Source organism: Pseudomonas sp. RGM 3321 (assembly GCF_022836805.1).
Classification (GTDB): domain Bacteria; phylum Pseudomonadota; class Gammaproteobacteria; order Pseudomonadales; family Pseudomonadaceae; genus Aquipseudomonas.
Genome location: NZ_JALHBH010000104.1, coordinates 57,672 through 138,455, shown reverse-complemented (window position 1 = coordinate 138,455; position 80,784 = coordinate 57,672). Strand labels below are relative to the sequence as shown.

72 protein-coding genes, 2 tRNA genes and 1 pseudogene (1 of these 75 cut by a window edge) are annotated in these 80,784 nt (G+C 58.0%); 32 read left to right on the top strand and 43 right to left on the bottom strand.

What is annotated here, in order from left to right:
• The first annotated feature begins 10 nt into the window (after positions 1 to 10).
• The 4 genes from RGM3321_RS10840 (at position 11) to RGM3321_RS10825 (ending at position 4,721) form a co-directional block, all read left to right on the top strand.
• Positions 11 to 87 (top strand) — tRNA-Met (locus RGM3321_RS10840).
• 231 nt (positions 88 to 318) lie between these two features.
• Positions 319 to 395, top strand: a tRNA-Met gene (locus tag RGM3321_RS10835).
• A 349-nt stretch (positions 396 to 744) separates the two neighbouring features.
• Positions 745 to 3,387 carry a bifunctional lysylphosphatidylglycerol flippase/synthetase MprF gene (gene mprF / locus RGM3321_RS10830; protein ID WP_244393036.1) on the top strand — a complete coding sequence of 881 codons (2,643 nt, stop codon included), beginning with the start codon at positions 745 to 747 and terminating at the stop codon, positions 3,385 to 3,387.
• Complete coding sequence (locus RGM3321_RS10825) at positions 3,387 to 4,721, top strand: AcvB/VirJ family lysyl-phosphatidylglycerol hydrolase (RefSeq protein WP_244393035.1); 1,335 nt, start codon at positions 3,387 to 3,389, stop codon at positions 4,719 to 4,721. The genes mprF and RGM3321_RS10825 overlap by 1 nt, the downstream gene beginning before the upstream one ends.
• 97 nt (positions 4,722 to 4,818) lie before the next feature.
• On the opposite strand, the gene RGM3321_RS10820 is transcribed toward RGM3321_RS10825, so the two are convergent.
• Positions 4,819 to 6,714 carry a potassium transporter Kup gene (locus RGM3321_RS10820; protein ID WP_244393034.1) on the bottom strand — a complete coding sequence of 632 codons (1,896 nt, stop codon included), beginning with the start codon at positions 6,712 to 6,714 and terminating at the stop codon, positions 4,819 to 4,821.
• A gap of 321 nt (positions 6,715 to 7,035) precedes the next feature.
• Between RGM3321_RS10820 and RGM3321_RS10815 the strand changes: the two genes are divergently transcribed.
• The 6 genes from RGM3321_RS10815 to tsaA all read left to right on the top strand — a co-directional run bounded on the left by RGM3321_RS10815 (position 7,036) and on the right by tsaA (position 12,461).
• Positions 7,036 to 8,127 (top strand): catalase family protein, encoded by a 1,092-nt coding sequence (locus tag RGM3321_RS10815; RefSeq protein ID WP_244393033.1) that lies wholly within the window; start codon positions 7,036 to 7,038, stop codon positions 8,125 to 8,127.
• Between the two features lie 396 nt (positions 8,128 to 8,523).
• Positions 8,524 to 9,867, top strand: coding sequence for a 30S ribosomal protein S12 methylthiotransferase RimO (gene rimO, locus RGM3321_RS10810; protein ID WP_244393032.1), 1,344 nt, complete (start codon positions 8,524 to 8,526; stop codon positions 9,865 to 9,867).
• 102 nt (positions 9,868 to 9,969) lie between these two features.
• A complete protein-coding gene (locus tag RGM3321_RS10805; protein WP_244393031.1) occupies positions 9,970 to 10,410 on the top strand; it encodes a GNAT family N-acetyltransferase in 441 nt (146 codons plus the stop codon).
• A 92-nt stretch (positions 10,411 to 10,502) separates the two neighbouring features.
• Positions 10,503 to 11,213: an rRNA pseudouridine synthase gene (locus RGM3321_RS10800; protein ID WP_244393030.1), complete on the top strand. Its 711-nt coding sequence runs from the start codon at positions 10,503 to 10,505 to the stop codon at positions 11,211 to 11,213.
• 80 nt (positions 11,214 to 11,293) lie between these two features.
• On the top strand, positions 11,294 to 11,755 hold the full coding sequence (locus RGM3321_RS10795; RefSeq protein WP_084918661.1) for a DUF1456 family protein: 462 nt from the start codon (positions 11,294 to 11,296) through the stop codon (positions 11,753 to 11,755).
• 13 nt (positions 11,756 to 11,768) lie between these two features.
• A complete protein-coding gene (gene tsaA, locus RGM3321_RS10790; RefSeq protein ID WP_244393029.1) occupies positions 11,769 to 12,461 on the top strand; it encodes a tRNA (N6-threonylcarbamoyladenosine(37)-N6)-methyltransferase TrmO in 693 nt (230 codons plus the stop codon).
• Between the two features lie 79 nt (positions 12,462 to 12,540).
• Here the strand turns inward: tsaA and fpr are convergent, their stop codons facing one another.
• On the bottom strand, positions 12,541 to 13,320 hold the full coding sequence (fpr, locus tag RGM3321_RS10785) for a ferredoxin-NADP reductase (RefSeq protein WP_002554680.1): 780 nt from the start codon (positions 13,318 to 13,320) through the stop codon (positions 12,541 to 12,543).
• Between the two features lie 123 nt (positions 13,321 to 13,443).
• On the opposite strand from fpr, the gene RGM3321_RS10780 reads away from it, so the two are divergent.
• Complete coding sequence (locus RGM3321_RS10780; protein ID WP_002554681.1) at positions 13,444 to 14,370, top strand: LysR family transcriptional regulator; 927 nt, start codon at positions 13,444 to 13,446, stop codon at positions 14,368 to 14,370.
• Between the two features lie 7 nt (positions 14,371 to 14,377).
• On the opposite strand, the gene RGM3321_RS10775 is transcribed toward RGM3321_RS10780, so the two are convergent.
• The 3 genes from RGM3321_RS10775 to RGM3321_RS10765 all read right to left on the bottom strand — a co-directional run bounded on the left by RGM3321_RS10775 (position 14,378) and on the right by RGM3321_RS10765 (position 16,430).
• The gene (locus tag RGM3321_RS10775) at positions 14,378 to 14,743 is read right to left on the bottom strand and encodes a diacylglycerol kinase (protein ID WP_002554682.1); all 366 of its coding nucleotides are present in this window, start codon (positions 14,741 to 14,743) and stop codon (positions 14,378 to 14,380) included.
• 83 nt (positions 14,744 to 14,826) lie between these two features.
• Positions 14,827 to 15,474 carry a response regulator transcription factor ErdR gene (erdR, locus tag RGM3321_RS10770; RefSeq protein ID WP_046270723.1) on the bottom strand — a complete coding sequence of 216 codons (648 nt, stop codon included), beginning with the start codon at positions 15,472 to 15,474 and terminating at the stop codon, positions 14,827 to 14,829.
• A 245-nt stretch (positions 15,475 to 15,719) separates the two neighbouring features.
• A complete protein-coding gene (locus tag RGM3321_RS10765) occupies positions 15,720 to 16,430 on the bottom strand; it encodes a tRNA-uridine aminocarboxypropyltransferase (protein ID WP_244393028.1) in 711 nt (236 codons plus the stop codon).
• A gap of 279 nt (positions 16,431 to 16,709) precedes the next feature.
• Between RGM3321_RS10765 and RGM3321_RS10760 the strand changes: the two genes are divergently transcribed.
• Both RGM3321_RS10760 and RGM3321_RS10755 read left to right on the top strand, forming a co-directional pair.
• Positions 16,710 to 17,126, top strand: coding sequence for a quorum-sensing-regulated virulence factor family protein (locus RGM3321_RS10760; RefSeq protein ID WP_002554685.1), 417 nt, complete (start codon positions 16,710 to 16,712; stop codon positions 17,124 to 17,126).
• Between the two features lie 193 nt (positions 17,127 to 17,319).
• Complete coding sequence (locus tag RGM3321_RS10755) at positions 17,320 to 18,441, top strand: LOG family protein (protein WP_244393027.1); 1,122 nt, start codon at positions 17,320 to 17,322, stop codon at positions 18,439 to 18,441.
• A 4-nt stretch (positions 18,442 to 18,445) separates the two neighbouring features.
• Here the strand turns inward: RGM3321_RS10755 and recX are convergent, their stop codons facing one another.
• The 3 genes from recX to RGM3321_RS10740 all read right to left on the bottom strand — a co-directional run bounded on the left by recX (position 18,446) and on the right by RGM3321_RS10740 (position 20,592).
• On the bottom strand, positions 18,446 to 18,913 hold the full coding sequence (recX, locus tag RGM3321_RS10750; protein ID WP_244393026.1) for a recombination regulator RecX: 468 nt from the start codon (positions 18,911 to 18,913) through the stop codon (positions 18,446 to 18,448).
• A 5-nt stretch (positions 18,914 to 18,918) separates the two neighbouring features.
• Positions 18,919 to 19,983, bottom strand: a complete 1,065-nt coding sequence (gene recA, locus RGM3321_RS10745; protein ID WP_024644417.1) for a recombinase RecA — start codon at positions 19,981 to 19,983, stop codon at positions 18,919 to 18,921.
• Positions 19,984 to 20,076: 93 nt separating this feature from the next.
• The gene (locus tag RGM3321_RS10740) at positions 20,077 to 20,592 is read right to left on the bottom strand and encodes a CinA family protein (protein ID WP_244393025.1); all 516 of its coding nucleotides are present in this window, start codon (positions 20,590 to 20,592) and stop codon (positions 20,077 to 20,079) included.
• A gap of 470 nt (positions 20,593 to 21,062) precedes the next feature.
• Here RGM3321_RS10740 and mutS point away from each other — a divergent pair, with 470 nt between their 5' ends.
• Positions 21,063 to 23,630 carry a DNA mismatch repair protein MutS gene (gene mutS, locus RGM3321_RS10735; RefSeq protein ID WP_244393041.1) on the top strand — a complete coding sequence of 856 codons (2,568 nt, stop codon included), beginning with the start codon at positions 21,063 to 21,065 and terminating at the stop codon, positions 23,628 to 23,630.
• A 262-nt stretch (positions 23,631 to 23,892) separates the two neighbouring features.
• Positions 23,893 to 24,216 carry a ferredoxin FdxA gene (gene fdxA / locus RGM3321_RS10730; protein ID WP_002554692.1) on the top strand — a complete coding sequence of 108 codons (324 nt, stop codon included), beginning with the start codon at positions 23,893 to 23,895 and terminating at the stop codon, positions 24,214 to 24,216.
• A 501-nt stretch (positions 24,217 to 24,717) separates the two neighbouring features.
• Here the strand turns inward: fdxA and rpoS are convergent.
• The 8 genes from rpoS to RGM3321_RS10690 all read right to left on the bottom strand — a co-directional run bounded on the left by rpoS (position 24,718) and on the right by RGM3321_RS10690 (position 31,952).
• Positions 24,718 to 25,725, bottom strand: a complete 1,008-nt coding sequence (rpoS, locus tag RGM3321_RS10725) for an RNA polymerase sigma factor RpoS (RefSeq protein ID WP_004657931.1) — start codon at positions 25,723 to 25,725, stop codon at positions 24,718 to 24,720.
• A gap of 103 nt (positions 25,726 to 25,828) precedes the next feature.
• Positions 25,829 to 26,695, bottom strand: coding sequence for a peptidoglycan DD-metalloendopeptidase family protein (locus RGM3321_RS10720; RefSeq protein ID WP_002554701.1), 867 nt, complete (start codon positions 26,693 to 26,695; stop codon positions 25,829 to 25,831).
• Positions 26,696 to 26,902: 207 nt separating this feature from the next.
• On the bottom strand, positions 26,903 to 27,538 hold the full coding sequence (locus tag RGM3321_RS10715; RefSeq protein WP_002554702.1) for a protein-L-isoaspartate(D-aspartate) O-methyltransferase: 636 nt from the start codon (positions 27,536 to 27,538) through the stop codon (positions 26,903 to 26,905).
• A 41-nt stretch (positions 27,539 to 27,579) separates the two neighbouring features.
• Complete coding sequence (surE, locus tag RGM3321_RS10710; RefSeq protein ID WP_244393024.1) at positions 27,580 to 28,329, bottom strand: 5'/3'-nucleotidase SurE; 750 nt, start codon at positions 28,327 to 28,329, stop codon at positions 27,580 to 27,582.
• A complete protein-coding gene (truD, locus tag RGM3321_RS10705; RefSeq protein WP_244393023.1) occupies positions 28,317 to 29,375 on the bottom strand; it encodes a tRNA pseudouridine(13) synthase TruD in 1,059 nt (352 codons plus the stop codon). The genes surE and truD overlap by 13 nt, the downstream gene beginning before the upstream one ends.
• Positions 29,372 to 29,845, bottom strand: a complete 474-nt coding sequence (ispF, locus tag RGM3321_RS10700) for a 2-C-methyl-D-erythritol 2,4-cyclodiphosphate synthase (protein ID WP_002554705.1) — start codon at positions 29,843 to 29,845, stop codon at positions 29,372 to 29,374. The genes truD and ispF overlap by 4 nt, the downstream gene beginning before the upstream one ends.
• Before the next feature lie 52 nt (positions 29,846 to 29,897).
• Complete coding sequence (gene fghA, locus RGM3321_RS10695) at positions 29,898 to 30,743, bottom strand: S-formylglutathione hydrolase (RefSeq protein ID WP_244393022.1); 846 nt, start codon at positions 30,741 to 30,743, stop codon at positions 29,898 to 29,900.
• Between the two features lie 96 nt (positions 30,744 to 30,839).
• Positions 30,840 to 31,952 (bottom strand): S-(hydroxymethyl)glutathione dehydrogenase/class III alcohol dehydrogenase, encoded by a 1,113-nt coding sequence (locus tag RGM3321_RS10690; protein ID WP_004666019.1) that lies wholly within the window; start codon positions 31,950 to 31,952, stop codon positions 30,840 to 30,842.
• A gap of 104 nt (positions 31,953 to 32,056) precedes the next feature.
• Between RGM3321_RS10690 and RGM3321_RS10685 the strand changes: the two genes are divergently transcribed.
• Complete coding sequence (locus tag RGM3321_RS10685; protein WP_244393021.1) at positions 32,057 to 32,953, top strand: LysR family transcriptional regulator; 897 nt, start codon at positions 32,057 to 32,059, stop codon at positions 32,951 to 32,953.
• Here RGM3321_RS10685 and ispD read toward each other — a convergent pair whose 3' ends face one another.
• The 23 genes from ispD to rpsB form a co-directional block, all read right to left on the bottom strand.
• Positions 32,954 to 33,664 carry a 2-C-methyl-D-erythritol 4-phosphate cytidylyltransferase gene (gene ispD, locus RGM3321_RS10680; protein WP_244393020.1) on the bottom strand — a complete coding sequence of 237 codons (711 nt, stop codon included), beginning with the start codon at positions 33,662 to 33,664 and terminating at the stop codon, positions 32,954 to 32,956.
• 13 nt (positions 33,665 to 33,677) lie between these two features.
• Positions 33,678 to 33,956: a cell division protein FtsB gene (gene ftsB / locus RGM3321_RS10675; protein WP_002554710.1), complete on the bottom strand. Its 279-nt coding sequence runs from the start codon at positions 33,954 to 33,956 to the stop codon at positions 33,678 to 33,680.
• Positions 33,957 to 34,146: 190 nt separating this feature from the next.
• Positions 34,147 to 35,433 (bottom strand): phosphopyruvate hydratase, encoded by a 1,287-nt coding sequence (gene eno / locus RGM3321_RS10670; RefSeq protein ID WP_057421376.1) that lies wholly within the window; start codon positions 35,431 to 35,433, stop codon positions 34,147 to 34,149.
• A 139-nt stretch (positions 35,434 to 35,572) separates the two neighbouring features.
• Complete coding sequence (kdsA, locus tag RGM3321_RS10665; RefSeq protein ID WP_244393019.1) at positions 35,573 to 36,418, bottom strand: 3-deoxy-8-phosphooctulonate synthase; 846 nt, start codon at positions 36,416 to 36,418, stop codon at positions 35,573 to 35,575.
• A 14-nt stretch (positions 36,419 to 36,432) separates the two neighbouring features.
• On the bottom strand, positions 36,433 to 38,064 hold the full coding sequence (locus tag RGM3321_RS10660) for a CTP synthase (protein WP_244393018.1): 1,632 nt from the start codon (positions 38,062 to 38,064) through the stop codon (positions 36,433 to 36,435).
• 263 nt (positions 38,065 to 38,327) lie between these two features.
• A complete protein-coding gene (tilS, locus tag RGM3321_RS10655; protein ID WP_244393017.1) occupies positions 38,328 to 39,665 on the bottom strand; it encodes a tRNA lysidine(34) synthetase TilS in 1,338 nt (445 codons plus the stop codon).
• Between the two features lie 152 nt (positions 39,666 to 39,817).
• Complete coding sequence (locus tag RGM3321_RS10650) at positions 39,818 to 40,765, bottom strand: acetyl-CoA carboxylase carboxyl transferase subunit alpha (RefSeq protein ID WP_244393016.1); 948 nt, start codon at positions 40,763 to 40,765, stop codon at positions 39,818 to 39,820.
• A 128-nt stretch (positions 40,766 to 40,893) separates the two neighbouring features.
• The gene (gene dnaE / locus RGM3321_RS10645; protein ID WP_244393015.1) at positions 40,894 to 44,415 is read right to left on the bottom strand and encodes a DNA polymerase III subunit alpha; all 3,522 of its coding nucleotides are present in this window, start codon (positions 44,413 to 44,415) and stop codon (positions 40,894 to 40,896) included.
• A 69-nt stretch (positions 44,416 to 44,484) separates the two neighbouring features.
• Positions 44,485 to 45,138 (bottom strand): ribonuclease HII, encoded by a 654-nt coding sequence (gene rnhB / locus RGM3321_RS10640; RefSeq protein WP_244393014.1) that lies wholly within the window; start codon positions 45,136 to 45,138, stop codon positions 44,485 to 44,487.
• 11 nt (positions 45,139 to 45,149) lie between these two features.
• Positions 45,150 to 46,292 carry a lipid-A-disaccharide synthase gene (lpxB, locus tag RGM3321_RS10635; protein WP_244393013.1) on the bottom strand — a complete coding sequence of 381 codons (1,143 nt, stop codon included), beginning with the start codon at positions 46,290 to 46,292 and terminating at the stop codon, positions 45,150 to 45,152.
• Positions 46,293 to 46,294: 2 nt separating this feature from the next.
• Entirely contained in the window at positions 46,295 to 47,071 is a 777-nt protein-coding gene (gene lpxA, locus RGM3321_RS10630; protein ID WP_002554718.1) for an acyl-ACP--UDP-N-acetylglucosamine O-acyltransferase, read from the bottom strand.
• On the bottom strand, positions 47,068 to 47,508 hold the full coding sequence (gene fabZ / locus RGM3321_RS10625) for a 3-hydroxyacyl-ACP dehydratase FabZ (protein WP_002554719.1): 441 nt from the start codon (positions 47,506 to 47,508) through the stop codon (positions 47,068 to 47,070). Before fabZ ends, lpxA begins: the two co-directional genes overlap by 4 nt.
• 109 nt (positions 47,509 to 47,617) lie before the next feature.
• Positions 47,618 to 48,673: a UDP-3-O-(3-hydroxymyristoyl)glucosamine N-acyltransferase gene (gene lpxD / locus RGM3321_RS10620; protein ID WP_244393012.1), complete on the bottom strand. Its 1,056-nt coding sequence runs from the start codon at positions 48,671 to 48,673 to the stop codon at positions 47,618 to 47,620.
• A gap of 2 nt (positions 48,674 to 48,675) precedes the next feature.
• On the bottom strand, positions 48,676 to 49,179 hold the full coding sequence (locus RGM3321_RS10615) for an OmpH family outer membrane protein (protein ID WP_002554721.1): 504 nt from the start codon (positions 49,177 to 49,179) through the stop codon (positions 48,676 to 48,678).
• Positions 49,180 to 49,224: 45 nt separating this feature from the next.
• Entirely contained in the window at positions 49,225 to 51,600 is a 2,376-nt protein-coding gene (bamA, locus tag RGM3321_RS10610; RefSeq protein ID WP_244393011.1) for an outer membrane protein assembly factor BamA, read from the bottom strand.
• A gap of 74 nt (positions 51,601 to 51,674) precedes the next feature.
• Positions 51,675 to 53,027: a sigma E protease regulator RseP gene (gene rseP, locus RGM3321_RS10605; RefSeq protein ID WP_244393010.1), complete on the bottom strand. Its 1,353-nt coding sequence runs from the start codon at positions 53,025 to 53,027 to the stop codon at positions 51,675 to 51,677.
• Positions 53,028 to 53,144: 117 nt separating this feature from the next.
• Positions 53,145 to 54,335, bottom strand: coding sequence for a 1-deoxy-D-xylulose-5-phosphate reductoisomerase (gene ispC, locus RGM3321_RS10600; protein WP_244393009.1), 1,191 nt, complete (start codon positions 54,333 to 54,335; stop codon positions 53,145 to 53,147).
• The gene (locus RGM3321_RS10595; protein WP_244393008.1) at positions 54,332 to 55,147 is read right to left on the bottom strand and encodes a phosphatidate cytidylyltransferase; all 816 of its coding nucleotides are present in this window, start codon (positions 55,145 to 55,147) and stop codon (positions 54,332 to 54,334) included. Before RGM3321_RS10595 ends, ispC begins: the two co-directional genes overlap by 4 nt.
• Positions 55,147 to 55,902, bottom strand: a complete 756-nt coding sequence (gene uppS, locus RGM3321_RS10590) for a polyprenyl diphosphate synthase (protein WP_002554726.1) — start codon at positions 55,900 to 55,902, stop codon at positions 55,147 to 55,149. Before uppS ends, RGM3321_RS10595 begins: the two co-directional genes overlap by 1 nt.
• 16 nt (positions 55,903 to 55,918) lie before the next feature.
• The gene (frr, locus tag RGM3321_RS10585) at positions 55,919 to 56,476 is read right to left on the bottom strand and encodes a ribosome recycling factor (RefSeq protein ID WP_004657953.1); all 558 of its coding nucleotides are present in this window, start codon (positions 56,474 to 56,476) and stop codon (positions 55,919 to 55,921) included.
• Entirely contained in the window at positions 56,473 to 57,216 is a 744-nt protein-coding gene (gene pyrH, locus RGM3321_RS10580) for a UMP kinase (protein WP_002554728.1), read from the bottom strand. The genes frr and pyrH overlap by 4 nt, the downstream gene beginning before the upstream one ends.
• Before the next feature lie 205 nt (positions 57,217 to 57,421).
• Positions 57,422 to 58,285 (bottom strand): translation elongation factor Ts, encoded by an 864-nt coding sequence (gene tsf, locus RGM3321_RS10575; RefSeq protein WP_003415531.1) that lies wholly within the window; start codon positions 58,283 to 58,285, stop codon positions 57,422 to 57,424.
• A gap of 190 nt (positions 58,286 to 58,475) precedes the next feature.
• Positions 58,476 to 59,219 (bottom strand): 30S ribosomal protein S2, encoded by a 744-nt coding sequence (gene rpsB / locus RGM3321_RS10570; RefSeq protein ID WP_002554730.1) that lies wholly within the window; start codon positions 59,217 to 59,219, stop codon positions 58,476 to 58,478.
• 315 nt (positions 59,220 to 59,534) lie between these two features.
• Here rpsB and map point away from each other — a divergent pair, with 315 nt between their 5' ends.
• From map to RGM3321_RS10550, 4 genes are all read left to right on the top strand, one after another.
• The gene (gene map / locus RGM3321_RS10565) at positions 59,535 to 60,317 is read left to right on the top strand and encodes a type I methionyl aminopeptidase (RefSeq protein ID WP_244393007.1); all 783 of its coding nucleotides are present in this window, start codon (positions 59,535 to 59,537) and stop codon (positions 60,315 to 60,317) included.
• Positions 60,318 to 60,367: 50 nt separating this feature from the next.
• A complete protein-coding gene (locus RGM3321_RS10560) occupies positions 60,368 to 63,064 on the top strand; it encodes a [protein-PII] uridylyltransferase (RefSeq protein WP_244393006.1) in 2,697 nt (898 codons plus the stop codon).
• Positions 63,065 to 63,115: 51 nt separating this feature from the next.
• The gene (gene dapC / locus RGM3321_RS10555; protein WP_244393005.1) at positions 63,116 to 64,309 is read left to right on the top strand and encodes a succinyldiaminopimelate transaminase; all 1,194 of its coding nucleotides are present in this window, start codon (positions 63,116 to 63,118) and stop codon (positions 64,307 to 64,309) included.
• Positions 64,310 to 64,442: 133 nt separating this feature from the next.
• Positions 64,443 to 65,288 carry a matrixin family metalloprotease gene (locus RGM3321_RS10550; protein ID WP_244393004.1) on the top strand — a complete coding sequence of 282 codons (846 nt, stop codon included), beginning with the start codon at positions 64,443 to 64,445 and terminating at the stop codon, positions 65,286 to 65,288.
• A gap of 161 nt (positions 65,289 to 65,449) precedes the next feature.
• Here the strand turns inward: RGM3321_RS10550 and RGM3321_RS10545 are convergent, their stop codons facing one another.
• Positions 65,450 to 65,680, bottom strand: a complete 231-nt coding sequence (locus RGM3321_RS10545) for a hypothetical protein (protein ID WP_058399650.1) — start codon at positions 65,678 to 65,680, stop codon at positions 65,450 to 65,452.
• Positions 65,681 to 65,913: 233 nt separating this feature from the next.
• Between RGM3321_RS10545 and RGM3321_RS10540 the strand changes: the two genes are divergently transcribed.
• The 4 genes from RGM3321_RS10540 to RGM3321_RS10525 are packed head-to-tail and all read left to right on the top strand — an operon-like array spanning position 65,914 to position 69,011.
• Complete coding sequence (locus RGM3321_RS10540) at positions 65,914 to 66,261, top strand: ArsC family reductase (protein WP_244393003.1); 348 nt, start codon at positions 65,914 to 65,916, stop codon at positions 66,259 to 66,261.
• A gap of 47 nt (positions 66,262 to 66,308) precedes the next feature.
• The gene (dapD, locus tag RGM3321_RS10535) at positions 66,309 to 67,343 is read left to right on the top strand and encodes a 2,3,4,5-tetrahydropyridine-2,6-dicarboxylate N-succinyltransferase (protein WP_244393002.1); all 1,035 of its coding nucleotides are present in this window, start codon (positions 66,309 to 66,311) and stop codon (positions 67,341 to 67,343) included.
• A 58-nt stretch (positions 67,344 to 67,401) separates the two neighbouring features.
• Positions 67,402 to 68,607 (top strand): cysteine desulfurase, encoded by a 1,206-nt coding sequence (locus tag RGM3321_RS10530; RefSeq protein ID WP_244393001.1) that lies wholly within the window; start codon positions 67,402 to 67,404, stop codon positions 68,605 to 68,607.
• Entirely contained in the window at positions 68,604 to 69,011 is a 408-nt protein-coding gene (locus tag RGM3321_RS10525; protein ID WP_244393000.1) for a SufE family protein, read from the top strand. Before RGM3321_RS10530 ends, RGM3321_RS10525 begins: the two co-directional genes overlap by 4 nt.
• Here RGM3321_RS10525 and tcdA read toward each other — a convergent pair.
• Positions 69,002 to 69,832, bottom strand: coding sequence for a tRNA cyclic N6-threonylcarbamoyladenosine(37) synthase TcdA (gene tcdA / locus RGM3321_RS10520; protein ID WP_244392999.1), 831 nt, complete (start codon positions 69,830 to 69,832; stop codon positions 69,002 to 69,004). The genes RGM3321_RS10525 and tcdA overlap by 10 nt on opposite strands.
• A 231-nt stretch (positions 69,833 to 70,063) precedes the next feature.
• Between tcdA and RGM3321_RS28385 the strand changes: the two are divergent.
• The 7 genes and pseudogenes from RGM3321_RS28385 (at position 70,064) to RGM3321_RS10480 (ending at position 78,593) form a co-directional block, all read left to right on the top strand.
• Positions 70,064 to 72,129 (top strand): annotated as a pseudogene (locus tag RGM3321_RS28385) (glycosyltransferase).
• A 99-nt stretch (positions 72,130 to 72,228) separates the two neighbouring features.
• Positions 72,229 to 73,380, top strand: a complete 1,152-nt coding sequence (dapE, locus tag RGM3321_RS10505; RefSeq protein WP_244392997.1) for a succinyl-diaminopimelate desuccinylase — start codon at positions 72,229 to 72,231, stop codon at positions 73,378 to 73,380.
• Positions 73,380 to 74,189, top strand: a complete 810-nt coding sequence (locus tag RGM3321_RS10500) for a putative RNA methyltransferase (RefSeq protein ID WP_244392996.1) — start codon at positions 73,380 to 73,382, stop codon at positions 74,187 to 74,189. The genes dapE and RGM3321_RS10500 overlap by 1 nt, the downstream gene beginning before the upstream one ends.
• Positions 74,190 to 74,208: 19 nt before the next feature.
• Positions 74,209 to 74,586, top strand: coding sequence for a hypothetical protein (locus RGM3321_RS10495; protein WP_244392995.1), 378 nt, complete (start codon positions 74,209 to 74,211; stop codon positions 74,584 to 74,586).
• A 164-nt stretch (positions 74,587 to 74,750) separates the two neighbouring features.
• Positions 74,751 to 77,252 carry a glycerol-3-phosphate 1-O-acyltransferase PlsB gene (plsB, locus tag RGM3321_RS10490; protein WP_244392994.1) on the top strand — a complete coding sequence of 834 codons (2,502 nt, stop codon included), beginning with the start codon at positions 74,751 to 74,753 and terminating at the stop codon, positions 77,250 to 77,252.
• A gap of 116 nt (positions 77,253 to 77,368) precedes the next feature.
• Positions 77,369 to 77,719 (top strand): YbaY family lipoprotein, encoded by a 351-nt coding sequence (locus RGM3321_RS10485; protein ID WP_244392993.1) that lies wholly within the window; start codon positions 77,369 to 77,371, stop codon positions 77,717 to 77,719.
• A 184-nt stretch (positions 77,720 to 77,903) separates the two neighbouring features.
• The gene (locus RGM3321_RS10480) at positions 77,904 to 78,593 is read left to right on the top strand and encodes a DUF4197 domain-containing protein (RefSeq protein WP_002554745.1); all 690 of its coding nucleotides are present in this window, start codon (positions 77,904 to 77,906) and stop codon (positions 78,591 to 78,593) included.
• 71 nt (positions 78,594 to 78,664) lie between these two features.
• Here the strand turns inward: RGM3321_RS10480 and RGM3321_RS10475 are convergent, their stop codons facing one another.
• Positions 78,665 to 79,474, bottom strand: coding sequence for a class I SAM-dependent methyltransferase (locus RGM3321_RS10475; protein ID WP_244392992.1), 810 nt, complete (start codon positions 79,472 to 79,474; stop codon positions 78,665 to 78,667).
• 96 nt (positions 79,475 to 79,570) lie between these two features.
• Between RGM3321_RS10475 and RGM3321_RS10470 the strand changes: the two genes are divergently transcribed.
• The gene (locus tag RGM3321_RS10470) at positions 79,571 to 80,194 is read left to right on the top strand and encodes an energy transducer TonB (protein ID WP_244392991.1); all 624 of its coding nucleotides are present in this window, start codon (positions 79,571 to 79,573) and stop codon (positions 80,192 to 80,194) included.
• Positions 80,195 to 80,229: 35 nt separating this feature from the next.
• Here the strand turns inward: RGM3321_RS10470 and RGM3321_RS10465 are convergent, their stop codons facing one another.
• A protein-coding gene (locus RGM3321_RS10465; protein ID WP_244392990.1) for an extensin family protein crosses the window boundary here: on the bottom strand, positions 80,230 to 80,784 show its 3' portion. 135 nt of this gene lie beyond the right edge of the window; the window shows 555 of its 690 coding nt (coding positions 136–690); its start codon lies beyond the right edge, outside the window; its stop codon occupies positions 80,230 to 80,232.

Below are 80,784 nucleotides of genomic sequence, written 5' to 3'. Positions count from 1 at the left end.
GCCACACAGACGCGGGATGGAGCAGTCTGGTAGCTCGTCGGGCTCATAACCCGAAGGTCGTCGGTTCAAATCCGGCTCCCGCAACCAAACATCAAGAAAGGCTACTCGAAAGAGTGGCCTTTTTTGTGCCTGCGTTAAAAGTACCGCCTCATGCCCTGCCACTGACAACCCTGTATCGCAGCTTTATCAGCGCTTCCACACTGGAGGCGTAAAAAGGCAGCATCATTGGCAAAGGTGCACAATCTGCTACTCATTTGTCCGCTTTCAAGATTAAGGGTTGACACTTCAGCGTTCGGCTGTAGAATGCCGCCACACAGACGCGGGATGGAGCAGTCTGGTAGCTCGTCGGGCTCATAACCCGAAGGTCGTCGGTTCAAATCCGGCTCCCGCAACCAAACATCAAGAAAGGCTACTCGAAAGAGTGGCCTTTTTTGTTTCCGGCGAAAAAACATTTCAGGCGACCGCTAACTGCCTGAGAAAAAAGACTATTTTCCAAGCCCTTTGAAACCCTATCATCACATCTGTAACGTAATGCTTTCATTGACGACAGTTTTTGCATGCGCTGCCGATAGGTGTTACTAAGCTGAATCACGACTGAACCTCGGCTGAACAGCATCGCCTGGTCGGATTCGCTATTCGCTCGTTAGACGTTGACGCGCTAACATCCTGAAATATTTTCTGCGTAGGGATTGGTAACTTGGCTGCATACCTCCATCCTGTCGCGCACGATCCAAGGAGTGATTGATGCGCGACAACATGACCGATTCCAATGAAACCGTTGATGCAGAGCAACCAGGCAGCCCACCACGCCAGAACTGGCGGGAGCTGCTAAGCAAATACCGGCAGCCTATCGGGCTGGCGGTGATGCTGCTGTTGTTCAGCCTGGCCCTTATTGCCTGCCGCCACATGCTGGTCGAAATGGACTGGTATGCGCTGCACGACTCACTGTTCGCAGTGCCCCTGCCCGCTCTGGGCGGCGCTCTGCTCGCAGCAATAGTCGGTTATGTCATTTTGATGGGCTATGAACTGTCCGCCAGTCGCTATGCCAATGTCGATCTGCCCATCAAGACGCTGCTTCTCGGCGGCTTCACCTCGTTTGCCATCGGCAATGCGGTTGGCCTGTCGATGCTGTCCGGTGGTTCGGTGCGCTACAGGCTTTATTCACGCCACGGCGTAGGCGCAATCGAAATTGCCCGCATGACTGTGTTCGCCAGCCTGTCACTGGGCTGTGCGTTACCGCCGCTGGCGGCACTGGCCACGTTGAGCAACCTGTCAGGCGCGTCACTGGCACTCAAGCTTCCCGTCGACGTGCTGGCTGTAGTCGCCACAGCAGTGTTGATTGGCAGTCTGCTGCTGGCGGTGTTCGTCTACCGTCGCCGCCTGCCGGAACAGGACATCCCGCACAATATTCTGGTTCGTCTCGGTCGTCGTACTTTGCGCCTGCCGGATTTGAAGCTGACGCTGATCCAGCTGGTAATTACCGCGCTGGACGTCGCTGCTGCGGCGATGGTGTTGTACCTGCTGCTGCCGCACGCGCCGCCTCTCGGTGCGTTCATCCTTATTTATCTGCTGGCGCTCGCTGCTGGCGTACTCAGCCATGTGCCTGGCGGCGTCGGCGTGTTCGAGGCCATTCTGCTCGCCGCCTTTGCCAACGAACTGGGTGCCGCCCCGCTCGCCGCTGCGTTGCTATTGTACCGCTTGATCTACGTGATCCTGCCGCTGCTGCTGGCCTGCCTTACCCTGCTGTTTACCGAAGCCCAGCGCCTGCTGCCGACCAAGCAAGCCATGCGCGTTGCCTCGGGGCTGGCGGCACCGATTCTGGCCCTACTGGTTTTCTTGTCGGGGGTGGTGCTGCTCTTCTCTGGTGCCACCCCTGAAATCGATACCCGACTGGAAAACGTCGGCTTCATGATCCCGCATCGGCTGATCGACGCGTCGCACTTCGGGGCCAGTCTGGTGGGCGTACTGTGCCTGCTGCTTGCTCAGGGACTGCGTCGCCGACTCTCGGCTGCATGGATGCTGACCTCTATCCTGCTGTTGGTGGGCGCAGTGCTGTCGATACTCAAAGGCTTCGACTGGGAAGAAGCCAGCATGCTGCTGCTGACCGCCTGCCTGCTGCTGACCTTCCGCCGTTCGTTCTACCGCCCAAGCCGCCTGCTGGAGCTGCCGTTCTCGCCGGTCTACCTGATTGCCAGCATTTGTGTGGTCGGCGCCTCGATCTGGCTGCTGCTGTTCGCCTATCAGGACGTACCCTACAGTCATCAGTTGTGGTGGCAGTTCACCCTCGATGCAGATGCCCCGCGCGGCCTGCGTTCGGCACTGGGCAGCGCAGTGCTGCTGGTGGTGGTTTCGCTGACCTGGTTGCTGCGTACTGCCAGACCAGTCATCAAACTGCCCGACGCGGCAGACTTGGACAAGGCAGCCGAGATCCTCAAAGCATCCAAACAGCCGGATGGCGGCCTGGTGCTGACCGGCGATAAGGCGATCCTGTTCCATCCGGCCGGTAATGCATTCCTGATGTACTCGCATCGCGGCCGCAGCCTGGTTGCGCTTTACGATCCGATTGGCCCGACCCAGCAGCGTGCCGAGTTGATATGGCAGTTCCGCGACCTGTGCGACGTGCATCATGCGCGCCCGGTGTTCTACCAGGTACGTGCAGAAAACCTGCCGTTCTACATGGACATCGGCCTCACCGCCATCAAGCTGGGTGAAGAGGCGCGCGTCGACCTGCGGCGCTTCGATATCGACGCCAAGGGCAAGGAAATGAAAGACCTGCGTTACACCTGGAACCGAGGTGGCCGCGATGGTCTTTCGCTGGAAATCTACGAACCGGGCCAGGCACCGATCGACGAGCTGAAAGTGATTTCCGACGCTTGGCTGACGGGCAAGAATGTGCGTGAAAAAGGCTTCTCGCTGGGCCGCTTCAGCACTGAGTACCTGAAGTACTTCCGCATTGCCATCGTGCACTTCCAGGGCAAGCCGGTCGCGTTCTCCAACCTGCTGGAAACCACCAGCCCGGAACTGGCCAGCCTGGACCTGATGCGCTCTCACCCGGACGCCCCCAAGCTGACCATGGAATTCATGATGGTCGGCCTGATTCTGCATTACAAAGCCCAGGGCTATGCGCGGTTCAGCCTGGGAATGGTGCCCTTGTCGGGCCTGCAGCCACGACGTGGCGCGCCGATCACTCAGCGCCTGGGTTCGATGATCTTTCGTCGTGGCGAACAGCTGTACAACTTCCAGGGGCTGCGCCGCTTCAAGGACAAGTTCCAGCCCGACTGGGAACCTCGTTATATGGCCGTGCCTGCCGGACTTGATCCGCTCGTGGCACTGGCTGACACCGCCGCCCTGATTGCGGGCGGCCTGACTGGATTGGTGAAACGCTGATGATTCGACGCTCCTGGCGCCTTTTGCTTGCAGCTCTGGTAATTGTTCTTTTAGTCGTAGCACTGGGAATATGGATCTGGAACCGCCCCGCACCGCCCGCATCGCTGGAACACTTGAACCTTGACGGTGGCGCGCCGCTGACCAGCGTGACACCGGCCACCAGCATCAAGACCCGCATTGCGCTGGCCGTCACCGCCGAAGAAATGCTCTCCGACAAGCAGTTGCTGGCGATCAGCAAGGACGCTTCGGCACGCATCATTCAGGTGGTACTGCCCAAGGACGACTGCGTCCTGCAACAGAAAACCTTTCAGGAAGCCCTGGCGAAGCTCGACGGCCCTGCAAAGGTTGTTGGAGGCATAGGCCCTGGTGCGACCCTGGCGTGGCGCTGGCTGGCCGAACAGACCGACGACAAGGCGCAGGCCATTTCCGTAGGGTTTGCGCTTGAGCATGTTTCGAATCCACCTCCAGTTCTGGAAGAAGACGAGAAACCGCCGCAGATCTGCGACGTGCCGCTGCCGCAAAAAGCTCCGCACGGGCACTGGCTGGCCGCTTGGAACGACGCGCCGGATGATCCGAGCGCAGCGTTCGTGCGAGACCAGAACAATGCCGACACCAGCATCAGCGACTACGACATTCCGCTGCCTCAGGTGCTTAACACTGAACTGCGTCACTTGCTGCTCGGCGAGAACGACAGTGGCGGCCTCGGTATCCCGACCGTCGAAGTCCCGGCCAGCCAGCCTTCTGACACCGTGACGCTGTTCATGTCCGGTGACGGCGGCTGGCGCGACCTGGACAAGGTCGTGGCAGGCGACATGGCCAAGATGGGCTATCCGGTGGTGGGCATCGACGTGTTGCGCTACTACTGGGAACACAAGACACCGGAGCAGACAGCTGTCGACCTCACCGACCTGATGAACCACTACCGTCAGAAATGGGGCACCAAGCGCTTCATCCTGGCTGGCTACTCGTTCGGCGCGGACGTGATGCCCGCGATCTACAATCGCCTGGCTGCGGATGATCAGAATCGGGTCGACGCGATCATTCTGCTGGCCTTCGCGCGCACTGGCAGTTTCGAGATTCACGTCGACGGCTGGCTCGGCAACGCAGGCAAGGAAGCCACCACCGGACAGGAAATGGCCAAGCTGCCAGCCGCCAAGGTGTTCTGTGTTTATGGTGTAGAAGAGAAGAAAGACAGCGGTTGCACCGACACTACCGCAGTCGGCGAAGCCGTTCAGTTGCCTGGAGGTCATCACTTCGATGAAGACTATCCGGCACTTGCCAAACGCCTGATCGACGCCATCAACAAGCGTCAGGGCAAGGCTACCGCTCAGTAAGCACCGCCAGATAGAAGTCTGAAAGGCATAAAAAATCCCGGCACCGTGAGGTCGTCGGGATTTTTTTATTCACGCTGCCGGCCTTGCCGGCGAACGCTTACATCTCTACTTGCGTACCCAGCTCGATCACCCGGTTGAACGGCAGCTTGAAGAAGCGCAGGTTACCGTTGGCGTTCTTGAGCATGAACGCGAACAGCGCCTCACGCCAGCGCGCCATGCCATCCATCTTCGACGGGATCACCGTTTCGCGGCTAAGGAAGTAAGTGGTGCGCATCGGACTGAAATCCAGTTCCGGCAGATCACACAAAGCCAGCGCAGCAGGCACATCGGGCTCATCGATGAAGCCGAAGTGCAGGATCACCCGGTAAAAGCCTTCGCCATAGGACTCCACTTCAACGCGCTGAGCGGCAGGCACACGAGGTGAGTCTTCATACACCACCGTCAGCAGCACCACTTGCTCGTGCAGTACCTGGTTGTGCAGCATGTTATGCAGCAGCGCATGAGGCACGGCATCCGAACGTGCGGTCAGGAACACCGCCGTGCCCTGCACACGATGCGGCGGCTGGACGCGAATGCTGCCGATAAAGATCGGCAACGGCAGCCCGCCCTCGTCAATCCGCTCGGCCAGCAGTTGTTTACCGCGCTTCCAGGTGGTCATGAGGATGAACAGCACCGCACCTGCCAGCACCGGGAAGGCACCGCCCTGAAAAATCTTCGGTACGTTGGCCGCAAAGAACAGGCCATCCACCAGCAGCAGGCAGATCAGCAACGGAACAGCCAGCAACGGCGGCCATTTCCAGAGCATCAGCATCACCGTCGACACCAGAATGGTGGTGCAGAGCATGGTCCCGGTCACCGCAACGCCGTAAGCAGACGCCAGCGCACCAGACGATTCAAAGCCGATTACCAACAGAATGACACCCGCCATCAGCGCCCAGTTGACGGCACCGATGTAGATCTGACCTTGCGCGTCGCTGGAGGTGTGCTGGATGTGCATGCGCGGAATGTAGCCCAGTTGGATCGCCTGCAGCGTCATCGAGAACGCGCCGGAGATTACCGCCTGCGAGGCAATGATGGTCGCCATCGTCGACAAGCCGATCAGTGGCAGCAATGCCCAGCCCGGCGCCAGCAAGTAGAACGGGTTACGAACCGTTTCGGGATTGCCCAGCACCAGCGCACCCTGACCGAAATAGTTGAGCAGCAACGCAGGCAGCACGAGAATGAACCAGGCACGTGAAATCGGCTTGCGACCGAAGTGGCCCATGTCGGCATAAAGTGCCTCGGCACCGGTCAGGGCCAGCACCACAGCACCAAGAATGGCCACACCAATACCCGGATGGATGATGAAAAAGTTCACACCCCAGGCCGGATTGACCGCTTTGAGCACTTCCGGCGACTGCATGATGCCGTAAACGCCCAGCGCACCCAGCACCAGAAACCAGGTCACCATCACCGGGCCGAACAGCACGCCGATGCGTGCCGTGCCGTGGCGCTGAATCAGAAACAGCCCCACCAGCACGATCAGCGCCATGGGGACGATCCAGTGATTGAGGCCATCGAAGGCCAGTTCCAGCCCTTCCATCGCCGACAATACCGAGACTGCCGGGGTAATCATGCTGTCGCCATAGAACAGCGCAGCACCGAACAACCCGAACACCACCATCATCATTTGCAGTTTGGGGTGTTTGGCCGATGCTCGACGCGCCAGCGCCATCAACGCCATGATGCCGCCCTCGCCCTGGTTGTCAGCACGCAGAACAAACGCCATGTACTTGAAAGAAACGACCCAGATCAGTGACCAGAAGATCAGTGACAACACCCCGAGTATGGCGTCATGCGTGACTTCCACGCCGTAACCGCCCTGAAACACTTCCTTGAGGGTGTACAGCGGGCTGGTGCCGATATCGCCGTAAACCACCCCCACTGCCGCGATCAGCAACCCGATAGGCTTGGCAGTGCCTGCGGCCTCCCCATGACTGTTTGTTTGACTCATCCACTACTCCCGGAAACCAGACATGAGGTTCAACACTGAGAACATCACAACGCGTAACAATTCAGATTCAGCCAGACATTGACATGCCTCGGCGTGATGGCGCGAAGCATAACGCAGCACTCGTTGTAATTCTTGGTGAAACGCAAATGGCGAGAATGATCAAGCCGACTCGCCCCGCCTTTCAGGCAGTTTCCGGGGGGAGATATTTCTCATTGAACGACGCAAATACCAGCCGGTCATTACTTAAGCCTGCCGCCTGAAAGGTCATCAAGAACCGCATCGACGCCCGGGTACCCTGATTCCTCTGACCGAGATGCCCTGATGACTACAAAAAAACTGACTATTCAGCCGTTACGCTTCCAGCCTTCATTTGAAGTCGTCCCCGACGATGAAGCGCAAACCAGCAAAGAGCTGGTGGAAGCCATGCATTCCATTCTTGAAACCACGTTGCAAGACACCGGGCACGCCATTCGCAGTGTGCATGCGAAGGCACACGGGTTGCTGCGCGGGCAGATTCAGGTATATGACGACCTGCCCGAGCCACTGGCTCAAGGCGCGTTTGCGAAACCCGGCAATTTCCCGCTCTTCATGCGGTTCTCGACCAACCCGGGGGATATTCTTGACGATAAGGTATCTACCCCAAGGGGACTGGCGATAAAACTTGTGGGTATCGAGGGCACGCGCTTGCCCGGCAGCGCCGACGCATCGACCCAGGATTTTGTCATGCAGAACGCCAAGGCCTTTACTGCCAAGGACCCCAAGGCTTTTTTGAAAACCTTGAAGTTATTAGCCAAAACAACTGACAAAGCACCGGGAATGAAGAAGGCACTGTCTGCCGTCCTTCGCGGTATCGAGTCCGCTATCGAGTCTGCCGGCGGCGAGAGCGGCACGCTTAGAAGTCTCGGCGGGCACCCGATGACTCATATCCTCGGCGAGACTTTCTACACCGTCGTGCCTTTTCTGTACGGGCCCTACTACGCCAAGCTGAGCGTAGTCCCCATTTCCGCAGAATTGGTGGCGCTGACCGACAAGGCTGTAGACCTGAAAGACAAGCCGGATGGCCTGCGTGAGGCAGTCAAAACGTTTTTCCTCGAAAACGATGCCAGCTGGGAAGTTTGTATCCAGCTGGCAACGGACCTGGAGAAAATGCCGGTAGAGGACGCGTCGGCGATCTGGCCGGAAGACCTCAGCCCCTACGTGGCAGTCGCCCGAATCGATGTCCCTCGCCAATCCTCGTGGTCCGAGCAAAGCATTCAGGAAATCGACGAAGGCATGTCATTCAGCCCATGGCATGGTCTTGCAGCGCACCGTCCGCTGGGCGGAGTCATGCGAGTGCGCAAACCTGCCTACGAACACTCGGCGGGCTTTCGCAGTCAGCACAATGGGTGCCCGATGCACGAGCCGCGTGGCTGACAGGTCAATCGGCCCGAGGCTAGACCCCTTATAGCGATGGTTCCCGTTTCATCAGTGCGCATCTGCTGAAACGGGACAGCATCCAGGCAAATACAACTTCAACTCGCGGCCGATAGCGTAGCCAAATACGTCCTGCATATCCTGAAGGTCTCAACCAACGCGCCTCCCTCCCGGACCTGACAATTGCGCAGACAAAACATGCAGGCTTGCTCAATAGCCAGGTGCTCCTGAAGCATAAATCCTCCCCTCGCCTGACATACGTCGCAATTCTCATCCAAACGCTGGTCATCGTGCCCACTCACCGCTAGAATTGCGCACTTTTTGATCAGAGGCGCAGCAAGCGCCCAGTCAGCACCTGCGCTTCGCGTTCGGGTGCCCTTCACGCCGAGGTTTGCCATGTCCACCGTCACCACGCCGTCCGCCCCAAAGGTCGGATTCGTTTCACTGGGTTGCCCAAAGGCACTCGTTGATTCCGAACGCATCCTGACCCAGCTGCGCATGGAAGGTTACGAAGTCGTTGCGACCTACGAGGATGCCGACGTGGTCGTGGTCAACACCTGCGGCTTCATCGACACCGCCAAGGCCGAATCGCTGGAAGTGATCGGCGAGGCGATCAAGGAAAACGGCAAGGTCATCGTGACCGGCTGCATGGGCGTTGACGCAAATGTCATTCGCGATGTGCACCCCAGCGTGCTGTCGGTGACCGGCCCGCAGCAGTACGAACAAGTGGTCAACGCAGTGCACGATGTCGTGCCGCCCCGCCAGGATCACAATCCGTTGATCGACTTGGTGCCGCCACAAGGGGTCAAACTGACCCCGCGCCACTACGCGTATCTGAAGATTTCCGAAGGCTGCAACCATAGCTGCAGCTTCTGCATTATCCCGTCGATGCGCGGCAAGCTGGTCAGCCGTCCGGTTGGCGATGTACTGGATGAGGCCAAGCGTCTGGTCAAATCCGGTGTGAAGGAGCTGCTGGTCATCTCCCAGGACACCAGCGCCTATGGCGTGGACGTCAAATACCGCACCGGGTTCTGGGACGGCCAGCCGGTCAAGACCCGTATGACCGAGCTGTGTCAGGCGCTGGGTTCGATGGGCGTCTGGGTTCGCCTGCATTACGTTTACCCGTACCCACATGTCGACGAACTGATTCCGCTGATGGCGGCCGGCAAGATCCTGCCGTACCTGGACATCCCGTTCCAGCACGCCAGCCCGAAGATCCTCAAGCTGATGAAGCGGCCAGCCTTTGAAGACAAGACACTGGCACGCATCAAGAACTGGCGCGAGCAGTGTCCTGATCTGATTATCCGCTCGACGTTCATCGTCGGCTTCCCCGGTGAAACCGAAGAAGACTTCCAGTACTTGCTGGACTGGCTGACCGAAGCCCAACTGGACCGCGTCGGCTGCTTCCAGTATTCGCCGGTTGAAGGGGCTCCTGCCAATCTGCTGGACGCGGCCATCGTGCCGGATGACGTCAAGCAGGACCGTTGGGATCGTTTCATGGCTCACCAGCAGGCAATCAGCGCTGCGCGCCTGCAAATGAAGATCGGCAAGGAAATCGAAGTGCTGATCGACGAAGTCGATGATCGCGGCGCCGTAGGCCGCTGTTTCTTCGATGCTCCGGAAATCGACGGCAACGTGTTCATCGGTCTGGAAGATGGCAGCACCGTTCAGCCCGGTGACAAGATCATGTGCCGCGTCACCGATGCTGACGAATACGACCTGTGGGCCGAGGTGCTGTAAGCACAGCTACTTGCCGTAATCGAAAGCCCTGCCCTTGAACCGGCAGGGCTTTTTCGTCTCTGGCCGTTGTCTATGCAAAACTAGCCGAAAGGAGAATGCGAGATGCGGTTATATACCCCGGACACCAACGATTACCCGGAGATGAGCGAGGTATGGGAGCGCTCGGTGCGCGCCACCCATGACTTTCTACCGGACGCCTACATCATCAGGCTCAAGGGGTTGCTGACACAGTATCTGGACAGCGTGACGCTGTTCTGCACCCGGAACGAGCAGCTCAACATCACGGGCTTCGCGGGCGTGAACAAAAACCGACTGGATGTTCTGTTCATCGACCCGAACCATCGCGGCAAGAAGCTGGGCACGCAGCTGCTGACCCACGCAATCGAGCACTTCGACATCCGTGAACTGGATGTCAACGAGCAGAACACTCAGGCACTGGGGTTTTACCTCAGGCATGGTTTCGAAGTTGTCAGCCGTTCTGAAGTCGACGGTTTGGGTCAGCCCTATCCGATGCTTAGAATGCGCCTGCCCCGTCGTAACTGACATCGATTACAGCGCAAATGCAATGTTGCCGCGATTAACCAGCGTGAGGCGGTTACAATGGCGCCTTTCTCATCAGTAAACGGCTTTTCTTCATGACAGACCCCATTCGCCTTTCCAAACGCCTTATCGAGCTGGTCGGTTGCTCCCGCCGGGAGGCCGAACTGTTTATCGAGGGTGGCTGGGTTACTGTGGACGGCGTGGTCATCGAAGAGCCGCACTTCAAGGTCAGCACCCAGAAAGTTCAGCTCAGCCCGGATGCCAAGGCCGACTCCCCTGAGCCGGTGACGATCATTCTGCACAAACCCGCCTCGGCAAGCACCGAAGAGGCTTTGCAGATGATCACGCCGGGCACGCTCTCGGTCGAACACAGCTACAGCAAGCGTCCGCTCAAGGGCCACTTCATGCGCCTTGAGGCGATTTCAAGCCTGCAGGCCAACGCCAGCGGCTTGATGGTGTTCAGCCAGGACTGGAAAATCCTGCGCAAGCTCACCGATGACCGCAGCAAGATCGAGCAGGAATACGTGGTGGAAATATCGGGCGAAATGGTTGCTCACGGCCTGAACCGGCTGAATCACGGCCTGACCTACAAAGGCAAGGAACTGCCCGCCGTAAAGGCCAGCTGGCAGAACGAGAACCGCCTGCGCTTTGCAATGAAAAACCCGCAGCCCGGCATCATTGCCCTGCTGTGCGAGGCCGTTGGCCTGAAGATCGTCGCCATTCGTCGCATCCGTATCGGCGGCGTATCCATGGGCAAACTGCCCGAGGGCCAGTGGCGCTATATGACGACCAAGGAAAAGTTTTAACTCCCTCGGCACCCGACCTTATTACCGCGCGCATGACTATCGTCACGCGCCGACATACGACTTATCAGGAAACACGCCCCATGATGAACAACGACGTACTGCGCAGCGTGCGCTACATGCTCGATATCAGCGACAGCAAGATTGTCGAGATCATCGGCCTGACGGGTTTTGAAGTCTCCAAAAGCGATGTCATCGCTTTCATGAAGAAAGAGGAAGAAGAGGGCTATCTGGATTGCAGCGATGAAATCATGGCGCATTTTCTCGATGGCCTGGTTTACTTCAAGCGTGGCAAGGACGAAAGCCGTCCGCCGCAGCCGATTGATCTGCCGATTACCAACAACATTGTTCTGAAAAAACTGCGCGTGGCCTTCGAGCTGAAAGAAGACGACATGCATGCCATCCTGAAATCCGCGGAATTTCCGGTTTCCAAGCCAGAGCTGAGCGCGCTGTTCCGCAAGGTCGGACACACCAACTACCGCGCCTGTGGCGATCAACTGCTACGCAATTTCCTCAAGGGTCTGACCCTGCGCGTGCGTGGCTGAACCGGTCGGTACCATGAGTTACAACGTCTCCCCTGTCGGCTTCTTACGCTCCTGTTTCAAGGAGAAATTCGCCATCCCCCGCCAGCCACAGCTGGCCCCGGCAGCACGTGGAGTGCTGGAGCTGGTAGCGCCTTTCGATCAGGGTGAAGCCGTTCAAGGGCTCGAGCAGGTCAGTCATGTCTGGCTGCTGTTTCTGTTCCATATGGCGCTGGAAGACAAGCCGCGCCTGAAGGTTCGCCCTCCGCGCCTGGGCGGCAACCAGTCGATGGGGGTATTTGCCACCCGCGCGACGCATCGCCCCAATGGCATCGGCCAGTCGGTGGTCAGGCTGGACAAAGTCGAGGCCGGTCGCCTGTGGCTGTCCGGCATCGACTTGCTGGATGGCACACCAGTGCTGGACATCAAACCATACGTGCCCTATGCCGATGCCATCGCCGGGGCGACCAACCACATCGCCAGTGCCGCGCCGGCCCTGATACCGGTGCAGTGGCAGGACGCAGCCCTGCTGCATGCTCGCGAACACGCACTACGCCTGAGTGAGCCGCTGGTCGAGCTGATCGAGCAGTGTCTGGCGCAGGACCCGCGCCCGGCTTATCAGCTTCCGACGCCGGAACGCCGCTACGGCGCTCAGTTCTGGGATCTGGACGTACGCTGGCACTACCCGCAGGCCGGGACGATTTGCGTGCTTGAAGTCCTGCCGGCCTGAAGGGATGCCAGCGACAAATCCCGGGCAATAAAAACCCGCCTGATCCCTTCAAGGACGAGGCGGATTTTTTAAGGCCAACTTACTTCTCGACGAATGCACGCTCGATCAGATAGTCACCGGGCTCACGCATGCGTGGCGAAACGGTCAGACCAAAGCTGTTGAGCACCTCGCTGGTCTCGTCGAGCATGCTCGGGCTACCGCACAACATGGCGCGGTCGTCCTGCGGGTTGATCGGCGGCAGGCCGATGTCGCTGAACAGCTTGCCGCTACGCATCAGATCGGTCAGGCGACCTTCGTTCTCGAACGGCTCGCGGGTGACAGTCGGGTAGTAGATCAGCTTGTCACGCAGCGCTTCACCGAAGAACTCGTTCTGTGGCAGATGCTCGGTGATGAATTCGCGATAGGCGACTTCGTTCACGTAACGCACGCCGTGGCACAGGATGACTTTCTCGAAACGCTCGTAGGTTTCGGGGTCCTGAATCACGCTCATGAACGGTGCCAGGCCAGTACCCGTGCTCAACAGGTAAAGATGCTTGCCCGGTTTGAGGTCGTCCAGCACCAGCGTACCCGTAGGCTTTTTACTGATGATGATTTCATCGCCTTCCTTGAGGTGCTGCAGCTGCGAGGTGAGCGGACCGTCCGGCACCTTGATGCTGAAGAATTCCAGATGCTCTTCCCAGTTCGGGCTGGCAATCGAGTAGGCGCGCATGAGCGGGCGACCGTTTGGCTGCTGCAGACCGATCATCACGAACTGACCGTTCTCGAAACGCAAACCAGGGTCGCGGGTGCACTTGAAACTGAAGAGGGTGTCGTTCCAATGATGGACGCTGAGGACACGCTCGTGGTTCATGTTGCTCATGTACGTGAAGACTCCTGAAAAAATAATGCGCGCAGAAGCACTGCGCTATTGCGCGACATTCTAGTGGCAGACACAATATCTGTTAAATGAATTATCAAGATATAGGTTATCGGTTATATAGATATGCGATTTACTCTTCGTCAGCTTCAAGTGTTCGTTGCCGTCGCCCGGCAGGAAAGCGTCTCCAAAGCAGCCGTGCTGCTTTCGCTTTCGCAGTCGGCTGCCAGCACCTCCATCACCGAGCTGGAGCGCCAGTCGAGCTGCCAGCTGTTTGACCGCGCCGGCAAGCGGCTAAGCCTTAACGCAACGGGCAGGCAATTACTGCCGCAGGCCGTCGCTCTGCTGGATCAGGCAAAGGAAATCGAAGACCTGCTGAATGGTAAATCAGGCTTTGGCTCACTGGCGGTCGGGGCCACGCTGACGATCGGCAATTATCTGGCGACCCTGCTGATCGGCGGCTATATGCAGCGTCACCCGGAAAGCCAGGTCAAGCTGCACGTCCAGAACACCGCGCATATCGTGCAACAGGTCGCCCACTACGAGATTGATCTGGGCTTGATCGAAGGCGATTGCAGCCACCCGGACATCGAAGTGCAGTCTTGGGTAGAAGACGAACTTGTGGTGTTCTGCGCCCCACAGCATCCACTGGCCAAACGCGCCCATGTAACGCTGGAAGAACTGACCCATGAAGCCTGGATCCTGCGAGAACAAGGTTCAGGCACGCGCTTGACGTTCGATCAGGCCATGCGTCACCACCGCAACGGGCTGAATGTCCGACTGGAGCTGGAACACACCGAAGCCATCAAGCGGGCAGTTGAATCCGGATTGGGCATTGGCTGCATCTCCAGACTGGCGCTGCGCGACTCGTTTCGTCGCGGCAATCTGGTGGAACTGGCCACGCCGGAGCTCGATCTGGCGCGTCAGTTCTATTTCATCTGGCACAAACAGAAATACCAGACTTCAGCCATGCGCGAATTCCTCGAACTGTGCCGCGCGTTCACCGCCGGAGTGAAGCGCAGCGACGAGATCGTGCTACCAAGCCTGTATTGAACAAGCCCTAACCCAGCAGCACGATGCCCCACACCAGAGCGATCATGCTCAGGGCGATGAACTGGGCAGCGCTGCCCATGTCCTTGGCGTTCTTGGACAACGGGTGCAGGTCCAGAGAGATCCGGTCGATGGCAGCCTCTACAGCTGAGTTGAGCAATTCTACAATCAGGGCCAGCAGGCAGACGGCAACCAGCAAGGCATGCTCGGCCTTGCTGACGTGCAGGAAAAACGACAGCGGGACCAACACCACGTTAAGCAGTACCAGCTGGCGGAAAGCGGCTTCGCCTTTGAAAGCGGCTGACAGACCGTCCAGAGAATAGCCTGCGGCATTGAGGATACGTTTTAGACCGGTTTGGCCTTTGAAGGGCGACATAGAGAGGCTGCTGTGTAAAAAAGATGAGGAAAGCTAAGGCACTAAAGGTCAAAAAAGCGTGAATGCTCGCAACCTGAACGCCGTTAACTGGACGAGATGGACTCAAGCTGCTGTAACAACAACGCTGCCTGGGTTCGCGTGCGTACGCCAAGCTTGCGAAAAATCGCTGTGACGTGCGCTTTGATAGTGGCTTCGGAGACGCTGAGTTCGGAGGCAATCTGCTTGTTCAGCAGCCCCTCACAGACCATCGTCAATACTCGAAACTGCTGCGGCGTGAGACTGGCGAGGCCGGCGCTTGCAGCCTTCGCTTCATCCGAAACACTGATCACTTCATTGACCTGTGGCGGCCACCAGACGTCGCCATCGAGCACGGTACGCACCGCCTGCTGAATGACTTCAAGGGAGCTGGATTTGGGAATGAACCCGCTGGCACCAAACTCTCTGGAACGCACCACAATCGACGCTTCTTCCTGAGCCGAAACCATCACCACCGGTATCTGCGGATATTGGCCGCGCAACAGGACCAGCCCGGAGAAGCCATACGCCCCCGGCATGTTCAGGTCCAGCAGAACCAGATCCCAATCAGCCTTCTCTCCCAGACGGGATTCAAGCTGGGCAATGCTTTCTGCCTCGACGAGCCGCGCTTCAGGCCCCAGGCCAATGCTCAGCGCCTGATGCAGCGCACTGCGAAACAGGGGATGATCATCAGCGATCAGGATGTCGTAGGTCATGTAGTGATCCTGTTTTTGTAGTGAGGGCCGACAGAATCGGCCACCCAGCAAGACTGGCGAACGCGCATCGCGACAACCCGAAAAGAACGTCGGTGCCACGCCAGACCAGATGAATCGGCTTCCAGGCGGCGCCAAGCATGCCCAGCAAGACCATGACGGTCAAGCGCGAAGCGTCTTTGCCCGGGCACATGGATGGCAATTAGCCTATATAGGGCAGATCCGCAACATTGCGTGATAGAAAGCCTTCAAATGAAAGCCTTCAAATGAGTGTGGGCCGCGTCGTCGGGGTCGATCGGCTTGAGGTACTTGGCACCCAGATAATGAGCGCTGAACACATCCAGATAAGCATCCAGTACGCCACTGGCGCAGCTGTCCCCGGCCAGTTCCAGACAAAGCGCGGCAACTTCGGCAGTGCAGAAGTGATCGTCGCGCCTTGATCTGCGCAAGCGGTAACGCGAGATCTGCTCGGGCTCCAGCGTCAACACCGGAAACCTTTCCAGATACGGGCTTTTGCGGAACATCTTGCGCGCTTCGGTCCAGGTGGCATCCAGCAGAATGAACAGTGGGCGCTTGCCGTCCATGCGCGACACCTTATTGACCACACGTTCCTCGGCAACGAACTCACCGGGAAAAACGATATAGGGCTGCCACTGCGGATCGTCCAGCAAGGCGAGCAATTGCTCGTCGACATCTATTCGCGACCAGCCGAATGCATGGGTGTCCTTGATGACATCGGCGATCAGCCAGCCGGTGTTGGTCGGCTTCAAAGGCTCGGTGTCGTACATCAGCAGGCACATGCCTGACTCGGCATTCACGGCAGGTCGCCACGCGCACAGGCAATAACCGGAGATAACCCGGCAATCCGGACAGCGCGGCGCGCGCGAGCCGCGAGCAATAAAGGGCTTGGTACTGCGGGCCAGACGCTCGTCGCGCAGACGGGAAACGGCATGACTCATTACAGGACACGCCTGCGGGGGGAATACATCGACACCACAAAGACTCGGCAGGATTAAAGTGCGCGCAGTTTATCAGAGCACCGGCACTTCAACCCGCTTTCGGTCCTCGGGCTGTTCCCGCGTCAGAGAGACCGCGTTGAAACGGGTACAGCCCCTAGGCCCGATGAAGACTCCTGCTCTATACTGCTGCGCCATTGCAACCCGCGTTATCGGCGGGCTGCCCGGAACGCACTTTGAAGTCGCTGGTCCAACGGCCAGCCACTTAATCAGGAGAGTTTAATGCTGCGCCTTATCGTACCCACCCTTACGCTTTTGCTCGTTGCTCCGCTATGCGCCCAGGCGGCGTCGAAACAGGAGTTCGAACTCAGCAAAATGCTGGAAAAAGTCGCTAAGGAAAGCAGTGTCGGCACGCCAAGGGCGATCAACGAAGACATCCTCGATCAGGGCTATACCGTCAGTGGCAACGAACTGATCAACCACTTGAGCGTACGCGAAGGCCAGGCCCAGCAAATGCGCGCCAACCCGGACGTGATGCGCAACCAGTTGGGCAACAGCGTTTGCCACAACAACGGTTTCCGCCAGTTGATGACCAAGGGGGCCGTCCTCAAGTATCAGTTCACCGAGTACAAGACCAACCGCCCGGTTGCGACCCAGACTTTTCAGGCGTCGGACTGCACTGTAAAACCGAAAAAGTAAGTACCCCCGGCACTTGGCACTCTCCCCGCGCGCCTGCCACTCAGGCGCGTCAGTTCAGCAACGCTCAAGACATCCTGCAACGAATCCGCCCTGGCAATGAACCGGGAATGGGTAGCCTTTCTCTGCAAACCGGGACATCATCGATTCAACACGCCCCACCGGGCCATTGATTCTGCAGGAGGATAAACCCCGAATGCCGTATGTACCTGACGATCTTCTATCCCGACACTTTCAAAGCAACGGGCTCGACCTGACCAGCAAAATTGAAGAGCACATCAACGAGGTCGCTCCCGGCACCAGGAACCTGCCGCTGTACCGCGACATGATGCTCACGGTGTTGCGCATGGCCCAAGACGACCGCAATCGCTGGGACGTCAAGATAACGCTGCAAACCCTGCGCGAACTGGACAAAGCCTTTCGGGTGCTCGAACGTTTCAAGGGCCGCCGCAAAGTCACCGTATTCGGTTCTGCTCGCACACCTCAGGAGCACCCCCTTTACGCACAGGCCAGAGAGCTGGGCGAAAAGCTTGCCCGCTCGGACATGATGGTCATCACCGGCGCAGGTGGTGGCATCATGGCCGCAGCCCACGCAGGTGCAGGTCTGAAACACAGCCTGGGGTTCAACATTACCCTGCCCTTCGAGCAGCACGCCAACCCCACGGTGGAGGGCACGGAAAACCTGCTGCCTTTCCATTTCTTCTTCACACGCAAGCTGTTCTTCGTCAAGGAAGCCGACGCGCTGGTACTGTGCCCAGGCGGGTTTGGAACCCTGGACGAAGCGCTGGAAGTGCTGACATTGATACAGACCGGCAAAAGCCCTCTGGTGCCCGTCGTGTTACTGGACACCCCTGGCGGCAGCTTCTGGCAAGGTGCACTGGACTTCATCAAAAACCAGTTGCAGGACAACCACTACATTCTGCCAGCCGACATGAAACTGATGAGGCTGGTCTACAGCGCCGATGAAGCGGTGGAAGAGATCAACCGGTTTTATGCCAACTTCCATTCCAGCCGCTGGCTGAAGAACAAGTTCGTGATCCGTATGCGCCACGCGCTCAGCGCACAGGCTCTGGAGCACATGCAGGAAGCTTTCGCCGATCTGTGTATCAATGAAAACTTTCATCAGCACAGCTATCAGGGCGAGGAGCACGATGAGGTGCAATTCAGCCACCTGACACGACTGGCGTTCACCTTCACAGGGCGCAATCAGGGTAGGCTTCGTGAACTGGTGGACTACATCAATCAACAGGAAAACTGGGAGGACGCCTCAGCGACAAGAGATGGCACGCAGGATCAGGCGCCACAGAAAACGCTCTGATACCTCAGTCATCGCCGCCACGGCCGCTTAACAAGCGGCCGATCATATCCAGCGGATAGCCGCGATAACTCAGAAAACGTCCCTGCCTGGCCCGCTCACGAGCATCAGCAGGCAAGGCGCCGGCAAACTTGCGTTGCCAGAGCTCGTGAAGCTTCTCCTGCCAATCCACACCACATTCCCTGAGCGCCTGTTCAATGTCGGCCCGCTGCAAGCCACGCTGATTCAGTTCTTCCCGAATACGAACAGGGCCATAGCCCGAACGTGCCCGGTAAGAAACGAAGCTTTCAAGGTAACGGGATTCGGAGAGCAGGCCTTCCTCGACCAGACGGTCAAGGGCAGCGTCGATGAGCTCGGGGGGAGCGCCGCGCTGACGCAGTTTACGCGTCAGCTCGACCCGACCGTGCTCGCGACGTGCGAGCAGGTCCATTGCAGTGCGCCTTACGGCGACAGGTGTATCAAGTACGACAGGCATGACTATCAGATATCAGCGTCTGCTTCGGCCACGTCATCAGCGACAACAGCTTCACGCGAGCCGACAGCTTTGGTATCGACGCCAGGGGTAAGCAACTTGTCGCGAATCTGCTTCTCGAGCGCTTTGCAGATTTCCGGATTGTCTGCCAGGAATTTGGCCGAATTGGCTTTACCCTGACCGATCTTGCTGCCTTGGTAGCTGTACCAGGCACCGGACTTCTCGACAAAACCATGCAGCACGGCCAGATCAACGATTTCGCCGTTCAGGTAGATACCCTTGCCGTAAAGAATCTGGAACTCGGCCTGACGGAACGGCGGAGCCACCTTGTTCTTCACGACCTTGACGCGGGTTTCGCTGCCGACAACTTCATCGCCTTCCTTGACCGCGCCTGTACGGCGGATGTCCAGACGTACCGAAGCGTAGAACTTCAGCGCGTTACCACCGGTAGTGGTTTCCGGGCTGCCGAACATCACGCCAATTTTCATGCGGATCTGGTTGATGAAGATCACCAGGCAGTTGGCGTTTTTGATGTTACCGGTGATCTTGCGCAGCGCCTGCGACATCAGACGCGCCTGCAGACCCACATGCATGTCACCCATTTCGCCTTCGATCTCTGCCTTTGGCACCAGCGCAGCAACGGAGTCGACAACGATGACATCGATGGCGTTGGAACGTACCAGCATGTCGGTGATTTCAAGCGCCTGCTCACCGGTATCCGGCTGCGAAACCAGCAGGTCGTCAACATTGACGCCCAGTTTGCCAGCGTATTCCGGATCAAGCGCATGCTCGGCGTCGACAAATGCACAGGTAGCACCCATTTTCTGGGCCTGCGCGATGACCGACAACGTCAGCGTGGTTTTACCGGAAGACTCTGGACCGTAGATTTCCACGATCCGGCCTTTCGGCAGACCGCCGATGCCGAGTGCGATATCCAGACCCAGCGAACCGGTGGAGATGGCAGGAATAGCCTGGCGATCATGGTCGCCCATGCGCATCACGGCACCTTTACCGAACTGACGCTCGATCTGACCCAAGGCCGCAGCCAAGGCTTTCTTCTTGTTGTCGTCCATTGAAGTCCTCACGTAATCAAATTCAATTAGGGCCTTGATGGCCACAACACCTGTATAAGTAGACAGTATTATTCCACAGCGATGAGCGCGCGCCTACCCCTGTTTTGGCATTTCTCCGCGCGCAAGCTGTATCAGCCCCTGTAGAGCGGCTTCGACCGTCTGTCGACGGACCTGATCCCGGTCGCCATCGAACTGGCGACGCTGTGCGACAAGCGCGTCATCCTTGCCCCAACACAGCCATACAGTACCGACCGGCTTGTCCAGCGAACCACCGCCAGGCCCTGCAACACCACTGACCGCGACAGCGAATCGCGCGCCACTTTCACGCTGCGCACCTCGCACCATGGCTTCGACCACAGGCTGACTGACCGCCCCGGCCTCTGCGAACAGTGCCTCGGGCACGCCCAATTGTCGGGTCTTCTGGGCATTTGAATAAGTCACATAGCCCGCCTCGAACCATGCCGAGCTACCGGCGATGCGCGTGATCGACTCGGCGATTCCGCCTCCTGTGCAGGATTCGGCGGTGGTCACTTGAGCGTTCATTGCGCCGAGAAGTCTGCCAAGCGTATCGGCCAGCCCGGTTATCTCGTCCACGGTGTCCTCATTCATGCTGGAAGCCTGTAAAAGTGATTCCTGAGACAAGGCAGCCGCCTTGAAGCGGGTCTGCCATTGCCGGTTTATCGTGCATCTTTCCTGCGTTCGGGCTTTTTGACCGTTTCGACCGTCGTTTCTCTCGGCCTTTTTCTGGCTTCTTCCAACGGGATGAAGCGCCCGTTGACGGAATCCCTTGCTCGTTTGTTTTTCATATAAAAGTCCTTTTTTATAGCGTGCCGTACGGTTATCGAGTGGCAGCGATGAAAGTCTATACGCCAAATCGAGGTTCATGGCTGTCGGGAAACGTCCGGTCACCAATGAGCGGAAGATACGCTGTAACTGCACCGCCTGATTGAGCGTGATAACCTTGCGGCCATCGCACATACCCGGCAGACGCCCCTCGATTCAAGGAGGGACCACCCGTCATGCCTCAAGGTTGCCTCACTCTTCTCAAGAACTTGCCTAAGCCACTGATGAACAAAGCAATTTCCGACCTCTCTTCACATACTCCGATGATGCAGCAGTACTGGAAACTCAAAAACCAGCACCTGGATCAACTGATGTTTTATCGCATGGGCGATTTCTACGAGATCTTCTACGAAGATGCGAAGAAAGCCGCCAAGCTGCTGGACATCACCCTGACGGCGCGCGGTCAGTCGGCAGGCCAGAGCATCCCCATGTGCGGGATTCCTTACCACGCCGCCGAAGGCTATCTGGCCAAGCTGGTGAAGCTGGGCGAATCGGTGGTGATCTGCGAGCAGATCGGCGACCCTGCCACCAGCAAGGGCCCGGTGGATCGTCAGGTAGTCCGCATCATTACGCCCGGGACCATCAGCGACGAGGCCTTGCTCGATGAGCGCAGAGATAACCTGATTGCCGCCGTGCTGGGTGACGAACGCCTGTTCGGCCTTGCCGTACTGGACATCACCAGCGGCACCTTTACTGTGCTGGAGATCAAGGGCTGGGAGAACCTGCTGGCCGAGCTTGAACGCATTAACCCGGTCGAGTTGTTGATTCCGGACGACTGGCCGCAAGGTCTGCCTGCCGAAAAACGCCGTGGTGCGCGACGTCGTGCGCCGTGGGATTTTGAGCGCGACTCAGCCCACAAAAGTCTGTGTCAGCAGTTTTCAACCCAGGACCTGAAGGGTTTTGGCTGCGAAAACCTGACGCTGGCCATCGGTGCTGCGGGCTGCCTGCTCAGCTACGCGAAAGAAACCCAGCGTACTGCCCTGCCCCACTTGCGCAGCCTGCGTCACGAACGCCTCGACGACACGGTAATCCTCGATGCCGCCAGTCGGCGCAACCTGGAGCTGGACACCAACCTGTCCGGTGGCCGCGACAATACGCTGCAATCGGTCATGGACCGTTGCCAGACGGCAATGGGAACGCGGCTGCTGACCCGCTGGCTGAACCGGCCGTTGCGTGACCTGACAATTCTTCAGGCACGCCAGACGTCCATTACCTGCTTTCTGGAGCGCTACCGCTTCGAGAACCTGCAACCGCAGCTCAAGGAAATCGGCGATATCGAGCGGATTCTGGCGCGTATCGGCCTACGTAACGCGCGGCCACGGGACCTTGCGCGTCTGCGCGACGCACTGAGCGCCCTGCCCGAACTGCAACAGGCGATGATCGACCTGGAAGCCCCGCACCTGCAACAACTTGCGCAGAATGCCAGCACCTATCCGGAACTCGCCGATCTGCTGCAGCGCGCAATCATCGACAATCCGCCTGCCGTGATCCGCGACGGCGGTGTTCTGAAAACCGGCTACGACGCTGAGCTGGATGATCTGCAATCGCTGAGTGAAAACGCCGGTCAGTTCCTGATCGATCTGGAGGCCCGCGAAAAGGCCCGTACCGGTCTCGCCAACCTGAAAGTCGGTTACAACCGCGTGCACGGCTACTTCATCGAGCTGCCGAGCAAACAGGCCGAGCAGGCCCCGGCTGATTACATACGCCGCCAGACCCTGAAGGGCGCCGAGCGCTTTATCACGCCTGAACTCAAGGAATTCGAAGACAAGGCGTTGTCGGCTAAAAGCCGCGCACTGGCACGTGAAAAGATGCTCTATGAAGCGCTGCTTGAAGACCTGATCGGCCATCTAGCGCCGCTGCAGGACACAGCAACTGCATTGGCCGAACTGGACGTACTCAGCAACCTCGCAGAACGCGCGCTGAATCTGGACCTCAACTGCCCACGGTTCGTTGCCGAGCCCTGCATGCGCATTGAGCAGGGCCGTCACCCGGTCGTAGAACAGGTACTAAGCACCCCGTTTGTCGCCAACGACCTGGCGCTGGATGAAAGCACCCGCATGCTGGTCATCACCGGCCCGAACATGGGCGGTAAATCGACCTATATGCGCCAGACGGCGCTGATCGTACTACTGGCGCATATCGGCAGTTTCGTGCCTGCTGCCAACTGCGAACTGTCGCTGGTCGACCGGATCTTCACCCGTATCGGCTCCAGCGACGACCTGGCCGGCGGGCGTTCGACGTTCATGGTGGAAATGAGCGAAACGGCAAACATCCTGCACAACGCTACCGACAAAAGCCTGGTGCTGATGGACGAAGTCGGACGCGGTACCAGCACCTTCGACGGCCTTTCTCTGGCCTGGGCAGCGGCGGAATGTCTGGCGCAACTGCGTGCTTATACACTGTTCGCGACGCACTATTTCGAGCTGACAGTGCTGCCGGAAAGCGAACCGCTGGTGACCAACGTGCACCTGAACGCCACCGAGCATAACGAGCGGATCGTCTTCCTGCACCGCGTATTGCCAGGGCCAGCGAGCCAGAGCTATGGCTTGGCCGTGGCCCAGCTTGCGGGCGTTCCGGGCAAGGTCATCACGCGCGCCAAAGAGCATCTGCAGCGCCTGGAAACCACCAGCCTGCCGCACGAACAGCCACGGGCCAAGCCCGGCAAGCCCGCGATCCCGCAGCAGAGCGACATGTTTGCAAGCCTGCCTCATCCGGTGCTCGACGAACTGTCGAAGGTCAAAGTCGACGACCTGACCCCGCGACAGGCGCTGGATTTGCTATACACATTGCAAACTCGCCTGTGACGCGAAGCGTTACATACTGTTAGAATCCCGCGCGGTTTGGGACGCTCTCGGCTTTTAGCCTGGTCGAGGCGTTTTTCGAGCCGCGTGAAAATGCAGCGAACCGCCGGTAGGTAGCAGGGAGAGGTAGCAGACGACGCAGTCTTACTGCCTCAAGGCCACCCACCACAAGCACGTGTTTTCATAGGGCCGGGAAACCTCCCGAACCTGGCAACCCTGTCTGGAAGGGCTCTGCCACAGCAGCCGCCTGAGGAGAAAATTAGAAATGACCTTCGTCGTCACCGACAACTGCATCAAGTGCAAGTACACCGACTGCGTAGAAGTCTGTCCGGTGGACTGCTTTTACGAAGGCCCGAATTTCCTGGTGATCCACCCGGACGAGTGCATCGACTGCGCGCTCTGCGAGCCTGAGTGCCCTGCCGTGGCCATTTACTCGGAAGACGAGATTCCTGCTGGCATGGAAAACTTCATCGAGCTCAACGCGGAGCTTGCCGAGGTCTGGCCCAACATCACCGAAAAGAAAGACGCGATGCCGGACGCGGCAGAGTGGGATGGCAAAACCGGCAAGATCGCTGATCTGGAACGCTAGACTCCATACAGACAAAAGGCCCTCAAGGGGGCCTTTTTTGTCGATCCGGTTTCTCGCAGATAAAAAAAGGGGCGGTATGACCCGCCCACATTTTTTCCCTGATCCCTGTATTCCCTTGTCATCATCCTGATGAATCGCATCCCGCGATGTCCTTGACCGTCATCCTTGATGGCCTGTGCCTGTCCGTTGGCACAGCTTCGATATTAGAGATTTAACCCCGCAGAGCAACACCTCAAACGCTCCAGAATATTTCCATAACAATCGCCTTTTAAAATAAAATCTTCATTTAAAACAAAGCGTTAAAGACGTAAAAACAGCTGCTTGGCGACAAGCCTCACTCTCGTTACATGAATCACTTACAACAAGCGTACGCAATGACTTACAGGCTTTGAAAGCTGAAAGGACGAGCTGACGCATTGACCCACGACATTGAAATGACAAAAGACATATAAAAAGGCCGATGTGTTATATCGGCCCTGGATTGACGTTACGAAGAGATAGCTACTGGAAGAGAGACTCGCTGGACAGCCCGTTTTTCTCAAGGATCTCACGCAGGCGCTTGAGCCCTTCAACCTGAATCTGCCTGACCCGCTCACGCGTCAGACCGATCTCAAGCCCTACATCTTCAAGTGTGCTGCTTTCATGCCCGCGCAAGCCAAAGCGGCGGATGACAACCTCGCGTTGCTTCTCGGTCAATTCAGACAACCATTGATCGATGCTCTGGGATAGATCATCGTCCTGCAGCAGCTCGCAGGGGTCGGTCGGACGATCATCGGTCAAGGTGTCGAGCAGGGTCTTGTCCGAATCAGGCCCCAGCGAGACGTCCACCGACGAGACACGCTCGTTGAGACCGAGCATGCGCTTGACCTCACCTACCGGTTTTTCCAGCAGATTGGCGATTTCTTCGGGAGAAGGTTCGTGATCCAGCTTCTGGGTCAGCTCTCGGGCCGCACGCAGATAAACGTTCAGCTCCTTGACGACGTGAATCGGCAGCCGGATGGTCCGGGTCTGATTCATGATCGCGCGTTCGATGGTCTGACGAATCCACCAGGTGGCGTAGGTGGAAAAACGAAAGCCGCGTTCAGGGTCAAATTTTTCAACCGCCCGAATCAACCCCAGGTTGCCCTCCTCGATCAGGTCAAGCAATGACAGTCCACGATTGACATAGCGTCTGGCAATTTTCACTACCAAACGCAGATTGCTTTCAATCATGCGTTTGCGCCCGGCCGGGTCTCCACTTTGCGACAGGCGTGCAAAATGAACTTCTTCTTCAGGGGACAGCAGAGGAGAAAAACCGATTTCATTGAGGTACAGCTGGGTGGCATCAAGCGCCCGCGTGTAGTCAATGTACTTGTGTTGTTTGAGCGATGTTGAATGCTTGACCTTGGTGCGTCCAGAGGCAGCGGGTGGCTGCTTCTCGTTTGACGCTTCCTTCAGGACAATGCCGGCTTCCATAAGGAGCACTTCATCATCGATGTCAAACTCCGGCGCTTCGTTGCCAAGAGCCATTGTTTTAGTCCTTTGGTGAGTTCGACCTCAAGCTCCAGCATCGCCTGATTCCATGGCAACACTTGAGCCTGTTCCTAATACGCCTGGAACAGGCTGGCAACTATCAACGACGTGGCAAAAATCCCAATGGATCTACAGGTTTCCCTTGGCGGCGAATCTCAAAATGCAGTTTCACCCGGTCAGTTCCTGTTGACCCCATTTCGGCAATCGTTTGCCCTGCCTTGACCTGTTGACCTTCCCGTACCAAAAGCCTGCGATTATGACCGTAGGCACTGACGTAGGTATCGCTGTGTTTGATGATGATCAATTCGCCGTAGCCCCGTAATCCACTTCCGGCGTAAACAACTGAACCATCAGACGCTGCCAAAACAGGCTGTCCCAAATCACCAGCGATATCAATTCCTTTATTCAAACTGCCGTTTGAGGAAAATTTTCCTATCAAAATGCCACTTGAAGGCCAGGTCCAACCCGTCGGAGACTTGCCGGCCGGGCCTGTCCCGGTGGTTGCAGAAGGGGGTATCACCACAGGTACAACCGCAACAGGCTTGGAAATAACCGTAGTTTTGACGGACCCGGAACTGCTGGTGCTGGTTGATGTAGAGGTCACCGGGCGTCCTGCACCGGAGGTCGAAGCTACGTCCTGCGTTGAAGATGAGCGTCCGTCAAAGCGAATTGTCTGACCTGGCTTGATAGTAAACGGCTCCGGGATCTGATTGCGGGCAGCCAGCGCTTTCCAGTCCCAGCCATAACGAAATGCAATGGAAAACAGCGTGTCGCCGCGTCTGACCACGTACTGGCCGGTGGTTACCGTGGGACGCTGGGCAACGGCATTGCCGTTGCGATCAACGACACGAACCCCGCCTGAAGGCGTGCTGGAGCAGCCGACCAAAAGGACACTGAGAGCAATGCCAATCACCAGACGCTGATAACTTCTTGAAGACCTGAGCTGCTGAATGACTGTGAGACTCACCCGCCACTCCCTTTACTGGTGACTGAATTCAAAAAAGATGCCTATTGTGCCGTAATAGCGACGGGCAGCCAGTGATTACCGTTGAAAAAACGTTGTTATGTATCAATCAGCTACATGGAATGATGCCATCAGGCCATTCAACATTCCGGGCCGCGCGCTGTAGACCGATGACTGACGCCAGAATTCACTGTTTACCGCAGACAATCTTCACGCGATCGGTCCGTTGAGCAGTGGCACAAAGCGCACAGCCCCCAGTACGTGCCGGGAAAAACCGTTTTCTTCACGGATGATCAGCATCAATTGCTGAACCTCTCCCGAACCCACCGGTATGACCAGCCGGCCTCCAGGTGCCAGTTGATCAAGCAGCGCCTGCGGTACGTCGGTTGCCACTGCCGTGACGATGATGCCGTTATACGGCGCCAGAGCAGGCCAGCCTTCCCAGCCATCACCCCAGCGGAAAACCACGTTGCGCAGATTGAGCTCGACCAGACGCTCCTTGGCTCGGTCCTGCAGGACTTTGATACGCTCGACCGAAAATACACGCTCCACCAGTTGTGCCAGCACCGCGGTCTGATAGCCCGACCCCGTACCGATCTCCATGACCTTGTCCAGCGGACCGGCTGCCAATAGCAGCTCGCTCATCCGCGCGACCATGTAAGGCTGGGAAATCGTCTGGTTGTGGCCAATGGGCAGCGCTGTGTCTTCATAGGCGCGATGCGCCAGCGCTTCATCAACAAACAGATGCCGGGGCGTCTTGCGAATGACGTCCAGCACCCGCTGGTTGGAAATACCCTCTTCGCAGAGGCGCTGGATCAGACGTTCGCGGGTGCGCTGCGAGGTCATCCCGATCCCGCGACGCAATAGGTCATCCTGCTCGCGCGACATCAACGAAGCCCCTCCAGCCAGGTATTCAGGCTGCTGAATCCGTCCTGATAAGTTCGATCCAGCTGCAACGGCGTAATCGATACGTAACCCTGTATGACCGCATGGAAGTCGGTGCCAGCGCCGCCGTCCTCGACATCGCCGGCAGCGGCAATCCAGTAGCCGGCACGACCACGCGGATCGACAACCTTTACCGGTGCCGCAGCGCGGGCACGATGCCCCAGTCGGGTCAGTTGAATGCCGCGGATATGCTCAAGCGGCAGGTTCGGAATATTCACGTTCAGTACCGTGCGGGGTGGCAGGTCGAGTTGCTCATGGGCCTCGACCAGCAAACGCGCATAATGCGCCGCCGTCGCCAGATTATCCGGCTGACGGGACAAAAACGAAAAGGCAAACGACGGGCGCTGCAGAAAACGCCCTTCAAGCGCTGCAGCGACCGTTCCGGAATACAGTACATCGTCGCCCAGATTGGCCCCCAGATTGATACCTGAAACCACCATGTCCGGTTGACGCTCCAATAACCCATGAATTCCCAGATGCACGCAGTCGGTCGGCGTACCATTGAGACTGATGAAGCCGTTGGCCAGTGTATGTGGGTGCAAGGGCCGGTCGAGTGTCAGGGAACTGCTGGCACCGCTTTTGTCCTGATCAGGGGCGATCACCACGCACTCGGCATAGTCGGCCAGCGCCGCATGGAGCGCGACAAGACCGGGCGCGTTCACCCCGTCATCATTTGATATCAGAATACGCATGGGCTGTCCGTCTGCCCAACCGGCACCAGATCAATGAGTTCGCGCACTAAAACGGTGGCGAAGCATCCGGGCGGAAGGACGAATTCCAGTTGCAGAATGTCAGACTCGGGATAATGCCACGTCAGCCGCCCAATGGGCAGTCGCAGGATGCGCCGTTCGTGCTCCATGCCCGCTCTGACCAGCCAGTCACGCAACGCAGACTCATCATTGGCAATGGCATTTTCCAGCTCTGCCGTCGCGCCGCCCGCTGGCGAAGGGCCTTCACCCCACTGTGGCCCGGTGGGGTGCAGATCGAGAATCGCCAGCCTAGGATCGCTGCACTCATCAACGCCCGCCGGAAAAAAGCTGCGGCTGTCGGTGAAAGCCAGCAAATCTCCTACCTGAGCCTTTTCCCAACTGCCATCGGCAACGCGGGCTGCCAGTACTCGATTGAAAAGGTAGCTGCGCGCCGTGGATAACAGTCGCGAACGAACCGCACGTTGCTCAGGCAGCGCCTTGCGGGCAGCGTAATCGCGCGCCTCGCCAAGATTTCCGCCCTGATAACCGAACCGCTGCGTACCAAAGTAGTTAGGGATGCCCTGCCGGGCAATTGTTTCAAGGCGCTGGTTCAAAGCGTCCGTGTCGGCATCCAGTTGCGTCAGCCGCAGCGTAAAGCCATTCGCCGCGTGAGCACCGCGTTGCAGCTTGCGCTTATGTCTAGTGCTTTTGAGAATCTGCAGCGTATCGTCCTGCGCAGCCGACAGATCAGGATCGGCCTTGCCCGGCAGTTGAATGCTGAACCACTGGCGGGTCAGTGCCTGGCGGTCCTTGAGACCGGCATAGCTGACCGTACGCAACTGCACCCCCGCGGCCCGGGCCAGCCGACGTGCCGCCTCTTCAGTATTCAGGCCGCGTTTTTCAACCCACAGCCATAAATGCTCGCCATCGCCTGAAAGCGGAATGTCCAGCACCTCGTCGACCTGAAAGTCTTCGGCAGTCGCCTTTAGGGCTGCACGACCCAGTGCATCGCCGTAGGCTCTGGGGCCAAGCAGTTCAAGTTCATTCATGCGCGCAGCAACAACGCAACGGCATGCACCGCGATGCCTTCTTCGCGCCCGGTAAAGCCGAGTTTTTCTGTCGTTGTCGCTTTCACGTTCACCTGGTCCAGCTCGACCTGCAGATCTTCAGCGATCAAGGCACGCATGGCATCGATATGCGGCGCCATTTTCGGTGCCTGGGCAACGATGGTGGCGTCGACATTACCGACTTTCCAGCCTTTGCCGTGGATCTGTTTGAGGACATGACGCAGCAGCACACGGCTGTCGGCACCTTTGAATTGCGGATCGGTGTCAGGAAAGTGCTTGCCGATATCGCCCAGTGCCGCGGCCCCCAAAAGCGCATCGCTCAGGGCATGCAGCAGGACATCGCCATCGGAATGGGCCAGCAGGCCGAACCCGTGTGCAATCCGCACGCCGCCCAAGGTAATGAAGTCGCCTTCAGCGAAACGGTGCACATCATAGCCATGGCCAATACGCATAAAAAACGCCCTGAAAAAAGTCAGGGCGTGATTCTACCTGCTTTGACGCTCGTTAGCTGTTCAAGGCTTCAGCGTGATGCCTTAGATGGTCTTCGATGAAGCTGGCGATGAAGAAATAGCTGTGGTCATAACCTGGCTGCATCCGCAAGGTCAGCGGATAGTTCGCAGCCCTGGCGGCCTGAACCAGAACTTCAGGCTTGAGCTGATTGACCAGAAAGTCGTCACGATCCCCCTGATCCACCAGCGTCGGCAGTTTTTCCGACGCTTGCGCAATCAACACACTGGCATCCCACTCGCGCCAGCGCGAACGGTCTTCGCCCAGATAACGGGAAAACGCCTTTTGCCCCCACGGGCAGTCGATCGGATTGCTGATCGGCGAGAACGCCGACACCGACCTGTAGCGACCGGGATTGCGCAGTGCGCAGACCAGCGCCCCATGCCCGCCCATCGAGTGCCCGCTGATACTGCGAGCCTCTGACGCCGGGAAGTGCTCTTCGATAAGCGCTGGCAGCTCCCTGACGACGTAATCATGCATCTGGTAATGCCGCGCATAAGGCTGTTCGGTGGCATTGAGATAGAAGCCCGCCCCTTGACCGAAGTCCCAGGCGCCGTCAGGGTCGTCGGCTACGTCGGCACCGCGTGGACTGGTATCAGGCGCTACGATGATGATGCCCAGCTCGGCCGCAAGCCGGTGAGCTGCGGCTTTCTGCATGAAGTTCTCGTCGGTGCAGGTCAGACCGGACAACCAGTACAGCACCGGGAGCTTGCTGCCCTGCTCTGCCTGGGGCGGCAGATAGACCGCAAACACCATTTCGCAACCGAGTACTTGGGAATGATGCTTGTAGCGCTTGTGCCAGCCGCCGAAGCTTTTCTGGCAGGAAATATTTTCCAAAGGCATGTCGTTTCCTCCAGCTGCGAGTTGCAAGCGACAAACTGCAAGCATGTGACAAACCTTCGTGCTTGCCGCTTGAAGCTGACAGCTTGCCGCCGCTCCTCAAAAATGAATGACGGTGCGGATGCTTTTGCCTTCATGCATCAGGTCGAACGCCTTGTTGATGTCTTCCAGGCCCATGGTATGGGTGATGAACGTATCCAGCGGAATTTCGCCGGTCTGCGCCATGTCCACGTAGCTTGGCAGTTCGGTGCGGCCACGCACGCCACCGAATGCCGAACCGCGCCAGACGCGCCCGGTCACCAGCTGGAACGGACGGGTAGAGATTTCCTGACCGGCACCGGCCACGCCGATGATGACCGACTCGCCCCAGCCCTTGTGGCAGGATTCCAGCGCTGCACGCATGAGCTGTACATTGCCGATGCACTCAAAGGAGAAATCCACCCCGCCATCGGTCATGTCAACAATGACTTCCTGAATAGGACGGTCGAAATCTTTCGGATTGACGCAATCAGTCGCGCCCAACTGTTTGGCGATCTCGAACTTGGCCGGGTTGATATCGATGGCGATGATTCGAGACGCTTTGGCTTTGACCGCCCCGATCAGTGCTGAGAGGCCGATACCGCCCAGACCGAAGATCGCCACGGTATCGCCAGGCTTGACCTTGGCAGTGTTGAGCACTGCACCGATACCGGTGGTGACACCACAACCCAACAGGCAGACTTTTTCCAGCGGTGCCTGTTTGTCGATTTTGGCCACCGAGATTTCCGGCAGTACGGTGTATTCGGAGAAAGTCGAGGTGCCCATGTAGTGGAAAATCGGCTCGCCCTTGTAGGAAAAGCGCGTGGTGCCATCCGGCATCAGGCCTTTACCCTGAGTGGCACGAATCGCTTGGCACAGGTTGGTCTTGCCCGAGCGGCAGAATTTGCACTGACGGCATTCCGGGGTATACAGCGGGATGACGTGATCACCGACCGCGACAGAGGTCACACCTTCGCCAATGGCTTCGACAATCGCACCGCCTTCATGGCCGAGGATCGATGGGAAAATCCCTTCAGGATCGGCACCGGAAAGTGTGTAGGCATCGGTATGGCAGACGCCGGAGGCCACTACTCTGAGCAGCACTTCTCCCGCCTTGGGCATGGCGACATCGACTTCAACGATCTCCAATGGCTTTTTGGCTTCAAAAGCGACAGCAGCGCGCGACTTGATCATCAAACTTCTCCGACGGGTAAAAACGAGGTTTGCAGTGTAGTACAGTGCCAATTGGCGAGTAATACGGCTAAAAGCAAAACATTAATGCTGTACAGGGATAATTGATGCACACCAATCGCTGGGAAGGTCTGGACGAATTCGTTGCGGTCGCTGAATGCGGCCAGTTCACGGCGGCAGCACAACGGCTAGGCGTTTCCTCGTCACATATCAGCCGCCAGATCGTGCGCCTTGAAGAACGACTGCAAACCCGTTTGCTTTATCGCAGTACGCGCAAGGTCGCGCTGACCGAGGCTGGTCAAACGTTTTTGCATCACTGCCAACGTTTGCAGGACGGTCGCGAAGAGGCACTGCGCGCTGTAGGCGATCTGGCCAGCGAGCCGAAAGGGTTGCTGCGCATGACCTGCGCTGTGGCTTATGGCGAGCGCTTCATCACGCCCTTGGTGACACGTTTCATGGACCTGTATCCGCACTTGCGGGTCGACATTGAGCTGAGCAATGAAACGCTCGATCTGGTGCATGAAGGGATGGATCTGGCGATTCGCCTGGGCCGACTACAGGACTCGCGCATGGTTGCAACCCGCCTCGCGCCACGGCAAATGTATCTGTGTGCTGCGCCTTCCTACATTGAACGCTATGGACGACCTCACAGCCTGTCGGAACTGAACCGCCACAACTGTCTGGTCGGCGGCAGTGATACCTGGCAGCTTCAGCAGAATGGCCGCGAGTTTTCTCAGAGGGTGCAAGGCAACTGGCGCTGCAACAGCGGCCAGGCGGTGCTGGATGCCGCGCTACATGGGGTCGGCCTGTGTCAGTTGCCGGACTATTACGTGCAAAAACACCTCAACGCCGGAACGCTGGTTTCACTGCTGGAAGCACATCAACCGCCCAATACTGCCGTCTGGGCGCTTTATCCTCAGCAAAGGCACCTGTCGCCCAAGGTGCGCAAGCTGGTGGACTACCTTAAAGAAGGATTGGCGATGCGCGATGAGTACCGACAGTAGCTAACGGCCGAACTCATTGCGGCGTTGACGCAACCATTCAAGATCCTCGGGGCGAGTGACCTTGATGTTATCGGACCGCCCTTCGACCAGTCGCGGCGACTGCCCTGCCCACTCGATCGCCGATGCCTCATCGGTGATGCTCACGTTCGACACCAGACTGTCCGCCAGGGCGCGATGCAGGGCCCCAAGGCGAAACATCTGCGGTGTGAATGCTTGCCAGATCAGGCTCCGGTCGACGGTTTCAAGCACGCGACCACTGCTGTCGGCACGCTTGAGGGTATCGCGGGCCGGTACGGCCAGCAGGCCGCCAACCGGGTCGTCAGCCAGCTCACCGAGCAGATTATCCAGATCACTGCGCGCCAGATTAGGACGCGCAGCGTCATGCACCAGCACCCAGTCATTGTCGCTCGCGCCCTGCGCATGCAGGTGCAGAAGCGCATTGAGCACCGAGCCTGAGCGCTCGCTGCCGCCATCCACCCGCTGAATGCGGGCATCTTTAGCGCAGGGCAATGCAGCCCAGTAAGGGTCGTCTACAGCCAGACTGATCACCATGCCCTTGAGCCGGGGGTGATCGAGAAAGCAAAGCAGGCTGTGTTCAAGAATCGTCAGGCCGCCCAGTTGCAAATATTGCTTGGGACGGTCAGCGGCCATGCGGGCGCCAATGCCCGCTGCAGGTATCACTGCCCAGAAAGCAGGAAGAAAGTCTTTCATTGCACCAACTTGATTATTGCGCGAGCTGGTAAAGGGTTTCGCCGTCCTTGACCATACCCAGTTCATGTCGGGCACGCTCTTCGACGGTTTCCAGACCCTTTTTCAACTCCATGACCTCGGCATCAAGCACGCGGTTGCGCTCCAGCAGCACCTCATTCTCAGCGTGCTGGTCGGCAATCTGCTGAGTCAGGCTGGCCACTTGCGCAAGGCTTCCGTTACCGACCCAAAGGCGGTACTGCAAGCCAGCCAGCAACAGGAGCAGGACGAGGAACAACCAGTTAGGACTGCGCATTGAAATATCAGGTACCCAGTAAAAAAGACAGCAGAGCCAACGTGAAGAACAAACGACTGAGGGCATTGAGCCTGACATAAGCCAGGCTCAATCACTCCAGATTACCGCGGAGCGTCAGCATCGGAGCTGTACAGGCAAGTCAGGTGACTCGAGTCTGTGCAGCACTCTGCGTCTTTTTACCATCTATGGCTCAACCGCGAAACTCGGCACGACCACGATACGCGGCCTTGGAGCCCAATTGCTCCTCGATGCGCAGCAGTTGGTTGTACTTGGAGACGCGGTCGGAGCGGCACAGCGAACCGGTTTTGATCTGACCGGCAGACGTGCCCACAGCCAGGTCGGCAATGGTCGAATCTTCGGTTTCACCGGAACGGTGAGAGATGATCGCAGTGTAACCGGCCGCTTTGGCCATCTGAATGGCTTCCAGCGTTTCGGTCAGGGAGCCGATCTGGTTGAACTTGATCAGAATCGAGTTGGCAATCTTCTTGTCGATGCCTTCTTTCAGGATCTTGGTGTTGGTCACGAACAGGTCGTCACCGACCAGCTGGACTTTCTCGCCAATTTTGTCGGTGAGAACTTTCCAGCCATCCCAATCAGACTCGTCCAGACCGTCTTCAATGGAAATGATCGGATGCTTGCGCGTCAGCTCGGCAAGGTATTCGGCAAACTCGGCGGAGCTGTACTCGCCCTCTTCGCTGAGTTTGTACTTGCCGTTCTTGTAGAACTCGCTCGCCGCGCAGTCCAGCGCCAGGGTCACGTCGGTGCCCAGCGTGTAACCCGCATTGGCGACGGCTTCGGCAATAGCGTCGAGCGCGTCTTTGTTGGACGCAAGGTTGGGGGCGAAACCGCCTTCGTCGCCGACAGCGGTGTTCAGGCCACGCGCCTTGAGCACTGCCTTGAGGTGATGGAAAATCTCGGTGCCCCAGCGCAGGCCTTCAGCGAAGGTTTTGGCGCCGACAGGCTGGATCATGAATTCCTGGATATCGATGTTGTTATCGGCATGCTCGCCACCGTTGATGATGTTCATCATCGGCACCGGCATGGAGTACACGCCCGGTGTGCCATTGAGGTTGGCGATGTGCGCGTACAGCGGCAGATCCTGATCCTGAGCCGCCGCCTTGGCAGCTGCCAGGGAGACCGCAAGAATTGCGTTTGCACCCAGGCTTGCCTTGTTCTCGGTGCCGTCCAGCTTGATCATCGCGTGATCCAGAGCCTTCTGGTCAACCGGGTCCTTGCCCAGAAGCAGGTCACGGATAGGGCCGTTGATGTTGGCTACAGCCTTCAGAACGCCCTTGCCCATGTAACGGCTCTTGTCGCCATCGCGCAGCTCCAGCGCTTCGCGCGAGCCGGTTGAAGCACCAGACGGCGCGCAGGCGCTGCCAACGATGCCGTTATCGAGGACCACATCTGCTTCCACAGTGGGATTGCCACGGGAGTCGAGAACTTCACGACCTTTGATGTCGACGATTTTTGCCATTGTTGTAAACACTCCAAGATTGACGAAAACGACGCAGCTGGGAAAACAATGCTCGCAGTCAGACGCAGAAAAAGGCAGGCCTGAATGCGACAACCCCGTCACGAATGACGGGGAACGGCACTTTACCGGAGAACCCTGTTCAAGCGGTCTCTACGATCGGAAAACTTTTGACAAGTTCATCCAGTGACTTGAGCTGGGCCAGGAACGGCTCCAGCTTGTCCAGACGCAGGGCACACGGGCCGTCGCATTTGGCGTTGTCAGGGTCCGGATGCGCTTCAAGGAACAGGCCGGCCAGATTCTGGCTGATGCCGGCCTTGGCCAGATCCAGGACCTGAGCGCGGCGGCCACCGGCAGAATCGGAGCGACCACCCGGCATTTGCAGGGCGTGTGTCACATCGAACAAGATCGGGTATTCGAACTGCTTCATGACGCCGAAGCCGAGCATGTCCACCACCAGATTGTTGTAACCGAAGCTGGAACCCCGCTCGCAGAGAATCAACTGATCATTACCCGCCTCTTCGCACTTGGTCAGGATGTGTTTCATTTCCTGAGGTGCGAGAAACTGGGCTTTCTTGATGTTGATGACTGCGCCGGTCTTCGCCATCGCAACGACCAGATCGGTCTGACGCGACAGAAAGGCCGGCAACTGGATGATGTCGCACACTTCGGCAGCCACGGCAGCCTGATGAGGCTCGTGCACGTCGGTGATCAGCGGCACGTTGAAGGTGCGCTTGATCTCTTCGAAAATACGCATGCCCTCTTCAAGGCCCGGCCCGCGGTAAGAATTCACCGAAGAGCGGTTGGCCTTGTCGAAGCTGGCCTTGAACACGTAAGGGATACCGAGCTTTTCGGTCACCTTTACGTACTCTTCACAGACCTGCATGGCCATATCCCGGGATTCGAGTACATTCATGCCGCCGAACAGCACCATTGGCTTATCGTTGGCAATCTCGATCGAACCTACGCGAATTGTTTTCTGAGCCATGTGTGAAGTCCCTGTCAGGAATTTTTCTGATGTTGAGCCAGTGCCGCCTTGACGAAACCACTGAACAGCGGATGACCGTCACGGGGCGTGGAAGTGAATTCCGGGTGGAACTGGCAAGCGACGAACCATGGATGATCCGGTGCTTCGACCACTTCAACCAGCGCACCGTCGCCGGAGCGACCGGAAATCTTCAGGCCAGCCTCGATCAGTTGTGGCAGCAGGTTGTTGTTCACTTCATAGCGATGACGATGACGCTCGACAATCACGTCCTTGCGGTAGCAGTCGTGTACCAGCGAACCGGCTTCAAGCTGGCAATCCTGCGCCCCAAGACGCATGGTGCCGCCCAGATCGGAACTTTCGGTACGAGTTTCGACTGCGCCGGTGGCATCTTCCCACTCGGTGATGAGACCCACCACGGCGTGCGCGCTGGTACGGTTGAACTCGGTGGAGTTGGCGTCTTTCCAGCCCAGCACGTTACGTGCGAACTCGATGACCGCCACTTGCATGCCCAGGCAGATGCCCAGATACGGCACCCTGTTTTCCCGTGCAAACTGGACGGCAGTGATCTTGCCCTCGACGCCGCGCAGGCCAAAGCCGCCTGGAACCAGAATCGCATCCACGCCTTCCAGCAGGCCGGTGCCCTGGTTTTCGATGTCTTCGGAATCGATATAACGCAGGTTCACCTTGGTACGGTTGGTGATACCGGCGTGGCTCATGGCTTCGATCAACGACTTGTAGGCGTCGAGCAATTCCATGTACTTGCCGACCATCGCGATGGTGACTTCGTGCTCGGGGTTGAGCTTGGCGTCGACGACCTTGTCCCACTCGGACAGATCGGCACCCTCACATTGCAGGCCGAAGCGCTCGACCACGAAATCGTCCAGGCCTTGCGAATGCAGGATGCCCGGGATCTTGTAGATGGTGTCCGCGTCTTCAAGGGCGATAACCGCACGCTCTTCAACGTTGGTGAACTGAGCGATCTTGCGACGCGAGGACACGTCGATCGGGTGATCGGAGCGGCATACCAGCACATCAGGCTGCAGACCGATGGAGCGCAATTCCTTCACCGAATGCTGAGTCGGCTTGGTCTTGGTCTCGCCGGCAGTGGCGATGTACGGCACCAGCGTCAGGTGCATCAGCATCGCGCGGCGTGCGCCGACTTCGAAACGCAACTGGCGGATGGCCTCGAGGAACGGCTGCGACTCGATGTCACCCACCGTACCGCCGATTTCGACCAGCGCCACGTCGGCATCGCCTGCACCCTTGATGATGCGGCGCTTGATTTCGTCGGTGATATGCGGAATGACCTGAATGGTCGCCCCCAGATAATCACCACGGCGCTCTTTGCGCAGGACGTGTTCGTACACACGGCCGGTGGTGAAGTTGTTGTTCTGGGTCATGGTGGTGCGGATGAACCGCTCGTAGTGACCAAGGTCCAGGTCGGTCTCGGCGCCGTCGTGAGTGACGAACACCTCACCGTGCTGGAACGGGCTCATGGTGCCTGGGTCCACGTTGATGTAGGGATCCAGTTTGAGCATGGTGACCTTGAGTCCCCGCGCCTCCAGGATGGCCGCCAATGAAGCCGAGGCAATGCCTTTCCCCAATGAAGAAACAACACCGCCCGTGACGAAGATGTAGCGCGTCATGAAAAACCCTAGAAGTCTGCGTTAAAGCGGTCAGAGCCGCCGGGGATAGCGAAGGAAGGCCGAAGCCCCCGATTACCGACAAAATTCACGGTGCACTCCCGAAACTGCTGCGTTGAAACCGACCGGCCTGAGCCAGTGTGGTGCGCGCTACATTTTAAGAATTACCCAGTAAACACTGGTTGGTAACCGGCAACTTGCATTGTTTCAAAAGAACCAACAGAAGTTGTATCAAGAAGGGAGCGTAGTCTACCTGAAAGGGCCTTTCAGCTCAAACTTTGGTCGCTGGTCGGTACAACCCAGTGCAAACGCCAGCTTTCATTGGGCGATCCGTCCAGTCCAGGCAGGTTGGCGACAGCCAGAAGGTCATTATCGCAGTAGAGCAGCGGCAATCTGCCGCGCAGAAAAACCGGTACAGCCTGCTCATTTAGCAGCCGTTTTAGATCACGACTGCCGCGTCCGCCGAGGTGCATCACCTCTCCTCCCTGACGGTAGCGGATTTGCAGAGCGCCACACGGCACATCACCTTCAAGGCTTACCCAGCCATTGCCCGGCAAGTGCAACGGTGTGCGGCAGTCGGGCCAGTCTGTTACCGGGTGACAGACGTGCCCCCAGTCAGCTGGCACCCACCAGATGCTGCCCTGCGCCCTGTGCAGCTCGCCATCGGCAAGCCGCCACAGCGGACGGGCATCCTGCGCCGAGTCGCGCAATGCCTCCCAGCCAGCCCAGTGATCGGTGTCCGGCAGACGCGTCAGCGGCGCAAGCCAGTGGCGCAGTGCATTGCGCTGCCTTGCTGCGGACAGAACGGCAAGCGGGCCCAGTCTCAGCACCGGCAAGCCAAGCCAGGCAAATGGCGTCGTGGCCTGGGCACTGGTCAGATCCTGCACGGCAAGCTCGTCCAGCAGTTGCTGTGCTTCGCCAAGGTGGCCCGCCGTGCGCGCCAGACTGGTCGCTGCCTGAGGCCATCTGGAGGTCAGCAATGGCATCACATCACTGCGCAAGAAGTTGCGCGAGAATCGGAAGTCGTCGTTGCTCGGGTCTTCGACCCAATTCAGGCCGTGCTGATGCGCGTAGCCTTCAAGTTCGGCACGAGACACTGCCAGCAGCGGTCGCACCAAATGCCCACGCCCCAGAACTCGCTGATCGGGCATCGCAGCCAGACCGCGCACACCAGCGCCGCGCAGCAGACGGAACAACAGGGTCTCGGCCTGATCGTCACGGTGCTGACCGGTGAGCAACACATCCCTCTCAGCCAGCCTGTCAGTGAACGCGGTGTAACGCGCCTGCCGGGCAGCCTGCTCGATGCTCGGACCAGGCTCGACGTTTACCCGAACCAGCTCAAATGCCACACCCAGCGCCTGACAAACCTGCCGACAATGTTCAGGCCACGCATCGGCTGCGGCCTGCAGGCCGTGATGAACATGAATGGCGTGTAAGACAGGCAGGCTTTCGCACTTGGCGAGCTTAGCCAGAAGATGCAACAGCACCGTGGAATCGAGGCCACCGGAAAAGCCGATATGCCAGGTTGGCGCGTTGCGCCAGGGAGCCAAAGCCTGAAGGAGCCTGGCAGGAAGGTCATGACCGCTGTGTGTGGAGGTGGTCATTGGTGTTTCTCACCGGACTTCGCTTATTCACGCACTGACCGCTTCAGTGCTCAAGCCAGCCCTTTCGCGAACAAACGAAACGTCGCGCGGTTCGCTCCCACGCCCTTTGGGCAGAAGCCCGCAAGACGTGGAAACAATCGGGGCGACGCAGCTTACAGACCGTAGCTCATCAGACGGTCATAACGGCGGGCCAGCAGCGCGTCGTTATCGAACGCCTTGAGCATCGCCAGCTGGCTGCTCAGTTCTTCACGAATCAACGCAGCGGCAGCAACCGGGTCGCGATGTGCACCGCCCAGCGGCTCGGCGATAACCTTGTCGACGATGCCCAGACCTTTCAGGCGATCAGCTGTGATGCCCATGGCTTCAGCAGCATCCGGTGCCTTCTCGGCGGTTTTCCACAGAATCGACGCGCAGCCTTCCGGGGAGATCACCGCGTAAGTCGAGTACTGCAGCATGTTCAACTGATCACAGACGCCAATGGCCAGCGCACCACCGGAACCGCCTTCACCGATAACGGTAGCGATGATCGGCGTCTTGAGACGGGCCATCACGCGCAGGTTCCAGGCAATCGCTTCGCTCTGGTTGCGCTCTTCTGCATCGATACCAGGATAGGCACCCGGTGTGTCAATGAAGGTCAGAATCGGCATCTTGAAGCGTTCGGCCATCTCCATCAGACGGCAAGCCTTGCGATAGCCCTCGGGACGCGGCATGCCGAAGTTGCGACGAACCTTCTCGCGCACTTCACGACCTTTCTGGTGACCGATAACCATGACCGGCTGGCCGTCGAGACGGGCAATACCGCCGACGATTGCTGCGTCATCGGAGAAATGACGATCACCGTGCAGCTCATCGAACTCGGTAAAGATGTTTTCGATGTAGTCCAGCGTGTAGGGACGACGCGGATGGCGTGCCATGCGCGCGATCTGCCAGCTGGTCAGATTGCCGAAGATGCTTTCGGTAAGCGTCTTGCTCTTGTCTTGCAGCCGGGAGATCTCGTCGCCGATGTTCAGCGAATTGTCGTTACCCACCAAGCGCAGTTCTTCGATTTTGGCCTGCAAGTCAGCGATAGGCTGTTCGAAATCAAGAAAATTCGGGTTCATAGGCATCCGTCTTGGGTCGACGGCCAAGAGGCCGGCCGGTTGATCCGTCTGCGCCTTTCCTGCTCGGAACAGGCGCGGTCAGGTCGAAATTAAAATTCAGGGTTGAGCGCAAGTCGTGCCTGCGGCGTTCAACGATACTGGAGAAAGACGTTCTCACGTCCGAACTGGTCACGCAGAGCTTGAATCAAGCTGTCAGCGGGATCAATGCGCCATGCTTCTCCCAATTGCAGCAATGCACGGGCGTCCTGCCCCGTGTAGTCCACAGTGATCGGGCAAGCGCCGCGATGGCGCTTGCACAGATCACCCAACCAACGCAGCCGGTCGCCCTTGAGTGCTTCGGCGCGTACCGTCACTCGCAGGCTCTCGGCCAGATTGGTGCGCGCATCTTCGATACTCATGACCCGCTTGGCACGCAACCGCAGCCCTCCGGAGAAGTCATCATTACTGACTTCGCCTTCGACCACCACCATAGCATCGGTCTGCAGCAGTGATTGAGCCGAATGAAACGCTTCGGCAAACAGCGACGCTTCAATACGTGCAGAGCGGTCGTCCAGGGTAATGAACCCCATCTTGTCGCCCTTCTTGTTCTTCATTACGCGCAATGCAATGATCAGACCGGCCACCGTCTGGGTGTCTCTGGCAGGCTTGAGGTCGATAATCCGCTGACGAGCGAAGCGGCGAATCTCGCCTTCGTATTCATCGATCGGGTGCCCGGTCAGGTACAGCCCCAGGGTTTCCTTTTCACCGCGCAGACGATCCTTGAGGCTAATCTCGCGGGTCTTGCGATGATTGGCGTAAACATCGGCATCCGCTTCAACGAACAGGCCGCCAAACAGGTCCGCGTGACCGCTGTCGTGGCTGCGCGCGGTCTGCTCTGCCGCCTGAATCGCTTCTTCCAGCGCGGCAAGCAGCACCGAGCGGTTACGATCGATGTTGGCCTGATAGGCCTTGGGCTCCAGTTCGAAGTACGGCCCGAGACGATCCAGCGCACCGCTGCGAATCAGACCGTCCAGGGTTCGCTTGTTGACCCGCTTGAGGTCGACGCGGGCGCAGAAATCGAACAGGTCCTTGAACGGCCCGTTCTTACGCGCATCGGTAATCGCCTCGACCGGCCCCTCGCCCACCCCTTTGATGGCGCCAAGCCCGTAAAGAATGCGGCCATCGTCGCTTACCGTGAACTTGAACTCCGACGTGTTCACGTCCGGCGCGTCGAGGCGCAGCTTCATCGTGCGCACTTCTTCGATCAAGGTCACGACCTTGTCGGTGTTGTGCATATCCGCCGACAATACGGCAGCCATGAACGGTGCCGGGTAGTGAGTCTTCAGCCAGGCGGTCTGATACGACACCAGCCCGTAGGCAGCCGAGTGGGATTTGTTGAAGCCGTAACCGGCGAATTTCTCCACCAGGTCGAAAATGTTACCGGCAAGGTCCGGCTCGATGTTGTTGGTTTTGCAACCCTCAATGAAACCGCCGCGTTGCTTGGCCATTTCCTCTGGCTTTTTCTTACCCATTGCACGACGCAGCATGTCCGCACCGCCAAGGGTGTAACCGGCCATGACCTGCGCAATCTGCATCACCTGTTCCTGATACAGAATGATGCCGTAGGTCGGCGCCAGTACCGGCTTCAGGCCTTCGTACTGATAATCGACGTGCGGGTAGGACAGCTCCGCACGACCGTGTTTGCGGTTGATGAAGTCGTCCACCATGCCCGATTGCAGAGGGCCGGGACGGAACAGCGCCACCAGTGCGATAAGGTCTTCCAGGCAGTCGGGCTTGAGCTTTTTGATCAGCTCTTTCATGCCACGCGACTCAAGCTGGAACACCGCAGTGGTTTCGGCGCGCTGCAACAACTGATACGTCGGCATGTCATCGAGGGGGATGAACGCGATGTCCAGCGGTTCTTCGTTGACCTTGGCGCGGTCGCGGTTGATGGTCTTGAGCGCCCAGTCGATGATGGTCAGGGTACGCAGACCGAGGAAGTCGAACTTCACCAGCCCCGCAGCCTCGACATCGTCCTTGTCGAATTGGGTCACCAGACCGTCACCGGCTTCATCGCAATAGATCGGCGAGAAGTCGGTCAGCTTGGTCGGGGCAATGACCACACCACCAGCGTGCTTGCCCACGTTACGCACAATGCCTTCAAGCTTGAGCGCCATCTCCCAGATTTCCGCAGCTTCCTCATCCACCTTGAGGAAATCGCGAAGAATCTCTTCCTGCTCGTAGGCTTTTTCGAGGGTCATGCCGACTTCGAACGGGATCATCTTCGACAGACGATCAGCCAGCCCGTAAGACTTGCCCTGCACACGCGCCACGTCACGCACCACCGCCTTGGCGGCCATGGAACCGAAGGTGATGATCTGGCTGACCGCGTTGCGACCGTACTTCTCGGCCACATATTCGATCACCCGGTCACGACCATCCATGCAAAAGTCGACGTCGAAGTCGGGCATGGAAACCCGCTCCGGGTTCAGGAAGCGTTCGAACAGCAGGTCGTATTCCAGCGGGTCGAGGTCGGTGATCTTCTGTACATAGGCAACCAGCGATCCGGCACCCGAACCACGGCCCGGACCTACCGGCACGCCGTTGCTCTTGGCCCACTGGATGAAGTCCATAACGATCAGGAAGTAGCCGGGAAAACCCATCTGGATGATGATATCCAGCTCGAAATTCAGCCGGTCGACATACACCTGACGCTTGGCTTCGTAATCTTCGGTGGTGTCCTTGGGCAACAGGACGGCAAGACGCTCTTCGAGGCCATCGAACGAGACCTTGCGGAAATACTCATCGATGGTCATGCCATCGGGAATCGGGAAGTTGGGCAAAAAGTGAGTGCCCAGCTTGACGTCGATGTTGCAGCGCTTGGCGATCTCGACGGTGTTTTCCAGCGCCTCGGGCAGATCGCTGAACAGCTCGGCCATCTCTTCCGGGCTTTTCAGGTATTGCTGATCGCTGTAGTTATGCGAGCGACGCGGATCGTCCAGCGCCCGGCCTTCGCCAATACACACGCGAGTCTCGTGGGCTTCGAAATCAGTCTGCTTGATGAAACGCACATCGTTGGTCGCAACCAGCGGCGCACCGTGGCGTTCGGCCAAGGCGACAGCGGCGTGCAAATGCTCTTCGTCATTGTTGCGATTGGTGCGCTGCACTTCGATATAGAAACGCTCGGGAAATACCGCCATCCATTCGCGCAGCAGTTCGTCCGCCTCGCCGGGGTTGCCGCCGAGCAACGCCATGCCGATCTCGCCTTCCTTTGCAGCGGAAAGCGCAATCACGCCTTCACTGGCCTGCGCGACCCATTGGCGCTGGATGACGATCTGGCCGTTGCGCTGGCCTTCGATAAAACCACGGGAAATCAGTTCGGTCAGGTTCCGATAGCCCTGGGCATTCATGGCCAACAAGCTGATGCGACTGAGCGCAGCGTCTTCATCCCTGCCCGCCAGCCACAAGTCGACACCACAGATCGGCTTGATGCCGGAGCCTTGCGCGGCCTTGTAGAACTTGACCAGCGAACACATGTTGTTCTGGTCGGTCACCGCCACGGCAGGCATGTTCATGCCTGTCAGCGACTTGATCAACGGTTTGACCCGGACCAGACCGTCAACCAGCGAGTATTCGGTGTGCAGGCGTAGATGAACGAAAGAAGCCGGCATGGTGATCCTATAAAACGCGAAAATACAAAAAAACGAAGGGCAGGATTGTAACGGGCCCGGGATGAAACGTCAGTCCTGCAATAAACCGACTGGCAGCGGGATCGACCCGCCGATCATTATGGATGCTCGCGCCTCATGGGCTGCACGCACGGGTGCAAAGGAGCGTCGATGAATGGGCGTAGGTCCGAGCCGGGCCAATGCCTCCAGATGCACCGGCGTAGGATAACCCTTATGCCCACCGATGCCATAACCCGGATAGATGAGTTCGAACGCTGCCATTTCCCGATCCCGGCTAACCTTGGCGAGAATCGATGCGGCCGCGATGGCAGGCACCTTGGAGTCGCCCTTTACAACCGGCGCAGAAGGCACTGACAACTGCGGGCAACGGTTGCCGTCGATGAGTGCCAGCTTCGGCGTGATACTCAACCCCTCGACGGCACGTTTCATGGCCAGCATCGTGGCGTGCAAAATATTCAATTGGTCGATTTCTTCAACTTCAGCCCGGGCAATGAACCAGCACAGGGCCTTCTCCTGAATTTCGACGTAGAGCTTTTCGCGCCGGGCTTCAGTCAGCTTCTTTGAGTCGTTGAGCCCGAGAATAGGCCGGTCAGGGTCGAGAATGACTGCCGCCGTCACAACCGCGCCGCACAGCGGACCGCGGCCCACTTCATCAACACCTGCTACCAGATCCTCGACGAGTGTGAAATCCAGACCTGTTTCCATGATGGGCGACCTCACAGTGAAGACGACTGGCCGAGCAGGCTCAACACCGCATCAGCGGCCTGATTGGACGCATCTCGGCGCAAAATACGGTGAATGGCATCAAAGCCTGCGGTTTGTGCCTGACCGTCATCGATCAGCGGCAACAGCGTCCGGGCCAACGCTTCGGGGGTGGCGTCATCCTGCAGCAGTTCTGGCACCAGCAGGTGCTGGGCAAGCAGGTTAGGCAGCGACACGTAAGGGCTTTTGACCATCCGCTTGAGTATCCAGAAGGTCAGCGGCGCCAGACGGTAGGCCACCACCATCGGTCGCTTGTAGAGCAGGGCTTCCAGAGTCGCGGTGCCGGAGGCGATCAGTACCGCATCGCATGCTGCCAGCGCCACATGTGACTGACCGTCGAGCAGCGTGACTGGCAGATTGCGGTCTTGTAACAACTGCTCTATCTGAACCCGCCGCTGAGGGCTGGCGCAAGGCAGTACAAAGCGCAAGCCAGGACGCTGCGCGAGAAGAAGCTCGGCAGCATCGAAAAACAACCCGCCCAGACGCCCTACTTCGCCGCCCCGGCTGCCCGGCATCAGCGCAACAACGGGCGCTTCCTGAGCAAAACCAAGGCCTGCGCGGGCTGCGGCGCGATCCGACTGCAGAGGGATGGTGTCTGCCAGCGGATGACCGACAAAACGTACCGGTACGCCCTTCTCTTCATAGAATCGGGCTTCGAATGGCAACAATGTCAGCATCAGGTCACAGCCTTCACGAATCTTCAGCACACGCTTCTGACGCCAGGCCCAGACTGACGGGCTGACATAGTGCACGGTCTTGATGCCCGCGCGGCGTAGCTGAAGTTCGATATTGAGTGTGAAGTCGGGGGCATCGATGCCGATGAAGACGTCCGGCTTTTCATTGATGAGGGTCTGTACCAGCAGCTTGCGCCGGGCCAGCAGCTCACGCAGCCTGCCAAGCACCTCGACCAGCCCCATCACCGACAGGCGCTCCATCGGGAAGTAGGACTGCATGCCCTCAGCCTCCATCAGCGGGCCACCCACGCCGATGAAACGGATATCGGAATGGCGCACCTTGAGGGCACGCATCAGACCCGAGCCGAGGATATCGCCGGATGCTTCACCAGCGACCAGAGCGATACATAATGGCCTGGTCATGATTAGCGAATGATACCGCGGGTCGACGTCTGAATAGACTGAAGGAATACGGCCACTTCAGGAAATTGCGCAGCCGGCTCAGCAAGATCGGCCGCCGCCTGCGCGATGGTCAGCCCCTGACGATAGACCGTCTTGTAGGCTCTGCGCAGTGCATGAATGGCTTCTTCGGAAAAACCACGACGGCGCATGCCTTCGAAATTCATGCTGCGCGCCTCCGCCGGGTTGCCAAACACCGTCACGAACGCCGGAACGTCCTTGCCGATGGCCGTACCCATGCCGGAAAAGCTGTGCGCACCGATGTGGCAGAACTGATGCACAAGGGTAAAACCGGACAGGATAGCCCAGTCATCGACATGAACGTGGCCTGCCAGAGCAGTGTTATTGACCAGAATCACGTGGTTGCCGATCACACTGTCATGGCCGATGTGCGCATAAGCCATGATCAGGTTGTGATCGCCGAGCGTGGTTTCAGCACGGTCCTGAACAGTCCCGCGGTGGATGGTCACGCCTTCACGGATCACGTTGTGATCGCCGATGACAAGACGGGTTTCCTCGCCCTTGTATTTCAGGTCAGGCGTGTCTTCGCCCACCGATGAGAACTGGTAGATGCGATTGTGCTTGCCGATCCTGGTTGGTCCCTTGAGGACAACATGAGGACCGACGACTGTACCCTCGCCAATTTCCACACCGGCTCCGATGATCGACCAGGGGCCAACCTCAACGTTGTCGGCCAGAATGGCCGTCGGATCGATGATTGCGCGAGGGTCAATCAAACTCATAGTTTACGTTCCGCACAGATGATTTCGGCAGAGCATACCGCCTTGCCGTCAACTGTAGCCTTGCATTCGAATTTCCAGATCTGACGCTTGCTGCTCAGGAACTTCGCTTCAAGAACCAGTTGGTCGCCCGGCAGAACCGGTTGACGGAAACGCAGTTTGTCCGAGCCCACGAAATAATAGAGCGTACCGTCTGATGGCTTGGAGTCGAGCATCTTGAACGCAAGAATACCGGCAGCCTGCGCCATAGCTTCGATGATCAAAACACCCGGCATGATGGGATGCTCAGGGAAGTGGCCGTTGAAAAAAGGCTCGTTGACGCTGACATTCTTGTAGGCGCGAATGTTCTTGTTCTCGATATCCAGCTCGGTCACGCGATCCACCAGCAGGAACGGGTAACGATGAGGCAGGTATTCGCGAATTTCTTTGATGTCCATCATTTCGAGGGGAAGCCTGTAGTAAAGATTAGGGGTGCGTCGCGACTGCGCAGCACCCCTCTACATCAAGGAGGCAGTTTATCGACTGTGCACGCTTGATATTAAAAAGGTATCAGCCATCAGATGAGCGATTATCGGAGCAGGTCACCGTCTCGACAGCCTTTTCGAGCTTTTGCAGACGCCGCGCCATGTCATCGATCTTGCGCAGACGAGCTGCGCTCTTGCGCCACTCTGCGGCTGGCTGCATGGCCGTACCCGACGAGTAGGAACCCGGCTCGGTAATGGAATGCGTCACCATCGTCATGCCGGTGATGAAAACGCCATCGCAAATTTCGATATGCCCCACCAGACCGACACCGCCAGCCAGCATGCAGTGCTTGCCTATCTTGGTGCTTCCGGAGATGCCGACACACGCAGCCATTGCCGTGTGATCGCCAATCTGTACGTTGTGGGCGATCTGGATCTGGTTATCCAGCTTCACACCGTTGCCAATTCGCGTATCAGCCAGCGCACCACGATCAATCGCCGTGTTGACGCCAACCTCGACGTCATCACCGAGGGTCACGCCACCGATCTGTGCAACCTTGTGGTAGATACCTTTATCCTGGGCAAAGCCAAAGCCTTCGCCACCCAGCACGGCACCCGACTGGATGACCACGCGCTTGCCAATGCGCACATCATGATAAAGCGTTACCCGCGGGGCCAGCCAGCCGCCCTCACCGATCTCGCAGCGAGCGCCGATGAAACAGTGGGCACCGATAGTGACACCTGCTGCAATGCGCACACCGCTCTCGATCACAGCAAAAGCGCCAATGCTGGCAGCAGGATCAATCAGTGCGTCCTCGGCAATCACTGCCGTCGGATGAACGCCTGCGATACTTTTAGGCTTGGGATCGAAAAAATGCGAAATGCGTGCGTAGGCCAGATAAGTATCAGGAACCACCAGCGCATTACCGGCGTAACCGTCGGCGTCTGCAGGCTTGAGCAGCACGGCAGTGGCCTGGGTATCGACCAGCAATTTACGGTACTTGGGATTTGCCAGGAAACTGACTTGACCAGGGCCGGCCTCTTGCAAAGTGGCCAGCCCGGTGATTTCGATATCCTTGTCGCCACGTAACGTGGCACCAAGGAACTCGGCCAGCTGGCCGAGCTTGATGGTTATGCTCATGGTTACTTCAGCTGATTCATGCGCTCGATGACCTGGCGAGTAACGTCATATTGAGGCTTGACGTCAATCACTGCACCGCGCTCGAAAACCAGGTCAAAGCCGCCTTTCTTGATGACTTCTTCAACAGCCTGGTCCAGCTTAGGCTTGAGCTGCTTGAGCATTTCGCGGTCAGCAACGGCCTTGGCTTCGTTCAGTTCTTTGGACTGGAACTGGAAGTCACGCGCTTTTTGCTTGAATTCAAGCTCCAGACGCTCGCGCTCAGGCTGAGCCATTTTGTCACCGCCGCTCACCAGACGATCCTGAATACCCTTGGCGCTGCTTTCCAGACTTTTCAGCTTGGTCAGTTGCGGGCCGAATTTCTTCTCGGCATCGACAGCGTATTTCTTGGCAGCGTCAGATTCCAGCAAGGCCATCTGATAGTTCAGTACAGCAATTTTCATGTCGGCAAATGCAGGGCTTGCGACTAGAACGGTTGCCAGCAGTACCAATTGAGTCAACTTACGCACAATACAACTCCTACAAAATTCGTTGCGTTATCAAAGATCAGACGCTTAGAAAGTCTGACCCAGGGAGAATTGGAAGACCTGTGTTTCTGCTTCGTCGTCCGGCTTCTTGATCGGCATCGCCAAGGCGAAGCTCAAAGGACCGAGCGCAGTGATCCAGGTGACGCCGATACCCACAGAGCTGGCCATGCCGGAAAGGTCGATGTTGTTGCATTCGACATTTTTGCCACTGGCTGTCTTCCTGCTGGAATCGCAGTTTGTATCAAATACGTTGCCGACATCCCAGAATACGGAGGTGCGCAGGGAACGCTGGTCCTTGACGAATGGCAGCGGGAACATGACTTCTACGCCACCCTGCACCAGGGCATTACCACCGAACGGCAGTGGATCCTGGTCCGGATCGGCCAACGTGCCGGGTTTTGAACCGTTACTCGGCGTGCTGCGCGGACCGAGCGTGCTGTCCTTGAAGCCACGAACCGAGTTGAAACCACCGGCATAGTAGTTCTCGTAGAACGGCAGACCCGAGGTCGAACCGTAACCGTCGCCATAACCCAGCTCGGTGTGCAGACGCAGGGTGTAGTTGTCGGTGATCGGGTGGAAGTACTGAGCACGGTAATCCAGCTTGAAGAACGACAGGTCGCTGCCCGGCAAGGTGGATTCGAACACCAGGCTTTGCGAGTGACCACGGGTCGCCAGCACGCCTTTGTTCAGAGTCGATTCAGACCAGCCAATCGAGCCCTTGAAGTTCAGGTACTTGTCGCCTTCTTTTTCGACAAAGTCGAAGATCTCGTCAACGGTGTACTTGCCGGTCTTGATCTCATCCTGCTGCACGGTCAGGCCGTAGGTCAGGCGCGAGGTCTCGCTGATCGGGTAGCCGAGGTTGATACCGGCACCCAGGCTGTCTACTGCGTAGCTTGCAACATCAACGTCGAGGTCATCGTAGTTGGTGGTGCGGTAGAACGCGCTGTAACCCAGGCTGACACCGTCCGGCGTGTAGTACGGATCGACGTAGCTGAAGTTGTAACGGCTCTGGTATTCGCTGCGGGTCAGGCCGATGCTGACCTTGTTACCGGTACCGAGGAAGTTGTTCTGGCTGATCGAACCACCGAGGATCAGACCGGCGCTTTGCGCAAAGCCGACGCTGGCGGTGATCGAGCCGGATGCCTGCTCTTCAACGGCGTAGTTCACATCAACCTGATCGTCGGTGCCCGGAACAGGCGGCGTCTCGACGTTGACTTCCTTGAAGAAGCCCAGACGGTCCAGACGGGTTTTCGACTGGTCGATCAGGTAGGTCGAAGCCCAGCCGCCTTCCATCTGACGCATTTCGCGACGCAGCACTTCGTCTTCCGACTTGGTGTTACCGCGGTAGTTGATGCGGTTGACGTACGCACGCTTGCCAGGATCGACGACGAAGGTGATGTCGACCGTGTGGTCTTCGTTGTTCGGGGTCGGCACGCCGTTGACGTTGGCGAAGGTGTAGCTTTCGTTCCCCAGACGACGGGTGATCAGCTCGGACGTGGTGGTCATGACCTTGCGCGAGAACACCTGACCCGGCTGTACCAGCAGCAGGGACTTGACCTGGTCTTCAGGAACCTTCAGATCACCGCTGAGCTTGACCGACTTGACGCTGTATTTTTCGCCTTCGTTGATGTTGACCGTGATGTACACGTTCTTCTTGTCCGGCGTGATCGAGACCTGGGTCGAGGCGATATCCATGTTGATATAGCCGCGATCGAGGTAGTACGAACGCAGACGCTCAAGGTCACCCGACAGCTTTTCACGGGCGTATTTGTCATCATTCTTGAAGAACGACAGCCAGTTGCTGGTCTTGAGCTCGAACAGGTCGGTCAGGTCCTCGTCGGAGAAGACCGTGTTACCCACCACGTTGATATGCTGAATGGAGGCGACGGTGCCTTCATTGATATTGATTTTCAGGCCCACGCGGTTGCGCGGCTGTGGAACGACCTCGGCGTCAACCTCGGCAGAGTAACGGCCCTGGGCAACGTATTGGCGTTGCAGCTCGTTACGCACACCTTCAAGGGTTGCCCGCTGGAAAATTTCACCCTCGGCCAGACCGGACTGTTTCAGCCCCTTCATCAGGTCTTCGGTGGAGATGGCCTTGTTGCCTTCGATTTCGATACTTGCAACCGAAGGACGCTCGACAACGTTGATGACGAGTACGTTGCCATCGCGACCCAGCTGGATATCTTGAAAGAAACCGGTTTTGAACAGCGAACGGGTAGCATCGACCAAACGACCATCGTCCGCCTGCTCGCCTACGTTCAGCGGCAACGCACCAAAGACACTGCCGGCGGATACCCGCTGGAGGCCGTTGACACGAATATCGGAGATGGTGAAGGACTCGGCGTGAACTTCAGCGATCATCAGTGCGGAAAGAACCGCAGTTAGCAGCAGACGTTTCATGAAGTCCTTTCTTATTCCAACTGGCAATAAACAAACTGCCGCAAAATGCGGCAGATTCGCAACTCGGCAAAGCGTTACAGTCGGCCCAGATCGTTGACCAGCGCGAGCAACATTACGCCCACCACCAGACTGATACCGATCTGCGCCCCCCAACCTTGAACCTTTTCCGAAAGGGGACGACCACGCGCCCACTCGATCAGATAAAACAGCAAATGCCCCCCGTCCAGGACGGGAATGGGCAGCAAATTCAGAACACCCAGGCTAATACTCAGATAAGCGAGGAAGTTCAGAAAATCTCCGATGCCCGACTGGGCCGAAGCGCCCGCCACTTTAGCAATGGTTATCGGTCCACTCAAGTTTTTTACCGAGAGCTCGCCGAACAACATTTTCTTCAGTGAGTCCAGGGTCAGCACGCTCATGTTCCACGTGCGCTTTATACCCTCGCCCATCGCGGCGAAAGGACCATAGCTGACCTCGCGCAGCATTTCCGGTGGCCAATCGACAGCTTTTACGCCAGCCCCCAGATAACCTGCGGCCGCCTTGCCTTCGCCTTTGGCGGCGAGGGTTACAGGGACGTCCATTTGTACACCGTCACGCTCAATGCGCAGCGATACTTTTGCTTCAGGACGCTCGCGCACCCGCTCAACAACCTGCTGCCACTCATTGAGCGGCTGACCGTCCATCGAAATCAGGCGATCTCCGGTTTTAAGCCCGGCACTCTGCGCCGGACCTTTCGGGTCGATCTCTGCCAGCACCGGCAACAAGGCCGGGCGCCACGGACGAATACCCAGCGACTTGATCGGATCAGGCTCTTCAGCCCCCCTGAGCCAGTCATTGAGTACCAGTTCACGAGACGTGTCGACCGTAGAACCCTGATCCCTGAGCTTCAGCGCAATGGTGCCGCTTTCACCCAGGCGGCGGACCAATTGCAGATTGACCCCGGCCCAGCCCGACGTCGGCTCGCCATCGACTGCGACGATTTCCTGCCCGGCAGTCAGACCTGCCTGCTGAGCGATGCTTCCGGACTCCACGGCGCCGATAACCGGACGAACCTGCTCGCTGCCCATCATGGCCAGCACCCAGAAAAATGCGATGGCCAGCAGGAAATTGGCTGTCGGACCGGCGATCACGATTGCGATACGCTGCCCGACGGTCTTGCGATTGAACGACTGATCGGCAAGCTCGGGCGGGACATTGCCTTCGCGCTCGTCGAGCATTTTGACATAGCCACCCAGCGGAATTGCAGCGACCACGTACTCGGTGCCCTGACGATCACTCCAACGCAAAAGAGGCGTGCCGAAGCCTACCGAAAAACGCAGCACTTTGACGCCACAACGCCTGGCCACCCAGAAGTGGCCAAATTCGTGGAAAGTCACCAGCACGCCCAACGCAATGAGGGTGCCGAGAATCATGTATAAAGCGCTCATCAGCCTTCTCCGGGTACCGACTGGTCGGCCAGTGTGTTAATCATCACAGACTTCAAAGCCTGCCGTTGACGCACCACATCGACCCTTTCATTCAAATCCTGACGGGTCATCAGATCGCTATCGCCCGTTTCTTTCAAGCCATTGGCCCGCGAGCAAACGCGCTTTTGCATCCGCGGCAAACACCGCATCGAGCCCTTCGACCGCAGTCACAGGCTCATGATTCAGAACCTCCTCGATAATACCGGCGATTTCCAGGTAACGGATACGCCCATCAAGGAATGCAGCGACGGCCACTTCATTGGCTGCGTTAAGCATCGCAGGCGCACTGCCTCCAGCCTCTGCCGCGTGACGCGCCAGCCGCAGGCAGGGGAAACGCTCCTCGTCGGGCTTCTGAAAATCAAGCTGGCCGATACGGAACAAATCCAGAGGCGCAACACCAGAGTCTACACGTGCAGGCCAGGCCAATGCATTGGCGATGGGCGTACGCATGTCGGGATTGCCCAATTGAGCCAGTACAGAACCATCAACATAATCGACTAGCGAGTGGATCACGCTCTGTGGATGGATGACCACCTCGACCTGATCCGGCCGTGCGTCGAACAGCCAGCAGGCTTCGATCAGCTCAAGGCCCTTGTTCATCATGGTCGCCGAATCAACGGAAATCTTGCGCCCCATCGACCAGACAGGGTGAGCGCAGGCCTGTTCGGGCGTCACATTCTGCAACTGTTCGAGCGAGGTTTCGCGGAACGGCCCGCCCGAGGCGGTCAACATGATCCGCCGGACACCGACAGCACCAAGCCCGCGAGCAAAATCGCCGGGCAGACACTGGAAAATCGCATTGTGCTCACTGTCGATGGGCAACAGCACTGCACCACTCTGCCGAACAGCCTGCATAAACAGGGCGCCGGACATGACCAGCGCTTCCTTGTTGGCCAGCAAGACCTTCTTGCCCGCCTCTACCGCAGCCAGGGTTGGGCGCAGACCGGCAGCGCCGACAATGGCGGCCATAACTGCGTCGACGCGCGGGTGCGCAGCCACTTCACACAGGCCACCCTCGCCTACCAGAACCCGGGTGTCGAGCCCGGCCGCAGCGAGGTCGTCCTGCAATTTGCGGGCGGCGACCTGATCGGGAACCACGGCGTATTGCGGGGTATGCCGGACGCACAGGGCCAGCAACTCATCGAGACGACTGAAGCCTGTAAGCGCGAACACCTGATAAAGCGAAGGATGACGTGCGACGACATCCAGAGTGCTCAGACCGATAGAGCCTGTTGCACCCAGAATGGTGATGTGTTGCGGCCCACTCACATGACACCCCAGTCAGCGGCCCAGAGCAGAACAGCAAATACCGGAATGGCCGCCGTGAGGCTGTCGATACGGTCCAGCACCCCGCCGTGGCCAGGCAACAGATTGCTGCTGTCCTTGACCCCCGACTGGCGCTTGAACATGCTTTCGGTCAAGTCGCCAATCACCGAGATGAATACAATCACCGCTGCGCCGAAGAGCGCCGCAATGAACTGCGCAACCGTCCAGTCGCGGGAAAAGCCCACTGCTGCCGTGATGCCCAGACTGACCACCAGACCGCCATATACGCCCTCCCAGCTCTTGCCAGGGCTCACCTTGGGCGCCAGCTTGCGTTTGCCGAAAGCCTTGCCAGTGAAATAGGCGCCAATGTCGGCAGCCCAGACCAGCACCATCACTGACAGAATCAGCCAGTTACCCAGAGGCCACTGTTTGATCAGCACCAGCCCCTGCCAGGCAGGCAGCAAAATCAAAAGACCGATCACCAGCTTGCAGGCCGCGCTTGCCCAGTGGCTGCTGGAGTCCGGATAGGTAAGGACCAGAAAGGTCGCCACGCCCCACCAGATGACTGCTGCGACTAGCACCCAGGGCTCCAGCCCTGGCAGCAGATACATGAGGAACAGCAGAACAGCGACCACAGCCGCATAACCGACGCGCATCGACTGCGCAGCAAAACCTGCGAGCCGCGCCCATTCCCAGGCACCCAGCACGACAACCACCCCGATGAACAGGGCGAAGTACATGCCGGTCAGCAGGAAAAAACCACACAAGGCGATTGGCAACAGAATGAGTGCCGTGATGATCCGTTGTTTCAGCATTAAGCCCGGGCTCCAGCTTCTACCTGTTCGCTGGTTTTACCGAAGCGACGTTGGCGAGAAGCGAAATCTGCCAGCGCTGCGCGCATGGCATCGTGTTTGAAGTCCGGCCAGAACAGGTCGGAGAAGTACAGCTCGGCGTAGGCCAGCTGCCAAAGCAGGAAGTTACTGATGCGGTGCTCGCCACCGGTGCGGATGCACAAGTCCGGCAACGGCAGATCGCCCGTTGCCAGGCAGGTCTGCAGCAGCTCGGGGGTAATATCCTCCGGCTGCAGGTGCCCGGCCTGAACCTCGCGCGCCAGCCGCTGGGCAGCCTGTGCGATGTCCCACTGCCCACCATAGTTGGCAGCGATCTGCAGCACGAAACGGCTGTTGCCGGACGTGCGCACTTCCGCCTCGCGCATTGCAGCCTGCAGCTCGGGATGAAAGCGCGAGCGATCGCCAATAATCCGCAGGCTGATGTCGTTCTCGTTCAGGCGCTTGGTTTCGCGGCGTAGCGCCGTGAAGAAAAGCTCCATCAGCGCACCAACCTCTTCGGCAGGGCGCTGCCAGTTTTCACTGGAGAACGCGAACAGTGTCAGCACCTCAACCTTGGCTTCGGCACACACCTCGATAACGGCACGCACAGCGTCGACGCCCGCCTTATGGCCGGCAACGCCTGGCAGCAGGCGCTTCTTGGCCCAGCGATTATTACCATCCATGATAATCGCGACATGGCGCGGTACCGAAGACGGCACGGCCGGTTTTATCTTTTCCATGAAAGCGTCCGAAACCTTAAACAGCCATCAGATCAGCTTCTTTCTGCTTGACCGCAACTTCGATTTCCGCCACGAACTTGTCGGTCAGCTTTTGCACGTCGTCAGCCGCACGACGCTCTTCGTCTTCGCTGATTTCCTTCTCCTTGACCAGATCTTTCAACTGGCTCAGGGCGTCACGACGAATGTTGCGTACAGCAACACGAGCGTCTTCAGCGGCATCACGCGCCTGCTTGGTGAAGCCCTTGCGGGTTTCCTCGGTCAGGGCCGGCATGGAGATCAGCAGCAGCTCACCCAGGTTAGTCGGGTTGAAGCCCAGACCGGAGCTCTGGATAGCCTTGTCGACAGCAGCAAGCATATTACGCTCAAACGCCACGACCTGAAGAGTGCGCGAGTCCTTGACGGTCACGTTGGCAACCTGGCTCAGCGGCGTGTCGGCACCGTAATAAGGGACCATGACACCACCCAGAATGCTCGGGTGCGCCTTGCCGGTACGGATTCGGGTGAACGCGTGGGTCAGCGACTCCAGACTCTTCTGCATGCGGGTCTGAGCGTCTTTCTTGATTTCGTTGATCATTGTTGGGCTTCCTCGATCAGGGTCCCTTCAGCGCCACCATGGACGATATTCAGAAGGGCACCCGGCTTGTTCATGTTGAAGACGCGTAATGGCATCTTGTGGTCGCGACACAGGCAGATTGCGGTCAGATCCATCACGCCCAGCTTGCGATCCAGCACTTCATCGTAAGTCAGATGATCGAACTTCTCGGCATTCGGGTCCTTGAACGGATCTGCGGTGTACACGCCATCCACCTTGGTGGCCTTGAGCACTACATCGGCGTCGATCTCGATCGCACGCAGGCAGGCAGCCGAATCGGTCGTAAAGAACGGATTACCCGTACCCGCAGCAAAAATCACCACTTCCTTGGCGCTGAGATGGCGCATGGCCTTGCGGCGATCATAATGATCGGTCACACCCAGCATGGAAATGGCCGACATCACGATGGCCGTGATATTAGCGCGCTCCAGCGCATCGCGCATTGCCAGGGCGTTCATCACAGTGGCCAGCATGCCCATGTGGTCGCCTGTTACCCGATCCATACCCGCAGCACTCAAGGCCGCGCCACGGAAAAGGTTACCGCCGCCGATCACCAGGCCGACCTGAACACCGATACCGACCAGTTGGCCGACTTCCAGCGCCATACGGTCCAGCACCTTGGGGTCAATGCCGAACTCTTCCGAACCCATGAGGGCCTCACCGCTGAGCTTGAGTAGAATGCGTTTATAGCGAGCCTGATAACCACTGCCCTGCTGAGCCATTGCGAATCTCTCCTGCGGCGTTTTCTGAAAAAAATCTGTGCCGGCTATTTCAAGCCTGCGCTTACTTTAGCTTGACGCTCTGCGAGCGTCGGGAGAATGCAGCCTTGTGAGCACAATCTCCAAGGAAAATTTCCTTTTCTCTTTCGACAAAGAGGCCGCACGCGTGAGCGGGCAGCCTCTTTGGGGCGACAGTTGAAAAACCGTCTTACTGCTTGGCAGCAGCCAGCTGTGCAGCCACTTCGTCAGCGAAGTTATCAACTGGCTTCTCGATGCCGTCGCCTACTTTGAAATAGGTGAAGGAAACGATTTCAGCACCGGCTTTCTTGGCCAGATCACCGACCTTGACTTCCGGGTTCTTGACGAACGCCTGCTCGACAAGACTGGCTTCTGCCAGGAACTTGGTGATACGGCCGCCAACCATTTTTTCAACGATTTCAGCTGGCTTGCCTTTGATCTTGTCTTCGTTCAGTTGCAGGAAGACGTTTTTCTCGCGCTCGATCGCTTCGGCAGAAACTTCCGAAGGGAACAGGAACTCGGGGTTGCTTGCCGCTACGTGCATGGCGATATCTTTAGCCAGCTCGACGTCGCCACCTTTAAGGGTAACAACCACGCCAATCTTGTTGCCGTGCAGGTAAGTACCTACAACGTCGCCCTCGATACGCTTCAGGCGGCGGATGTTGACGTTTTCGCCAACCTTGCCGACCAGCACCAGACGTGCGGCTTCCTGAGCTTCGATCAGCGGAGCGACGTCAGTCAGCTTGTCAGCAAAGGCTTTTTCGACGCTTGCAGCAACGAAGGCCTTGAAGTCGTCCTGCAGAGCCAGGAAGTCGGTCTGCGAGTTGACTTCGATGATGACAGCAGCCTTGCCGTCGTCCTTGATAGCGATAGCGCCTTCAGCAGCAACGTTACCTGCTTTCTTGGCGGCCTTGATGGCGCCGGAAGCACGCATATCGTCGATTGCCTTTTCGATGTCGCCGCCAGCCTTGGTCAAGGCCTTTTTGCAATCCATCATGCCTTCGCCGGTACGCTCGCGCAGTTCTTTGACCAACGCTGCAGTAATCTCTGCCATTTCAAAATCCTCTTGGATAGGTCTTCAACCATTCCACCCGGCTCGCCGGGCGTGCAATTCTTGAAAAATCAGGGTGGCAGCAACACATGACAGCAAGGTCATGGCTACAGACCGACAAATCATTTCCTAGGTGGCAAAAAGGGGGCTAAGCCCCCTTTTCGCGTACTGAGTAAACGCCAGGCGTTTGTACTCAGCCTTCTACAGCAGCTGCAGCTGGAGCTTCTTCGACGAATACGTCGGTGCCGCCAGCAACATTGTTACGACCACGGATAACAGCGTCAGCCATCGAACCCATGTACAGCTGGATGGCGCGAATGGCGTCATCGTTGCCCGGGATGATGTAGTCAACGCCTTCCGGGCTGCTGTTGGTATCGACAACGCCGATAACCGGGATGCCCAGCTTGTTGGCTTCGGTGATCGCGATGCGCTCGTGATCAACGTCGATAACGAACAGTGCGTCTGGCAGACCGCCCATGTCCTTGATACCACCCAGGCTGCGATCCAGTTTTTCCAGATCACGGGTGCGCATCAGGGCTTCTTTCTTGGTCAGCTTGGCGAAAGTACCGTCTTCGGACTGTACTTCCAGCTCGCGCAGACGTTTGATCGACTGACGGATGGTCTTGAAGTTGGTCAGCATGCCACCCAACCAGCGATGGTCGACGTACGGCGAACCGCAACGTGCTGCTTCTTCAGCAACGATTTTGCCAGCGGAACGCTTGGTGCCGACGAACAGAATCTTGTTTTTGCCCGAAGCCAGGCGCTCAACGAAAGTCAGAGCTTCGTTGAACATAGGCAGGGTTTTTTCAAGGTTGATGATGTGAATCTTGTTACGCGCGCCGAAAATGTACTTACCCATTTTCGGGTTCCAGTAACGGGTTTGGTGACCGAAGTGCACACCGGCCTTCAGCATATCGCGCATATTGACTTGGGACATGATAGTTCCTTGATAAGTCGGGTTAGGCCTCCACGTATCCCAATGACCAACCAATGGCATCTGCCAAGGGCACCCAGGTCATCGTGTCGACACGTGTGTGGGTTTGTGCTTCTAAGGACGGACCTTGGAAAGCGGCGCATTTTATATCACAAAAGGGAAGAGAACGGAACTCCCATCAAGTTCTTGTTTTGCGGTGCTTTTAAAGCCGCATCCGTTGCCTAGATAGAAGGAAGCGATGATTACCCGGCACCGGCGGTCTGATAGAATTGCCCCTTTGCGCACCAACCGCGTGCCAGCCACGCCGAGAGATTCTGTATGACCATCACCCTCAAAACCCCGGAAGACATCGAAAAGATGCGCATCGCCGGTCGCCTGGCCGCCGATGTTCTGGAAATGATAGCGCCTCACGTAAAGCCCGGTGTGACCACCGAAGAGCTGGACCGCCTCTGCCACGATTACATCGTCAACGAGCAGCAGGCGATCCCTGCCCCGCTGAACTACAAGGGCTTCCCCAAGTCGATCTGCACCTCGATCAATCAGGTGGTCTGCCACGGCATCCCGAGCGACAAGAAGCTGAAGAACGGCGACTCGCTCAACATTGACGTTACCGTCATAAAGGACGGGTACCACGGAGACACCAGCAGGATGTTCCATGTCGGTACCGTTCCGGTATGGGCCGAGCGCCTGTCGAAAGTGACTCAGGAGTGCCTGTACAAGGCCATCGAAATCGTCAAGCCCGGCACTCGCCTGGGCGACATCGGCGCCGTTATTCAGAAACACGCTGAAAAGAACGGTTTCTCCGTGGTCCGTGAGTTCTGTGGTCACGGCATCGGCAAGGTGTTTCACGAAGAGCCGCAGGTCATGCACTTCGGCGAGGCCGGAACCGGTGTTGAACTGCAGGAAGGCATGACCTTCACCATCGAGCCGATGATCAACCAGGGACGTCCTGAAACCAAGATTCTTGGCGATGGCTGGACGGCGATCACCAAGGACCGCAAGCTCTCGGCGCAATGGGAGCACACGCTGCTGGTAACCGCTGACGGTTACGAAATCTTCACTTTACGCAGCGACGACACTATTGCACAAAAAGCCCCCTGACCGGAGGCTGCACGACTGAACACCCGACCCGACGTGAGGAATCCTGCTCCATGCCGCAAGTAGATCCAGACTTGTTCGATCGTGGCCAGTTCCAGGCCGAACTGGCCTTGAAAGCCAGCCCAATCGCTGCGTTCAAGAAGGCTATCCGCAGGGCGAAAGACGTCCTTGATGATCGCTTCAAGTCGGGGCGCGACATTCGGCGACTGATTGAGGACCGGGCATGGTTTGTAGATAACATCCTGCAGAAGGCCTGGGATCAGTTCGAATGGAGCGAAGATGCCGATATCGCCCTGCTTGCAGTGGGTGGCTACGGGCGCGGCGAGCTGCACCCGTACTCGGACATTGACCTGCTGATCCTGCTGGACAGTGATGACCACGAAGTTTTTCGCGAACCTATCGAGCGGTTTCTGACGCTGCTCTGGGACATCGGCCTGGAGGTCGGGCAAAGCGTGCGCTCTGTCAATGAATGTGCGCAGGAAGGCCTGGCCGACCTGACTGTCATCACCAACCTGATGGAAAGTCGCACCATCGCCGGCCCCGAGCATCTGCGCCAGCGCATGCTGGAAGTCACCAGCACCGAGCACATGTGGCCTAGCAAGGAGTTCTTCCTTGCCAAGCACGCCGAACAGAAAAAGCGTCATCACAAGTACAACGATACCGAATACAACCTGGAACCCAACGTCAAGGGCTCGCCCGGCGGCCTGCGCGACATTCAGACCATTCTGTGGGTTGCGCGACGCCAGTATGGCACGCTGAATCTGCACGCACTGGCAGGCGAAGGCTTCCTGTTGGGCAGCGAAAACGCCCTGCTGGCCTCCTCCCAGGAGTTTCTCTGGAAAGTGCGCTATGCGCTGCACATGCTGGCCGGACGATCAGAAGATCGGCTACTGTTCGATTATCAGGTCCGCATCGCCGGTTTGCTGGGCTATGAAGACAGTGACGCCAAGCTCGCCATAGAGCGTTTCATGCAGAAGTATTACCGCGTGGTCATGAGCATCGCCGAACTCAGCGATCTGATCATCCAGCATTTCGAAGAGGTGATTCTTTCCGACGACAGCAGCACACCACAGCCGATCAATTCGCGCTTCCAGCTGCACGACGGCTATATAGAAGCCACCACCCCGAACGTCTTCAAGCGCACCCCGTTTGCCATGATCGAGATCTTCGTGCTCATGGCCCAGCACCCCGAGATAAAGGGCGTGCGCGCCGACACCATTCGTTTGCTGCGTGAACACCGGCACCTGATCAACGATGATTTCCGTAACGATATTCGCAACACCAGCCTGTTCATCGAGCTGTTCAAGTGCGAGATCGGCATTCATCGCAACCTGCGCCGAATGAACCGCTACGGCATTCTCGGGCTGTATCTGCCGGAATTCGGCCATATTGTCGGGCAGATGCAGCACGACCTGTTCCACATCTATACCGTCGATGCGCACACGCTGAATCTGATCAAGCACCTGCGCAAGCTGCAATACACCGAAGTGTCGGAAAAATTTCCGCTGGCCAGCAAAATCATGGCTCGACTGCCAAAGCCGGAGCTGATCTACTTGGCCGGGCTGTACCACGACATTGGCAAGGGCCGTGGCGGCGATCACTCGGAACTGGGCGCAATAGATGCACAGGCGTTCGGTACGCGCCATCATCTGCCCGACTGGGACACCCGCCTTATTGTCTGGCTGGTGAGCAACCATCTGGTCATGTCGACCACAGCACAGCGCAAGGACCTTTCAGATCCACAGGTCATCCACGATTTCGCCCAGTTCGTTGGCGACGAAGTGCATCTTGACTATCTGTATGTGCTGACCGTTGCCGACATCAACGCGACCAACCCGACTCTCTGGAATTCGTGGCGCGCCAGCCTGCTGCGCCAGTTGTACACCGAGACCAAGCGCGCCTTGCGCCGCGGCCTGGAAAACCCGGTTGATCGCGAAGAGCAGATCCGTCGCACCCAGACCGCAGCGCTGGACATCCTGGTACGCAACGGCACTGACCCTGACGATGTAGAGCAACTCTGGTCAGCGCTGGGAGACGATTATTTCCTGCGCCACACCGCTGGCGACGTCGCCTGGCACAGCGATGCCATCCTGCAGCAGCCAGCCGACGGCGGCCCGCTGGTGCTGATCAAGGAAACCACTCAGCGGGAATTCGAGGGCGGCACGCAGATATTCATTTACGCCCCGGACCAGCATGATTTCTTCGCTGTGACCGTGGCGGCGATGGACCAGTTGAACCTGAACATTCATGACGCGCGCATTATCACGTCCAGTAGCAAGTTCACACTCGACACCTATATCGTCCTCGACAACGAGGGCGGTTCGATCGGTGACAATCCGGAACGTGTTCAGGAAATCCGCAACGGCCTGACTGAAGCGTTGCGCAACCCGGATGATTACCCGACGATCATCAAGCGCCGCGTGCCTCGCCAGCTCAAGCATTTTGCTTTCGCACCGCAAGTCACCATTCACAACGACGCCCAGCGCCCGGTGACGGTACTTGAACTGCTGGCACCTGACCGCCCTGGCCTGCTGGCGCGCATCGGCAAGATCTTCCTGGAGTTCGATCTGTCATTGCAGAATGCCAAGATTGCGACCCTGGGCGAGCGCGTGGAAGACGTCTTCTTCATCACCGACGCGAACAATCATCCGCTGTCCGATCCACAGTTGTGCAGCCAGTTGCAGGACGCAATCGTCAAGCAACTGAGCGTCAACTCAGAGCCCGGCCATGATTTACGGATCAGCATATGACCACTCGGCCAAACGAATCGACTCAACGCAGCCCATTGAGGAACACCCCACATGAATAACGCCATGCAACTGCTTCAGCCTTACCCTTTCGAGAAGCTGCGCGCCTTGCTGGCCGGCGTAACGCCCAACCCGGAAAAGCGCCCTGTTGCATTATCGATTGGTGAGCCGAAGCACCGCTCACCCGATTTCGTCGCCAAGACACTGGCAGACAACCTCGATCAGATGGCGGTTTACCCGACCACGCTGGGTATCCCGGCACTGCGCGAAGCCATTGCCGGCTGGTGCAACCGCCGATTCGGCGTACCACAGGGCTGGATCGATCCGGCACGCAATGTATTGCCGGTCAATGGCACACGCGAAGCGCTGTTCGCCTTCACCCAGACAGTGGTCAAGCGTAGCGATGACGGCCTGGTGATCAGCCCGAACCCGTTTTATCAGATCTATGAAGGCGCCGCCTTTCTGGCCGGAGCCCAGCCTCACTACCTGCCATGCCTGAGCGATAACGGTTTCAACCCCGATTTCGACGCAGTCAGCGCGGACACCTGGAAGCGCTGCCAGATCCTGTTCCTGTGCTCGCCGGGTAACCCGACCGGAGCACTGATTCCGGTTGAGACCCTGAAAAAACTCATCGCCCTGGCCGACGAACATGACTTTGTCATTGCTGCGGACGAATGCTACAGCGAGCTGTACTTTGATGAGCAGACTCCACCGCCTGGCTTGCTCAGCGCCTGCGTCGAGCTGGGTCGCCAGGATTTCAAGCGTTGCGTGGTGTTCCACAGCCTGTCCAAGCGTTCCAACCTGCCAGGCCTGCGTTCAGGTTTTGTGGCAGGTGATGCAGACATTCTCAAGGCCTTCCTGCTGTATCGCACTTATCACGGCTGCGCCATGCCGGTACAGACTCAACTGGCCAGCATCGCTGCCTGGAATGACGAGGAGCACGTACGCGCGAACCGTGACTTGTACCGTGAAAAATTCGATGCCGTGCTCGACATCCTCACGCCAGTGCTCGACGTCCAGCGCCCGGACGGAGGGTTTTACCTGTGGCCTAATGTCGGCACCGATGATGCTGCATTTTGCCGAGACCTGTTCATCGATCAGCATGTGACTGCAGTGCCGGGTTCGTACCTTTCCCGCGAGGTGGATGGCGTCAACCCGGGTGCCGGCCGGGTTCGCCTGGCGCTCGTGGCACCTCTGGCCGAGTGCGTCGAAGCCGCCGAACGTATCCGCGCATTCCTGAGCAAATAAAAAGCCAAGCTTCAGGAGGACAGCCCCGCCGCACGCGATGTGCGGCGGGGTAATTAGTTACCACCTGCTACACCCTGCACAAACGTACCTTCAGCCTTCATTTTTCAGGCTTCCTGACAGGAAGCGAACTACGATGAAGGTCAATCTCATGCCTGCACCCGCCACACAGAACATAACGCTGCCTGCATCCTGCGCCATGCGCAGTGCAAAGAATCATCAGGCCGCTTACGAAGCCGCCATTCGCGAAAACCCAGCCAACGCAGCAATCACTCCTGCTTGCGAATCAGGAATGGGCTATGGCTGCGAAGAGTCAACGCACACGGCACGCCTTCTGGTGTCGTTCAGCAAATACTGGGCACGCGGGCGGACCTTGAAAATTCTTTTCCAGCAACACTCTTCTGCCAGTCTGACAACTCCCATTGTCGAAGCGGCGAAGAGATGGCTGCCTCACATAAATCTGAAGTTCGAGTTTGTGACAGACGGGGCCAGCGATATTCGAATAGGCTTCAACGAGCATCTGAACTGGAGCGCCATAGGGACTGATGCCCTGCTGACAAAGCAGAATGAAACCACCATGGAATTCAACGTCAAAGAGCTGTTCACGACAGACCTGAAACCCATGCCGGACTTGACGCGCATCGTGCTCCATGAATTCGGGCACGCCTTGGGAGCAGTTCACGAGCACCAGCATCCTCAGGCAAACATCCCCTGGAACGAACCGCTTCTACGCCCCCTGCTTTTACAATCCGGATTGACTGACGAAGAAATCAATACCAATTTTTTCGACAAGTACGAAGCTGCTGATTTCTACTATTCGGCTTACGACCGTGATTCCGTCATGCATTACGATATTCCCAACGGCCTGACCCTTGGCGACTTTGAAATTATCAACACAGGAAAGACGCTCAGCCCTGACGACATCAAAGTGATGGGGTCCATATACCGGGACGAAGAGCACTCAACGCTTGAAACGCTCTGACAGGACATCGTAAAGAAAATACAGATCGTCAGGCAGTGACGCGGAAGCAGTGCCTGCAAGGCGCGGGGTGATAGCCCTGCGGAATTCGCCAGTAACCGCATTTGAGCCATCGCGCCGCGTACGCCACCCCGTGTGGCGCGATGGCTTTACAGCGATACCGGTCACTGTCGTGTTCGCAATTTTTCCGCAACCCACCCGACCGCCCAACTCACCGGGTCATGGGACTGCATGGGCAATAACGGCTTTCCTTCACGCGCGGCCAGCCTGCCTTGCGTCTCAGCCTCACCATGAATCCAGATCGTACTTTGCTTGAACCCCTCGGCACGTTGACGTTCCCTGTAATAACGTTGCCGGACAAGCGCTTCTTGACGCTTCCTCTCTTGTTCAGACATAACGCACCCAGCCTTTAAATGGAAAGCAATAATTGCCCGCCAAGGCCTGCCACTCAAGCGTGGGAGGGTGAAGTTTTCTTAATGATGGTTAGCGTTATTATCTAGTTTTTGTTCAGTCTCTGTACCAATCCTGTCACAACACGGCGCGGCCTGACGTGGCATAATAGCCGGCTAAATTGCGAGGAGAGAAAGTGGGGAGTATCGAGCAAGATCAGCCACCCCACCCCAAAACAATGACTTACACTCTATTTGGTATCAAAGCCTGCGACACCATGAAGAAGGCTCGCACCTGGCTCGACGATAATTCCGTGAGCTACGAATTTCATGACTACAAGACACAGGGCATCGACCGGGAACACCTCACGCACTGGTGCAATGAACACGGCTGGCAGGTAGTGCTGAACCGCGCAGGCACCACCTTTCGCAAGCTCGATGACGGACAAAAGGCCGATCTCGATCAGGCGAAAGCCATAGAACTGATGCTCGCGCAGCCGTCCATGATCAAGCGTCCGGTGCTTGATCTGGGCAATAAAACCCTGATCGGCTTCAAGCCCGACCTGTATGCAGCGGCTTTACAGTAAGCAAGAGCGCTACTGAAAGCCCCTAGATAAAGCCAAGAGGTATTTACATGTCCACTACCCTGTTCAGCCTGGCCTTCGGCGTCGGCACTCAAAACCGTCAAGGCTCATGGCTCGAAGTATTTTACGCTCAGCCGCTGATCAATCCTTCCGCAGAACTGGTCGCGGCCATCGCGCCTGTTCTGGGTTACACCAGCGGCAATCAGGCAATCACCTTCAATGTGGACCTGGCCTACAAGCTGGCCGAAGCGGTCAAATCCGTGGACGCGACCCAGGCCGCGCTGCTGACTCGTCTGGCGGAAAGCCAGAAGCCGCTGGTTGCTACCCTGCTGGCTGAAGATGCAACACTGACGTCGACTCCAGAGGCCTACCTCAAGCTGCACCTGCTGTCGCATCGCCTGGTCAAGCCGCACGGCCTGAACCTGGCAGGTATCTTCCCGTTGCTGCCAAACGTAGCCTGGACCAGCCAGGGTGCGGTCGATCTCGCCGAACTGGCCGAACGCCAGCTTGAAGCACGCCTCAAAGGCGAACTGCTGGAAGTGTTCTCGATCGACAAATTCCCGAAAATGACCGACTACGTCGTACCGAGTGGCGTTCGTATCGCTGACAGTGCTCGTGTGCGTCTGGGCGCTTACATCGGCGAAGGCACCACCGTCATGCACGAAGGCTTCGTCAACTTCAATGGCGGCACCGAAGGCCCGGGCATGATCGAAGGCCGCGTTTCTGCAGGCGTATTCGTCGGCAAGGGCTCTGATCTGGGTGGCGGCTGCTCGACCATGGGCACGTTGTCGGGCGGCGGCAACATCATCATCAAGGTTGGCGAAGGCTGCCTGATCGGTGCCAACGCCGGCATCGGTATCCCGCTGGGCGATCGCAATACAGTGGAATCGGGTCTGTATGTGACAGCCGGCACCAAGGTCGCGCTGCTCGATGAAAACAACGAACTGGTCAAGATCGTCAAGGCACGCGAGCTGGCAGGTCAGAACGACCTGTTGTTCCGTCGCAACTCGCAGACCGGCGCAGTGGAATGCAAAACCCACAAGTCGGCCATCGAGCTGAACGAAGCACTGCACGCTCACAACTGATGCTGTGTGCGGGTTCAAGGCTGCGGCCTTGAACCCGCCTCCACACGCTGGACGAACAATGCCCCTCATTTCTCCCTGGCGTGGCGACTTCCCCGCTATCGCCGCCCTGCAACGGCAAGGCCAGACCTATCTGGACAACGCCGCCACCACGCAAAAACCCCAGGCGCTGATCGGTGCCCTGACTCATTACTACGTCAACGGTGCCGCCAACGTGCATCGTGCCCAGCATCTGCCGGGCGCACACGCCACCCAGGCGTTTGAAGCCAGCCGTGGCAAGGCCGCGCACTGGCTGAATGCCGGCGAGAGCGGACAAATCATCTTTACCCACGGGGCCACTTCTGCGCTCAACCTGCTGGCCTATGGGCTGGAGCATGGTTTCACTGCGGGCGACGAGATCGCCATTAGCGCACTGGAACATCACGCCAACCTGCTGCCGTGGCAGCAACTGGCTCAGCGCCGCGGCCTGAAACTGGTGATACTGCCACTCGATCCCGATGGCGTGATCGACTGCCATGCTGCGGCCAGCCTGATCGGCCCTCGCACGCGTCTGCTCGCAGTCAGTCAGTTGTCCAACGTGCTCGGCACCTGGCAGCCGCTCGCCCGCCTTATCGCACTGGCGAAGGCGCAAGGTGCGCTCACGGTGGTGGACGGATCACAAGGTGTGGTGCATGGGCGCCATGATGTACAGGCACTGGGCTGCGACTTTTATGTATTTTCCAGCCACAAGCTTTATGGCCCTGAAGGGCTTGGTGTGCTGTACGGACGCAACGACGCGCTACCGAGCCTGACGCACTGGCAGTTCGGCGGCGAGATGGTGCTGACCACTGATTACCAGCACGCGAAATTTCGCCCGGCACCGCTGGGCTTTGAAGCGGGCACCCCGCCCATCGCCAGCGTGATCGGTCTGGGCGCTACGCTGGCTTACCTGGAAAGCCTTGATCATCAGGCGGTCGCGGAACACGAAGCAAATCTGCACCGTCGCCTGCTTGAAGGACTGCAAAAGCGTGAAGGTATTCAGGTGTTGGGTTCACCAGACCTGGCGCTGGCCAGCTTCGTCGTGGAAGGCATACACAACGCCGATCTGGCTCATCTACTGACCGAACAGGGTATTGCCGTGCGCGCTGGTCGTCACTGCGCGATGCCACTGTTCGATACGCTCGGCCTGCCCAGCGCAATTCGTGTTTCGCTGGCGCTCTACAATGATTCAGATGACTTGCTGCGGTTTTTCAGCGCACTGGATCAAGCACTGGAGCTGCTTCGATGAGCCTTCCCGCATTGGCGCAGACCGCGCTCGACAGTTTTTCCCAGCCACAGAGCTGGGAACAGCGCGCACGCCTGCTCATGCAATGGGGGGATCGCCTCCCCTCGTTGAGCGACGAAGAAAAGACGGGCGACAATCTGGTACACGGCTGCGAAAGCAAGGTCTGGCTGACGGGCGAAGTCAGCGCAGGAGCCTGGCTGTTCCGGGCCAGCAGCGACGCCCGGCTGATTCGTGGTCTGGTGGCGCTGCTGCTGGCCCGCGTTAACGGTCTGTCGGCTCCGGAGCTGGAAGCCGTAAACTTGCCCGACTGGTTCGGTCAGTTGGGCCTTGGTCGCCAGCTCTCACCGTCACGCAGCAACGGCCTGAATGCCGTGCTGCAGAGGATGCGTCAGTTGACTCAAGCCTGATCGGGCGCTGCAATCGCTGGCTTGATCCGTTCCGAAGGCCGTCGCGCACCTGCTACCAGCTTGTCCACTGCACGCGTGGCGGCGACCATGCCGAACGTGGCAGTGACCATCATCACCGCGCCGAAGCCGCCTGCACAGTCAAGCTTTACGCCCTCACCGACGAACTTCTTTTCCAGGCAAATGCTGCCATCAGGCTTGGGGTAGCGCAGTTGCTCACTGGAAAACACGCAAGGCACGCTGTAGTGGCGGTTCGGTGTGCGTGAAAAGCCATAGTCGCGACGCAAAGTGGAACGGACCTTGGAAGCCAGCGGGTCGTTGAACGTGCGGTTCAGATCGGATATCTGAATCAGGGTCGGATCAATCTGCCCACCGGCACCACCGGTGGTGATCATCTGGATCTTGCGCCGTTTGCACCACGAAATCAGCGCTGCCTTGGCGTTGACGCTGTCGATACAGTCAATCACGAAATCCATGTCCGGGGTGATGCACTCAGCCATCGTATCGCGGGTCACGAAATCAGACACCGCATGCACGATGCAATCAGGATTGATCGCGCGAATTCGCTCGGCCATCACTTCGACCTTCGGCCGACCGACCGTGCTGTCCAATGCATGCAATTGGCGGTTGCTGTTGCTGACACAGACATCGTCCATGTCAAACAGCGAAATCTCGCCAACGCCACTGCGCGCCATCGCTTCCGCCGCCCACGAGCCCACGCCGCCGATACCGACCACCGCCACATGAGCCGCGTGCAGGCGCGCCAGCCCTTCAATGCCGTACAAACGGGCGATGCCAGCGAAACGTGGATCTTCTGCGCTCATGATCAATACCTCAAAAACCGGCGCGCATTATAGGGGTTTGTCGGGGGTTAAGGCACCCGGCTTGTCGCCCCGTCGGGATCAGGGCTGACGGGGCAAAAACTATCTGTTCTGCAAAGACAGCATAGAAAAAAGTCTAAGCAGTCGAAACGTCCAACACATCAAAGCCGCTAGGGTTAATGGACGCGACAGGGAGTCGCGGTATAGAGACACCGCATGGAGCACGTTTCAGACATGGATGAATATTCAAACAAGGCAGGCACGTGGCTGAAAAACCTGTTCAAAACCAGGTTCAACTATCCGCCCAACTGGCCTGCAATGATCTCTGGCGTGGCCTACGCCCCTTTTCGACCGGGCCAAAGCCCCTACAAACAGATTTTTCCGACGCGTGATCAGATAAGAGAAGACCTGCTGCTACTTCGAAGCATTACCCGGAATATAAGAACTTACTCGGTGGAAGGGACATTGATGCATATCCCCGAACTCGCCGAAGCACTGGGCATGAATGTCACGCTTGGCGTGTGGATAACAGAGGATGAAACGCACAATATCGAGGAAATAAATGCAGGGATCGAGCTCGCCAACCGTTACTCCAGCGTGCAACGCCTGGTCTTGGGAAATGAAGTCCTGTTTCGTGAAGATGTTCCCATCGACCTGCTTATTCTCTATCTGCAGACCGCACGACGCGCCGTCAATGTGCCTGTTTCGACCTCCGAGATATGGACACAATGGTACGAGACGCCGGAACTCGTCAGGAATGTCGACTTCATTGCCGCCCATATTTTGCCTTTTTGGGAAGGCGTTTCAGCGCTGGACGCGACCGCGATCACTCTGGCACACGCGAACGAACTGAGAACGAGATTCCCCGACACCCCCCTCATACTTTCCGAGATTGGCTGGCCGAGCAAGGCCATCGCCAAGAGGCGGATGACGACCTCTGACGCAGAGCACTCGATATACCTGCGCAACCAGATTCCATTACTGGATCAGCACGGCCATGACTATTTCGTGATAGAAGCCTTCGATCAGCACTGGAAGACTGAAGAAGGTCTGCCCGGGCCTAATTGGGGTTTGTTCGATGCAAAGCGCAGATTAAAACTGCACATCAACGGCCCGGTAAAATGCCGGTCAACATGCTCTCGGAAATACTCAGGCTTATCACCCGCCTTAAACCGGAGTCGTGGCCTACAGGCGCCTTGATAATCGTGCTGGCTTATTGCGTATTGTCAGGGTTCGGCATGCACTACTCACAGCCACTGCCCGCCTGGCTCGCGCTGCCTGTTGCCTTTATCTGGGCTGCCAGCATACTGACTTACACAGGTATCGAAACGCATGAGTTCCTCGAAGCCTGCTGGGGGACGGATGCCCCACGCTCTTTCTACCCCCACCATAGCCCTGTTGACCCCACCCCGAAAGTTTCCCTGCATACAACGAACCTCCGGACATGGTGAAACGGACGCTCGACTCGTTGCAAACGCTGGAGTACCCGGACTTCGAAGTGCGGGTCATCGACAACAATACTCAGGACCTGGCCATATGGAAGCCTATCGAGCTCTATTGTCAACAACTCGGCCCTCGGTTCCGGTTTTTTCATGTCAATCCACTTCCCGGATTCAAAGCGGGTGCACTTAACTACCTTCTGAGGCATACCGCTGAAGACGCAGAAGTGGTGGCAGTGGTCGACGCTGATTACTGCGTCCATCGACAGTGGCTCAAGCATATGGTGCCGCACTTTATGGACCCCAAGATTGCAGTCATTCAATCGCCACAGGATTATCGCGACGGTCACGAAAGCCTGTTCAAACGTTGCTGTCAGGCCGAGTACCGAGGCTTTTTCAACATCGGCATGGTCATCCGTAACGATCAAGATGCAATGATCCAGCACGGCACCATGACACTGATCCGCCGATCAGCACTGGACCGGCTGGGCTGGGCGCAATGGTGCATATGCGAAGATGCCGAACTTGGCCTGCGTATGCTGGAGCATGGCGCTGTATCCGACGATAGGCAAGGCGGTACTGTCGGGGCTCGTCACATCAGGCATGCCGTTCTTTAGAACGCCCAAACACACTTCCGGAAACCTGATCGGGCAAACCCTTCTCGATGTAAAAGAAGAACTGTCTACCGTGCTGATCTCATGGATCACGATTATGCTTTTAATCACACACAAAGCATTCATCAGCATGAATTCAGGTTTCTGGATAGCCATGCTCTTGGCTCAATCACTCCCTTACCTGGCGGCAGTGGTCATGGCAATACTGTCGGCTCTCGCAAACCGCTCGGCGCGGCCCGCAATCTGACCTATCCACAGCGCACAATAAACGACGGCCCCAGGTCGTCGTTTTGCTTTAAGATATCCGCCTTTTCGCGCCCAAAGTCTTGCTACCGGAGTTCTGTACATGACTGCCTCTACCGACCTGTCGCCCACCCTTCAACTTGCCTGCGATCTGATCCGCCGCCCGTCAGTGACGCCGGTCGATGCAGACTGTCAGGCAGTGATGATGCAACGCCTGGGCAATGCCGGCTTCAAGCTGGAGCCCATGCGTATCGAAGACGTCGATAACTTCTGGGCCACACACGGCACTACCGACGGCCCGGTACTGTGTTTCGCAGGTCATACGGACGTGGTTCCTACCGGTCCGGTGGAGAACTGGCAGAGCGACCCGTTCGATGCGTTGATCGACGAGCACGGCATGCTCTGCGGACGCGGCGCAGCAGACATGAAAGGCAGCCTGGCAGCCATGCTGGTGGCCGCCGAGCGCTTTGTAGCCGATCACCCGAATCACAACGGTTCGGTGGCATTCCTGATCACCAGTGACGAAGAAGGCCCGGCGCACCACGGCACCAAGGCTGTTGTCGAACGTCTGGCAGCGCGCAAGGAGCGTCTGGACTGGTGCATCGTCGGCGAACCTTCGAGCACCACGCTGGTGGGCGATGTGGTCAAGAACGGCCGTCGTGGTTCGCTGGGCGCCACCCTCACTGTGCGCGGCAAACAGGGCCATGTGGCTTACCCGCATCTGGCGAAGAACCCTATTCACCTTGCAGTTCCGGCACTTGCCGAACTGGCCGCAGAACACTGGGACCACGGTAACGATTTCTTCCCGCCGACCAGCTTCCAGATCTCCAACCTGAACGCCGGCACGGGTGCAACCAATGTCATCCCGGGCGATCTGGTGGCAGTGTTCAACTTCCGTTTTTCGACCGAGTCGACCGTCGAAGGCTTGCAGCAGCGCGTTGCCGCCATCCTCGACAAGCACGAGCTGGACTGGCACGTGAACTGGGCGTTGTCCGGCCTGCCGTTCCTGACCGAGCCGGGCGCACTGCTGGATGCCGTATCGTCCAGCATCAAAAGCGTCACGGGCCGCGACACCAAAGCCTCGACCAGCGGCGGAACCTCCGACGGCCGATTCATCGCAACCCTGGGTACGCAAGTGGTTGAACTGGGGCCGGTCAATGCGACGATTCACCAGGTCAACGAGCGAATTCTGGCCAGCGACCTCGATGTGCTGACCGAGATCTACTACCAGACTCTGGTCAAGTTGCTCGCCTGATGCTGACCTGCCCGATCTGCTCTGCGCCGCTCAGTACCGCCGACAACGGCGTGGTATGCCCGGCCAACCACCGCTTCGACCGTGCACGTCAGGGGTATCTGAACCTGTTGCCGGTGCAGCACAAGAACAGCCGCGACCCCGGCGACAATCAGGCCATGGTTGAAGCACGGCGGGACTTCCTCAACGCCGGGCATTACGCCCCGGTAGCCCGGCGGCTGGCTGAACTGGCCGCCGAGCGCTCCCCCTCGCGCTGGCTGGACATCGGCTGCGGCGAAGGTTATTACACCGCGCAAATAGCCGAGGCCTTGCCCCACGCCGATGGCTATGCGCTGGACATCTCCCGCGAAGCGGTGAAGCGCGCCTGCCGTCGTGACCCCAGGCTGACCTGGATGGTTGCCAGCATGGCCCGTGTTCCCTTGCCGGATGCCAGCTGCCAGTTTCTGGCCAGTGTGTTCAGCCCGCTGGACTGGCTTGAAGCCGAACGCTTGCTGACGCCGGGCGGAGGACTGATGCGGGTCGGCCCGACCAGTGAACATCTCATGGAGCTGCGTCAGCAGCTTTACGATGAGGTCCGCGACTATGCCGACGACAAGCACCTGTCTCTGGTGCCACCCGGTATGCAGTTGCAACACAGCGAAACACTGCGCTATACGCTGAAGCTGATCGACGGCCAGTCCCGTGCCGATCTGCTGGCCATGACGCCTCACGGGTGGCGCGCCAGCGCCGAGCGCCGGACTGCCGTCATTGAGCAATCAGGACCTTTCAAGGTCACCGTTTCCATGCGCTACGATTATTTCGTGCTGCAATAAGCATTCAACAGAGGCACCCATGCGCCAACCCGATATCGAGATATACCTGAAAGACGAAGACGTCGACCACAAGGCCATTGCCCAATGGCTGAGCGTCGCACTGGGCCCGTGCAGTGACTGGAACCAGAAAGGCCAGACCTGGAAGTGCAAGGCCGACAATGTGACCGTAACCTGGCTGCCCAGAGCAGTCGGCAAATGGAACAGTCTGCACCTGGACAGCGATCAGACCCCGTGGGAAGACGACATCGCCTGCGCCCGCTCGGCATTCAACGCCTTGAACGTCGAAGTGCGTTGCGCACCCGGCACCTGGGTTGAAGAAGAAAGCGATGAAACCGCCGACCGCTGGATACGCGTCAGCGCCGATGGCGAGGAAGAAATCACCTGGCGCACTTCGTAAGCCTTTCGCAGCGACGGTATCAGGATGTGCCGTCGCGGCTCTCGAAGGTGGCCGCTCAGTCTTTACTCTTCTACATACACCAGGCTTTTTGCCGATCGCTTCGGGATACGTCACACTGACGCCCATCTCGGGCAGCCGCCCGTCCCTTACTCAGCAGAAGCCGTATGACCCGTTCTCCGTTCCGTCGTCTTGTGTTCGGCACCCTGCGCCGATTGTTGTATGTCTGGGTGCGCTCGGAAACCATCAATCAGTCGTCTTTTACGCTCAACCTGGACCGTAGCCGTCCGGTGTTCTATGCCCTGCAGTCGCCGTCTATAAGCGATCTGGCGGTGATCGACACCGAATGTCGCAAGGCTGGCCTGCCGCGCCCCGTACTGTCGGTAGCGGTCGGCAACCTGATAGAGCCTGCTGCATTCTTTTACCTGACCCCGGCGCCTGACTGGCTTGGCCGCCAGGACAAGCGCGGCGCACCGCCGACACTGGAACGTCTGGTCGCAGCCGTGAGCCAGAACCCCGGCGAAGATGCGCAGATCATCCCGGTCAGCGTGTTCTGGGGCCAGTCACCTGACCGCGAGTCCAGCGCCTGGAAACTGCTATTCGCCGACAGCTGGGCAGTGACCGGCCGCTTGCGCCGTCTGGTCAGCATCCTGATTCTGGGCCGCAAGACCCGCGTGCAGTTTTCCGCACCGATTCACATGCGCGAACTGGTGGGTGAAAACAAAGGTTACGAACTGACCTTGCGCATGACACAGCGTCTGCTGCGCGTGCACTTTCGCAACCTGAAAAGCGCGGTCATCGGCCCGGACGTTTCGCACCGGCGCACCGTGGTCAAAGGACTGCTGGACGAGCCGCTGGTCAAGCAGGCGATCATCGAAGAAGCCGAACGGGAGAACATCACGCAGGACAAGGCGCGGGACCGGGCGCTGAGCTACGGCAACGAGATCGCCTCGGACTATACCTATTCCGTTATCCGCTTCATGGAAGTCGTCCTCAGCTGGTTCTGGAACAAGATTTACGACGGCATCAAAGTCAGCCACATCGAAGGCGTGCAGGAAGTCGCGCCAGGGCATGAAGTCATTTACGTCCCCTGTCACCGTAGCCATATCGATTACCTGCTGCTGTCCTATCTGCTGTTTCGCAACGGGCTCACGCCGCCGCACATCGCTGCCGGCATTAACCTGAACATGCCGGTCGTCGGCAGCCTGCTGCGCCGTGGCGGGGCGTTTTTCATGCGCCGCACATTCAAGGGAAACCCGCTGTATACGGCGGTTTTCACCGAGTACCTGCATACGCTGTTCATCAAGGGTTTCCCGGTCGAATACTTTGTCGAAGGCGGCCGATCGCGGACCGGGCGCATGTTGCAACCGAAAACAGGCATGCTTGCCATCACCCTGCGCAGCTTCCTGCGCAACTCGCGGATGCCGATTGTGTTCGTTCCGGTGTACATCGGCTACGAGCGCGTGCTGGAAGGCCGTACTTATCTGGGCGAATTGCGCGGAGCGACCAAGAAGAAAGAGTCGATCTTCGACATCTTCAAAGTCATCGGTGCGCTGAAGCAGCGTTTCGGCCAGGTATCGGTGAACTTCGGTGCCCCCATCAAGCTGGCCGAGTTCCTTGACGGCGAACAACCGGACTGGCGCGAGCAGGAGTTGGCGCCGCAATTTCGCCCGGAATGGCTGAGCGAAACCACTCATCGGCTGGGTGAACGTGTAGCCCAGCACCTGAATGAAGCCGCCGCCGTCAACCCGATGAATCTGGTTGCTGTGGCCTTGCTGTCAACGCAAAGGCTGGCGCTGGACGATCAGGCCATGGAACGTGTTCTCGACCTCTACCTGACGCTGCTGCGCGCTGTACCGTACTCACCGCACACCACGCTGCCGGAAGGCGACGGGCGCTCGCTGATCGAGCACGTCAAAGGCATGGACCTACTCGCCGAACAAAAAGATGCACTGGGCAAAATTCTGTACCTCAACGAACAGAATGCGGTCCTGATGACGTACTACCGCAACAACGTCTTGCACATCTTTGCCCTGCCCTCACTGCTGGCAAGCTTTTTCCAGAGTTCGTCGCGCATGAGCCGCGACCAGATCCTGCGCTACACACGTGCGCTGTATCCGTTCCTGCAATCGGAACTGTTCATTCGCTGGCCGCTGAGCGAGCTGGATGAGGTGGTCGATCAATGGCTGGCTGCGTTCGTCGAGCAAGGCTTGCTGCGCTTCAAAAAGGACGTCTATGTGCGTCCGGAGCCCAGCTCCCGCGAGTTCGTGCTGCTAACCCTGTTGTCACGGGCCATCGCGCAGACCCTGCAGCGCTTCTACATGGCAATCGCCTTGTTACTCAACAGTGGACAGAACACATTGAGCGCCGAACAGCTGGAAGACCTGTGCACGGTCATGGCCCAGCGCCTGTCTATTCTGCATGGCCTTAACGCACCGGAGTTCTTCGACAAGAGTCTGTTCCGCCACTTCATCCAGACCTTGCTGGACCTGGGCGTGCTGCGCAAGGACAGCGCCGGCAAACTGAGTTATCACCCAATGCTGGGCGAACTGGCAGAAGGTGCGGCAAAGCGGGTGTTACCGGCCGAAATCCGTCTGTCGATACGGCAAGTGGCGTTACACAGCAATGAAGAAGAGCAGGATGCGGGAAATGATCAAGGCGCAGCGTAGGGTTTTTCCGCAATTAGCCGGGGATCTTTAGACGAGCGTTTTATGCTCCCCGGCCGCTGCTAAGGTGTGGTTTGTACCCATGACTGGTACTCATCACACTCAATAAGGAAATTGAAATGTCCAGCGAACCCCTAGTACGTCTTCAGGGTGAAGTTTATTACCTGCCACGCATCTCTCTGCCAACTGGCAGCAAGTTGACTGTCACCCTGAGTGACATCAGCCTGGCTGATGTGCCAGCCACTGTCATTGACGCCCGCGAAACACAGATTGCCCAGCAAGCGCCATTGCCATTTGAACTGGGCTATGCCGCAGGTCGTTATCCTGTTCAGGGTCATACCTATGCACTGTCGGCACGAATCGAACATGACGGCAAACTTGTCTGGATCAACGACACTGTTCATCCCGTTGAACTGACCGATCAGGACCAGAGCGGTCTGAAGATCAAGGTCATTCAAGTGAACGGTTGATTGTTCTTTGCTGCAAAGGCTTTCAACAACGGCGCGTTTTCAACGCGCCGTTTTTGTTTTTGTTGCTGCGCACCGCATCATTTCCATCGGCACTAAACAGCACTGTTTCTTTTCGGGCTTCGGGTGGATACAGCAAGTTCCTGATACGCTTGATCCCGTACCCATTTCTCACAAGGACGCTCTCATGCCTCGCTTTTCGTTCACCTTCGCTGGTCTATGCGCCGGTCTACTGCTGTCGGCCAACGTCTTCGCCCTTTCGCTGAACGACCTCTCGCAATCGGATGCGACCGGTGGCCTCAAAGACGCGCTGACCCAAGGCGCACAGGTCGCGGTCAAACAGCTCGGTGTTCCCGGCGGTTTCAGCAAGAATGAAGCGGTGCGTATCGAGCTGCCAGGCAAACTCGGTCAGGTTGCGAAAAAAATGAAAATGCTCGGCATGGGTGCTCAGGTCGATCAGCTGGAAACCAGCATGAACCAGGCCGCCGAAGCTGCAGTGCCTCAGGCTCAAGCGTTGTTGGTAGACGCAGTGAAAAAGATGAGCGTGACCGACGCCAAGGCCATTTTAAGCGGCGGGAAGGACTCGGCAACCCAGTACCTCAACAGCACCAGCCGCGAACAGATCCGTGCCAAATTCCTGCCTATCGTCAAGAAATCTACCGATCAAGTCGGTCTGGCACAGAAGTACAATGCATTCGCTGGTAAAGCGGCGGCATTTGGCGCGCTGGACAGCAAAAATGCCAACCTTGAAAGCTACGTGACCGAACAAGCGCTGAACGGGCTGTTCGAGATGATTGCAAAACAGGAAGAAAGTATTCGCGCCAACCCGGCAGCAGCCGCTACCGGCTTGGCGAAGAAGGTATTTGGCGCGCTTTGAGCGCAGGGTGCGCCTGTATTCACGGGCGCATCTGCGTTTGATTCGGGCTCAGGCCGTCGACGCTACAGGCGCTATGCACCGCAATCGTCTGTGACTGCCTTAGGCTTCAAGGCCTTCTTCGGATAGATGTCGTAGCGGCTGGATTTTCCATCCAGCGCATAACCTGGCTTGGGCCCGTCAATGCACGGGGCCTTGCGCGGGCGTTTGACCACAACACGGTGGGTGGCAAGCGCAAGAGCCGCTTCCAGCAATGCAGGTGCATCCATGTCATCGCCGACCAGAGGCCGGAACAGGCGCATTTCCTTTTTGACCAGGGCGGTTTTTTCCCGATGCGGGAACATCGGGTCGAGGTAAATGACCTGCGGCGGCTCAGCTGTCCAGCCGCGAATGATTTCAATGGAGTTGCCGGTCAACAGGTGCATCCGCGCAACGATCGAACCCACGTCACGATCATCGCGTCCGCGTGCCAGACCGTCTTCCAGCAGTGCAGCAATAATCGGCTGACGCTCGATCAGGCTCAGCTCGCAACCAAGACTCGCCAGCACGAACGCGTCCTTGCCCAAACCTGCCGTGGCATCCAGCACACTGGGGCGAATGCCTGGCTGAATACCGACGGCCTTGGCAATCATTTGCCCCGTCCCACCGCCAAACAGGCGACGATGTGCGACAGCACCCTCGACAAAATCAACTCGCACAGCGCCAGGCGCATCGTCGCCCAACTGCTGCAATTGCAGGCCATCGTCGGTTGATTGCAAGGCAAAATCAGCTTCCGCGTCGTGCAACGGCAAGCCCAGACGCTGCGCCCAGTGCGCCGCCTGCTCCTGCCCTGCGACCGTCAGCGCTTCGACCCGAATACGACTGCCTGCTTGCTGCTCAATCATTACGTCCACACACTCAAAAATTGTTAATGATCGGCAAAGTCTGCCGATAACCAAGTATCCGGCATTTTGCCAGACCCAAGGCCAGTACTGATCGCTATGTCAGAGATTGTTCAATCATCCATCGGCTATTTGTCGCACTCAGGCGACTTTAGCGTTCGCAACAGCCGCACACTGGGTGGTGTGACGCAGCTGTGGTCGGATGCATTTGCCCGGGCGATGGCGGATCAGGTCAGTGAAAGCACTCCAGTGCCGGTGCACCCGACGGCCGTTGAAGTGGATGTTGAAACAGGCGAACCGGTCGCTGGCGCAAAAACCCTGAGCAAGATTGTCGAGCAACGTGCCTGCCCGGTCACCGACACCGAGGTCAAGCCACCTGAGCCGCTGTTCCTACCGATTGCCGAGTTCGACATTGACTTGCTACCACCGCCTGCCGAGCCCTTCAGCATGGCTGAACTCATCGAACAGCAACGTCATCTGGAATTCGAGAGCCACTGGGTACGCCCCACCGTTCTGAACCCTTATAGCGACAGCGTCAACCCGGGCCCCGGCCCTCAACCGCGCCCATTGCACCTGCCAATCGCCGAATTCGAATGGGAACTGGCCGACAAGCCTGCCCTGCCCCTGGATGAACAGACCATTGCTGCCCAACAACGCCAGTTCGACTACGAGAACGGCTGGGCTCGCCCGCTGATCCTGCAAAACCTGCGGATGGCGGCATAAGCCCCGAACGCTCTTGCCGGCAGCTTACAGGCTCGCTACCTACACACCGACCAGCGCCCCATGTCGACGTGAAAATGATCGCGATGCGCCGCGTTGTACTCAGGCCCGAGCACCGTACTGAAGTTTTTGCAGGCGCCGTCACGTAACAGCCTCAGAAAACGCCCCTTGTCCCCTTCGTCGTTCCAATCCTTGAGAACCCCGATGCGCTGACCGTCTGCGAGGCGAAAGCCTGCCATATCCAGCGCATTGGCGGTCGCGTGCTGACTGAGGCGGCTGTTGGCGCGGTTGTAGATGTTACGGCAGGCAAAGCTGCCCAGGTGATCTATCCGGGCTACCCGCTGGCCGAAAACCGCTTGGGCAGCGGGCTGCAAGGTGTGGACATCGAACAGCGCATAGGCCACCGCCAATGGGCAACTGGCCAGGAAGCTGCTGCTCAGCGCCACGTCGCCGCCCTGAATGCGCAGGGTATTCTCCAGAGGGCAGCGAGCAGAAGGCTCACTATCGGCCTGACGACTGAAACGCAGCCCGGACGTACTCAGCACCTTTTCGCACAGCGCAGGGTCGTTCTGCAACCGCGACAGTTTGTAAGA

Excerpts from the sequence above, each read along its gene's own strand:
- RGM3321_RS10805 (WP_244393031.1), top strand. The coding sequence starts at position 9,970 with ATGCGGTTATATACCCCGGACACCAACGATTACCCGGAGATGAGCGAG.
- bamA (WP_244393011.1), bottom strand. The coding sequence starts at position 51,600 with ATGAAACGTCTGCTGCTAACTGCGGTTCTTTCCGCACTGATGATCGCT.
- kdsA (WP_244393019.1), bottom strand. The coding sequence starts at position 36,418 with ATGGCTCAGAAAACAATTCGCGTAGGTTCGATCGAGATTGCCAACGAT.
- ispF (WP_002554705.1), bottom strand. The coding sequence starts at position 29,845 with ATGCGTATTGGCCATGGCTATGATGTGCACCGTTTCGCTGAAGGCGAC.
- RGM3321_RS10500 (WP_244392996.1), top strand. The coding sequence starts at position 73,380 with ATGCTGACCTGCCCGATCTGCTCTGCGCCGCTCAGTACCGCCGACAAC.
- RGM3321_RS10540 (WP_244393003.1), top strand. The coding sequence starts at position 65,914 with ATGACTTACACTCTATTTGGTATCAAAGCCTGCGACACCATGAAGAAG.
- RGM3321_RS10765 (WP_244393028.1), bottom strand. The coding sequence starts at position 16,430 with ATGAGTCATGCCGTTTCCCGTCTGCGCGACGAGCGTCTGGCCCGCAGT.
- mprF (WP_244393036.1), top strand. The coding sequence starts at position 745 with ATGCGCGACAACATGACCGATTCCAATGAAACCGTTGATGCAGAGCAA.
- ftsB (WP_002554710.1), bottom strand. The coding sequence starts at position 33,956 with ATGCGCAGTCCTAACTGGTTGTTCCTCGTCCTGCTCCTGTTGCTGGCT.
- truD (WP_244393023.1), bottom strand. The coding sequence starts at position 29,375 with ATGAATGAACTTGAACTGCTTGGCCCCAGAGCCTACGGCGATGCACTG.
- rnhB (WP_244393014.1), bottom strand. The coding sequence starts at position 45,138 with ATGGAAACAGGTCTGGATTTCACACTCGTCGAGGATCTGGTAGCAGGT.
- RGM3321_RS10650 (WP_244393016.1), bottom strand. The coding sequence starts at position 40,765 with ATGAACCCGAATTTTCTTGATTTCGAACAGCCTATCGCTGACTTGCAG.
- dapE (WP_244392997.1), top strand. The coding sequence starts at position 72,229 with ATGACTGCCTCTACCGACCTGTCGCCCACCCTTCAACTTGCCTGCGAT.
- RGM3321_RS10795 (WP_084918661.1), top strand. The coding sequence starts at position 11,294 with ATGATGAACAACGACGTACTGCGCAGCGTGCGCTACATGCTCGATATC.
- rpoS (WP_004657931.1), bottom strand. The coding sequence starts at position 25,725 with ATGGCTCTTGGCAACGAAGCGCCGGAGTTTGACATCGATGATGAAGTG.
- RGM3321_RS10825 (WP_244393035.1), top strand. The coding sequence starts at position 3,387 with ATGATTCGACGCTCCTGGCGCCTTTTGCTTGCAGCTCTGGTAATTGTT.
- plsB (WP_244392994.1), top strand. The coding sequence starts at position 74,751 with ATGACCCGTTCTCCGTTCCGTCGTCTTGTGTTCGGCACCCTGCGCCGA.
- recA (WP_024644417.1), bottom strand. The coding sequence starts at position 19,983 with ATGGACGACAACAAGAAGAAAGCCTTGGCTGCGGCCTTGGGTCAGATC.
- ispD (WP_244393020.1), bottom strand. The coding sequence starts at position 33,664 with ATGAAAGACTTTCTTCCTGCTTTCTGGGCAGTGATACCTGCAGCGGGC.
- eno (WP_057421376.1), bottom strand. The coding sequence starts at position 35,433 with ATGGCAAAAATCGTCGACATCAAAGGTCGTGAAGTTCTCGACTCCCGT.
- RGM3321_RS10740 (WP_244393025.1), bottom strand. The coding sequence starts at position 20,592 with ATGAATGAGGACACCGTGGACGAGATAACCGGGCTGGCCGATACGCTT.
- RGM3321_RS10780 (WP_002554681.1), top strand. The coding sequence starts at position 13,444 with ATGCGATTTACTCTTCGTCAGCTTCAAGTGTTCGTTGCCGTCGCCCGG.
- uppS (WP_002554726.1), bottom strand. The coding sequence starts at position 55,902 with ATGGAAAAGATAAAACCGGCCGTGCCGTCTTCGGTACCGCGCCATGTC.
- RGM3321_RS10760 (WP_002554685.1), top strand. The coding sequence starts at position 16,710 with ATGCTGCGCCTTATCGTACCCACCCTTACGCTTTTGCTCGTTGCTCCG.
- RGM3321_RS10495 (WP_244392995.1), top strand. The coding sequence starts at position 74,209 with ATGCGCCAACCCGATATCGAGATATACCTGAAAGACGAAGACGTCGAC.
- RGM3321_RS10815 (WP_244393033.1), top strand. The coding sequence starts at position 7,036 with ATGACTACAAAAAAACTGACTATTCAGCCGTTACGCTTCCAGCCTTCA.
- tilS (WP_244393017.1), bottom strand. The coding sequence starts at position 39,665 with ATGACCACCTCCACACACAGCGGTCATGACCTTCCTGCCAGGCTCCTT.
- tsf (WP_003415531.1), bottom strand. The coding sequence starts at position 58,285 with ATGGCAGAGATTACTGCAGCGTTGGTCAAAGAACTGCGCGAGCGTACC.
- RGM3321_RS10775 (WP_002554682.1), bottom strand. The coding sequence starts at position 14,743 with ATGTCGCCCTTCAAAGGCCAAACCGGTCTAAAACGTATCCTCAATGCC.
- tcdA (WP_244392999.1), bottom strand. The coding sequence starts at position 69,832 with ATGAGCGCAGAAGATCCACGTTTCGCTGGCATCGCCCGTTTGTACGGC.
- pyrH (WP_002554728.1), bottom strand. The coding sequence starts at position 57,216 with ATGGCTCAGCAGGGCAGTGGTTATCAGGCTCGCTATAAACGCATTCTA.
- RGM3321_RS10530 (WP_244393001.1), top strand. The coding sequence starts at position 67,402 with ATGCCCCTCATTTCTCCCTGGCGTGGCGACTTCCCCGCTATCGCCGCC.
- RGM3321_RS10595 (WP_244393008.1), bottom strand. The coding sequence starts at position 55,147 with ATGCTGAAACAACGGATCATCACGGCACTCATTCTGTTGCCAATCGCC.
- lpxB (WP_244393013.1), bottom strand. The coding sequence starts at position 46,292 with ATGACCAGGCCATTATGTATCGCTCTGGTCGCTGGTGAAGCATCCGGC.
- fghA (WP_244393022.1), bottom strand. The coding sequence starts at position 30,743 with ATGCCTTTGGAAAATATTTCCTGCCAGAAAAGCTTCGGCGGCTGGCAC.
- surE (WP_244393024.1), bottom strand. The coding sequence starts at position 28,329 with ATGCGTATTCTGATATCAAATGATGACGGGGTGAACGCGCCCGGTCTT.
- RGM3321_RS10685 (WP_244393021.1), top strand. The coding sequence starts at position 32,057 with ATGCACACCAATCGCTGGGAAGGTCTGGACGAATTCGTTGCGGTCGCT.
- RGM3321_RS10485 (WP_244392993.1), top strand. The coding sequence starts at position 77,369 with ATGTCCAGCGAACCCCTAGTACGTCTTCAGGGTGAAGTTTATTACCTG.
- RGM3321_RS10525 (WP_244393000.1), top strand. The coding sequence starts at position 68,604 with ATGAGCCTTCCCGCATTGGCGCAGACCGCGCTCGACAGTTTTTCCCAG.
- RGM3321_RS10820 (WP_244393034.1), bottom strand. The coding sequence starts at position 6,714 with ATGAGTCAAACAAACAGTCATGGGGAGGCCGCAGGCACTGCCAAGCCT.
- dapC (WP_244393005.1), top strand. The coding sequence starts at position 63,116 with ATGAATAACGCCATGCAACTGCTTCAGCCTTACCCTTTCGAGAAGCTG.
- RGM3321_RS10755 (WP_244393027.1), top strand. The coding sequence starts at position 17,320 with ATGCCGTATGTACCTGACGATCTTCTATCCCGACACTTTCAAAGCAAC.
- RGM3321_RS10480 (WP_002554745.1), top strand. The coding sequence starts at position 77,904 with ATGCCTCGCTTTTCGTTCACCTTCGCTGGTCTATGCGCCGGTCTACTG.
- rpsB (WP_002554730.1), bottom strand. The coding sequence starts at position 59,219 with ATGTCCCAAGTCAATATGCGCGATATGCTGAAGGCCGGTGTGCACTTC.
- fpr (WP_002554680.1), bottom strand. The coding sequence starts at position 13,320 with ATGAGCAACATGAACCACGAGCGTGTCCTCAGCGTCCATCATTGGAAC.
- RGM3321_RS10550 (WP_244393004.1), top strand. The coding sequence starts at position 64,443 with ATGAAGGTCAATCTCATGCCTGCACCCGCCACACAGAACATAACGCTG.
- rimO (WP_244393032.1), top strand. The coding sequence starts at position 8,524 with ATGTCCACCGTCACCACGCCGTCCGCCCCAAAGGTCGGATTCGTTTCA.
- RGM3321_RS10560 (WP_244393006.1), top strand. The coding sequence starts at position 60,368 with ATGCCGCAAGTAGATCCAGACTTGTTCGATCGTGGCCAGTTCCAGGCC.
- recX (WP_244393026.1), bottom strand. The coding sequence starts at position 18,913 with ATGCCTGTCGTACTTGATACACCTGTCGCCGTAAGGCGCACTGCAATG.
- dnaE (WP_244393015.1), bottom strand. The coding sequence starts at position 44,415 with ATGCCGGCTTCTTTCGTTCATCTACGCCTGCACACCGAATACTCGCTG.
- tsaA (WP_244393029.1), top strand. The coding sequence starts at position 11,769 with ATGAGTTACAACGTCTCCCCTGTCGGCTTCTTACGCTCCTGTTTCAAG.
- RGM3321_RS10660 (WP_244393018.1), bottom strand. The coding sequence starts at position 38,064 with ATGACGCGCTACATCTTCGTCACGGGCGGTGTTGTTTCTTCATTGGGG.
- map (WP_244393007.1), top strand. The coding sequence starts at position 59,535 with ATGACCATCACCCTCAAAACCCCGGAAGACATCGAAAAGATGCGCATC.
- lpxD (WP_244393012.1), bottom strand. The coding sequence starts at position 48,673 with ATGAGCATAACCATCAAGCTCGGCCAGCTGGCCGAGTTCCTTGGTGCC.
- fabZ (WP_002554719.1), bottom strand. The coding sequence starts at position 47,508 with ATGATGGACATCAAAGAAATTCGCGAATACCTGCCTCATCGTTACCCG.
- erdR (WP_046270723.1), bottom strand. The coding sequence starts at position 15,474 with ATGACCTACGACATCCTGATCGCTGATGATCATCCCCTGTTTCGCAGT.
- RGM3321_RS10800 (WP_244393030.1), top strand. The coding sequence starts at position 10,503 with ATGACAGACCCCATTCGCCTTTCCAAACGCCTTATCGAGCTGGTCGGT.
- RGM3321_RS10475 (WP_244392992.1), bottom strand. The coding sequence starts at position 79,474 with ATGATTGAGCAGCAAGCAGGCAGTCGTATTCGGGTCGAAGCGCTGACG.
- RGM3321_RS10470 (WP_244392991.1), top strand. The coding sequence starts at position 79,571 with ATGTCAGAGATTGTTCAATCATCCATCGGCTATTTGTCGCACTCAGGC.
- dapD (WP_244393002.1), top strand. The coding sequence starts at position 66,309 with ATGTCCACTACCCTGTTCAGCCTGGCCTTCGGCGTCGGCACTCAAAAC.
- lpxA (WP_002554718.1), bottom strand. The coding sequence starts at position 47,071 with ATGAGTTTGATTGACCCTCGCGCAATCATCGATCCGACGGCCATTCTG.
- rseP (WP_244393010.1), bottom strand. The coding sequence starts at position 53,027 with ATGAGCGCTTTATACATGATTCTCGGCACCCTCATTGCGTTGGGCGTG.
- RGM3321_RS10690 (WP_004666019.1), bottom strand. The coding sequence starts at position 31,952 with ATGATCAAGTCGCGCGCTGCTGTCGCTTTTGAAGCCAAAAAGCCATTG.
- fdxA (WP_002554692.1), top strand. The coding sequence starts at position 23,893 with ATGACCTTCGTCGTCACCGACAACTGCATCAAGTGCAAGTACACCGAC.
- RGM3321_RS10715 (WP_002554702.1), bottom strand. The coding sequence starts at position 27,538 with ATGACCTCGCAGCGCACCCGCGAACGTCTGATCCAGCGCCTCTGCGAA.
- frr (WP_004657953.1), bottom strand. The coding sequence starts at position 56,476 with ATGATCAACGAAATCAAGAAAGACGCTCAGACCCGCATGCAGAAGAGT.
- RGM3321_RS10545 (WP_058399650.1), bottom strand. The coding sequence starts at position 65,680 with ATGTCTGAACAAGAGAGGAAGCGTCAAGAAGCGCTTGTCCGGCAACGT.